Here is a 112127-nt window from a genome sequence, read left to right as displayed (position 1 = left end):
GTACAGCGGGCCCTGACCACCTGTGTCGCGCTGTGATCCTGTCCCCTGCGGAAACCCGAGGCCCGACCCGCAATGAACCTGACCTCCATACAGCTGGTCTGGACCGTCATCGGCGGCGCAGCCCTGCTGTTCGTCGCCGTCCTGCTGGCGACGCTGCGTTTCAAGAGCTCGAAGAAGGACGAGTCCGGCGACTCCTGGGAGCGCAGCGAGGAGCGCCGCCGGCGCAAGGAGATGATCTACGGCATCTCCTCGTACACGCTGCTGTTCTGCTGCGCCGGCGTCGCCGCGGCCCTCTCCTTCCACGGCCTGGTCGGCTTCGGCAAGGAGAACCTGGGCCTGTCCGGCGGCTGGGAGTACCTCGTCCCGTTCGGTCTGGACGGCGCCGCGATGTTCTGCTCGGTGCTCGCCGTCCGCGAGGCCAGCCACGGTGACGCCGCGCTCGGCTCGCGCCTGCTGGTCTGGGTGTTCGCGATCGCCTCGGCCTGGTTCAACTGGGTGCACGCCCCGCGCGGCGTGTCGCACGACGGCGCCCCGCAGTTCTTCTCCGGCATGTCGATCTCGGCGGCGATCCTGTTCGACCGCGCGCTGAAGCAGACCCGCAAGGCCGCGCTGCGCGAGCAGGGCCTGGTGCCGCGCCCGCTGCCGCAGATCCGCATCGTCCGCTGGCTGCGCGCCCCGCGCGAGACCTACGCGGCCTGGTCGCTGATGCTGCTGGAGAACGTCCGCAGCCTGGACGAGGCGGTCGAGGAGGTGCGCGAGGAGCGCCAGGCGAAGCTGGACGCCAAGGCCCGCGCCCGCACCGCCGACCGCCGCGAGCGGGCCGAGCTGAAGGCCATCTCGCGCCAGGGCGGCATGCTCGCCCGGGGCCGCGGCGGCCGCCAGGTTCCCGCCCTCACGGCTGCCGGAGACGGCCCGAGCGCTACGGAGCCTGCCCTAGCCGCGGAAACCGACGCCACCACCTCGACCTCCCCGGCCTCGTCGTACGCGGACCCGCACCGGTCCGCCGACTCCTTCGAACCGGCCGCCCTGGACGCCGGCCGCCGGCCGCGCGCCGCCGTCGGCTCCTCGTACGCGTCCTCCTCGTACGCGTCCTCCGGCACCGGGTCGTCCCGCAGCGACTCGACCATCGACCTGACGGCCGACGACGACACCCTGTCGATGCCGAAGCTGGACTCGCTGGAGCGCAAGCTGCGCGCGATCGAGCAGCAGCTCGGCTGACCGGGCGTCCCCCGGGGACAACCAGGAAGCACGGGAAAGGCCGCCCCCGGGAGACCCCGGGGGCGGCCTTTCCGCTGTCCTGCGGACCGCGTGGGCGGCTACTTGCCGCTGCCCACCAGCTCCGGTTCCTCGTCCTCGCCGGCGCCCTCGCGCCGGTTGCGCAGGATCGACGAGCCGAGTGCCAGTCCGATGAAGGCGACGCCGATCAGGCCGGTGACGATCTCCGGGATGTGGAACTTGATGCCGACCAGCAGGATCGCCGCCAGCGCGCCGATCGCGTAGTGCGCGCCGTGCTCCAGGTAGACGTAGTCGTCCAGGGTGCCCTTGCGGACCAGGAAGACGGTCAGCGAGCGGATGTACATCGCGCCGATGCCGAGGCCCAGGGTGATCTGGAAGATGTCGCTGGAGATGGCGAACGCGCCGACCACGCCGTCGAAGGAGAACGAGGCGTCCAGGACCTCCAGGTAGAGGAAGAGGAAGAACGCGGCCTTGCCGCCGACCTGCATGATCGACTTGCCGGACTTCTCCGCCTCCTCCTCCCGCTCCTCCTCGGCCTCCAGGCCGGACTCGAAGATCGAGGAGAGGCCGTTGACCGCGAGGTAGGTCACCAGGCCGAGGACGCCGGCGAGCAGAACGGTTTCCGCGTGCTCCCCGGCGAAGAAGTTGGAGGCCAGCAGCAGGGCGACCAGGGCGACGACGGTGGAGAAGGCCTCCAGCTTGCCGACCTTCTCCAGCGGGCGCTCGATCCAGGACAGCCAGTTGTAGTCCTTCTCCCCGAGGATGAAGTCGAGGAAGATCATCAGCAGGAAGACGCCGCCGAAGGCCGCGATGGCCGGGTTGGCCGCCTCCAGGTACTGGCCGTAGGTGAGGCCGTCGTGGGTCTTGTCGGAGTGCAGCGCCAGGTCGATGACCGTCGTGGGGTTGAGCTTCGCGGTGAGGCCGACGACCAGCAGCGGGAAGACCAGGCGCATGCCGAAGACCGCGATGAGCACACCGACGGTCAGGAAGATCTTCTGCCAGTACGGGTTCATCCGCTTCAACACCGTGGCGTTGACCACCGCGTTGTCGAACGACAGGGAGATCTCCAGGATGGAGAGGATCAGCACGATGCCGAAGCCTTGGGCTCCCCAGAGCAGTCCGGCCGCGACCAGGCCGATGGCGGTGATCGCGAGCGACCAGCCGAATGTGCGGAGGAACACGGGAGTTGGCTACCTTTCGGGTTTTGGCCGTGCCGGGGTCGGCCTCGTACCCGAGACGCCCTGACCGGGCCGGGCCCGGTCAGGCCACCCCCGCACTGCCCTCTGTTCTCATGATCGGGTCGGGTGCGATAAGTCCGATTTCCGCCCTTACTGTACGTTCACGCCGAAGTCGAGCGCGATGCCACGCAGGCCGGAGGCGTACCCCTGGCCCACTGCGCGGAACTTCCACTCGCCCGCGTAGCGGTACAGCTCGCCGAAGATCATCGCGGTCTCGCTGGACGCGTCCTCGGACAGGTCGTACCGGGCGATCTCCTGGCCGTCGACCGAGTTGACGACCCGGATGTAGGCGTTGCGGACCTGACCGAAGTTCTGGAGCCGCGCCTCGGCCTCGTAGATCGAGACCGCGAAGATCACCTTGTCGGCCTGCACCGGGACGAGGTCCAGGTTGACCTCGACCACCTCGTCGTCACCCGTGTCGTCGCCGCCGGTGAGGTTGTCGCCCTGGTGCTCCACCGAGCCCTCGGGGCTCTTGAGGTTGTTGTAGAAGACGAAGTACTCGTCACCGAGCACTCGCCCGCCACCGCAGATCAGGGCGCTCGCGTCGAGGTCGAACGGGGCGCCCGTGGTTGAACGGGCGGACCAGCCGAGGCCGATCCGAACCTGCGTCAGGTTCGGCGCGGCCTTGGTGAGCGAGACGTTGCCACCCTTGGCAAGCGTGACCACCATGACGTTCTTCCTCCCTTGCTTCTCCCGGGGCGCCATCCAGGTGTAGTCCCCCGCGGCCCCGGCCGACCGGCTTTGGTCGGCTGAACTTCCTGAACTCACATCCTCGCAGCGCCGCGGACCAGCACGGCACCGGGTCGGACGAAGCCGGGGCGGCCCCGGACCACGGAGGTCCGGGGCCGCCCCGGGAGAACGGCGCGCAGCCCGCGCCGCAGGGCGCCGGCGACGGCTCAGACGTTGACGCCGAAGTCCTGCGCGATGCCGCGCAGGCCGGAGGCGTAGCCCTGGCCGATGGCGCGGAACTTCCACTCGCTGCCGTTGCGGTACAGCTCGCCGAAGACCATCGCGGTCTCGGTGGAGGCGTCCTCGGAGAGGTCGTAGCGGGCCAGCTCCGAGTTGTCGGCCTGGTTCACCACGCGGATGAACGCGTTGCGCACCTGGCCGAAGTTCTGGCTGCGGGTCTCGGCGTCGTAGATCGACACCGGGAAGACGATCTTCTCCACGTCCGCCGGGACGCCGGCCAGGTTGACCTTGATCGCCTCGTCGTCGCCCTCGCCCTCGCCGGTCAGGTTGTCACCGGTGTGCTCGACCGAGCCGTCCGGGCTCTTCAGGTTGTTGAAGAACACGAAGTTGCCGTCCGAGGCGACCTTGCCCTGGGCGTTGCACAGCAGGGCGCTGGCGTCCAGGTCGAAGTCCGCACCGGTGGTGGTCCGGACGTCCCAGCCCAGGCCGACGACCACGGCCGTGAGGCCGGGTGCCTCCTTGGTGAGCGAGACGTTGCCGCCCTTGCTGAGGCTGACTCCCACTAGTCCTCCAAGAATCGGGAGGCACGTCCAGTGGTGCCCCCGGTGGTGCGGTCCGGGGCGGCGGGAGGCCGATCGGCCCCCGCGTCCCACCCCGCCAACGGCCCGAGCGTAGTACGGGGTTCCCGCCCGCACCCCTGATCAGGCCGGACACGGCCCCACGGCACCCGGCCGGCGGGCGCCGAAGGGGCCCGGCGGGCGCGCCCGGGACGCGTCCGGGGCCCCCGGCGGGGCCTCAGAGCGCCGCGAGCACCTTCAGGTACTCCTGCTCGTCCCGGGCGTCCGGGAGGCCGTTGACGACGCTCCAGCGCACCGCGCCGGCGGTGTCGACCACGAAGGTGCCGCGCAGCGGGCAGCCCCGCTCCTCGTCGAGTACGCCGTACGCGCGGGCGACCTCGCCGTGCGGCCAGAAGTCGGCCAGCAGCGGGAACTCCAGGCCCTCCCGGTCGGCGAAGACCCGCTGGGAGAACTGGGAGTCGCAGGAGAGCCCGAGCACCTGCACGGTGTCGTTCTGCAGGCCCGCCAGCTCCCGCTGGATCGCGCCCAGCTCGCCGGTGCAGACGCCGGTGAAGGCGAACGGGTAGAAGACCAGGACGACGTTCTTCCGGCCGCGGAAGTCGGAGAGCCGGACGGACTCGCCGTGCTGGTTGCGGAGCTCGAAGTCCGGAGCCTGGGTGCCGACCTCGATGGCCATGAACGGGACCTTTCTGACGCGAGCGCGCCGCGCGGCGGGCGCGGCAGGCCACATCCTCGCATTCGTTTACGGCCGTTCCGCCGAACGGATGAGGCGGGCGGCCGCGGCCCGCCGCGTTCGCCGTCCGCGAACGGACCGGTCCGGGGCGCCGGCCGGACCCCTCGCGGGCGGCGGGCATGCAGCGGGCCCCGCCGGAGGGGGTTCCTCCGGCGGGGCCCGGTGCGGGGACTTCAGAGCCCGCTCAGCGCTTTCCGCCGCTCTGCTTCGCCGTGGACTTGGTCGCGAGCCGGGTGGCCGCCCAGTCCTTGACGATGTTGATCGAGCTGGTCTGGGAGAGACCGGCGGTCTTGGCCGAGTCGTTGATGTCGGACGCCTCGATGTGGCCGTCCCGCCCGGTCTTGGGCGTCATCAGCCAGATGAGGCCGCCCTCCGCCAGGTACTCCAGCGCGTCGACGAGGGCGTCGGTGAGGTCCCCGTCGTCGTCGCGGTGCCACAGCAGGACGGCGTCGGCGACGTCGTCGTAGTCCTCGTCGACGAGATCCGTCCCGGTGAGCTCCTCGATGCCTTCGCGGAGGTCCTGGTCAGTGTCTTCGTCGTACCCCAGCTCCTGGATGATCTGGCCCTCTTCGAAGCCGAGACGGGTCGCCGGGTTGGACTTGTCCGCGGGGTCCGCGGTCGCGCTCACGGGAATAACCTCCAGTATTCGGCTCGGCATCCATGCCGAGGCTGTGGCCGTAGTCCACACGGGCGCGGCGGTTCGCGCAAGTACCCGACCCCCGATCCCCTCCAAAGGTTGACGTGTCGCACCGGAACACGCCGTGGGACGTGTCGGGAATCACACCGATTTGCCCTTTTCTGCATGGTCCGAGGATGCTTCGGGTGGTCCCGGCCCACAGGCCGTACGTGTGCCCGAGATGCGAACGGCATTCGGGGTCCGCGCGTGCGCGGGCGTAGAGTCTCCTGTTGGCCCTCACCCCGGCCGCCCGCCATCGGGCGGACGGGACACCAGGTCGGACCACCTCTTTTCGTAACACCCGGGGGTGTGCGGAGCGGACGGAGACGCCCGCACCGCGCACCACCAGACCGGACCGCCCACCGGGCGCGACGGTTACCGATCGGTAGAGATGACGGATCTCCGAGCGCGGTAGCACGATGGAGGCGGCGCGACACACCTCAGTTTCGACCGACAGTGAAGGAACAGCGTGGCTTCCGGATCCGATCGCAACCCGATCATCATTGGCGGCCTTCCGAGTCAGGTCCCGGACTTCGATCCCGAGGAGACCGCGGAATGGCTGGAGTCGCTCGATGCGGCCATCGACGAGCGGGGGCGTGAGCGTGCCCGTTACCTGATGCTGCGGCTGATCGAGCGCGCCCGCGAGAAGCGTGTCGCCGTGCCCGAGATGCGCAGCACGGACTACGTCAACACCATCGCGACCAAGGACGAGCCGTTCTTCCCCGGCAACGAGGAGATCGAGCGGAAGATCCTCAACGCGACCCGGTGGAACGCGGCCGTCATGGTCTCCCGGGCGCAGCGCCCCGGCATCGGCGTCGGTGGCCACATCGCCACCTTCGCCTCCTCCGCGTCGCTCTACGACGTCGGCTTCAACTACTTCTTCCGCGGCAAGGACGCCGAGGGCGAGTCGGGCGACCAGATCTTCTTCCAGGGTCACGCCTCCCCCGGCATCTACGCCCGCGCCTTCCTGCTGGACCGGCTCACCGAGCAGCAGCTCGACGCCTTCCGCCAGGAGAAGTCGAAGGCCCCGTACGGCCTCTCCAGCTACCCGCACCCGCGGCTGATGCCGGACTTCTGGGAGTTCCCGACCGTCTCGATGGGCCTCGGCCCGCTCGGCGCGATCTACCAGGCGCGGATGAACCGCTACCTGGAGCACCGCGGCATCAAGGACACCTCGGACTCGCAGGTCTACGCCTTCCTCGGCGACGGCGAGATGGACGAGCCCGAGTCGCTCGGCCAGCTCTCGCTGGCCGCCCGCGAGGGCCTGGACAACCTGACCTTCGTGGTCAACTGCAACCTGCAGCGCCTGGACGGCCCGGTCCGCGGCAACGGCAAGATCATCCAGGAGCTGGAGTCCCAGTTCCGGGGCGCCGGCTGGAACGTGATCAAGCTGGTCTGGGACCGCTCCTGGGACCCGCTGCTCGCGCAGGACCGCGACGGCGTCCTGGTCAACAAGCTGAACACCACGGTGGACGGCCAGTTCCAGACCTACGCCACCGAGACCGGCCAGTACATCCGCGAGCACTTCTTCGGCGGCGACCTGCGCCTGCGCGCCATGGTCGAGAACATGACCGACCAGCAGATCCAGCACCTGGGTCGCGGCGGCCACGACCACAAGAAGATCTACGCGGCGTTCAAGGCGGCCCGCGAGCACAAGGGCCAGCCGACGGTCATCCTGGCGCAGACGGTCAAGGGCTGGACGCTGGGCCCCAACTTCGAGGGCCGCAACGCCACCCACCAGATGAAGAAGCTGACGGTCGAGGACCTGAAGCGCTTCCGCGACCGGCTGCACCTGCCGATCACCGACAAGCAGCTGGACGAGGGCTACCCGCCCTACTACCACCCGGGCCGCGACTCGGAGGAGATCCAGTACATGCACGACCGCCGGGAGGAGCTCGGCGGCTACGTGCCGACCCGCAAGGTCCGCCCGCGGAAGCTGGAGCTGCCCGGCGACGACGCCTACAAGGCGGTCAAGAAGGGCTCCGGCAACCAGACCATCGCCACCACCATGGCGTTCGTCCGGGTGCTCAAGGACCTCATGCGGGACAAGGGCATCGGCAACCGCTTCGTGCCGATCGCGCCGGACGAGTACCGCACCTTCGGCATGGACTCGCTCTTCCCCTCGGCGAAGATCTACAACCCGCTCGGCCAGACCTACGAGTCGGTCGACCGGGACCTGCTCCTCGCCTACAAGGAGTCGCCGACCGGCCAGATGCTGCACGACGGCATCTCCGAGGCCGGCTGCACCGCCTCGCTGATCGCCGCCGGCTCGTCCTACGCCACCCACGGCGAGCCGCTGATCCCGGTGTACGTCTTCTACTCGATGTTCGGGTTCCAGCGCACCGGCGACCAGTTCTGGCAGATGGCCGACCAGCTGGCCCGCGGCTTCGTGATCGGCGCCACCGCCGGCCGCACCACGCTGACCGGTGAGGGCCTGCAGCACGCCGACGGCCACTCGCACCTGCTGGCCTCGACCAACCCCGGCGTCGTCGCGTACGACCCGGCGTACGGCTTCGAGATCGCGCACATCGTCCAGGACGGTCTGCGGCGGATGTACGGCTCCAGCGCCGAGCACCCGCACGGCGAGGACGTGTTCTACTACATGACCGTCTACAACGAGCCGATCAAGATGCCGGCCGAGCCGGAGAACGTGGACGTCGAGGGCATCCTCAAGGGTCTGCACAGGTACGCGCCGGGCACCGCGGGCCAGATCCCGGCCCAGATCCTCGCCTCCGGCGTGGCCGTGCCGTGGGCCCTGGAGGCCCAGCGCATCCTCGCCGAGGAGTGGAACGTCAAGGCCGACGTCTGGTCCGCGACCTCCTGGAACGAGCTGCGCCGCGACGCGGTGGAGGCCGAGGAGTTCAACCTGCTGCACCCCGAGGAGCAGCAGCGCGTGCCGTACGTCACCCAGAAGCTCCAGGGTGCCGAGGGCCCGGTCGTCGCGGTGTCCGACTGGATGCGCGCGGTGCCGGACCAGATCGCCCGCTGGGTGCCGGGTCAGTACCAGTCGCTGGGCGCCGACGGCTTCGGCTTCGCCGACACCCGTGGCGCGGCCCGTCGCTTCTTCCACATCGACGCGCAGTCGGTCGTCCTGGGTGTGCTCACCGAGCTCGCCAAGCAGGGCAAGATCGACCGCTCGGCCCTGAAGGACGCGATCGACCGCTACCAGCTGCTCGACGTGACCGCGGCCGACCCGGGCGCCGCCGGCGGCGACGCCTGACCGGCCGGTAGGCCCTGAGGCACCGAGGGGCCGGACCTCCCGCACGGGGGGTCCGGCCCTTCGCCGTCCGTCGTGTTCTTGACCCTCACACCGGTGTGAGGTCCTGGGCCTGTCGTCGAACTCCCGCCCTCCGGGCGGACGACGCGAGTTCGACGACAGGCCCTAAGCTCGGCGTCATGACCGACGAGACGAGGCCCGGGCCCTCCGGGCGGCACCCCGAACCCGCCGACGGTGCGGGCGAGTTCAACCGGAACGTGATCGCGGAGTTCCGCACCCGGCAGGGGGCCGTCGGCGGCCCGCTCGCCGACGCGCCGGTCCTCCTGCTCACCGTGGTCGGCGCCCGCAGCGGCGAGCCGCGCACCACTCCCCTGGTCTACCTGCCGGACGGCGGGCGGCTGGTGGTCTTCGCCTCCAACGGCGGCAGCGAGCAGGACCCGCTCTGGTACCGCAACCTGGTGGCCCACCCCGAGGTGACCGTCGAGGTCGGCGCCGAGCGCTACCCGGCCCTGGCGGCACCGGTCGACCCGGCCGAGCACGACGCGCTCTGGGCCCGTCAGATCGCCGCCCAGCCCCAGTTCGCCGGCTACCGCACCACCGCCAGGACCGTCCCGCTGGTGGCCCTCAGCCGCGCCTGACGCACAGGGGCGCCCGCCGCCCGGGCACCACGACGGCCCCGGACTCCGAGGAGTCCGGGGCCGTGGCGTGCGGCGGGGCCGTGGGGCCGTCAGATGTGCACGGACGGGCCCGCGTCGGTGGTGCCGCGGCGGGTGAGCAGGCCGAGCGCGGCGGCGGCGAGGGCCACCACCGAGGCCACCGCGAAGGCGAGCGACATGCCGCTCACGAAGGACTCGTGGACGGCGCCGGCCATCGCGTCCACCGCCTGCTGCGGGGTGCCGGCCGGGGCCGGCGGGGCGATGCCGAGCTGGGCGGCCTGCTTGAGGCCCTCGCCCGCCGCGCCCTCGACCGGCGGCAGGCCGGCCTTCGCCCAGTTGCCCGGCAGCACGTCGCCGACCTTGGCGGCCATCAGCGCGCCCAGCACCGCGGTGCCGAGGCTGCCGCCGACCTGCATCGCGGCCTGCTGGAGGCCGCCGGCCACGCCGGAGAGCTCCAGCGGGGCGTTGCCGACGATCACCTCGGTGGCGCCGACCATGACCGGGCTGATGCCGAGGCCCATCAGGACGAACCAGAGCGACATCACACCGTTGCCGGAGCCGGTGTCCAGGGTGGACATGCCGTACATCGCGACGGTGGTGATCAGCATCCCGGCCACGATCGGGATGCGCGGGCCCAGCTTCCCGATCGCCAGGCCGGCCAGCGGCGAGCCGACGATCATCATGCCGGTCATCGGCAGGAGGTGGACGCCGGCGTCGACCGGCTTCATCCCGTGCACGTTCTGCAAGTAGAAGGTCACGAAGAAGATCGCGCCGAAGAACGCGAAGGCCATCAGCGCCATCAGCAGCACGCCCGCCGACAGCGGCACCGAGCGGAACAGGCCGAGCGGCACCAGCGGCTCGCGGGCCTTGCCCTGCCAGAGCGCGAACAGCACCATCAGGACCACCGCGCCGCCCAGGAACAGCAGCGTCCGCCCGTCGCCCCAGCCCCACTCGGGGGCCTTGATGATGCCGAAGACCAGCGCGAACATCCCCACCGAGAGCAGCGCGATGCCGGGCAGGTCGAAGGACTTGGCGGCCTTCTCGGCGCGGACGTCCCGCAGGATCCACAGGCCCAGCGCCAGCGCGATCAGGCCGACCGGGACGTTGATGAAGAACACCGACTCCCAGTTGACGTGCTCGACCAGCAGGCCGCCGACGATCGGGCCGGCCGCGGTCGAGGCGCCGATCACGCCGCCCCAGATGCCGATCGCCATGTTGAGCCGCTCGGCCGGGAAGGCCCCGCGCAGCAGGCCGAGCGCGGCTGGCTGGAGCAGCGCGCCGAACAGGCCCTGGAGCACCCGGAAGGCGATCACGGTCTGGATGTTGCCGGCGAAGCCGATCGCGGCCGAGGTCACGGCGAAGCCCACCGCGCCGACCAGGAAGGTGGCCTTGTGGCCGAAGCGGTCGCCGATCTTGCCGGCGGTGACCAGGAAGACCGCCAGGGCCAGCAGGTAGCCGCTGGTGACCCACTGGATCTCGGCGGGCGCCGCGTGCAGCTTCTCCTGGATCACCGGGTTGGCGATGGCGACGATCGTGCCGTCCAGCGCGACCATCATGACGCCGACCGCGACGGTCAGCAGGGTCAGCCAGGGGTGCCCCTTGAGGCCGCCCCCCGACGGCGGGTTCGGCGGCGGCGGTGCGTCCGCCTCGGAGTTCTTCACGACGGACTGGCTCATCAGGGCCCTCCGGGGGCGTGGCTGGGGTGCAGGACGTGGTCGTGGCGCCCCGGCCCACCCGTCCCCACAGGTGCCCCGGCCCGACGGGCGCCACCTCGGCAGATTATGTCAGCCGCTGACATTCGGCAAACAGTGACTTCTGGCCATAACTGACATTTGTCAGAGCGCTAGGATCGTGCTCCCACCGCCGTACCCAGCCCTCCGGAAGGCCCCTGCTCATGGCCGCTCACACCCCCCGCACCACCGACGCCCCGGAGGGCCCCGGGCGCACCCCCGGACTGCGCGAGCGCAAGAAGCAGCAGACCCGGTACGCCCTGATCCAGGCCGCCCACGTGCTCTTCCTCCGGCAGGGCTTCGCCCGGACGACCGTCGACGAGATCGCCTCCGCCGTCGACGTCTCCCAGCGCACCTTCTTCCGCTACTTCGCCAACAAGGACGAGGTCGCGCTCGCCGTGATGGCCGTGGCCGAGGACTACTTCATGGAGTGCCTGCGCCACCGCCCGGCCGAGGAGACCCCGCTCCAGGCCCTGCGCGCCTCGATCGTCAAGGCCTGGCACGACCTCGGCAGCGAGGAGGCCGCCGGCCCCGGCTCGATCCACAGCGCCCTCGAACTCATGCGGATGATCGAGGAGACGCCCCCGCTGCTCGCCGCCCACCTGCGGCGGGTCAACGAGCAGGAGCGGCTGGTCGTCCGGGTGCTCGCCGAGCGCGAGGGCCTGGACCCGGCCGAGGACCTGCGCCCGGCCGTGCTCGCCGCCGTCTTCGGCGGACTGCTGCGCCTGGCCCACCTCTCCTGGAGCGCCGAGCACGAGCCGGCCGGCCCCGAGGGCATGGTCGCGGTGATCGAGCGTCACTTCGACCAGCTCGGCCCGGCCCTGGCCGGCCACTGGCACGACCGCGCGTAGTACCCGGCCGCGCACCCGCGTCATACCGGGGTATCACCCGGTACCCCGGTAGCACCCGGAAAATCGGGCTCCGGTGCGACGCCCGGCGGGGCCCCGCCCTCCTAGGCTGGCGCGCGATGAAGAACCTCACCGCCGCCGACGTCCGCCCGCACGCCCTGCGCCTGCTGGGCACCTTCCGACACCACCTGACCACCCCGAGCGGCGGCCACACCCCGCTGCTCGGAACGTCGCCCCGGCGCTGGGTGCGCCGGCTGCCGTACGCCGTCGTCCTGATCATGCTGTCCTCGCTGATCCCCGCCGGGATCGCCACCCTGGTCGGCTTCTTCGGCCTGGTGCTCCCGGTGGCCGGCGCGCTCACCGTCGCCCAGACGGTGCCGCTGCTGCTCGCCATCACCCGGCCACTGGCCGCCTGGTGGATCAGCGCGGGCACCCTGGTCGCCACCGCCACCATCACCGCCCGGTACGACCAGGACGGCGGCACCTGGCCGTGGACCGCGCCGATGATCCTCTCGTACCTCTTCCTGCTGATCGCCCTGGCGCTGCGGGAGAGCCGGGCCACCCTGCTCTCGGTCTGGCTCGCCACCATCGCGCTCACCGCGCTCACCACCACGCTCGGCCTGCCCCGCTCCGGCGACGGCACCACCATGCTGCTGATCGCGCTCAGCGGCGCCGTGCTGCTGCTCGGCTGGGCCGTCCGGGACCGCGCCGAGGCGCGCCGGCTGCTCAGCGAGCAGGAGCAGATCAGCGAGGTCGAACGTGAACGCCGCACCCTGCTGGAGGAACGCGCCCGGATCGCACGGGAGTTGCACGACGTGGTCGCGCACCACATGTCGGTCATCGCGGTGCAGGCCGCCAGCGCGCCGTACCGGATCACCGGGGTGCCGGACGAGGCCGCCGAGGAGTTCACCGCGATAGCCGGCACCGCCCGCGAGTCGCTGGCCGAGATGCGCCGGCTGCTCGGCGTGCTGCGCAGCGAGGAGTCCGGCGGGGAGCGGGCCCCGCAACCCGGGGTGGGCCAACTCGCCCAGCTGGTCGAGACGGTGGGCCGGGCCGGGGTACCGGCCGAACTGACGGTGGAACCGGGCCTGGTGGACCTGCTGGACCAGGCACCGCAGGCCGTCGGCCTGTCCGCCTACCGGATCGTGCAGGAGGCGCTGGCCAACGTGGTGCGGCACGCCCCCGGCGCGCGGGCCTGGGTGTCGCTGAGCACGGACGGCCCGGCGCTGCTGGTGACGGTGGTCAACGCGCCCCCGCCGCAGCGCACCGAGTCGCTGGAGGCCTCGGTCGAGGGCACCGGGCAGGGGCTGGTCGGAATGCGTGAACGCGTCCGGCTGGTCGATGGCAGGCTGGACACCGGCCCGTTGCCGGACGGCGGCTTCAAGGTGGCCGCCGTCCTGCCCGTCGACCGCCCCGACACCGACACCCCCCAGGAGACCACCGCATGACCATCCGCGTGATCATCGTCGACGACCAGGCCATGGTGCGCGCGGGCTTCGCGGCCCTGCTCAACGCCCAGAGCGACATCGACGTGGTGGGGGACGCGGCGGACGGCGCCCAGGCCCTGGAGGTCAACGGCCGCACCCACCCGGACCTGGTGCTGATGGACGTCCGGATGCCCGTCATGGACGGCCTGGAGGCGGCCCGGCGGCTGCTCGAACCGGCCGTGCCGGGCGCCCACCGGCCCAAGGTGCTGATGCTGACCACCTTCGACGTGGACGACTACGTGTACGAGGCGCTGCGCGCCGGGGCCAGCGGCTTCCTGCTCAAGGACGCCCCGCCCGCCGACCTGATCGCCGCGGTCCGGGTGGTCGCGGCCGGCGAGGCGCTGCTCGCCCCCTCGGTGACCCGCCGGCTGATCGAGGACTTCGCCCGCACCCGCCCGGCCAGGCGCCGCGACCCCAAGGTGCGGCTCAACGGCCTGACCCCGCGCGAGACCGAGGTGCTGGAGCTGATCGCCCGCGGCCTGTCCAACCAGGAGATAGCCGCCGGGCTGGTGCTCGCCGAGCAGACCGTCAAGACCCACATCGGGCGCATCCTCGCCAAGCTCGGCCTGCACAACCGCGCCCAGGCGGTGATCCTGGCCTACGAGTCCGGCCTGGTGACACCGGGTCAGTAACCGGCAGCTGTTCGCCCTCTCCTCTGATACCCGGGTAGCACCCGGGAGTTGGCCCCGCGGTGTGACGTCCGCGGGGCCGTCGCATTCCTACCTTCCTCCTCGTCGGAAGCCGAACCGAGTCGGCGGCCGAACGGACGAGGAAGGAGCAGGGACATGCGCAGGTTTCGAGCCGGGCGGGCGATCGCCGGCGCCGCGGTGGCAGTGGCGATCATGCTCGGCGCGGGCGGCTGGGCCGCCGACACCCAGACCCCGGTCACCGGCCCGCCGCCCGGCAGCGCCGCGTGGACGGCCGACACCTCGCTCGGCCTGCGGCTGCCCGACCCGGCCACCACCGAACCGGCCCGGGTCGCCGCGTTCTTCGCCGGGCTGGACCCGGCCCGGCAGGACGCCCTGACCGCCCGGTACCCGCTGGTGGTCGGCAACCTGGACGGCGCCCCGGTCGCCCTCCGGTACCGGGCCAACGCCCTGGCCCTGACCGCCGAGCGCACCCGCGAACTCGCCCGGGCCACCGACCCCGCCCTCACCCCGCAGGACCACGAGGCCGCCCGCACCCGCGCCGAGCGCTACCGCGCCCTGCTGGACGGCGGCCGGCGGATCCTCGCCTTCGACCCGCGCGGCCGCGGCCAGGTCGCCGAGGTGTACGGCGACCTCGCCACCGCCCGCCGCACCGCCGTGATCGTCCCCGGCTCCGACACCGACCTGCTCCGCTTCGACCGCGCCGGCGACCCGTACGGCACCCCGGCCGGTATGGCCCGGGCGCTCCTGGACGCCACCGGCGGACAGACCGCCGTGATCGCCTGGGCCGGCTACACCACCCCGCTCGGCCTCGGCCTGGACGCCGCCACCGAGGACCTGGCCCGGGCCGGCGCCCCCCGCCTCACCCGGCTGCTCGACGGACTCGCCGTCACCACCCGCCCGCAGGACCCGCCCACCGTGTTCTGCCACAGCTACGGCTCGGTGGTCTGCGGTCTGGCCCGCCCCACCCCCGCACAGGCCTCCGGCGTGGTGGTGCTCGGCTCGCCCGGCATGGGTGTCGGCTCGGCCGCCGACCTCGACCCGGGCGTCCCGCTCTGGGCCACCGCCCGCAACGACTCCGACTGGATCGGCGACGTGCCCAAGGTCCGGCTGTTCGGCCTCGGCCACGGCGCCGACCCGACCGCCCCCGGCTTCGGCGCCCGCCCGCTGCCCGCCGCCGGATCCCACGGCCACACCGGCTACTTCGCCCCCGGCACCGCCTCCCTCGCCGCCTACGCCGCCGTCGCCCTCGGCCGCGCCTGACCCGCCCGCACCGGAAGGAGCACCACCATGGCCGACACCCTCGCCGCCCCGCCCCGTACCCCCCGAGCGCTCGCCGCCGGACCGCTCACCGCCCTGCGCCGCGCCGCCGCGCGGGTCGACGCGAAGACCCCGGCCGACCGCGACCGCGCCCTGGACGGGCTGCGCGCCCTCGCCCTGCTCGCCGTACCGGTCGGCCACTGGATGCTCGGCGGCTTCACCCGCTCCCCCGACGGCGCCCTGCACAACGCCAGCCCGCTCTCCACCCTCGGCTTCTTCGCCCCGCTCAGCTGGGTGCTCCAGATGCTCGGGGTGTTCTTCCTGGTCGGCGGCCACTCCTCGGTCCGCTCGCTGGAGCGGGCCCGGGCCAAGGGCGTCACGTACGGCGGCTGGCTGCGGGCCCGTGCGGTCCGGCTGCTGCGCCCGGTGCTCGGGGTGGCGGCCGTCTGGGCGGCGCTGATCCCGCTGCTGCCGGCGCTCGGCGTCCCCGAGGACACCGTGCGCACCGGCGCCACCCTGGTGGTGCAGCCGCTCTGGTACATCGGGGTCTACCTGGGCCTGACGGCCCTCACCCCGCTCTGCGTGGCCGCCGGGCGCCGGCTGGGCGGCTGGTCGGCGGGCCTGCTGGTGGCCTCGGTCGCCGCCGTCGACCTGCTGCGGTACGGGCCGTGGGCCGGGTCGGTGCCGTCCTGGGTCGCGCTGCTGAACATCCTGCCGGGCTGGCTGTTCGGCTACCAGCTGGGCGTGCTCTGGGCGCAGGGCCGGCTCGGCCGCCCGGCGGCCCGGGTGCTGCTGCTCGGCGGCGGCGCGCTGTTCGCCGCGCTGCTGCTGGTCTTCCACTACCCGGCCAGCATGGTCGGCGTGCCCGGGGCGGAGCGGACCAACTCGCACCCGCCGTCCCTGCTGGTGCTCGCCCTGGCGGCGTTCCAGTGCGGCGCCGCGGTGCTGCTGCGGGAGCGGCTGGGCCGGCTGCTGACCGGCCGTCCGCTGCTCTGGCTGCCGGTCGTGGTGGTCAACCTGTCGGCGATGACGATCTTCTGCTGGCACCAGAGCGCGATGCTCGCGGTGGCGGTGCCCGGCGCGGCCGCCCTGGGCGCCGTCCCGGGGCTGAGCACGGCGCCGGACTCGCTCGGCTGGGTGCTCGCCCGGCTGGCGCTGCTGCCGCTGTTCGGCGCCGTGCTGGTGGCGGTCGGCTGGTTCACCCGCCGGTTCGACGGCCCGTGGACGGCTCTCTCCCGGGGCGGCAAGGCGGTGGCCGGGGCCGCGGCGGCACTTTTCGCGGCGTACGCGCTGGGCATGGTGTGACGGTCCGCCGGGTGCGGCCTGTTCGAACGGCGGGGCGCACCACCGTCGCAGGGGCGTGGACCGGTCGGTCCGCGCCCCTGCGGCCGTCGCCCACCGCCCCCGGTGCGCCGTGCCGCGCGCCGGGGGCGCGCTGTCAGTGCCCTGCCCTACCCTGCCGCCATGGTGACGTTCGACGAGTTCCGCACGATGGCCCTGGCCCTGCCGGAGGCCGCCCAGGAGCCGACCTGGGACATCGAGACGCTGCGGGTGCGCGGCCGGATCTTCGCGATGGGCGCGCCCGACGGGGACCGGGTCACCGTCAAGGCCTCCCCCGAGGACCAGGCCGAACTGCTCGCCGCCGAGCCCGAGGTGTTCTCCTCCGCCCCGTACGTCGGCCGGCACGGCTGGGTGAGCGTCCGGCTGGACCTGGTGGACGGGGACGAGCTGTGCGACCTGGTCACCGAGGCCTGGCGGCGGACGGCGCCGAAGCGCCTGGTCCGCGCGTTCGACGAATCCGACGGGTCCGGCGGGTCCGAGGGCTGAGCGCGCCCCTTCCCGACGGCCGCACCGGCCGCCGTCCGGGCCTCCGTACGAACCACTTCCCGAACCACTGTCCGAACCACTGGGAGACGTCGGACGGACACCCCTGGTTCATGTGAGCCATCCCACAGTTTAGGCGTTCCCGGCATCCCTTCGGGCCCCCTAGGCTTGCGCAGGGAAGTCAGCAGAGCTATCGCACCCTCCGGGCACCACCGCCCGCGAAACGGTGCGGGCCCCAAGGGAGTTGGTGCGGTGCGCATCCGTCGGCGCTGGAAGCGGGTACTGATCGGGGCGTTCGCCAGCTGCGCGGTGCTCGCCGACGCCGGGGCCGTCGCCGCCGCGGCCGCCGTCTCCTCCGAACAGCTGGCGATCTCCACGCCCCCGGCCGGCAGCGCCGCCTGGGTCGAGGACCACTCCTTCGGCCGCTCCCTGCCCGACCCGGCGACCACCACCCCGGCCGCCGCCGCGGCGTTCTTCGCCTCGCTCGCGCCCACCGAGCTGGACCGGCTGATCCAGGACTACCCGCTGGTCGTCGGCAACTACGACGGCGCCCCGCTGGACCTGCGCTACCGCGCCAACCGGATCGCCCTGGCCGCCGAGCACGACCGGGCCCTGGCCCGCGCCGCCGACGGCACGCTGGACTCCGACACCCGCGCGCTGGCCGTCTCCCGCGCCAACGACGTCGAGCACCTGCTCGCCCCCGACCGGCAGATCCTGGCCTTCGACCCGCGCGGCCGCGGCCTGGTCACCGAGGTGTGGGGCGACCTCGCCGACGCCGAGCGGATCTCCGTGCTCGTCCCCGGCTCGGACGCCGACCTCGGCCACCACGACCAGGCGGCCGACCCGCTGCGCTCCCCGGCCGGCATGGCCCGCGCCCTCCACACCGAGGAGCAGCGCCAGGCCCCGGACACCCGGACCGCCGTGATCTCCTGGACCGGCTACGTCACCCCCTCCGGCCTCGGCCCGGACGCGGCCACCTCCCGGCTCGCCGACGTCGCCGCCCCCCGGCTGGAGCGGCTGCTCGCCGGGCTCAAGGAGACCACCCGGCCGGACGCGCCGCCGGCGCTGCTCTGCCACTCGTACGGCTCGGTGGTCTGCGGCACCGCCGCCCCGGACATCCCGCGCGCGGCCGCCTCGCCGTCCGACACCTCCGGCATCACCGACCTGGTGGTCTTCGGCAGCCCGGGCATGGGCGTGCAGAACACCGGCGAGCTGGGCGCGGGCGTGCACCTCTGGGCCACCCGCAACCCCAGCGACTGGATCGGCAACGTGCCGTTCATGGAGGTCGGCGGGCTCGGCCACGGCGCCGACCCGGCCGCGAGCGGCTTCGGCTCCGAGCTGATCTCCTCGGCCCGCGCGGCCGGCCACAACGGCTACCTCACCGAGGGCACCGACAGCCTGCACAACTTCGCGGCGATCTCCCTCGGCCACTACCAGGACGTGGTCCGGGCCAACCCGGGCTCCTAAGACCTGTCTTCGTACAGCCGCAGGGCCTCCGCCGCCGCCCGGGCCAGTTCGCGCCGGGCGGCCGGCGGGGCCAGCACCTCGACGTCCGCGCCGAAGGCCAGCAGCGACCGGACGGCCGCCGGGGCCGGGAAGGCCATCGCCACCTCGGTCCACTCCTCGGCCGGGACGGCGCCCGGCTCCGGCGGCGGTGCGGTGACCCGGCCGCCGTGGATGCGCAGGAACATGTCCAGCCGTCCGCGCCGGACCCGCACCCGCACCGGCACGTCCTTCGGCAGCCGTTCGACCTGCTCGCGCAGCACCGCCCAGACCTCGCCGAGCCCGACCCCGGTCCGGCGGCGCACCGCCTCCTCGGTGGTGTCGGCGGCCAGCACCCGGTCGGCCCGGAACAGCCGCGGCTCGCCGTGCAGATCGGCCACCAGGTACCAGACCGCGGCCTTGCTCACCAGCCCGTACGGGTCGACGGTGTACTCCACCGGCGCGGGCGTGCCGCTGTGCCGGTAGCGCAGCCGCAGCCGCCGGTCGGCGAAGACGGCGTACTGCAGCTCGCCCAGGTCCGGCCCGGCGGCGGGGCCGGCCGCGCCGGGGGTCTGCATCCAGCGGGCCGGGTCGACCAGGATCCGCTCGCGGACCCGCTCGGCGGCCGGCCGGTGCGGGGCCGGCAGCGCCGCCATCACCTTGCGCAGCGCCGAGCCGAGCGCGCCGTCCAGCCCGAGGTCGCTGTGCGCGCCCTGGGCGGAGAGCACGAACAGCGCCCTGGCCTCGTCCGCGGTCAGGCCGGTGACGTCGGTGCGGTAGCCGGGCAGCAGGCCGATGCCGCCGTGCCGCCCGCGTTCGGTGAACACCGGCACCCCGGCGGCGGAAAGCGACTCGACGTCGCGGTAGATGGTGCGGACGGACACCTCCAGCCGCTCGGCGAGTTCGGTGGCGGGCACCCGGCCGCGGGTCTGGAGCAGCAGGAGGATCGAGAGCAGGCGGTCGGCCTTCATGGTCCAAGAATCCCAGTAATCCTGACGGCCGTTGTCAGGTTTTACTGGGAGATTGCGTTCCGGGCCCGCAAGGGGCCCGAACGACCACCCGACACCAGGGAGTTGAGCGCCATGACCGCCGTCCAGGACGCCCGCCCGCAGTACCAGGCCGCCCTCGACCAGCTGGAGAAGCTGTTCGCCACCGTCACCCCGGCCGACCTCGACCGGCCCACGCCCTGTACCGAGTTCACCCTGCGCGGGCTGCTGAACCACGTGGTCGGCGGCGTCCACCGGTTCGCGTACATGGGCGAGGGCGGCCACGCCGAGGACACCGTGGCCGCCATCGAGGACCCGTCCGACGAGGGCTGGCCGGCCGCCCTGGGCCGGGCCCGCGCCCGGGTGACCGCCGCCTGGGCGGACGACGCCAAGCTCGGCCGTCCGACCGTCGCCCCCTGGGGCGAGGTGCCCGGCGCGATGGCGGTCGGCGGCTACCTGATGGAGCTGGTGACCCACTCCGGGGACATCGCCCGGAGCCTCGACAACGGCTTCGCCCTGGACGACGACCTGGCGCGGACCGCCCTGGGCATCGCCGAGTTCGTGCTGCCGGCCGAGCGGCGGGTGCCGGGCGTTCCGTTCGCCGCCGTCCGGCCGGTCGCCGAGGACGCCGACGTGCACACCCGGCTGGCCGCCTGGACGGGCCGTACGGTCTGAGCCCGGCGGCCGACCCGGGGCGTCCGCCGACTCCCCGGGCCGCCGGTGCCCGCTACTCGCGCGCCGCCGAGGTGGAGCTCATGTCCGCGTAGCGGCTCCCCGCCACCCGGCCGGCCACCGGCTCCAGCAGCGCCAGCTCCTCGGCGGTCAGCCGCAGCGTCGCCGCCGCGGTGTTCTCGGCGAGCCGGCTCCGCTTGCGGGTGCCCGGGATCGGCACCACGGCCAGCCCGTGCACCTCGGCCCGCTGGTGCACCCAGGCCAGCGCGACCTGGGCGAGCGTGACGCCGCGGGCCGCGGCGATCTCCCGCAGCGGGTCGAGCAGTTCGCCGTTGGCGGCCGCGTTGTCGCCGGTGAAGCGGGGGTGGTTGCGGCGGTAGTCGTTCGCCGAGAGCTCCGTGGCGTCCTGGAAGGCGCCGGTCAGGAAGCCCCGCCCGAGCGGCGAGTACGGCACGAAGGTGACGCCCAGCTCCGCCGCGGCCGGCACCGCCGTGCTCTCGACGTCGCGGGCGAACACCGACCATTCGGACTGGAGCGCGGCGATCGGGTGGACGGCGTGCGCCTCGCGCAGCTCGGCCCCGGTCACCTCGGACAGGCCGAGGTGGCGTACCTTGCCGGCCTTCACCAGCTCGGCCATGGCGCCGACCGAGTCGGCCAGCGGCACCGCCGGGTCGCGGCGGTGCATGTAGTACAGGTCGATCTCGTCCACGCCGAGGCGGCGCAGCGAGGCGTCCACCGCGGTCCGGATGTACGCCGGGTCGTTGCTGATGCCGCGGACGGCGCCGTCCTCCTCGGAGCGCAGGATGGCGAACTTGGTGGCGAGCACCACCTTGTCCCGGTTGGCCCGGACGAAGGGGCCGATGAGCTCCTCGTTGCGGCCGGAGCCGTACATGTCGGCGGTGTCGAAGAGGGTGACGCCGGTCTCCAGCGCGGCGTCCAGGGTGGCGAGCGCCTCGTCGGCGTCGGTGGGGCCGTAGAACTCGCTCATGCCCATGCAGCCGAGGCCCTGGACGCCCACCAGCGGGCCGCCGGTGCCGAGTTCGACGGTGGGAAGGACGGTCTGAGTCATGCGCTCTGCTCTTCCTCTCCATGGATGTTCTGGCACTTGGCCGGGATGCCGGCGCCGACGGCGCCCTTCCCGGCATAGATGTCGATCTTGTAGTCGAGGACGGCGAGGGTCGCCTGGAGGTCCACGATCCGCTGTCGGACCTCCTCGCGCTGGGCCTCCAGGAGCAGCCGACGCTCCCCGTAGGTCTGCTCGCCCTGGCGGGCCATGTCCACGTACTTGAGCATGTCCGCCACCGACATGCCGGTCAGCCGCAGCCGGCCCAGGAAGGCCAGCCGGTGCAGGTCGGCGTCGGAGTAGCGGCGCTGGCCGCCCGCCGCCCGGTCGACCGGGTCCAGCAGGCCGATCCGCTCGTACCAGCGCAGGGTGTGGGCGGTCAGCCCGCTCGCCGTGGCGACCTCGCTGATGGTGTGCCTCGGGCTCGGGTCCGGATCGCCGACGGGGCGGCTGAAGACCTCGGAGCAGCTGCGCAGGTCGATCTCGATGCGTGCGGGTGCGGCCATCGCTCGTTCCCCCTTGTCCTGTGCGACGGGAACGACGCTACAGAGTTTGAGTGCACTCCAAGCAAGCCCGGCATCCGGGTGGGCCCGCCACCACCTTTTCCGAGGATTTTCCCGGCGACTAGAGTCGGGCCCATGGAGAGCTTGCGGATGATCGAGAACTGGCCGGTGCCCCATGCCGCGGCGGCGGTGGTCCGGGCGGCGGACGGCGCGGTGCTGGGCGCGCACGGGCCGCAGCAGCACCTGTTCCCGCTCGCCTCGGTGACCAAGCTGCTCACCTCGTACGCGGCGCTGGTCGCCCTGGAGGAGGGCGTGTTCGAGCTGGACGACCCGGCCGGGCCGCCCGGGTCCACCGTCCGCCACCTGCTCGCGCACACCTCCGGCCTGGGCTTCGACGAGGACCGGGTGTTCGCCGAGCCCGGCAACCGCCGGCTCTACTCCAACGCGGGCTTCGACGCGCTGGCCCGGACGCTCTCCGAGGCCGCCGGGATCGAGTTCTCCCGCTACGTCGCCGAGGCGGTGTTCGAGCCGCTGGGCATGACGGACACCCTGATCCACACCGCCCACAAGTCCCCGGCCGGCGCCGGCGGCCTGTCCACCGTCGCCGACCTCACCCGGTTCGCCGCCGAGCTGCAGGCCCCCAAGCTGCTGGACCCGTCCACCGTCCGGCAGGCCACCCGCGAGGTCGCCTTCCCCGGCACCAGCGGCGTGCTGCCCGGCTACGGCCACCGCCGCCCGAACGACTGGGGCCTCGGCTTCGAGATCCGCGACGGCAAGAGCCCGCACTGGACCGGCACCGCCAACTCCCCCGGAACCTTCGGCCACTTCGGCCAGTCCGGCACCTTCCTGTGGGTCGACCCGCAGGCCGGCGCGGCCTGCGTCGCGCTCACCGACCGGGACTTCGGACCGTGGGCGGTCGAGGCCTGGCCGGCCTTCTCGGACGCGGTGCTGGCGGAACTGAACAGCTAGCCGTACGAGACCGGCGAGTGCATCTCCCAGAGCAGGAGTTCGGCGCCGGTCTCCCCCGCCGCCGGGTCGGCGAAGGCCTCGCCGGTGATCCGCACGCTGTCGCCCGGGACCATCGAGCGGCCGCCGCCCTTGGGCCCCGGGACGGTCCGGTAGCCCAGCGAGCCGGCCGTCAGGTGCGCGTACCGCCAGGGCGCCTCGGGCAGCGGCGGCAGCGGCTGCCACGGCCCGGCGGTGGCCAGCCAGAGCGCGGCGTCGCGGCGGCGCAGCCGCAGGGCGTCCGTCCCGGCGTCGCGCTCCAGGCCGGAGGCGAGCAGCGTCAACCCGCCGTCCGCCGGTTCCACCTTGCGCAGGCCGTACGCGGGCGGCGCGTCGAACTCGTCCGGCTGGAGCCACATCTGGACGAAGCGGACCGGCCCGGTGGCGCCGCCGACGTTGCGCTCGGTGTGGGTGACGCCGGAGCCGGCGCTGAGGTGCTGCACCATCCCGGGCCGGACCACCCCGCTGTGGCCGTAGGAGTCCCGGTGGGCCAGCGCCCCCTCCAGCACCCAGGTGAGGATCTCGGTGTCCCGGTGCTTGTGCTCCTCGAACCCGGCGCCGGGGGCGAGGAGTTCCTCGTTGCACGCGAGCAGCGCGCCGAAGTGGGTGTTCTTCGGGTCGTAGTGGCCCGAGAAGGAGAACGCGTGCCGGGTCTCGACGCCCTCGGCCGGGGCGGAGCGGTAGCGTTCGGCGGTGCGGCGCAGGTCGGCGCGGGGGCGGTCGGCGGCTTCGGTCACGCCCCCACCGTAGTCGCCGGCGCGCGGGGTGTGACTCTTGCCACCGCGCCGCTCCGCCGGGGGGTGTGCACGAGCAGTCACTCGCGTGAGGCAGTCTTGTCCTTGTGCCAGCCGCTTCCGCGAACTCCAAGAGCGAACCCAGCCCCAGCCCCGCACCCGACCCCACCGGGAAGAGCCCGGCCGCCCGGGCGGGCCGTGACCGCCCCGGCCGCGCGGCGCCCCGCCTGACGGCGCAGGAGCGCAGAAACGCCGCCGAGCGCGCCGAGCGCCGGGCCGCGACGCTCAAGCGGCTGGAGAAGTCCTCCGGCAAGCTGGCCACCGCCGCGATCTCGCGGATGGACGACCAGCTCGGCTGGTACCGGCGGATGCCCCCGGAGCACCGGTCCTGGATCGGCCTGGTCGCCCAGGCCGGCATCGCCGCCTTCACCGAGTGGTACCGCCACCCCGACGCCGCCCAGGCGATCTCCACCGACGTCTTCGGCACCGCCCCGCGCGAGCTGACCAGGGCGATCACCCTGCGCCAGACCGTCGAGCTGATCCGCACCACGATCGAGGTGATGGAGGAGGCCATCGAGGAGGTGGCCGCCCCCGGCGACGAGGCGGACATGCGCGAGTCGGTGCTGGTCTACGCCCGGGAGATCGCCTTCGCGACCGCCCAGGTGTACGCCCAGGCCGCCGAGGCGCGCGGCGCCTGGGACGCCCGGCTGGAGGCGCTGGTGGTCAACTCGCTGCTGTCCGGCGACGCCGACGAGGGCGTGCTCTCGCGGGCCGCGGCGCTCGGCTGGGGCCAGCCCAGCCAGGTCCGGGTGGTGATGGGCAGCGCGCCGGACGGGGACAGCGAGCTGGTGGTCGAGGCGATCCGCCGGGCCGCCCGGTACGCCAAGCTGAACGTGCTGACCGGGGTGCTGGGCAAGCGCCTGGTGGTCGTGGTCGGCGGCGAGAAGGAGCCGGTGCACGCGGCCCGCGCGCTGATCGGCCAGTTCGCGCCGGGCCCGGTGGTGGTCGGCCCGACCGTGCCCGACCTGCTCTCCGCGACCCGCTCGGCCGCCGCCGCCGCGGCCGGCCTGCGGGCCTGCGCCGCCTGGCCGGACGCCCCCCGCCCGGTGCTGGCCGACGACCTGCTGCCCGAGCGGGCGCTGGCCGGCGACCAGGCCGCGCGCCGCCAGCTGGTGGAGGAGATCTACACACCGCTGGACGAGGCCGGCTCCGCCCTGCTGGAGACGCTGAGTGTCTACCTGGAGCAGGCCTCCTCGCTGGAGGGTGCGGCCCGGATGCTCTTCGTCCACCCGAATACGGTGCGCTACCGGCTACGACGTGTGACTGATGTCACGGGGTACGCCCCCTCCGACGTACGTTCGGCGTTCACTCTGCGGATCGCACTGGCCCTCGGCCGGCTGGACGCCGTCGGGGAGCCCGGCTGAGCCGGAGTGTAGGGACCATACAATCCCGGATGGTTTTCTTCGTTACCGTCGCCTACCCGCCCCTGGGCGCCTGGCGAGAGAGGGTTGAACCGTGCTCGTAATCGTCGCCCCTGGACAGGGTGCCCAGTCCCCCGGTTTCCTCAGCCCCTGGCTGGAGCTCGACGGCGTCGCCGACCGCCTGCGCGGTTGGTCGGAGGTCGCCGGGCTCGACCTGGTGCGCGCCGGGACCGAGGCGTCCGCCGAGGAGATCAAGGACACCGCCGTCGCCCAGCCGCTGCTGGTCGCGGCCGGTCTGGTGACCGCCCGGGAGCTGTTCCCGGACGAGGATGCCGCCCGTGCGCTGGTCGGCGCCGTGGCCGGCCACAGCGTCGGTGAGATCACCGCCGCCGCCGGCGCCGGGGTGCTCACCGCCCACGACGCGCTGACCTTCGTGCGCGAGCGCGGCCGGGCCATGGCCGAGGCCGCCGCCGTCACCGAGACGGGCATGCTCGCCCTGCTCGGCGGCGAGCCGGAGGAGGTCGCGGCCAAGCTGGCCGAGCACGGCCTGACGGCGGCCAACAACAACGGCGGCGGCCAGATCGTCGCCGCCGGCACGCTGGACCAGCTGGAGGCGCTGAAGGCGGACCCGCCGACCCGCTCCAAGCTGGTGGCCCTCAAGGTGGCCGGCGCCTTCCACACCGAGCACATGGCCCCGGGCGTCGAGCGGCTGGCCGAGCTGGCCCCGACCCTGACCAGCGTGGCCGACCCGAAGGTCCGCTACGTCTCCAACAAGGACGGCGCGGTCGTGGACTCCGGCGCGGAGGTCCTCGCCCGCCTGGTGTCGCAGGTCTCCAACCCGGTCCGCTGGGACCTCTGCATGGAGACCCTCGGGCAGCTGGGCGCGACGGCCGTGATCGAGCTGTCCCCGGCCGGCACCCTCACCGCGCTGCTCAAGCGCAACCTCAAGGGTGTGGCCACGCTCGCCCTCAAGACCCCCGCCGATCTGGACAAGGCCCGCGCGCTCGTCGCGGAGCACGGCGGTCAGGAGCAGGAGAACCAGGCATGACCAAGCCCCAGATCCGTCCGGTGAGCGGCGCGCAGTACTCGCGCATCCTCGGCGTCGGCGGCTACCGTCCGGTCCGGGTGATCCCCAACTCCGAGGTCCTGGAGTGGATCGACTCCTCGGACGAGTGGATCCGCACCCGCAGCGGGATCGCCGAGCGCCGCTGGGCCGGCCCGGAGGAGTCCGTCTCCGAGATGTCCGTCCAGGCCGCCGGCAAGGCGATCGCCCAGGCCGGGATCACCGCCGAGCAGATCGGCGGCGTGATCGTCTCGACCGTCTCGCACTTCAAGCAGACCCCGGCGATCGCCACCGAGATCTCCGAGCGGCTCGGCTGCGGCACCGCCCCGGCCTTCGACATCTCGGCCGCCTGCGCCGGCTTCGGCTACGGCCTGGGCCTGGCCGACGGCATGATCCGCGGCGGCAACGCCGAGTACGTGCTGGTCATCGGCGTCGAGCGGCTCAGCGACCTGACCGACCGGTCGGACCGCTCCACCGCCTTCATCTTCGGCGACGGCGCCGGCGCCGTGGTCGTCGGCCCGTCCGACACTCCCGGCATCGGCAAGCTGGTCTGGGGCTCGGACGGCTCGCAGGCCGACCTGATCACCCAGACCGAGGCCTGGGACACCGCCTTCGCCAAGTCCGACGCCGTCAACGGCGCGGGCGAGGAGACCAAGTGGCCGGCCCTGCGGATGGACGGCCAGCCGGTCTTCCGCTGGGCGGTGTGGGAGATGGCCAAGGTGGCCCAGCAGGCGCTGGACGCCGCCGGGATCACCGCCGACCAGCTCGGCGCGTTCATCCCGCACCAGGCCAACATGCGGATCACGGATGCCATGATCAAGGCGCTCAAGCTGCCGGAGTCGGTGCCCGTCGCCCGCGACATCGCCGAGACCGGCAACACCTCCGCCGCCTCCATCCCGCTGGCGATGGAACGCATGCTGGAGAGCGGTGAGGCCCACAGCGGGGACCTGGCCCTGATCATCGGGTTCGGGGCGGGTCTCGTGTACGCCGCGGCAGTCGTTACTCTCCCCTAGGCGCATTCGCCCAATCCACAAGCCTGTGTCCGGCCGCCGGCCGGACGCGTTCAACACCGAAGAGGAGCAGCCAGTATGGCTACCAAGGACGAGGTCCTGGAAGGTCTCGCCGAGATCGTCAACGAGATCGCCGGTATCCCGACCGAGGATGTCGCGCTCGACAAGTCCTTCACCGATGACCTGGACGTCGACTCGCTGTCCATGGTCGAGGTCGTCGTGGCCGCCGAGGAGCGCTTCGACGTCAAGATCCCGGACGACGAGGTCAAGAACCTGAAGACCGTCGGCGACGCGGTGGACTACATCCTCGCCAACGCCGCCTGAGCGATCGAGTCGTTCGACTCGGCCAGCCCGCCCGGCGTCCCGTACGCCGGCGGGGGCTGACCGGTCGGCCGGGCTCGTGGAGCCCGACCGACCCCACCGGCCGGGACGCCCCCTCACCGGGGCGCCCGGCCGGGCCCATCCTCGGCACGCCGCCGACCCCTGCACACGTGAGAGAAGAAGAAACCAGTGACCGCTGAAAACCGCACCGTGGTCGTCACGGGTATCGGCGCCTTCACGCCGCTGGGCGCCGACGCCGCCAGCACCTGGGAGAACCTGGTCGCCGGCAAGTCCGGCGTGGTCGCCCTGACCGAGGAGTGGGCCGAGGACCTGCCCGTCAAGATCGCCGCACGCACCGCCGTCGAGCCCGGCACCATCCTGCCCCGCCCGCTGGCCCGCAAGCTGGACCGCTCGGCCCAGTTCGCGCTGATCGCCGCCCGCGAGGCCTGGGCCGACGCGGGCTTCGAGACCCCCGCCACCGACGAGTCCTCCAAGCTCGCCCCCGAGCGCCTGGGCACCGTCATCGCCTCCGGCATCGGCGGCGTGACCACCCTCCTCGACCAGTACGACGTGCTGAAGGAGAAGGGCGCCCGCAAGGTCTCCCCGCACACCGTCCCGATGCTGATGCCCAACTCCCCGGCGGCCAACGTCGGTCTGGAGGTCGGCGCCCGCGCGGGTGTGCACACCCCCGTCTCCGCCTGCGCCTCCGGCGCCGAGGCGATCGGCTACGCGATCGAGATGATCCGCACCGGCCGCGCCGACGTCGTGGTGGCCGGCGGCACCGAGGCCGCGATCCACCCGCTGCCGATCGCCGCGTTCGCCAACATGATGGCGATGTCCAAGAACAACGACCAGCCCCAGCGCGCCTCCCGCCCGTACGACAAGGGCCGCGACGGCTTCGTGCTGGGCGAGGGCGCCGGCGTGGTCGTGCTGGAGTCGATCGAGCACGCCGAGGCGCGCGGCGCCCGGATCTACTGCGAGGCCGTGGGCCAGGGCCTGTCCTCGGACGCCCACCACATCGCCCAGCCCGAGCCGACCGGCGCCGGCGTGGCCCGCGCGCTGGCCGACCTGTTCGAGCGAAACGAGCTGGACAAGGCCGAGATCGTGCACGTCAACGCGCACGCCACCTCGACCCCGCAGGGCGACACCGCCGAGCTGAAGGCGCTGCGCAAGGAGCTGGGCGACGACCTCGACCACATCGCCGTCTCGGCCACCAAGTCGATGACCGGCCACCTGCTGGGCGGCGCCGGCGGCATCGAGACCGTCGCCACCGTGCTGGCCCTGTACCACCGGATCGCCCCGCCGACCATCAACGTGGACGAGCTGGACGACGACGTGGAGGCCGACATCGTCCGCGACGAGGCCCGCAAGCTGCCCGAGGGCCGGATCGCCGCGCTGAACAACTCGTTCGGCTTCGGCGGCCACAACGTGGTGCTGGCCTTCCGCACCCACTGACGCCCGTGACGAAGGGGCCGGCGCTCGCCGTGAGCGCCGGCCCCTTCGTCGTACCCGTCTTCGCCGTACCGTTCTGTCCGTCCGCTGTCCGCCCGGCCCGCCGGGGCGGCCTCAGACCACCTGGTGCAGCCAGCGCACCGGCGCGCCCTCGCCCGCGTACCGGAACGGCTCCAGCTCGTCGTCCCAGGGCTTGCCGAGCAGCCGGGCGATCTCGGCCTCCAGGTCGGCGCCCTCGCTGCGGGCGCGCAGCAGGACGGCGCGCAACCGGTCCTCGGGGATCAGGATGTCGCCGTGGATGCCCGTGACGGCGTGGAAGATGCCGAGCGAGGGCGTGCTGCTGTACCGCTCCCCCTCCGCCGTGGCGCAGGGCTCGCTGGTCACCTCGTACCGCATCAGCTGCCAGCCGCGCAGCGCGGAGGCGAGTTTCGAAGCCGTACCGGGCTCCCCCTGCCAGGAGAGCTCGGCACGCCAGTGCCCGGGTGCGGCCGGCTGGCGGATCCAGTCCAGGCTCACCCGCACACCGAGCACCCCCGCGACGGCCCACTCGACGTGCGGGCACAGCGCGCGGGGCGCGGAGTGGACGTACAGGACTCCACGTGTCGTCACCGGGACCTCCAGGCTGTGGACGAGGGTCGCCTTCCCCAGCTGCCTCGTGCCTGCAGTTGATCCGCAGTTACTCACGTTAGCCGACATTAAGCTACTAAATTGAGCAAAACGGACAGGCTTTCGCTCAATGCTAGTCGAATCCTCAACGAGGTCTACCCCTCGGCCGGATCTCTCCCCCGAACGGCCCCATCGTCGGCGGGACCACCGTACCGCGAGGCGCCACAGGATGGATGACGCACTTTCGGATCCGGACGGAATGCGGTAGTGCGACCGCAGCGCCCGCGCCCGACCGCGGGCCGCACATGACAGACCGCCCCGCCGCCCGGTGGGGGCGGCGGGGCGGTCGAGTCTCCTGACGGATCGTCAGCCGTCCAGGCGGACGACCATCTTGCCGGTGTTGACGCCGCTCAGCAGACCGAGGAAGGCGTCCACCGTGCCGTCGATGCCCTCGCTCACCGTCTCGCGGTACTTCAGCTCACCGGAGCGCACCCACGCCGAGACCTCCTCGACGAACTTCGGCTGGAGGTCGTAGTGGTCGCCGACGAGCAGCCCCTCCATGCGGAAGCGCTTGGCGATGATCTGCGCCAGGTTGCGCGGGGCCGGAGTGGGCTCGGTGGCGTTGTACTGCGAGATCATGCCGCAGACCACGATGCGCCCGTGCAGGTTGATCGAGTCGATCGCCGCTTCGAGGTGCTCGCCGCCCACGTTGTCGAAGTACACGTCGATGCCGTCGGGGGCCGCCGCCCGGAGCTGGTCGGCGACCGGACCGTTCTTGTAGTTGAACGCGGCGTCGAACCCGTACTCCTCCACCAGGAGTTCGACCTTCTCGTCCGAGCCGGCGGAGCCGATCACCCGCGACGCGCCCTTCAGCCTGGCGAGCTGGCCGACGATGCCGCCCACGGCGCCGGCCGCGCCGGACACGAACACCACGTCGCCGGCCTTGATCCCGGCGACCCGCGTCAGCCCCGCGTACGCGGTCAGCCCCGGCATGCCCAGCACGCCCAGGTAGGTGGAGAGCGGCGCGGCGTCCGGGTCCACCTTGACGGCCGTCCTGGGGTCGAACGTCGCGTACTCGCGCCAGCCGAAGAAGTGCAGGACGTAGTCGCCCTCGGCGAAGCCCTCCGCCCGCGAGGCGACGACCCGGCCGACCGCGCCGCCCAGCATCGGCTTGTCCAGCTCGTACGGCTCCGCGTAGGACTTGCGGTCCGACATCCGGCCCCGCATGTACGGGTCCACCGAGAGGTAGACGTTGCGGACCAGGACCTCGCCCGGGCCGGGGGTCCGGACCGGGGCCTCGACCAGGGCGAAGTCGGTCGGCACCGGCCAGCCCTGGGGGCGGGCGGCGAGGTGCCATTCACGGGCGGTCGCGGGGGTGGCGGCCTGCTCTGCCATCGGGGGCTCCTTGAGGGTTCGGGTGCGGGTTCAGGCGCTGTTCACAACATGAAAGGTTGATGAACTGAAGTAACGATGGGCATGAAAGGTTCACCCTGTCAACTTTTCAGGTAGACTTTTGACCATGGAGACCCAGCCCGTCGAGGACGCCACGCCGCAGCCCGACGAGATCACCCGCGAGGTCGTCGACCTGATGGCCAACCTGGTCGCGCTGTTCCACCGCGAGTACGAGGAGGCCGCCGCCGCCCGCTCGCTCACCGGCGCCCAGGCCAAGGTGCTCGCCCTGCTGCGGCGCGGACCGATGCCGATGCGCCAGATCGCCCAGACGCTCAGCTGCGAGCCCTCCAACATCACCGGCATCGTCGACCGGCTCGAATCCCGCGGCTTCGTCACCCGCGAGGCCGACCGGCACGACCGCCGGGTCAAGCTGGTCGCCGCCACCGGCACCGGCTCGGCCGCCTCCGAGGAGCTCCGCGAGTCGCTCAACTTCGCCCGCGAGCCGCTGGCCGCACTCGGCCCGGACGAGCGGACGGCCCTGCGCGACCTGCTCCGGAGGATGCTCGCGGGCGCCTCCGGCCCGGGCGCGTGACCAGCATCACAGGTCCCGGGGGCTGTCCGTTGGCCCCGGGGGGGTAACCGAACCGCCTCCCGGAACGTCTAACGTTCGAACATCGAACATCGAACGCGAGATACCTGAAGACGGGGGGCACTGAGGATGAGCAGCAGTGCGCGTCGGCGCCGCTACCTGCGGACCGCCATCGGCCTGGCCGCCGCACTGGTGCTGTCGGTCGCGGGTGCCGGAGCCTGGTTCTACCACCGGCTGGACAACAACATCACCACCTTCGACCCGGGCGGCGTCGCCACCGAGCGCCCGCCGGCCGCCGTGCCGGCCAGCCCCGGCGCCCAGGTGCCGGTCAACGTTCTGCTGCTCGGCTCGGACACCCGCGACGGGGGCAACGACTCGCTGGGCGGCGGCGACGAGGGCGTCGGCCACTCGGACACCGCGATCCTGGTGCACATCTACGCCGACCACAAGCACGCCGTCGGCGTCTCGATCCCCCGCGACACCCTGGTCACCATCCCGTCCTGCAAGCTGCCGAACGGCAGCTGGACGACGCCGAAGAACGACCAGATGTTCAACTCCGCCTTCACCGTCGGCCTGGCGGAGAGCGGCAACCCGGCCTGCACCCAGAACACCGTCGAGAAGCTGACCGGGCTGCGGATCGACCACACCGTCGTGGTCGACTTCAAGGGCGCGGCCGCGATGTCCGACGCCGTGGGCGGCGTGGAGGCCTGCGTGCCCAACGACGTCAACCAGTTCGGCATACACCTCAAGAAGGGCCTCCAGAAGCTCTCCGGGCAGTCCGCGGTGGACTACCTGAGAGCGCGCCACGGCATCGGCGACAACTCCGACATCGGCCGGATGAAGCGCCAGCAGGCCTTCCTCTCGTCGATGATCAAGAAGGTGCAGGGCCAGGGCTTCTCACTGCCCACCCTGCTGCCGCTGGCCGACGCGGCCACCAAGTCGCTCACCGTGGACGAGGGTCTCGGCACCGCGATGAAGCTGGTGGACTTCGCCCGCTCGATCCAGGACATCAAGCTCTCGGACGTCTCCTTCGTCACCGCCCCCTGGCGCTTCGCCGGCGAGCGGGTGCGGCTGGTCCAGCCGGACGCCGACGCGCTCTGGAAGCTGCTGCGCGAGGACCGCACCCTGGACGGGCAGAGCACCTCCGGGACGGGCCAGGTGACCTCCTCCCCCGGCGCCGACCCGGGGGCCCCGGCCACGCCGCTCACCCCGGAGCAGGCCGCGGCGCCGATCACCGTGGTCAACGGGGTCGGCACGCCCGGCCTGGCCGGCTCCGGCGCCGAGACGCTCAAGGCGCGCGGCTTCCGGAGCATCACCCTCGGCCCCAACTCCCCCGGGCAGCAGGCCACCCAGGTCTCCTACGACCCCGCGCTGAAGGCCGTCGCCGACCAGGTCGTGGCGCTCTTCCCCGGCGCCAAGGCGGTCGAGGAGCCCGGCTCGGGGGCGATCACCGTCGCCCTCGGCGCCGACTACCGCGGGGCGGGCACCCGGCTCGACGCGGTGGCCGCCCCGAGCCCGGAGCCCGGTGCCGGGACCGCTCCCGGGGCTGCCGCCGGGGCCCCTGCCGCCGCGGCCCCTGCCGGGGCGGGCGCCGCCCCGGGCGCCACCGCGGGCAGCACCCCCGGCGCCCTCCCGGGCGGCGTCCCCACCGGCATAGCGGAGAACACCCGCACCGCCGACACCGACCCGTGCGCGAACCTGACCTTCGGCTGACCGCGCCCGGCCTCCGGCCCGCCTGAGGGCCGGGCCGCCCGTCGAACTCCCGCCCGTCCTCCCCGCGTTCGCCCGGAAAGGGCGGGCGGCCCGGCGTCCGGGCGGGCACCTCGCGCGGCTGAACCGTGGGCGCCTCGCCCCGACGGCCGGCGGCCGCTACTCCGGATCCGGCAGCCCGGTGACGACGGCGGTGAGGCGGGTGCCGTGCGGGAAGGCGCCCGCCGCCGCCAGGTCCGCCAGCGCGGCGAGCAGCTTGGCGACGTAGCGGCGCTCCAGCGGGATGCCGTGGCGGCGCTCGAACCGCTCGGCGAAGCCGGCCAGCTCGGCCGGGACCTTCCCGTAGCCGCCGCCGTGGTGCCCGTGGTCGATCCGCCAGTTGTCGAACCCGCGCCCGTAGGCGGCCCGGTGCAGCCGGGCGACCTCCTCCTCCAGGTAGCCCTCGCCGCCGCGCAGCACCGCCACCCCGAGCGCCCGGGCGCCCGCCGGCAGGCCGGCCGCGATGCCGGCCAGGGTGCCGCCGGTGCCGACCGGGCAGCAGACCACGTCCCGCTCGCCGAGGTCGGGCAGTTCGGCCGGGATCGCGGCCGCGCCGACGGCGGCCAGGGCGTTGGAGCCGCCCTCCGGGAGCACCAGGCAGGGGCCCCAGCGGCGGAGCGGGTCCGCCGCGCCGTCCTCCCCCTCGGCCCGGCCGGTGGCCTCCCGGTACGCGGCCCGGGTCAGGAACTCCAGCCGCATCCCGGCCGCCTCGGCGGCCCGCAGCGACCAGTTGCGCGGCCGGTCGGCCAGTTCCTCGCCGCGGACCAGCCCGACGCTCTCCAGTCCGAGCGCGCCGGCGGCGGCCGCGACGGCCCGCAGGTGGGTCGAGTAGGCGCCGCCGAAGGTCAGCAGCCGGGTGTGGCCCCGCTCCACGGCGGCGGCCAGGTTGGGCGCCAGCTTGCGCCACTTGTTGCCGGGGACGGTCGGGTGCAGCAGGTCGTCCCGCTTCAGCCGCAGCTCCACCCCGGCCCGGGCGAAGGCCTCGTCGGTGCAGTCCACCAGCGGGGTCGGCAGCAGGGCGGCTTCGAGCATCCGGCCAGCATAAGGCGGACGCGCGGAGCCCGGCCCGCCGGTGCGGCGGCCGGGCTCCGCGCCCCGGGACGGGCCGCCACCCCCGTGGACGGCCCGTCAGCCCAGGACGGCGATCTCCGCCGTGTGGCTCGCCTGGCGCCAGGCGAGGGCCGAGCCGAGCGCCTTCGGGACCGGGCCGGCCGCCGGGTACAGCTTCTCGATCCGGCCGCGGTGCTCCCGACGCTGCTTGGGATCCAGCACCGTGCGCAGCCGCCCCGCGGCGACCAGGGCCACCAGCGCCGCGTCGGCCGGGTCCACCCGGCTGAGCGGGCCCTTCAGCGCGGCGGTGACGGAGGCCGCCAGCGCCGCGCGCACCTCGGGCCCGTCCAGGGTGACCCGGGTGACCGGGAACACCCCGGCCGCCCGGCCCTGCTGGAGGCCGATCCAGCCCGCCTCCGCCAGGCCCTCCCGGATCCGCCGGGCCGGCTGGTCGCGCCCGACGCTGGGGGCGCGGCCGATCCACCAGCTCCAGCTGTGCGGCCGCTTCTCCTGGATCCGGCCCAGCAGGTGGGCGCTGTACGGGTCGAGGCCGGCCGAGGCGGCGGAGTCCCGGACCCTCGCGACGGCCGTCCGGCCCTCCTCGCGCACCAGTCCGCGGCGCAGCAGTTCGGTCAGCGCCGCCGCCTGCAGCACCAGGTGGAGGGTGGACTGCCGGGTGATCCGCCCGCGCCGCGGGTCGTAGGCGAGCAGGTACAGCTTCTCGGGCAGGTTGACGGGGAGGTCGGCGGGCGGCTTGCTGGGCAGTTTGGCGAGCAGGTCCATCTCGTTCTCCGGTCGTTCGGTCGGTGCCCGGCCCGCCGCGGTCAGTCCGCCGCGGAACCACCGCTCTGCGGACTCTCCGGGTTCTCCGGGCGGCTCTCCGGGTTCTCCTCGGGCGGGCTCTCCTTGGGCGGGCTCTCCTTGGGCGGGCGTCCGCGCCGGGGGAGCCGGGCCGCGCCGCCGGGCATCCGGCCGGCGTCGGTGAGGGCGCGGCGGAGCAGGAACTCGATCTGGGCGTTGGTGCTGCGCAGTTCGTCCCCGGCCCACCGGGCCAGCGCGTCGTGAACTGAAGGGTCCAGTCGCAACAGGAGCTTCTTCCGTTCCGTCGCCAAGGCCTCGCCTTACTGGTAGAGGGAGCCCGTGTTCACGACGGGCTGGGTGCCGCGGTCGCCGCAGAGCACCACCAGGAGGTTGCTCACCATGGCGGCCTTGCGCTCCTCGTCCAGCTCCACGACATCGCGTTCGGCGAGCCGGTCCAGCGCCTCCTCGACCATACCGACGGCGCCCTCGACGATCAGCCTGCGCGCCGCCACCACGGCCCCGGCCTGCTGGCGCTGGAGCATCACCTGGGCGACCTCCGGAGCGTACGCGAGCCTGGTGATCCGGGACTCGATGACCCGCACTCCGGCCGCGGCGACCCTGGCGGCGATCTCGGCGGAGAGCTTGCGGGCGATCTCGTCCGCGCCGTCGCGCAGCGACAACTGGCCCTCGTGGTGGGCGTCGTACGGGTAGCTGGTGGCGATGTGCCGTACGGCCGTCTCGGTCTGGATGGCGACGAAGTCGGCGTAGTCGTCCACCTCGAAGACCGCCATCGCGGTGTCCTCGACCTGCCAGACCACCACGGCGGCCATCTCGATCGGGTTGCCGTCCGCGTCGTTGACCTTGGTGGTCTCCGTCTCGTGGTTGCGGATCCGGGTGGATATCCGGCGCCGGCTGGTGAAGGGGTTCAGCCAGGTCATGCCCTCGGCGCGGACGGTGCCCCGGTAGCGCCCGAGCAGCTGGACCACCCGGGCCTGTCCGGGCGAGACCACCGTCAGCCCGCACATCAGCACCACCGAGCCGAGCAGCAGCACCGGCCCGAGGACCATCAGCCCGATGCCCAACCCCTTTCCGCCGCCGGAGAGTTGGACCGCGCCGGCGACGAACGAGCCGACTCCGGCGAGCAGGCCGAGCAGCGTGCCGCCGAGGACCGGCAGGCCGGCCGCCCCGGTGATGGCCCGTTCGGTGATCTTGGGGACCGGGAGGTCCAGGACGGCACCGTCCTCGACGGCGAAAGGCGGGGTGGTCATGGGGCGACTCCTTCGGCGAGCATCCGCATCCGATGGCAAAGTGATATCACTTTTTGAGCGTGCGGCGCCAGGGTCCGGTGACGGGAAGAAAGGAGCGAACGGCCGCGGAGAAGGCGGCGGAGAGCCGTCGGGGACGGTCGGGGCCGATGCCCACGGGCGGGTGAATTCCGGCGCGCCACACGGGGAAGGAGGGTGGCCGCGGCCTAGACTCTGCGACGTCGCATGCGGTGGAAAGGCGGCGGGGCCCCGGCTCGGCGGCCCGCCCGCGAAGGGTCATCACGACACTCGTCGCACATCGAGAAGGTGGGGCGGGTGGGACTCGAACCCACGACCAAGGGATTATGAGTCCCCTGCTCTAACCGGCTGAGCTACCGCCCCGGTTCGCCGCGCGCGCCGGTCGTCGACACGGCAGCAGCAGACGGCCCCAGCGAGGCCGTCCCGGGCAGCATAGCCGGTCGATCACCCGTGATGCTCGCCGGGGGCGCACCTGGGTGCGCGACGGTGCGCCCCTCCCGGGCGGCGCAGCCCGGGTGGCGGCGGGGCACCCGTCCGGGGCAGCCTGGGCGGATGACGACACGTGGGACGGGGGCGGCGGCCGCGGCGCTCGCACTGGTGCTGGCCGCGGCGGGCTGCACCACCGCGGCGCGGCCGGGCGGAAGCTCCCCGACCGTCACCTCCGCACCACCCAGCGCCGCCACCTCCGCCGCCGTCAACAGCCACGGCTGGAACCGGCAGCGGTTCAAGGGCGCGTCCGGCCGGCACACCGGCGTCACCCGCACCGCCAAGCCCACCGTGCTCAACGGCCTGGTCGGCGCGGTGTTCACCCGCAACGCCACCGGCGACCACTTCTGCACCGCCAGCGTGGTCGACAGCGCCGGGCTCAACCTCGTCGTCACCGCCGCCCACTGCGTCTGGGACCCGAAGCTCGGCCGGCGCGGCGACCTGGTCTTCGTCCCCGGCTACCGCGACGGCGACACCCCCAGCGGCGTCTGGCCGCTGCTGGCCGTCACCGTGGACGACGCCTGGAACGACCACGCCGACCCGGACATGGACGTCGCCTTCGCGGTCGTCCAGGCCCAGAACGGGCAGCAGGTCCAGCAGGTGCTCGGCGCCAACCGACTGGGCGTCAACCGCGGCTACCGGCTCCCGGTGAAGATCACCGGCTACCCGAGCAGCAGCGGCGTCCCGATCACCTGCTCCAACACCACCCTCCAGCAGAGCCCCACCCAGCTGCGGATCGACTGCCCCGACTACACCGGCGGCACCAGCGGCAGCCCCTGGGTCACCGACTTCGACCCGAGCACCAGGACCGGCACCGTGGTCGGCGTGATCGGCGGCTACCAGGAGGGCGGCAACAGCCCGGACACCTCGTACAGCAGCTACTTCGGCGACCGCGTCCAGGCCCTGTACGACCGCGCCACCGGCTGACCGGGCGGCGGGCGGGACCCCGGCGGTGGCGCCGCCGGGCCCGGCCTGGTAGATCTTCCTCACGAACGGCGGAACGCACGGCCCCGGTGCCCGCCCCGAGGACGAGACGGAGCCCCGATGGCCTCCCGCCCGGCACGGCCCGCGCACACGGCACGAACGGTCGCGCTGGCCGCCCTGCTGCTGGCCGCCGGCACCGCCTGCGGCGGGCAGGATGCGGCGCCCCGCGCCGAGGTCGCGCAGCGGAGCCCCGCCCGGGACCGGATCGGCACCCTCTCCATCCACACCGCGCAGGGACCGCGGGCCTGCACCGCGAGCGTGGTGCACAGCCCCCGGGGCAACCTGCTGGTCACCGCGGCGCACTGCGTGCAGACCCGCCGGATCGGCCTGCTGGACGGCCTGGTGTTCACCCCCGGCTACCGCAACGGGTCCACCCCGTACGGGACTTGGCCGGTGCAGGCGATCACCGTCGACCCGCGCTGGGCGGCCGGCGACGACCCCGAGTACGACGTGGCCTTCGTCACGGTGGGCCCGGTCGACGGCCGGCAGGTCGAGGAGGCGGTCGGCGGCAACCCGGTCGGCACCGGCCAGGGCTTCGGGCTGTCCGTCTCGGTCACCGGCTACCCGAACGAGAGCGACGAGCCGATCACCTGCGCCGTCCGCACCAGCTCGCAGAGCGCCACCCAGGAGCGCTTCGACTGCGGCGGCTACACCGACGGCACCAGCGGCAGCCCGTGGGTCACCTCGAACGGCGCGGTGGTCGGCGTGATCGGCGGCTACCAGGAGGGCGGGGAGACCCCCGGCACCTCGTACAGCGTCACCTTCGACCAGCGGGTCGCCGAGCTCTACCGGAAGGCGACCGCCTGACCCGGGAGCCGCCCCCGGCGCCGGCCCTGCGGCGACCCGGGCCCGCGGGCGGTGTCGCGCACGTCACGCCGCGGAGCCAGCCGGGGACAACACGAAGGCCCCCCGGTCGACCGAGGGGCCTTCGCTCTGAGCAGTCACCGGGCAGGCCCGGTGCAGCTCCCGCAATTGGACTCGAACCAATAACCTGCCGATTAACAGTCGGCTGCTCTGCCAATTGAGCTATGCGGGATCGCGGTACCCAACTTCCGTACCACGGACGGGAACAGGACCCCGGAGGGCCTTCTCCCGAGCTCCCCCAATTGGACTCGAACCAATAACCTGCCGATTAACAGTCGGCTGCTCTGCCAATTGAGCTATGGGGGATCGGCTCCCGCCTCGGCCCCCGGTCTCCCGGGCTCCTCGGCGCTCGCTGCGGGACATACATTAGCGCACTCGGGGGGGTGGTCCGCCAATCGCTTTCCCGGATCGCCCCCGGATCGCCGCCCGGCGTGCCCCGCGCGCGCCCGGCGACGGGGCCGGGGATGCTGGGGCGCGGACGGTTCGCCGTCCCGACGTACGGGTAGGGCAATGCGGCAGAGGCCGCCAGGAGAGGGTGGATCCGACCATGTGGAAGCTGTCGTTGGCCGTGGGTTTCGCGGCCGGCTACGTCCTGGGCTCGCGAGCCGGGCGCCAGCGCTACGAACAGATCGCCAAGGTCACCCGGGAGATCGCCCGGAACCCCACGGTCCAGAACGCGACCGACCGGGCCCGGCAGCAGGCCGGTGCGGTGGCCGGGAAGGCGGCCGACGCGGTCGCCGGCCGGGTCGGCGACCGGCTGCCGAACGCCGTCACCGACCGGGTGCCGTACTTCAACCGCACCAGGGCGGAGGACGACGGCTGGGGGACCTTCCGGCCGTGAGCGCCGGGCCCGGCCCGACCGCCTCACCCGGGGCGGTCGGGCCGGGTACCCGCCGTCCGTGACGGGACGGTGACAGCTGGGCGAAGCGGACCCCGACCCGGGGTCGCGAACCCGCAACAGGCCGCCCGGCCCGGACGCGTCCGGGGCCGGGCTGAGGCATGATCTCGGCATGGCCATCGTCGCGGGGATAGACAGCTCGACCAACCGCACCAGGATCGTCGCGTGCGACGCCGACACCGGCGCCGTCCTGCGCTCCGGCAAGGCGCCGCACCCCGTCCCCGAGGACCAGGACCTGCGCCCGGGCGAGGCCGACCCCCAGGTCTGGCTGCACTCGCTCGGCGACGCCGCGACCGGCGGCCTGCTGGAGAGCGTCCGGGCGATCGGGGTCAGCGCCCAGCAGCACGGGATGATCGGCCTCGACGCGGGCGGGGTGCTGGTCCGCCCGGCGATCCTCTGGAACGACCCGCGCTCCAGCGGCGCCGCCGCCAAACTGCTGGACGCCCTCGGCGGCCCGGCCGCCTGGACGGCCGCGATCGGCTCCGTGCCGGCCCCCACGTACACCGTCGCCAAGCTGCGCTGGCTGGCCGAGTTCGAGCCCGCCAACGCCCGCCGGGTCGCCGAGGTGCTGCTGCCGCACGACTGGCTGGTCTGGCAGCTGCTCGGCCACCCCAAGCGCCGCACCACCGACCGCGGCGACGCCTCCGGCACCGGCTACTGGTCGCCGATCACCGGCGAGTACCGGCAGGACCTGGTGGAGCTGGCGCTCGGCCACGAGCTCAGACTGCCCGACGTCCTGCCCCCGGCCGAGCCCGCCGGGCACACCCCCGAGGGCCTGCTGATCTCGGCCGGCACCGGGGACAACATGGCCGCCGCGCTGGGCCTGGGCCTCGGCCCGGGCGACGCGGTGGTCTCGCTCGGCAGCGCCGGGACGATCTTCGCGGTGCACGAGGAGGCCGTGGTCGACGCGTCCGGCCTGGTCTCCTCCTTCGCCGACGCCAGCGGCCGGCACCTGCCGATGGTCGCCACCCTCAACGCCGCCCAGGTGCTCCGCTCCACGGCCGCCCTGCTCGGCCGGGACCTGGAGGGCCTGAGCGACCTCGCCCTGCACTCCTCCCCCGGCGCCTACGGCCTGGTGCTGCTGCCGTACCTGGACGGCGAGCGCACCCCCGCGCTGCCGCACGCGGCCGGCACCCTGACCGGCCTGCGGGCCGAGGCGATGACCCCTCAGCACCTGGCCCGGGCCGCCGTCGAGGGCATGCTCTGCAACATCGCCGACGCCCTCGACGTGCTGCGCGCCCAGGGCGTCCCGGTGAAGCGGGTGTTCCTGCTCGGCACGGCCGGGCGGCTGCCCGCCGTCCGGCACATCGCCCCGATGCTGTTCGGCGTCCCGGTCGTGGTGCCGCCGCCCGGCGCGCACGCCGCCCGCGGGGCCGCCCGGCAGGCCGCCTGGGCGCTGGCCGGCACCCCGCAGCCCCCGGAGTGGGAGCTGCCGGACGCCGAGACCGTCGAGCCCGACGGGGAGCAGGACCTGGCGATCGGCTCGGCGGTGCGTCAGCAGTACCGGGCCGCCCGCGACCAGGTCCACCCGGAGGCGGCGGCCTGACCCCGGAGCGGGGGCGGCGGACCGAGCCCCGGAGCGGGGGTGACGGACCGCGCGGATGCGTCGCCCGGCACCCGGTGGCAGCGTGGGACGGGACACGGCCACCGACCCGAAGGACGGCAGGACGCCATGGCGCTGCACAAGGGGGCCGGCGGCGACCGCCGGCTGAGCATCGGCCCGTACCCGACCATCGCCGACCCGCTGGGCGCGATGAAGCTGGCCCCGCCGCTGCACCGGCTCGGCGAGGTCCCGGTCGCGGCCGAGACCGCGTACCAGCTGATCCACGACGAGCTGATGCTGGACGGCAACGCCAAGCTCAACCTGGCGACCTTCGTCACCACCTCGATGGAGGCCCAGGCCACCCGGCTGATGACCGAGTGCCTCGACAAGAACATGATCGACAAGGACGAGTACCCGCAGACCGCCGAACTGGAGCGGCGCTGCGTGGCGATCCTCGCCGACCTCTGGCACGCCCCCGACCCGGACGGCGCGGTCGGCTGCTCCACCACCGGCTCCAGCGAGGCCTGCATGCTGGCCGGCATGGCGCTCAAGCGCCGCTGGATGCACCGCAACGCCGACCGCTACGCCGCCGGGGCCCGGCCCAACCTGGTGATGGGCGTCAACGTGCAGGTGTGCTGGGAGAAGTTCTGCAACTTCTGGGAGATCGAGGCGCGCACCGCGCCGATGGAGGGCACCCGCTTCCACCTGGACGCCGAGCGGGCGGTCGCCCTGTGCGACGAGGACACCATCGGGGTGGTCGGCGTGCTCGGCTCCACCTTCGACGGCTCGTACGAGCCGGTCGCGGAGATCTGCGCGGCCCTGGACGCCTACCAGGAGCGCACCGGCACCGACGTCCCGGTGCACGTGGACGGCGCCTCCGGCGCCATGGTGGCGCCCTTCCTCGACCCGGAGCTGCTCTGGGACTTCCGGCTGCCCCGGGTGGCCTCGATCAACACCTCCGGCCACAAGTACGGCCTGGTGTACCCCGGCGTGGGCTGGGCGCTCTGGCGCGACCGGGCGGCGCTGCCGGAGGAGCTGGTCTTCCGGGTCAACTACCTGGGCGGCGAGATGCCGACCTTCGCCCTCAACTTCTCCCGGCCCGGCGCCGAGGTGGTGGCCCAGTACTACGTCTTCCTGCGGCTCGGCCGGGAGGGCTTCCGGGCCGTCCAGGGCGCCTGCCGCGAGGTCGCCACCTACCTGGCCGGGCGGATCGGGAAGCTGGACGGCTTCCGGCTGCTGACCCGGGGCGACCAGGTCCCGGTGTTCGCCCTCACCACCGAGGGGGACGTCCCGTTCGACGTGTTCGACGTCTCACGGCGGCTGCGCGAGCGCGGCTGGCAGGTCCCCGCGTACACCTTCCCGGCGAACCGGGAGGACCTGTCGGTGCTCCGGGTGGTCTGCCGCAACGGCTTCTCCCGGGACCTCGCCGACCTGCTGCTGGCCGACCTCGACCGGCTGCTGCCGGAGCTGCGGCGCCAGCCCGTCCCGCTCCGGGAGCTCGGGGTGCCGCCCCGACCGGGCTTCCACCACTGACCCCGTTCGCGCGGCCGGGCGTGCATCCGGCCGGTCGTACGACCGGGAGAACGTCACAGCGGGGAGGGCGCAGCGAAGCGCCCTCCCCGCCGGAGCATCCCGGCGGACCCGGGGCAGCCTCCCCCCGCGAGGCTGCCCCGGACCGGTGGGGGCCGGGAGCGGGTGCGGACCGACGACGGGTGATCGATCGGGGTCCGAACGGTTCCACCGACGGGTGGACCGCACCGGCCAGAGAACTCTGCACGATGACCACATGGATGTTCGAGCGTCTCCGGGGGTTGTGAGACACTTCCGTCCGTCTCAGCGCCATGACCTGGGGTTTGGGACGCCAGGCCGATCAGGTTGGAGAAGCGGAGACGCCGAACGGCCCGGACCGGGACCCTGCCGCTCCCCCGTTCCCCGCCCCCGTTTCTCGAGTTTGGAGCGCCGCCGTGGGTTCCGCCTGGAAGCAGCTGCCCGACGAGCTGTCCGAGCCCGCCAGACGCCTGGCGGAGGAGCTCCGGGCCGTCAAGGACGCCGCCGGACTGTCGCTGTCCGAGCTGGCCGCCCGCACCCACTACAGCCGGGCCTCCTGGGAGCGCTGGCTCAACGGCAAGCGGGTCGTCACCGAGCAGGCGCTGGACGCGCTGGCCGGGGCGGTCGAGTGCGACGGGGCCGCGCTGCGGGCGCTGTGGCGGCAGGCGGTGGCCGGGCCGGAGGCCGTCACTGACGGGCCCTCGGGCGCCGAGGATGCCGCCGTGGAGGAGGCCGTCTCCGTCACGGAGGCGCCGGTGGCCGGGCAGGAGCCCGGGCCCGCCCCCGCCGTCTGGTGGCGGCGCCCGGCGGCGCTGGTCTCCGGTGCGGCCGCGCTGGCGCTGCTGCTGGTCCTGGTGGGCCTGCGGATCAGCCGGCACGACGGGCAGGCCGCGGCGGCCGACCGGCCCGCCGCGACGACCGGTGCCTCCGCCGCTCCCAAGCCCGGGCCCACCGCCCCGGCCTGTCAGGCCGTCGGCTGCGCGCACAAGGACCCGAAGACCACCGGCTGCGGCAAGGACGCCCGGACCCTGCAGACCCAGGTGGTCGGCAAGGTGGTCGTCTACCTCCGGTACAGCCAGACCTGCCGGGCCGCCTGGGCGGCCATCACCGAGGGCCAGCCGAAGGACTACGCGACGATCACCGACGGCACCGGCGAGAGCGAGACGGCGCTCATCCACTGGGGCTACGACAACTACTCGGCGATGCTGGACGCGGCGGACCCGACCGTCACCTTCCAGGTCTGCGGCTACCAGCCGGCCGGCCACGACTGCACCGCGGTCGTCTCCGACCTGGCCATGGTGGTGGCCTCCACCCCGATCCCGATCGGGCCCGCCTCTCCCCCGCCGGGCACCGGCGCGGGCGCGTCCACGACCCCGGCCCCGGCCACACCGGCCGACCCCGCTCCGACCGACCCCGCTCCGATCGACCCGTCGGCGCCGACCGCGTCGCCGAGTCCGTCCTAGGGTCCGGGCTCAGTCGAGGTAGCCGCGCAGCTGCTCGGCGCAGGCGTGGTCGCGGAGCTTGACCAGGGTCTTCGACTCGATCTGGCGGATCCGCTCCCGCGTCACGCCGAACACCGCGCCGATCTCCTCCAGCGTGCGCGGGCGGCCGTCGTCCAGCCCGTAGCGGAGCTGGACGACCTGGCGCTCCCGATCCCCCAGGGTGGCCAGGACGGCCTCCAGGTGCTGGCGCAGCAGCAGGAAGGTCGCGGACTCGGCGGGCGAGGCGGCGTCGGCGTCCTCGATCAGGTCCCCGAGCGCGACGTCCTCCTCCTCGCCGACCGGGGTGTGCAGCGAGATCGGCTCCTGGGCCAGCCGGAGCAGCTCGCGCACCCGTTCCTCGGTCAGCTCCAGGGCGGCGGCGATATCGGCCGCGGTCGGTTCCAGGCCGCGTTCCTGGAGCAGGCCGCGCTTCGCCCGGACCACCCGGTTGATCAGCTCGACCACGTGCACCGGCACCCGGATCGTCCGGGCCTGGTCGGCCAGGGCCCGGCTCATCGCCTGCCGGATCCACCAGGTCGCGTACGTGGAGAACTTGAAACCGCGGGTGTAGTCGAACTTCTCCACCGCGCGGATCAGGCCCAGGTTGCCCTCCTGGACCAGGTCCAGCAGGGTCAGCCCGCGCCCGACGTAGCGCTTGGCGACGGAGACGACCAGTCGCAGGTTCGCCTCGATCAGCCGGCGCTTGGCGATCCGGCCCCGCACCACCAGGGTGTCCAGCTCGCCGCCCAGCGGGTCGGGCGGCGGTGGGTCGCCGTTCAGCCGCTCCTCGGCGAAGACGCCGGCCTCCACCCGGCGGGCCAGCTCGACCTCCTCCTCGGCGGTGAGCAGGCGGATCCGGCCGATCTCGCGCAGGTACTGGCGCAGCAGGTCGGCGGACGGCCCGGTGTCGTCGCCGGGCCCGCGGCGCTCGTCCGGGTCCTCGGCGTCGGCCCGCGCCCCGGACCCGGCTTCGGGGTCCGGGCTGTCCGGATGGCCCTCCGGCAGGCCCTGGGCGGGGATCCGGGCACCGTCCGGGGGCACCGCCCCGGCCCGGCCGTGGTGGGTGTCCTGCTCCCCGTCCGGTTCGGCGGGGTTCGCTCTCGTACTGGTGGTGGTCGCTGCGACGACGCCTTGCTCCACGGGCATCCCCTCGGGGCGGGCGCGACTCTGGCGGACCCGCGCAGTACGGAGGTGGGACGCCCTCCAGTGTGCGGTACGCCACGCTCCGTGGCCGAGACTCGTGCGCCGACTTTCTGCGCCCGGGTTCGGGCGCCGGGTCCGGGCGGCGGGTGCCGCGGGGCGCGCTACAGCGCCGCCGCGCCCTGGCTGCGCAGCTGCTGCCCGTACTGCTGGAGCTGCCACAGCTCGGTCTGCACCGCGTGCAGCTGCTCGGCCTCGGCCCGGGGGCCGAGCCGCTGGAGGTAGCCGCGGACCTCGGTGATCCGCCGGTCCACCGCCAGCAGGCGCAGCTTGACCAGGAACTCCCCCGCGTAGATCGCGTCCGCCTTGCGGCGCGAGCGGACCGGCTCGACGGTCAGCTCGGTGACCAGCGAGCGCACCTGGTCGTCCGGGGCCGCCTCGCGCACCGCGCTGGTGAAGTCGGGCAGGGTCGCCCCGTACGCGGCGCCGCCGGCCTTGGCGACGGCCTGTCGGACGGCGGTGTACGGCGGGGTCGGGAACTCGTCCTCGCCGTAGTGGTCGAAGGCCGGGCTGACCAGGTCCGGGTGCTGGAGCGCCAGCTTGAGCAGCTCCCGCTCGACGAACTGGGCCGGGTCGCGCGGGTTGAGCCGGTAGGCGGGCTGCGCGGCGCGCTGCGGCTGGGCCGGCTCGGGGCGGCGCTGGGCGGCCGCGCCGCGCGGGTTCTGCTGGCGCTCGCGGTCCCAGCGGGCCAGCTGGGAGATCCGGCGGACGACGAACTGCTCGTCCAGGATGCCGAGCATGCCGGCCAGGCGGACGGCGTACTCGTGCTGGATCGAGCGGTCCTTGATCTTGGCGACGATCGGGGCCGCCTCCTCCAGCGCCGCCGAGCGCCCCTCCGGGGTGTCCACCCGGTGCCGGGCGACCGCCGAGGTCAGCGCGAACTCGAACAGCGGGACCGGGTTGTCGATCAGGTGCTTGACCGCCTCGTCGCCCTGGGCCAGGCGCAGGTCGCACGGGTCCATGCCGCCCGGGCTGACCGCGATGGAGGTCTTGGCGGCGAACTTCTGGTCGTCCTCGAAGGCGCGCAGGGCGGCCTTCTGCCCGGCCGCGTCGCCGTCGAAGGTGAAGACGGTCTCGCCCCGGTACTGCGAGGTGTCCATCAGCAGCCGGCGGATGATCTTGATGTGGTCCTCGGCGAAGGCGGTGCCGCAGGTGGCCACCGCCGAGGTGACCCCGGCCAGGTGGCAGGCCATCACGTCGGTGTAGCCCTCGACCACCACCGCGCGGCCCGACTTGGCGATCTCCTTCTTCGCCAGGTCGATCCCGTACAGCACGTGGGACTTCTTGTAGATCGGCGTCTCGGGGGTGTTGAGGTACTTCGGGCCGTTGTCGTCCTCGCGCAGGCGGCGGGCGCCGAAGCCGACCACCTCGCCCGCGATGTCCCGGATCGGCCAGACCAGCCGGCCCCGGAAGCGGTCGATCAGGCCGCCGCGCTGGCCCTGCGAGGCGAGGCCGCCGAGCAGGATCTCCTTGTCGGTGAAGCCCTTGCCGCGCAGGTAGCGGACCAGGTGCTCCCAGCCCGCGGGGGCGTAGCCGACGCCGAAGGTCTTGGCGGCCTCCTCGTCGAAGCCGCGCTCGGCCAGGAAGCGGCGGCCGATCTCCGCCTCCGGCGAGGCCAGCTGCTCCTGGTACCAGGCGGCGGCCACCTTGTGCGCCTCGACCAGCCGGGTGCGCTCGCCCTGCTGGTGGCGGGGGCTGTAGCCGCCCTCCTCGTAGCGCAGGGTGATGCCGGCCTGGGCGGCCATCCGCTCGACGGCCTCGGCGAAGGTGAAGTGCTCGATCTTCATCAGGAAGGCGATGGTGTCGCCGTTCTCCTGGCAGCCGAAGCAGTGGAAGACGCCCTTGGCGGGGTTCACGTAGAAGGAGGCGGACTTCTCGTCGTGGAAGGGGCAGACGCCCTTGTACTCGCCACCGCCACCGTTGGTCAGCTGTACGTAGTCGCCGACCACCGCGTCGATCGGCAGTGCGCTGCGCACCGCCTGTACGTCTTCGTCCCTGATCCGCCCGGCCACCCCGGAAGTCTACTGGGGCGGCGGGGCATTCCGGCCGTGCCGAGGGCTCGGCCCCGGTCGGGGCACGGCCGCACCGGAGCCGTCGCGGCCGCGCCCGGCGGCTACGCCCAGGCGGCGCCGACGAGTTTGGCGTGCAGGGCCAGGGCGGAGGCGTCCGTGAGGGTGGCGATCTGGTCGACGACCGTGCGCAGGGCGGCGCGGTCGTCCTCGGCCTCGTGGTACATCGCGGCGAACACCGGGTCCAGCCCGTCGGGGGCGCGCTGAGTGAGGACGTACGCCAGCTCGGCGATCACGATCCGCTGCCGGGCCCGCAACTGGGCCTGCTCGTCGCGCTGCATCACGAAGCGGACGGCGACCGCCTTGAGCACCGCGCACTCCAGCCGAACGTCCCTCGGCACCACCAGCTCGGCGGCGTAGCGGGTGAGCCGGCCGGGGCCGTAGCGGGCGCGGGTGGCCTGCTCGGCGGCCAGGCAGAAGCGGCCGATCAGCTGGCTGGTGAGGTCCTTGAGCCCGGCCCGGGCCCGGGCGGTGCCGTCGTAGGAGCGGGGCCACCACTCCTGGGCGAGCAGCCGGTCCAGGGCGGCGGCCAGCTCCTCCGGCTCGGCGTCCGGGGCGTAGCGCTCGGCGACCTTGAAGAGTTCGGCCCGCTCGCCGGGGGCGCGCAGCACGGCCGGGTCGATGTGGCCGGCCTGGAGGCCGTCCTCGACGTCGTGGGTGGAGTAGGCCACGTCGTCGGACCAGTCCATCACGGTGGCCTCGAAGCACTTGCGCCCGGCCGGGGAGCCGGCCCGCAGCCAGCGGAAGACCGGCAGGTCGTCGGCGTAGACGCCGTACTTGGAGGAGGCCGGGTCGGTGGGGTGGGCGCCCTTGGTCCACGGGTACTTGCCGGCGGCGTCGAGCGCGGCCCGGCTCAGGTTGAGGCCGACGCTGCGGCCCGGCCAGGGGGCGAGCCGGACAGCCGGCTGCTCCCCCTCGGGCGCGAAGCGCTTGGGTTCGAGCCGGGTCAGGATGCGCAGCGACTGGGCGTTGCCCTCGAAGCCGCCGCAGGCCTCGGCGGCCTGGTCGAGGGCCTCCTCGCCGGTGTGGCCGAACGGCGGGTGGCCGATGTCGTGGGCCAGGCAGGCGGTCTCCACGAGGTCCGGGTCGCAGCCCAGGGCGGCGCCCAACTCCCGCCCGACCTGGGCGCATTCGAGGGAGTGGGTGAGGCGGGTGCGCGGGAAGTCGCTGCGCATCGGGGCGACCACCTGGGTGGTGCCGGCCAGCCGGCGCAGCGCCGCCGAGTGCAGCACCCGGGCGCGGTCCCGCTGGAAGGCCGTACGGCCCGGGCGCTTGTCGGGTTCGGGGACCCAGCGGGCCTCGGCGGCGTGGTCGTACGTGATCGGGGCGGCGAGGCGGTGCGTGGTGTCGTCCATATGTCCTTCACGGTACGCCGCGCCCCCGACACGCGGGGTGTGCCGCGCACGAAGGGGTGCGGGCCGGGGCGTGAACGGTGCGCGGCGCGCGGGTGCCCGCCCCGGTGGGTCGGCCCCACCCGGCCCGCGCACCCCTCGCGCCCCCTCCGTCCCGCGCCCCGGCGCGGGCGTCCTCAGCCCTTGATCGCCTTCAGGACCACCCCGGACATCGCCTCCTGCCCCTTGGCGTTGGGGTGGATCGGCGCCGACCCCTGGGCCGGGAGCGGCGGCTCCACCCAGCGCTTGTCCTCCCCCGCGCACATGTCGTGCCCGGCCGAGGGCCCGGCGAGGTCGACGAACACCGCGCCGGCCGCGTCCGCGCGCTTCTTGAGCATGCCGTTGAGCTGCTGCTGCTTCTCCACCAGGAAGGCGAGGTCGGAGGCGGCCACCGCGTTGCCCAGCACCGGCAGGCAGCTCGCCGGGTCGGCCGGGAGCAGCCCCGGGTAGCCGATCACGTACACCTTGGCCTTCGGGGAGCGCTTCTTGACGTCCTGGAGCACCTGGCCGATCCGGTCGCCGGCCGCGTCCACCTTGCGCTGGACCTCGTCGGTGCCGCTGCCGGCGGCGTAGTGGTCGCGGCAGGGCGAGTCGCTGATCCGGTCCGCGCTGTCGCTGATCACGCCCTTGACGATGTCCACCAGGTTGGCCTTGGCGCACTCCGTCACGACCTCGATGAAGCCGGCGTCGTTGCCGCCGATCCCCAGGGTGACCAGCCGGGTGTCCGCGGTGAGCGCGTCCAGCTGGGCCGGGTTGGTGCCGTCGGCGACCTTCTGCGGGCCGGTCAGGTCCCCGGTGCGGGCGCCGCTGCAGCTGACGTCCTTGAACTGGTCGGCGGCGAGCGAGAGCCCCTTCGCCACCAGGGACGGGTAGTTGGCCCCGGAGCGGTAGCAGGCGCCCGGCTCGCCGACCTGCGGGGCGATCTTCATCCCCGCGGTGTACGAGTCGCCGAGCGCGACGTACGGGCCGGTGGGCGGCGGGGCGGCGGTCGGCGACGCGGCCGCGCCGGCCCGCGCGCGGTCGGACGCCGTGCCCGCGGCGCCGCCGGCCCCGCTGTCCGAAGCGGTGTTGTCGGTGCAGCCGGCCAGCAGCGCTGCGGCCAGTCCGACGGTCAGGGCGATGGTCGGGCGTACGGTCCTCGGCATGGTCTCCCCCCGGGGATACGGTTCACGGTCGGCTCCTTGCGGCGGCCCGTCCCCCGGGCACATCAGGGGCCAACGAACGGTCCCGGCCGATGACTCCCGCCCCGGCCGAATCGCCTTACGGCGGGCCCGAACCGGCCGGAAACCGACCCCGGGGCCGTCCGGGCACCGGCTTCCGACCGCTTCCGCGCGCCCTCTCCGGCCGGCGCACCACGAAACCGCGTGCGCGTCGGCCGCTCCGCTCGACTACTCCGCGTCGACTACTCCGCGCCGCGCTCGTGCTCGGCCAGGAACTGCTCGAAGCGCCGCCCCAGTTCGTCCGCCGAGGGCAGGTCCACCGGCTCGGCCAGCAGGCTCTCCCGGCCCTCCGCGCCCGCCACGGCGTCGTACTGGCCCTCCATGCCGCGGATCGCCGAGCGCAACTCGCCGTCCCCCTGGGCCAGCTGCTCCTCGATGTCGGCGTAGACCTCGGAGACCTGCTCGCGCAGCCGGGTGCCGGGCAGCACCAGCCCGGTGGCGGACTGCACCGCCTCCAGGACCTGCACGGCCGCCGCCGGGTAGGCGGAGCGGGCCACGTAGTGCGGGACGTGCACGGCGAAGCCCAGGACGTCGCACCCGGCCTCGGCCAGGCGGTACTCCACCAGCGCCTGGGCGCTGCCCGGCACCTGCGCCTGCTCGAACCACTGCGGGTAGCCCGGGGCGAGGTCCAGCCGGTTGCCGTGCGGCGTCATGCCGACCGGGCGGGTGTGCGGCACGCCCATCGGGATGCCGTGGAAGTCGATCGAGAGCCGGACCTCGAAGCGCTCCACCAGCTCGCGGACGGCGCGCGCGAAGCGCTCCCACTCGACGTCCGGCTCGGGGCCGCTGAGCAGCAGGAACGGCGCGCCGGCGGCGTCGTGGACGAGCTGGAGCAGGATCTCCGGGGGGTCGTAGGACGTCCAGTGGTCGTGGTCGAAGACCATCGCCGGGCGGCGGGCCCGGTAGTCCACCAGACGGTCGTGGTCGAAGCGGGCCACGACCTGCGGCGAGCCCGTCTCCAGCAGGTGGGCCACCACCTGGCCGCCGGCCTCCCCGGCGTCCATGAAGCCCTCGTAGTGCTGCAGCAGCACGAGGCCGGCACCGGTGTCGCGCAACTGCTCGTTGGCCGCGGCGACGGCGGCCACGCCCTGCTGATCCAGCTCGTACAACGCCTGGAAGTCACGCACCGCGCACCCAACCCCGTTCCCTGCTCGTTCCGGTCGACCGGCTTCTCGTCCTCTGCAGCGTGCCGGGCGCCGCCGGAATTCCCGCCCCGGCCCCGCCCCGCCCCCGCCCCGCGGACGGACACGTCCACGGGGCCGCGCCGGGGCCGTTCCGGAGCCGCTCCACGGCCGCTCCGGTACCCGTCCGACGGCTCCCCGGGGGGCGCGCCCGACGGCCTCGGCCGACCACTCCGGACCATGATCGCACCCGACCGAAGAGCCCCTGGTCACGACCCTGGTAGCGCCCCCGCGGGAGGCCCGTCCGCGGGGCCCCGGAACGGCCCGCGCGGCCATTCGCGTGCCGCGAAGTGACGCACCGCCTTCTGGCGGGTATCGTCCTCTCGCTGCCTCGCATCGTCGCGTCGTCGCCACGTCGTCCGTAACGCCGTCGGCCACGTCCCGGTCCGCTGCTCGGCCAGCCCCCACGACGCATCTTGCCTTCACCTGGCCGCCCGCTTCCCTTCGCGCTCTCGTCTCCTCTTCGGCCATTTCGCGGACGCACACTGTCCCCTCGCTGTTCCCGCCGGACCGGTCCGAGGACCCGTGTCCGTTCCGGCACCCCCGCGCCGCCCGCTCCGGGCCGCCGCCCCCACCCCGTTCGACCGGACCTCCGGCGTGCGCGGGTACCCGGCGGACGGACCCGGGCCCAGGCGTACCCATGTCCAGCGCACCCCGTGCCGTACCCCGGCCCGGGAGGCTCCCTCCGACCGATGAAGGACAGAAGGTTCCGTGCCCGTACCTGTCACCCTCACCGGCCGCACCGTGCGGCTGGAGCCCCTCGCCGCGCACCATGCCGAGGCCATCGCCGAGGCCGGCGCCGAGGACCGTACGACCTACGCCTTCACCCCCGTCCCGCACGGCCTGGAAGCCGCCCGCGACTACGTCGCGCGGGCGCTCGCCGACCAGGCCGCGGGACGGTCGCTGCCGTTCGCGACGGTGAACGTCGCCGACGGCCGGGTCGTCGGCTCCACCCGCTTCCTGGAACTCGACTACTGGCAGGGCCCGATGGTGTGGCCGCCCGTGCCCGGCGTCCCGTTCGGCGATCCGGCCACGGCCGTCCCGGACGCGGCCGAGATCGGCAACAGCTGGCTCTCGCCGCGCGCCCAGGGCACCGGCATCAACACCGAGGCCAAGCTGCTGATGCTGCGCCACGCCTTCGAGACCTGGGGCGTGCAGCGGATCTCGATGCGCGCGGACGCCCGCAACATGCGCTCGCGCGCCGCCATCGAGCGGCTCGGCGCGACCTCCGAGGGCGTCCGCCGGGCGCACTCGCGCGGGCTGGACGGGGTGGTGCGCTCCACCGCGTTCTACTCGATCCTCGACGACGAGTGGCCGGCCGTCCGCGACATCATCGAGCTGCGGATCGCCGCCGCCACCTCGCCGAGCGCCCCGGATCCGGCGATCAACCAGGAGTGCCTTAGACAGGGCGGCAGCGGCGCCGGGCAGCTGATGATCACGGTCTGAGGCCGGCCCGGAGCGGCTCGTAGCCGAGGCGCGCCAAGCCCAGGACGGCCGGCAGGGTCGTGCGGTCGTCCCAGGCCCGGTGGCGTCCCGGGTGCGCCTCGACCAGCGCCTCCACCGGCCGCCAGCCGCCCCGCACCCGGGCCACCCGGACCCGGTAGGCCTCCGCGCCGCCCACGCCGCGGTGCAGGTGCAGCACGCCCTCGGAGACCACGGACACCCAGCGCTCGTCCATGTCCCGGGCCCGCAGGCCGCGCCTGATCCGCTCCCAGTCGGCGTCCGACCAGAGCAGGTCCGGCACCGGGTGCGGGCGGGGCAGGCGGATCGGCGTCAGGTGCGGTTCCCCGGCCGCGCGGACGCCGCCCGGCTCCGGGAACGCCCACGCGGGCAGCGGCTCCCGGGCGGCCAGCCAGGCCCGCGGGATGCCTCCGGTGCCGGTGTGCGCCGCCACCACTCCCCCGGTGATGGCGGCGACGGTGTCCATGTCGCCGCCGGCCGCGACCGCCTCCCACACGGCGGTGCGGTAGTCGGCCAGGTTCCGGGCGGCGCACCACAGGGCGTACGGGACGGTGTCGGCCGCGGAGGTCCGGCTGCCGTTGCCGAGCACCTGCGCGGCGAGCCGGAAGTCCGGCCGGGCGAGCAGCCCGCGGGCCTCCTCCAGGCCGTCCCTGACCGCCCCGTTCGGGGTGAGGTCGGCGACCGCCGCCAGGAAGGCCTCCGGCGTCATGGCCTCCGCCCGCGCCCGCACCGCGTACGCGGCCGCCACCGCGACCGCGATCGCGCCGTCCACGGCCTGCGGGTGGGTGTGGGTGATGACGGCGGTGTCGGCGGCGGGCCGGACGACGGCGGCCGGGTCCTCGGCGTACGCGGCCCCCAGCGGGGCGACCCGCATCGCGGCGCCGTTGCCGTACGAGCCCTGGCCGTCGAAGAGTTCGGCGGCCAGCCGCCGGGCGTCGCCGCCCTCGCGGACCAGCCGGAGCAGCCGGTTGGCGGCCGGGCCGTAGCCGCGGTCGAAGTCGTGGCGGAGGGCGAAGGCGTGGGTGAGGTCGAAGGTGTCGATCGCGCCGCGCTCGGTGTGGGCGGCGTGGACCGAGCAGGCCATCTCGGTGTCGTCGGTCCAGGGCCAGGGACCGGGCGGTTCGGTGCGGGCGGCGAGGTGGGCCCGGGCGGTTTCCGGGACGAACATCTGGGCGCCGAGGGCGTCGCCCACGGAGAGGCCGTTGAGGGAGTCCAGCGCGGGGCCGGTGTGCGTGGATGGAATGGTCATATGCCCTCCAGCTCACCGGGTTGACCGCCGTCCCGTCAACACCCGTGGCCGGTGTCCCCACCGACGGGGGATGTTTCGCATACCTCCGATTCCGGCGGGCAGGCACCGGGGCATGACCCGCGCGAACCCCCTCGACCCGGTCGCCCTGCTCGGCGCCGACCAGCAGCACATCGCCACCCGGGCGCAGCTGCGCCGGCTCGGGGTGCCCTCCGGCACCATCGCCCACCGGCTGCGGCCGGGCGGGCCCTGGCAACAGGTCCTGCCCCGGGTGATCTGCCTCCAGAGCGGCCGGTTGACGTTCCACCAGAAGCTGCGGGCCGCGCTGGCGTACGCGACGCCGAAGGGCCGCGACCCGCGGGCCGGGGAGGTGCTGCTGACCGGCTTCGCGGTGCTGGCCGAGGCCGGGCTGCCGAGCGCCGGACACCCGTCCGACCTGAACGCCGTGGACATCCTGATCCCGACTCAACGGCGGGTCGGGGACAGGGAGTTCGTCCGGATCCACCGGGCCTCCGGGGCGATGCCGGGCGGCTTCGAGCGGGACGACGGGCTGTGGAGCACCACCGTCGCCCGGGCGCTGGCCGACCTCGCGCCGGGGGAGACCGGGCAGCGCCGGTTCCGGGCGCTGTGCGCGGAGGCCGTCCAGCGGCGGCACTGCGAACTCGGCGAGCTGCTCGACCAGTTGCTGTCCCGCCCGGGTGCGCTCGGACTGCCCCAGGTGGCCCGGGTGGTGGAGGACCTGACGGTCGGGGTGCGGTCGGTGGTGGAGGGCGAGGCCCGCGACCTGCTGGCGCACGCGGGGCTGCCGGAGCCGCTGTGGAACCCGGTGCTCTTCCTGGACGGCCGCTTCCTCGCCGTCCCGGACGCCTACTGGCCGCACGCCTGCGTGGCCCTGGAGATCGACTCCCGCGCCTGGCACCTGCGCCCCGCCGAGCACGAACGGGGCCTCGCCCGCGCCAACCGCCTCACCGCCGCCGGCCTCCCGGTGGTCCGCACCACCCCGGTCCAGCTCCGCCGCGACCCGGCCCCGGTGCTCCACGAGCTCACCGCCCTGGTCACCACCGGCCCGCACGCCCCCCACCCCCGCGTCACCTGGCGCCGGGCCCGGTGAGGGGCGCGGCAAGGGCTGCCGAGGCCCGGCTCAGCAGCGGGAGTCGATCTCCTGGAAGGTGGCGTAGTGGTCGGCGGACCAGTACTGCTCGCCGGAGTCGCCGGTCACCACGCGGCGGGTGCCGCGGTCGTTGGAGCCGGGGGTGACGACGGTGTACTCGTGGTAGTAGCCGCCGGACTTCTTGGGGAGGCGGCTCTCGCGGTTCTCGAAGACGATGCCGTCGCGGTTGTACGGGTAGGGGCCGCCCTTGGCGATCAGGCCGAGGGTGTCCTGGGCCTGGCTGGGGAGCTTGGTGCGGCAGACGTCGGCCATGGCCGGGTCGGTCGGGACCCAGGTGCCGGCCGCGGCGGGGGTGGTACCGGCGCCCCCGGCGGGCGGGCTCGGCTTGGGGGCCGAGGGCTTGGGCGCCGTGGACCCGGACGTCGTGGCACCGGCGGCCGCGCTCGTGGTGGCGCTCGCGGCGGCCTTGGGGTGGCCGCTCCCCTGGTTGGCGAGGAGGTACCCGGCCCCGGCCAGGACCGCCAGGATCAGCACGGCCACGGCCACGAGCGGGTTTCTGCGGTTGGTCATGCGGTCCAGCTTGGCAGGCGGCCGGGCCGGGCCGGGCCAGGTACACACGTGGCCGCCGCCACACCGGCCGGTGCGCCGGCCCGTACGCGGACGTACGGCCGGGCGGGAACGGACGCCGTTGTCCGTTCCCGCCCGGCCGTGTCACGTACGCCGGTTCTCCTGCGCCGAGCTCCGGTGTACGCCCTCCCGACGGGAGGGGAAGCGGTCAGTCGTGCCCGCGCGTGAGGTGGGGATGCCTACCCTCCTCAGCGCGAGTCGCTGCCCGCCGTCTCGATGGCGGCGCGGCCTGCCTCCAGGCGCGCCACCGGGATCCGGAAGGGGGAGCAGGAGACGTAGTCCAGCCCCACCTCGTGGAAGAAGTGGACCGAGTCCGGGTCGCCGCCGTGCTCGCCGCAGACGCCGAGCTTGAGGTCGGGGCGGGTGGCCCGGCCGGCCTCGACGGCGTGCTTGACCAGCGAGCCGACGCCGTCGCGGTCGATGGTCTCGAACGGGGAGACCCCGAAGATGCCCTTCTCCAGGTAGGCGGTGAAGAACGAGGCCTCCACGTCGTCCCGGGAGAAGCCCCAGACCGTCTGGGTCAGGTCGTTGGTGCCGAAGGAGAAGAACTCGGCGGCCTCGGCGATCTGCCCGGCGGTCACCGCGGCGCGCGGCAGCTCGATCATGGTGCCGAGCTTGATGTCCAGCTTGACGCCGGTGGTCCGGGCGACCTCGGCGAGCACCCGCTCGCACTCGTCGCGGACCAGCTCCAGCTCCTGGACGGTGCCGACCAGCGGGATCATCACCTCGGGGCGCGGGTCCCCGCCGGCCAGCCGGCGCTCGGCGGCGGCCTCGGCGATGGCCCGGACCTGCATGCCGAACAGGCCGGGGATGACCAGGCCGAGGCGGACGCCGCGCAGGCCGAGCATCGGGTTCTGCTCGTGCAGCTTGTGCACCGCCTGGAGCAGGCGCAGGTCGTTCTCGTTCGGGTCCTTGCGGGCCTCGGCGAGGGCGACGCGCACCGACAGCTCGGTGATGTCCGGCAGGAACTCGTGCAGCGGCGGGTCGAGCAGCCGGACGGTGACCGGCAGGCCGTCCATCGCCTGGAAGAGCTCCAGGAAGTCGCCCTTCTGCAGCGGCAGCAGGGTGGAGAGGGCGAGCTCGCGGTCCTTGTCGTTGTCCGCCAGGATCAGGTGCTCGACCTCCTTGCGGCGCTCCTCGCCGAGGAACATGTGCTCGGTGCGGCACAGGCCGATGCCCTGGGCGCCGTAGCGGCGGGCGCGCCCGCCGTCCTCGGCGTTGTCGGCGTTGGCGCGCACCGCGAGGCGGCGGCGGCCGTCGGCGTGCGACATCAGCCGGTGCACGGCCTGGACGAGGCCGCCCTGGACGTCGGCGCCGGCGTGCAGGGTGCCCTCGAAGTACTCCACCACCGCGGAGGGGAGCACGGGTACCTCGCCGAGGTAGACCTTGCCGGTCGCGCCGTCGATCGAGACGACGTCGCCCTCCTCCAGCACCAGGCCGTCGGCGGTGGTCATCCGGCGGCGCTTGGTGTCGACCTCCAGCTCCTCGGCGCCGCAGACGCAGGTCTTGCCCATGCCGCGGGCGACGACGGCGGCGTGCGAGGTCTTGCCGCCGCGCGAGGTGAGGATGCCCTCGGCGGCGATCATGCCGTCCAGGTCGTCCGGGTTGGTCTCGCGGCGGACCAGGATGACCTTCTCGCCGGAGCGCGACCACTTCACCGCGGTGTAGGAGTCGAAGACGATCTTGCCGATCGCGGCGCCGGGCGAGGCCGCGAGGCCCCTGGCGATCTGCTTCGACTCGGAGTCGGGGGCGAAGCGCGGGAACATCAGCTGCGAGAGCTGGCCGCCGGTGACCCGCATCAGGGCCTCGTCCAGGTCGATCAGGCCCTGGTCGACCAGCTGGACGGCGATCCGGAAGGCGGCCGCGGCGGTGCGCTTGCCGACCCGGGTCTGGAGCATCCAGAGCTTGCCGCGCTCGATGGTGAACTCGATGTCGCAGAGGTCGCGGTAGTGGTTCTCGAGCGTCTGCATGATCGCCATCAGCTCGTCGTACGACTTCTTGTCGAGCTTCTCCAGCTCGGACAGCTGCAGCGTGTTGCGGATGCCGGCGACGACGTCCTCGCCCTGGGCGTTGGACAGGTAGTCGCCGTAGACGCCCTGGGTGCCGGTGGAGGGGTCGCGGGTGAAGGCGACGCCGGTGCCGGAGTCCTCGCCGAGGTTGCCGAAGACCATGCTGCAGACGTTGACCGCGGTGCCCAGGTCGTTCGGGATGCGCTCCTGGCGGCGGTACAGCCGGGCGCGGTCGCCGTTCCAGGAGTGGAAGACGGCGTGGATGGCGAGGTCCATCTGCTCGCGCGGGTCCTGCGGGAAGGCCCGGCCGGTCTCGCGCTCGACGATGCCCTTGAACACCTCGACCAGCGTCTTGAGGTCGGCGGCGTCCAGGTCCAGGTCGTTGACGGTGCCCTTGGCGTGCTTGGCCTCGTCCAGGGCCTCCTCGAACAGCTCGCCGTCGACGCCCAGCACGGTCTTGCCGAACATCTGGACCAGGCGGCGGTAGGAGTCCCAGGCGAAGCGCTCGTTGCCGGACTGGGCGACGAGGCCGGCCACCGAGGCGTCGGAGAGACCGATGTTGAGGACGGTGTCCATCATGCCGGGCATGGAGAACTTCGCGCCGGAGCGGACCGATACCAGGAGGGGGTTGTCGGCCTGGCCGAGCTTCTTGCCCATCTCCTGCTCGAGGGCGTCCAGGTGGGCGCTGATCTCCTCGTGCAGGGAGGACGGCTCGCTGCCGGTCTCCAGGAAGACCTTGCAGGCCTCGGTGGTGATGGTGAACCCCGGAGGGACGGGGAGGCCCAGGTTGGTCATCTCGGCCAGGTTCGCGCCCTTGCCGCCAAGAAGATCCTTGAGGTCCTTGTTTCCTTCGGTGAAGGAGTAAACAAACTTCTGCTGGGACGGCACGGGTCGGTCTCCTCGTACGCGGTTGCCCTGACGCCGGAGAACATACCCATTTCGAAGGCACTTCTCTGCCCTGAATAGGCCACCCGAGGCTGGTACCCAGCGGTAACCCGCTAGATCGAAAGCACATAAAGGCGTTCACCTCTGTTGGTGAAATCGTCCGCCTGACGCGAGCAAGCATTCAACTCTTGAAGGCATGCGCCCGCGAAGATCGTGCGATCCGGACGCACCGTAGCGACCGCGGGTCCATGGCGTTGCCCCGGCTTGATTTCCTGCACCCGGATCGCCCGATCACCGGTCGACCGACTTCGGGAAGCGATTCACAGCCGACCTGTCCATTTCGTCCACTGACCGGCCGTCAGCCCCCACCCCGTGTGGCAAGCGTCACCAGAGCGTCTCACCGGTCGAACGTAGAGCGCCTGCGCCGATCGTCGCACTGTGTCCAGAAACGTGCCCGCTCCGTGACGTTCGGACGCCGAAAAGGAGCCCTCTTGTCCATGATGGACAAGAGGGCTGGGACCAGGTGGCCATCGACCCGAACGGGTCATTTTCGCCAGGTCGTACAGATCATCCGCCGGAGGTGTCCGATTCGGCGTCAGCACCCGGGCGGGCGCAGTCGTACGGATCGTCCAACCAGCCCTCCGGCAGGACCACCCGGTTGTTGCCGCTGGTCCGCCCGCGCGGGCCGTCCGCACCGTCCGGCCAGCCCTGGGACTGCTCCACCTGGGCGAGGGTTTCGGCCAGTTCGGCCAACGAGGAGGAGCCGGCCAGCCGCACCCGCAGCTCGGAGCCGACCGAGAAGCCCTTGGTGTACCAGGCCACGTGCTTGCGGAAGTCGATCACGCCGCGCGCCTCGTCGCCCAGCCACTCGCCGAGCAGCTGCGCGTGCCGCACCATCGCCGCGGCCACGTAGCCGAAGTCGGGGCGGGCGTAGTCCACGTCGCCCTCGAAGATCGCGACCAGGTCCTTGAACAGCCACGGCCGGCCCAGGCAGCCGCGGCCCACCACCACGCCGTCGCAGCCGGTCTCGCGCATCATCCGCAGCGCGTCGTCGGCCGACCAGATGTCCCCGTTGCCCAGCACCGGGATGTGCGCCGGGACGGACTCGCGCAGCCGGGCGATCGCCGACCAGTCGGCCGTGCCGCCGTAGTGCTGGGCGGCGGTGCGCCCGTGCAGGGCGATCGCGGCCACCCCCTCCTCGGCGCCGATCCGGCCGGCGTCCAGGTAGGTGAGGTGGTCGTCGTCGATGCCCTTGCGCATCTTCATGGTCACCGGCAGGTCGCCCGCGTTGGCGACGGCCTCGCGCAGGATCTCGCGCAGCAGGTTGCGCTTGTACGGCAGCGCCGAGCCGCCGCCCTTGCGGGTGACCTTGGGGACGGGGCAGCCGAAGTTGAGGTCGATGTGGTCGGCCAGGCCCTCCTCGGAGATCATCCGGGCGGCCTTGCCGACGGTCACCGGGTCCACCCCGTACAGCTGGATGGAGCGCGGCTTCTCGCTCGGGTCGAACTTGATCAGCTGCATGGTCTTGGCGTTGCGCTCGACCAGCGCCCGGGTGGTGATCATCTCCGAGACGTACAGCCCCTTGCCGCCGCTCTGCTCGCGGCACAGGGTGCGGAACGGCGCGTTGGTGATGCCGGCCATCGGCGCCAGCACGACGGGCGGCCACACCTGGATCGGGCCGATGTCGAGCGGCGCGAACTCGGTGCCGGACGCGGTGCCGGACGCGGTGGGTGCGGGCGTGACTGTCATGCGCGGCTGACCTCGGGTGGTGGGGACGGGACTCTCCATTGTCCCCCACCCGGGTGAGCGGCCTCCGCCCGCGCCGGGGCTCCCCCGCTACGGGGCGCCTCGGCCACCGGATGCCTCCCTTACCGGCCGCCTCCGCCACCGGACGCCTCCGGAACGGGCCGCCTCCGCTACGGGGCCGGCGAGGCCGACGGAGCCGCCGGGGCGGTGGGCGCCGACGAGGCCGGCGCCGGAGCGATGGAGATCGACCCGGAGGTGACCGCGGCGTGCACCCGGTTCGGGCTCGCCGAGTCCGCCAGCCCCGGGTCGATCCGGCCGTTGCCGCTGCCGACCTCGCTGGAGACGGCGTAGCGACTGTCCTTCGGCAGGCTCATCTCCACCGAGCCGGAGGTGGCCGTGGCGTCCACCTCGCGCGGAGCCCTCGCGAAGCTCAGCTGCACCGAGCCCGAGGTGAGCTGCGCCGTCAACCGCGGGGCGCTCAGGTTGGTGCCCTGCACCAGACCGGAGGTGGCGTGCACGGTCACGTTCCCGGAGGTGTCGGACAGCAGCAGCTGGCCGGAGGTCAGGTCCAGCCTCACGTCCCCGCTCAGGCCCTCCACCTGGACGGAGCCGGAGGTCACCGAGCCGGACACCTCGGTCGCGGCCGGCACCTCCAGCTCGATCTCGGCACCGCAGCCGAGGTCCACGAACGGCAGGATCAGCCGGCAGTGCATCCCGACCGTGAGCACGCCCTTGTCGAAGACGGCGGACACCACCGGCTTGCGCACCAGCCAGTCCAGGCTCTGCCGGACCACCACGTGGCCCTCCCGTCCGGCCCGCACCCGGACCGACGCGGGGCCGGTCTCCAGCTGGACCCGGTGGATCTCCTCGTCGTACGGCCGACTGCTGCTGGTGCGCTGCTGCACCGCCATCGACCAGGTCTGCAGTCCGGCACCGATCATGACCAGGACGATCACGAGCGTCCCGGTGGCCCGCCAGCCCTTCACCCCCTTCACCGCTACCCGACCTCCAGGAAGCGCAGCACCGCCATCACCCGGCGGTGGCTGTCCTCGGCCTGCGGCAGTTCGAGCTTGGTGAAGATCGAGTTGATGTGCTTGGCCACCGCGCTGTCGCTGACCACCAGCGAGCCGGCGATCGCCGCGTTGGAGCGGCCCTCCGCCATCAGTGCGAGCACGTCGCGCTCGCGCGGGGTCAGCTTCTCCACCGGGTCCCGGTGCCGGCGGCGCACCAGCAGCTGGGCGACCACCTCCGGGTCCAGCGCGGTGCCGCCCTCGGCGACCCGCTGGAGCGCGTCCACGAAGTCGTCGACGTTGGCGACCCGCTGCTTGAGCAGGTAGCCGACGCCGCTGGTGTTGGTCGCCAGCAGGTCCGCGGCGTAGCGCTCCTCCACGTACTGGGAGAGCAGCAGGACGGCGGTGTCCGGCCACTGCCGGCGGATCACCATCGCCGCCTTCACCCCCTCGTCGCTGAAGCCCGGGGGCATCCGGACGTCGGCCACCACCACCTTCGGGCGGTGCTCCTCGACGGCGGCCAGCAGTTCGGTGGCGTCCCCGACGGCGGCCACGACCTCGAAGCCCACCGCCTCCAGGACCTTGACCAGGCCGACCCTCAGCAGGACCGAGTCCTCGGCGATCACAGCGCGCACGGCAACTCCACGGTGATGGTGGTGGGGCCCCCGAGGGGGCTGAGAACGGACATCGTGCCGTCGACCGAGGCGGCGCGCTTGCGCAGACCGGTGAGCCCGGTGCCGCGCGAGGCGTCCGCGCCGCCCACGCCGTCGTCGCTGATGACCAGGCGCAGCCGGCCGCCGGTCGTCCGCACCGAGAGGTCGACCCGGCGGGCCCTGGCGTGCTTGGCCACGTTGGTGAGCGCCTCGGAGACGGTGAAGTAGGCGACCGCCTCGACGGTCGGGGCGATCTGCTCGGAGAGGTCGACGTCCAGGCGCACCGGCAGCGGGGCGCGAGCGGCGATGCCGGACAGCGCCGCGTCCAGGCCGCGGTCCTCCAGGACGGCGGGGTGCAGGCCGCGGACCAGGTCGCGCAGCTCGTCGATGGCCGCCTGGGCCTCCTCGTGCGCGTCGATGATCACCTGCATCACCTCGGGCGGCACGTCCTTGAGGGTGCGCCGGGCCAGGCCCAGGTTCATCGCGAGGGAGGTGAGCCGCTGCTGGGCGCCGTCGTGCAGGTCGCGCTCGATCCGGCGGCGCTCGGCGTCCACCGCGTCGACCAGGCCGGCCCGGCTCTCGGCGATCTCCTCGACCCGCCGCTCCAGCGCCTCCGCCCGGTCCGGGCCGAGCAGCCGCCGGGCCACCCACACCTCCAGCCGGGCCAGCTGGGTGCCCGACAGCGGGAGCACCGCCAGCAGCAGCACCCCGCCGAGGGTGAGCAGGACGTCCTCCCCGGCGAGGCCGGTGCGCAGCGCGGTGCCGGCGGGCAGCAGCCAGATCCAGCCGTACACGGTGGCCAGCACCACGGCGGCCGCCCAGGCGTACAGCACCACCAGGGCGCCCGCCGCCAGCAGCGGGCCGGCCACCAGGTGGTGGAGGACCTGGCGCCAGGTCACCCCGAGCAGCCAGACCCGGCGCCCCGTCGGCGGGCGCAGCCGCGGCACCTCCACCCCGTACAGGGCGCGCAGCCGGCCGCGTTGGACGGCGGTCAGCGGGTGGGTGCAGAGCAGGACGGCGGCGAGCACCGGGAAGAGCAGCTTCGACTCGGTGACGGCCAGCCAGACCGGCAGCGCCACGGGTATCCCGGCGGCGGTGAAGCGGACGTCCCGCCAGACCTCGGGCGACCACGGGGGGCGCCGGAGGCTCCTGACGAACGCTCGGCGCAACGTGGTGGAGGGCATGGCCGACAGCGTAGGGCCCGGTGATCACGAGCCGCCATGAAGGGGGGTTCCCGATGGGGGTGTAGCTAGCTACACCCCCGATTCGGTGTGGAGCACCACCGACAGGAGGGGGGTCCGGGCGGAAGGCTTGAGGGCATGACGAGCACTGCACCGCACTCCGCCACTCCGCCGCACGGGCGGCCCGGCCCCGGGAGTGCCGCCGGAGCGGCGGCGGCCCAGGAGGCGCTGCCGGAGCGGGCGCTGCCGGCAGGAGCCCTGCCGGAGGAGACGCTGCAGGAAGGGGAGCTGCCGGAGGGCGCGCTGCCCGCCGGGGCCGGCCCCTGGTCGGTCCGCTGCGTCGCGTCCGGCCGCGGCCGCGCCGCGCTGGAGCTGTACCAGTACGGGGAGTTGGCCGACGTCCTGGTCGCCGCCCGGCTCACCCCGCACCTGCTGCGCGGGGCCCGGCACTGCCCCTCCGCCGGGCGGAGCCGGCACGTGCTGGCCTGGGGCCGGCTGGCGGCCGACGGCACGGCGCCCGCGGTGGTGTTCATCGGGCGGCGGCCGTTCCGCCGGGTGTGCTCGACGGCCGAGGCGGTCACGGTGGCCGACCGGTTCTGGGTCGCCTGGGCCGAGGGGCCGTTCGACGCGGTGCGGGTCGAGCACACGGCGGGCGGGGCCGCCGAGCGGCTGCCGCTGGAGCGGGTCCGGGAGCGCGGCCGGGGTGCGGCGTGAGCGGCACCTTCGCCCTTGCCCTCGGCCCCGCCCGTTCGTCCGTCCTGCCCGCGCGCTTCGCCCAGGTCCCGGTCCTGGCCGCGGTCGCGCTGCTGCCCTGGCTGGCGGTCCTCGCCGTCTGCCACGAGACCCCGTGGGTCGTGCTCGACCTCACCGAGTTCGCCGCCCTGCTCTCGCTGGACGCGCTGCTGCGCCGCCGCAGCCCCGCCGCGCTGTGGGCGGGCGCGGCGGTGGCCCTGCTGCTCACCGGGGACGCGCTGGCCGACATCGCCTGCGCCGGGCCGGGCCACGCGGTGCTCGCCGCGCTGGTCATGGCCTCCTGCATAGAACTGCCGCTCGCCGTGGTGTGCCTGCGGCTCGGGCGGGACGCGGCGGTACGGGGCTGAGGCACGTCGACGCCGCCCGGCCGACGCGAGCCCGAGGAACTCCCTAGGCCCCGGTGGGCAGGCGGTCCATCAGCGCGCGGGTCTCGTCGTCCAGCGGGGTGTACGTGATCATCCGTGTCCCCAACTGCGGGCTGAGCCAGAAGTTGGTGTACTCGCAGCGCAGCAGCCCGACGTCCGGCACCTGGAAGCGCTTGATCCCGTTGCCCGGCCGCATCACGTCGTGCCGCTGCCAGACCTCCGCGAAGTCCGGCGAGGCCTTGAGCAGCCGGGCCAGCAGCGCCTTCCAGGCCGGCTCCGAGCTGTGGTCGGCCATCGCCGAGCGGAACCGGGCCACCATGCCGAGGCGCTCGGTGCGGTAGTCGATCAGCACCTCGCGGAACTGCGAGGGCGTGAACGCCATCCACATCAGGTTCCGGTCCTCGGGAGCCATCCGGTCGAGGTCGCCGACGACCGCGGTGTACTGGGCGTTGTACGCCAGCACCTGGTAGCGGGAGTTGAGCACCACGGCGGGGTACGGCGCCAGCCGCTCCAGCAGCAGCCGCACGCTCGGGGTCACCGAGGGGCACTCCTTCACCGGCGCCGGGTCGTCCGTGCCGGCCAGGGTGAACAGGTGGGCGCGCTCACTCGGGTCCAGCAGCAGCGCCCGGGCCACCGCGTCCAGCACCTGGGCGGACACCTGGATGTCCCGCGCCTGCTCCAGCCACGTGTACCAGGTCACCCCGACCGCGGCGAGCTGGGCGACCTCCTCCCGGCGCAGCCCCGGTGTCCGGCGGCGGCCGGTCATCGGCAGGCCCACCTGCTCGGGCCCGAGGCGCTCGCGGCGGCTGCGCAGGAACGCGGCCAGCTCGTGCCGACGGGCTTCGCCGGGGGCGCTCCGGCGCTGTGCGGCGCTGTGCGCGGCGTCTTGCGCGGCGGGGGTCATCAGGCTCATGCTCCCCAGCATGCGCCAGCCGTAAGCCTGTTGCCAGGTACTTCTTATACCTGGATAACCACACTCTGGTACCAGGGTACGGCGCGGCGGATCGTAGGACCCGTGACCCAACCACTCACCGTCGCCCCCGCATCGAGCCGCGCCGCCACCACCCCGGGCAGCGCGGCCGCCCGTACCTCCGGCACCGGGCCGGCCGGCTCCACCGGTCCTACCGGTCCCGCCACCGGCTCCACCGGTCCCGCCGCCACCCTCGGCACCGCCGGACTGGTCACCGTCCTGCTCGGCGCCTTCCTGCCGATGCTCGACTTCTTCATCGTCAACGTCGCCCTGCCCACCATCGACCACGACCTGGCCGCCGGACCCGCCGTCCTGGAACTGGTCGCCGCCGGCTACGGCATCGCCTTCGCCGTCCTGCTCGTCCTCGGCGGACGCCTCGGCGACAGCTACGGCCGCCGCCGGCTCTTCGTCATCGGCGCCGTCGCCTTCGCCCTCACCTCGCTGGCCTGCGGCCTCGCCCCCGGCGCGTGGTCCCTGGTCGCCGCCCGGGCCGCCCAGGGCGCCTCGGCCGCACTGCTGATCCCGCAGGTGCTCGGCACCATCACCGCCGCCACCGAGGGCGCCCGGCGCGGCCGCGCGCTCAGCGTCTACGGCGCCGTCGGCGGGATCTCGGTGGTGATCGGGCAGGTGCTCGGCGGGATGCTGGTCGCCGCCGACCTGTTCGGCACCGGCTGGCGCTCGGTGTTCCTGCTGAACGTGCCGTTCGCGCTGCTCGCCGTGGTGCTCGCGGTCCGCTACGTCCCGGAGAGCCGGTCCACCACGGCCGCCCGGGTCGACGTCCCCGGCACCGTCCTGCTCACCGCCACGCTGCTCTCCCTGCTCGTCCCGCTGATGGAGGGCCGGGCCGCCGGCTGGCCGCTCTGGTCCTGGGTGCTGCTGGCGCTGTTCCCCGTCTTCGCCGTCGCCTTCGGTGTCGTCGAGCGGCGCGCCGAGCGGCGCGGGGACACCCCGCTGGTGCCGCCGTCCCTGCTGCGCATCCCGGAGATGCGGCGCGGCCTCGGCATCGCGCTCCCCTACTTCGCGGGCTTCGGCGGCTTCATGTTCGTCATCGCGGTCGCCCTCCAGCAGGGCCTCAGGCTCGGCCCGGTCGCGGCCGGCTGGGCGCTCGTCCCGATGGCCGTCGGCTACTTCTCCGCCTCGCTCGCCGGCCCGCGGCTGATCGGCCGCTGGGGCAGCCGGGTGCTCAGCGCGGGCGCCGTCGTCCAGGCCGCCGGCCTCGCCACCCTCGCCCTGACCGTCCTGGCCGACTGGTCGCACTTCTCCCCGCTGCGGATGGCCCCGGGCGTCGCCCTCGCCGGCATCGGGCAGGGCCTGATCGGCACCCCGCTGTTCCGGGTCGTCCTCGCCAAGGTGCCCGCCGCCCGGGCCGGCGTCGGCAGCGGCGTCCTCGCCACCGGCCAGCAGTCCAGCCTCGCGCTCGGCGTCGCCACCCTCGGCACCCTTTACCTCTCCCTCTCCCCCGTCCTCGGCATGGACCGCGCGCTCGCCCTCTGCCTGGGCATCCAGCTCCTCGGGTCCTTCACCATCCTGTACCTGACCACCCGCCTGCCCCGCTCCATCGGCTGAGCCGTGGCTCCGGGGGCTCCGGGGGCCGGTTCACGGGTTCCGAGCTCCGGACTCCTGCGGCGGTGGACGGCCTCGCGACCGGTACGACCGGTCGCGGGGCCGTCAGCGTTCCCAGGGCCGTCGGCGTTCCCGGCGCCGGCCCTCAGCGCGGGAGCGCGTCGAGCCAGCGGCCGACCAAGGTGCGGACGGTATCGGCGGCCTCGACCTGGGGGTTGTGGCCGACGCCGTCGAGGACGGCGGCGGCCATCCGGGGGTAGTGGTCGAGCAGGGCGAGCTGGTCGCGCCAGCCGACCAGGGCGTCCTGCCGGGTGGTGACCAGCAGGTGGCGGCCGCGGTGCCGCGCGGCCCGGTGCTCGGGCCAGTGCGGCAGCAGGAAGTCGGCTTCGAGCTCGGCGGCGGCCGCCCGGTCGTGCGCCTCCCAGCCGGGCCGGACGTACCGCTGGAACAGCTCCCAACTCGGGCCGGTGTGGCGGGCCATGACGTGCCGGAACAGGTCGCGGTCGGCCGCCGGGAGACGGGCGAGGAGGTCCTCGTCGCGTTCGACCACGGACTCCTCCGGCAGGTCGCGGTCGGCACCCCAGCGCACCACCGGCACCAGCAGCGCCGAGCCCAGCACCTGCTCGCCGAAGCGCGCGGTCACCGCCCGGGCCAGCTGGCCGCCGAAGGACTGCCCGACCACGGCGAAGGGCCGCCTGCCGACCTGGGCCTCGATCCACCCGGAGAGCGCCTCGGCCAGGGCGGCCGCCGAGGTCGGGCCCGACAGCCGGGGGCTGGCGCCATGGCCAGGGAGGTCGAGGTAGAGGCGCCGCCAGCCGGGGCGGTCGGCGAAGGCGGGTTCGAGCGGGAGCAGGACGCGGTGGTCGACGGTGTAGCCGTGGATCAGGACGATCGGGGTGCCGTCGCCGAAGGCGGTGTGGTGGATCGCGGGAGCGGTCGCGACGGTCGTGTCGGTCGCGGCGACGGCGTCGTTCAGGTCGGTCGTGTCGGTCATGACGGCAGCGTCCAACCCTGACACCCGTGGCAAGGTCAAGCCGTCGAGTCCGGGTGGTGGATCAGGAGAGGCCCTTGACCACGTCCAGGTACTCCCGGATGGCGTCCCGGTTGCGTGTCAGGCACAGGATCCGGCGGGTCATCCGGTCCGTCTCGGACTCCAGGGTGGCGAGCATCTCCGGTGTGGCGTCGGCGAAGTGGATCGTCCGTGGGGCGTCCAGGCAGGGCAAGATCTGCTTGATGATCCGGGTCGGCAGCCCCGCGTCCAGCAGCCCGCGGATCTGCAGCACCCGGTCCACGAGGTACTCGTCGTACGCGCGGTAGCCGTTCGCCTCACGGCGCGGTGTGATCAGCCCCTGCTGCTCGTAGTAGCGCAGCAGGCGCGGAGTGGTCTCCGCCCGCCGGGCGAGCTCGCCGATGCGCATGTGTGACCACCCTCACCCCGGGCCGGCGCCATCCCGGCTGGACCTTGACACGAATGTCAACGATAGACGATCGGGCCCATGCCCACTCCCGAACTCCGCACCCCCGCACAGCCGGTGGCCCCCGTACCGAGGCTCCCCTGGCCCGCACTGCTGGCCATGAGCACCGCCGGATTCGTCACGATCATGACCGAGGCCCTGCCCGCCGGAGTACTGCCCGCGATGAGCGCCGACCTCGGCGTCGGCCAGTCCGCTGCCGGGCAGTCCGTCACCCTCTACGCCGTCGGCTCCATCGCGGCCGCCATCCCGCTGACCGCCGTCACCGGCCGCCTGCCACGCAAGCGCCTGCTGCTGGTCGCCGTCGGCGGCTTCGCCGCGGCCAACGCCGTCACCGCCGTCTCACCCGACTACCCGCTCACCATGGCCGCCCGGTTCGCGGCCGGCCTGGTCGCGGGACTGCTCTGGGCACTACTGGCCGGGTACGCCCGCGGCATCGTCGCGCCGGAACAGCGCGGACGGGCGATGGCCGTCGCCATGGCCGGCTCGACCGTCGCCCTGTCGGTGGGCGTGCCCGCCGGCACCCTGCTCGCCGGCCTGGTGGGCTGGCGGGTCACCTTCGGGCTGATGAGCGTGATCGCCGTGGCACTGACCGGCTGGATGCTGCTCGCGCTCCCGCCACTGCCCGGCCGCGCCGACCAGGCCCGCGTCCCCGTCCGACGGGTGCTGCGGACGCCGGGCGTGGCCACCGTCCTGGCCGTCACCGCGACCTTCGTGCTCGCCCACAACGTCCTCTACACGTACGTCGCCGCCCTGCTCGCGCCGCTGGGGCTCGACGGCCGGACGGACACCGTCCTGCTCGTCATCGGACTGTCCTCGCTGGTGAGCATCCTCGGCACCGGCGCCCTCATCGACCGGTACCTGCGCCCCCTGACCATCGCCGCCTCCGTCCTCCTCGCGGCCGCGGCCCTGCTCCTCGCCGCCGCCCTGCTCGGTTCGACCGGCCGGCCCGCCTACGCCGCCGCCGCGCTCTGGGGCCTCGGCTTCGGCGGCGCCGCCACCCTCCTCCAGACCGCCGTCGCCGACGCGGCCGGCCTGGCCGGGGACATCGCCCAGTCGCTGCTCGTCACCTGCTGGAACCTCGGCATCGCCATCGGCGGCCTGGCCGGCGGCCTCCTCCTCGACCACGCCGGGCCGACCGCCCTGCCCTGGTCCGCCCTCGTCCTGCTGGCCGCCGCCCTCACCACCACCATCGGCGGGCGCCGGCACGGGTTCCCGGGGCATGGCGGCACTCGTTCGTGTGAAGTCGACGCACATTCCTCGTAATCGCCGCACGCCTGGCTCTACCGTGAGTCGTATGACAGCCAGAGTCCGCATCCGACAGCTCCAGCAGCACGCCAGCGAGTTGATCGACCGGGTCGCGGCCGGCGAACGCGTGGAGATCACCCGCAACGGGCGGCTGATCGCCGTCCTCGCGCCGCCCGACCCGGAACAGCGGGTGCTGGAGGACCTCGTTCGAGACGGCACGATCGCCCCCGAGAACGCCGCCACCGCGCGTGGCCTGGCCGACTGGACGTTGCCCGAATCCGGCGCCGGGCTCGCGTCGGCCGCCGACGCCCTGCACGCCATGCGGGAGGAGGAAGGCCATTGATCTACCTCGACTCACGCGCGATCCTCAAACTTCTGGTGCCTGAGGACGAATCCACCGCACTGCGCACGTTCCTCTCCTCGCACGGCTCCGAGGGCCACGCGACCAGCGCGCTGGCCCAGGTCGAGGTGCCGCGCGCGCTGATCCGGGTCGGCGCACCACAGGAGTTGCTGGACGCGTCGGTGGACCTGTTCGACCGGCTTCTCCGCGTCCGGCTCTCCGAACCCGTCCTCAGGGCCGCCTGCCAGTCCCCCACCCGACACCTCCGCACCCTCGACGCCATCCACCTCGCCACTGCCGAGCACCTCGAGCACGCGCTCACCGCCTTCATCACCTACGACAAGCGCCTGGCCGACGCAGCCGAGGAGCGAGACCTGCCAGTGGTCGCGCCCGGACGGCCGACCGACTCCCGGTAAGCGGGCGCCCGGGCGCCCTTGGCCACGTCGGCGCCGGACGGTGGCACCGGCGGGCGGTGACCGGCTCGCTGCCGCGCTTCCACGAAACCAGGCAGTGATACCTGTCGACGTCGTAGCCGCGGTCGGGGAACAACCGCCGCGGCCGTTGGCGCGGCCGACCGTCTTCCCACGGATGCGCGGAATCGCGTGCGGCAGTGGCGGCAGCAGCAGCCGGGTGACGTCGTGGCGGTGGCCGGCGGTGTGCCCCGGCCGGCGGTGACCACGTGATGCTTCAAGCGGCCGGGCGCGGCCGCTCCCTGGCCTGGTGCCGGTCCCCGCGGTCGGCGCCGGCAGGCCATGCCCGAGCCGAAGCCGGGCTCCCGCGGCGGCCAATCCCCTTGGATCCAGGCATGCGACACGAACAGGCTCCCCTGCGGACAGCCCCGGTCGCCCGGCGGCCGACGGCCTGGCTTGCGAAGCCGGTGCGGCCGCACCGGTAGCAGCGGCTCGGCCCGGCCACGGCGGTCTCTGCCCCGCAGGGCTTCCGTCCCTACTCCCTCGTCGCCAGGGAGGCGACGAAGCGGTCCAGGCGGGAGGTGACCTGCCGCAGGACGTCGATCGAGCCCAGGGGGTCGTCCGGCAGCTCCAGACCGTGGTCGGCGGCGGGTACTTCGAGGACCTCGTGTCCGGTCGATTCGGCGGTCCGGCGGTCCCACAGCTTGTCGGCGCCGCCGCCGACGAGGAGGGTCGGGGCTTCGGCGCGGGCGAGGGCGCGGGCGACCGGCTCGGAGGTCAGGACGGGGGTCAGCCAGGCTGCGGCGAGGCCGCGGTCGGCGGCGACGCCGCAGGCGAAGGAGGCCAGGGACTTGCCGACGAGCAGGCGGCAGGCGCCGCGCTCGGCGTCGACGGCCTCGGCGACCTGCCGCTCGACCCAGGCGGTCCGGTCCTTCGGCTCGAACGCCCGGAACTCGTCCGGGAGTTGCCACCACAGCTCCTGGACCGTCCAGCCGTGCCGGAGGAGCACCGAGCGGGCGAAGTGGAGGAGGGGCCTGGCGGGCGTGTACCCGATGCCCGGGACGACGAGCGCGACACGGTCGGGGGCTCCGTCGAAGCGGGTGGGGACGGCGAGCGGGGAGGGATCCGGCATGGGCGCAGGGTACGTGGCCGGTCGCTGTGACGTGATGTCAACCCTGACCATCGTCAGGGGCATTGCTTGACTTTCGGGTCGGGTGCCAAGGGGGTCTCGGCCTCTACCGTCCGGACCATGACGTACACGGACAGGAATTCGAGGCAGACCGGCGCCGCCAGGGCCACCGCCAGGCCCAGGGCCAAGCCCAGGGTGAGGCCCAGGCCCGTCCTCGCCGTGGCCCTGCTCTGCGCGGGGGCCGGGGTGGTGGCGTGGCTGGCGCCGGAGCGGGGTGGCGGGGCGGGGCCGGTGCGGGTGTCGGCCGGGTGGTCGGCCGGCGGCTACCGGCGGGTGGCGGAGGCCGTCGGCGAGGCCCCGCACGCGGTGGCCTCGCTGCTGGAGCCGGCCACCGAGGTCGGGCTGCTGGTGCTGGGTCTCCTGCTGGTGTTCTGCTGGTGGACGGCCCGGGCCCGGCGGGCCGCCGGGGTGGTCGCGGGGGTGGCGCTGGTCGGGCTGGGCACGGTGCTGGCCTACGGGGCGAGCGAGGTGCTGAAGGTGGTCCTCGACGAGGAGCGGCCCTGCCGGGCGCTCACCGGGCTGCCGGGCACGGCGGTCGCCGCGTGTCCGCCGCCGGGCGACTGGTCCTTCCCCAGCAACCACGCCACCCTGGCGGTCGCGCTGGCCACGGGGCTGGTGCTGCTGCGCCCGCGCTGGGCGCTGCTGGTCATACCCGTCGGCGGCGCCACGGCAGCGCTGAGGGTGGCGGCCGGGGTGCACTACCCGCATGACGTGATCGCCGGTGCCGCGCTCGGCGGCACGGTCACGGCGGCGGCGGTCCTCGCCCTGCGGCCGGCGGCCACCACCGCCATGACGGCCCTGGCCGGGGTGCCGGTCCTTGGGCGGCTGCTGTCGGCACCGCCGATACCGTCGGCCCCGGGCTCGGGCTCAGGCTCCAGCTCAGGCGCGGGTTCCGGCTCCGGCTCCGGCACCGCCCCGGGCGCGGCGGCCTCAGTCCCGTGGACCGCCCGCGCAGGTCGCGCCGAGGGTCAGTCCGGCCTCGTGCGCGAGGACGGCGGCGGCCGCCCGGTTGGCCACGCCCAACCGGGCCAGGATGGAGCTCACATGGGCCTTCACGGTGCCTTCCACCACCCCCAGCCGACGGGCGATCTGACCGTTGGACAGCCCGGCGGCGATCAGCGTCAGCACGTCCCGTTCCCGGGTGGTCAGGGCGGCCACCTGCTCCCGGGCGCCGGCACGCCGGTCGGCGGGGCCGCCGGCCCCGGTGGCGGCCAGGTGGGCGACCACCCGGGCGGCCACTTTGGGTGAGAGGTAGGCCGCCCCTCCGGCCACCGCGTGCACCCCGGCGAGCAGTTCCTCGGGCTCGCCGGACTTGATCAGGAAGCCGTTCGCGCCGCCGCTGAGCGCGCGCAGGATGTAGTCGTCCTCACCGAAGGTGGTCAGCATGAGTACTCCGGTGGCCAGGCCGTTCCGGCGGATCTCGGCGGCGGCCGTGATGCCGTCCGTCCCGGGCATCCGGATGTCCAGTACGGCGACGTCCGGCCGGTGGCGCCGGACCAGTTCGACGGCCTCCCGGCCGTCCCCGGTCTCGGCGACGATCTCGATGCCCGGGTCGGTGGCGAGCACCGCGCGCAGTCCCGCGCGGATCATGGGCTCGTCGTCGGCGAGCAGCACCCGGATCGGTGCGGTGGTCATCGGTGGCTCCTGTCGGTCGCTCGGTACGGAGGTGGTGGGGAAAGGGAGTTGCGGCGGGAGCGCGGGAGGTGGAAGGCCGGAAGACAGGGCTTCAGGAGACGAGCACGTCCCGCGAGACCAGCCGGGAGTCCTGGAAGCAGAGCCGGTAGGCATCGCCGGCCCGGTCCACGAACAGCTGGGCGGTGATGGCGTAGTACACGCACGAGACCCCTTCCCCCGGCGGCGGCGCGGGCGTCGCCGGCCCGCTCGGCGGGCGGTACGGCAGCCGGTGGCCCGGCAGCAGACGCTCGACGGAGGCCTGGTCCTGCCCCATCTGGAGGGCGGCGTAGACCTCCGGCTCCAGCACCGACAGGCTGACCACGTAGAGCGTCCATACTCGCAGCGCCACGGTCAGCAGTACGGCCGTCCCCAGCGGGACGAGCACCACGGCGGCCAGCGTACGGCCCACCCTGCGCCGCGCCCGTCGCAGCTCGCGCACCGGCGACGACGGGGCGGCGGGCGGCAGCGGGACGGGCCCGGCGGCGCGGCGCGGCAGAGTGGCCTCGACCTCGAACCCGCCGTCCGGGCGGGCGCCGTGGGCGAAGGTGCCGCCCGCGAGCCGGACCCGCTCGGCCAGCCCGACCAGGCCGCGGCCACCGGTGGGCGGCACGGCAGGCGTCGAGGCGGACCTTCCCGCGGGTGCGGCGGACGTGCCGACGAACGCTCCGGTGAACGTTCCGGTGGGCGTTGCGCCGCGCGGGGTTGACGCAGGTGCCGAGCCCGTCGCCCGGGCGACGGTGAACGCGGGCGCAGGTGCGGGCATGGGCGCAGATGCAGGCATGGGCGCGGGCACAGGCCCGGGGCCGTTGACCACCCGGAGGCGGGCGCCGTCGGCCGAGTACGCCACCTCCACGGTGACGGCCGCTCGTGGTGCGTGCTTGGCGGCGTTGGTCAGCGCCTCCTGCACCACCCGGTACGCGGCGTGCTCGGTGGCGCGCGGGAGCCCGTCCGGCTCACCGGTGATCTCCGAGCGGACGTCCAGGCCGGCGGCGGCCGCCTCGGCGACCAGGTGCGGGATGTCCGAGTCGGCCGGTCCGTGGGCCGCGCGGGCGGCGCCACCGCTCTCGTCCCCGTCGCACAGGATGCCGATCACCTCGCCGAGCCGGTCGACGGCGGCGGCCGCGCCCGCCCGGATCTCCTGGACGGCCTCCCGGTGGGGCGGGGCCAGGTCGGGGGCGAGCTTGAGGGCCCCGGCGCGCAGGGCGATCAGGCTGAGGTCGTGGCCGAGGGCGTCGTGCATGTCCTGGGCGATCCGGGCCCGTTCGCGCAGTCGGGCCTGCTCGGCGACGAGTTGCTGCTCGCGCTCCAGCCGCTCGGCCCGCTCCCACCCGGCGCGCACGAGTTCCTGCGACTGCCGCCAGAACCGGCCCAGCAGCCAGGGGCCCATCCCGGTGCTCACGGCGAGCGCGACGAACCGCAGCCCCAGGACGATCCAGGAGGGCACCGCCCCGACCACCAGCACCCCGGCCGCGACCAGCACGGCGAACACCACTGCCGCCGGCCGCACCCGTTGCATCCGCAGCCCGGCCAGGAAGGAGAACCCGATCGCCGGCAGCGCCCACCAGAGGCTCGTGACACCGAGCCCGATACACACCGACGCCACCACGGGCAGCGCCGCCCCACTCATCCGCATGCCCACGACCCTACGAGGGCCGCCGCCGCACCGGATCTGTCGAAAGTCATGCCCGAGGCGCTCCGCCCGGCACCCCGAGCCCCATTCCCCGGCCCTGAAAATAGTAGCCATGGACATAGCAGCTATGTACTGTATCTGCCGTGAGTTCAACAGCTGAGGGCGCCACCGCAGGATTCCTGGTCTGGCGCCTGTCGATGAAGTGGCGGGTGGCGGTCGACCGGGCGGTCGCACCGCTGGGTCTGACGCACGCCCAGTACGCGGTGCTGGCCTCCCTGTACGGCATGTCGCGCTCCGGGCTGCGCCCCAGCCAGCGCCGCCTCGCCGACCACACGGGCCTCGAAGCGCTCTACGTCTCCAAGCTCGCCCGCGCCCTGGAGGCCGCCGGGCTGGTGGCCCGCACCCGGGACCCGGACGACCCGCGCGCCATGCAGCTGTCGCTCACCGAGCAGGGCGGCGACGTCACCCGCCGCGCGATCACGGTGGTCCAGGGCCTCCTGGACCAGCTGCTGGCGCCACTCGGCGGCCAGGACAGCCCCCGCGCCCGGGAGTTCACCCGCGAACTGGCCGCCCTGCTCGACGCACCTCTGGATCCGCCGCACGCCGAGACCGTCGAGAACGCCGAGGAGCCGTCATGACCACCGCCGCCGCGCCCGACACCGCCACCAACACCGCCACCACGGCCAACGCCGCACCGGCCACGGCCCCCACCGCCCCCACCGCCCCCACCGCCCCCACCGCCGTCAACGGCCGGGTCATCGCCCTGGCCCACTACGCGGCGCGCGCCCTCCTGGAGGGCGTGCTGGACCGCCACGGAGCGACCTTCCACCAGAGCGTGACGCTCCGGGTCGTCGCGGTCGCGGGCGGCTCCATCGCCCGGGACGCGCTCGTCCGCGACGTCACCGGCTCGCTGAAGGCCGAGGAGTCGGTCGTCCACGGCGTGATCGGGGAACTGACCTCCGCCGGGCTGCTCTCGCAGGACCCGGCGGAGGCGTCCCGGCTGCACCTCACAGCGGCCGGCCGCGAACTCTACGAGCGCACCACCACCGAGGCCGCCGGGATCACCGCCCGCCTGTACGCCGGCATCCCGGCCGAGGACCTCGCCATCGCGGGCCGCGTCCTGGCGCTGGTCACGGAGCGCGCGAACGCCGAACAGGCCCGCCCCTGACGCCCCGTACGGTCGCCGGAACAGTCGGCCGTCGCGACGGTCTGCCGTCCCGACCACCCGACTGTTCCGACTGTTCCGACGACTCGGGTGCGACCGCCCTACGCCCGTGAGATAAAGGTTGGACGCATTCGAACGGGGGGAAGGTGACGGTATGGTCTTCGTCACGGTGTTCCTGGTCGCGCTCGTCGGCGCCATCGTCGGTGCCACGGCCTTCCTGGTACTCCGGGAACGCGCGCGGCGGCACCAGTCCGACAACGCCGAGGGAATGCTGATCGAACAGCACCGGACGGCTCACGCCACGCGCATGCGGGCGACGTACTCCAGCGTGTCCGTCCACCACGGGAACGGTGTGATCGGCGACGAGGGGAACCACCACCGCTCCTGACCGCTCACGGCCCGGTCACCACCTCAGCGGCACAGGGCGGCGTCGACGACGCCTTCGAGGTGCCGGGTGACGGCGTAGTCGGCCGGGATGGTGGTCATCGCGATGTTCACGGCACGGCCGTCGTCGGTGGCGCCGCCCCGGGTCTCGTAGCCCGGGATGTCGCCGCCGTGCCCCCAGTAGACCCCGCCGCAGGTGAGCGTCCGGCTGAAGATGCCCAGTCCGGCGGCCATGCCGTCGCCGACCGGGACGGTGGTACGCATCTGGGCGAGTTGGGCCGCGGGCAGCAGGCGGTCCGGGACCAGCAGTTCGGTGAAGAAGCGGTTGAGGTCCGAGTTGGTGGAGATCATCTGCCCGGCCGCCCAGGCCGCCGACGGGTCCAGCTCCGTGAAGTCGGTCAGCGGCGCGTCGGCGGAATCCCTGCGGTAGCCCTTGGGGTGGGCCTCCCGGATCGTCCGGTCGCCCACGGCCGGGAAGTAGGTGTGCCGCAGCCCGACGCGCCGGATGATCCGCCGGTCGATCTCCTCGGCGATCGGCCGTCCGGTCACCCGCTGGACGATCAGGCCGGCCAGCACGTAGTTGGTGCTGCTGTAGCCGAACTTCTCCCCGGGCGCGAAGGCGGGCTTCTGCCCGAGGGCCATGTCCAGCAGCTCCCGGGGCTCGAAGTACCGGGTCCGCAGGGCGGTTTCCTCCAGCAGCCCCTCGTAGTCGGGCAGTCCGCTGGTGTGCTGGAGCAGCTGCCGGACGGTGATGCCGTGCCCGTCGATGCCCTCTCCGCGGACCAGGCCGGGGAGGTAGGTGTCGACGGAGGCGTCGAGGTCGACCTTCCCCTCCCCGACCAGCTGGAGCACGACGACGGCGGTGAAGGTCTTGGTGTTGCTGCCGATCCGCACCTGCCCGTCGACGGGGACCTTGGCGCCGGTGGCCAGGTCCCCCACCCCCGCGGTGTAGTCGCGGGTCCGGCCCCGCCCGTCCCGGACGGTCGCGAGCGCGGCGGGTATCCCGTCCGTCCGCACCAGCGCGTTCAGTCCCTGCTGCACGGCGTCCGAAGAAGCCGCGGCCGGCGCGGCCGCCGGTGCCGCCATGGCGGACGGTGCCGACGCCCCGACGGCCGCGACGGCCCCGACGGTCGAGAGCGTGAGGGCGAGTGCCATGTGGCGGATGCGCGAACGACGCACGGGTCAACTCCTGTGGAATCGTGGGGGGTAGGAAACCCCCGGTCACGATCGCCAGTCTGTCCGCGCGACGGCCGGCCGACCTCCCCCGATCGAGGGAGCACCTTTCCCTCCCGACTCCCCTCCGACGACTCCCGTCCGACTCCCCTCCGACATCAGGGCTGAGTCCGACGCCCCTCCGGCATCAGGGCCGAGCGGGCCCGCGCAGCGGCAGCGTCCGGCTGTAGACGACGCTCGTGGTGGTGCTGCCGAAGCCGGCCAGCTCGTCCACCAGGGTCTCCAGGTGCTCCATGGAGGTCGCCGCCACCTTGAGGGTGTAGCAGTCGTCGCCGGTGGTCCGCAGGCACTCCAGGACCTCCCGCCGCTCGGCGAGCAGTCGCCGCAGCGGCTCGTGCCGGTTGCCCGGGTACTTCAGCCGGACGACGGCGAGCACCGGGTAGCCGACCTTCGCCAGGTCCACCGTCGCGTGGTAGCCGGTGATGACGCCCAGCGACTCCAGGTTCCGCACCCGTTCCGTGGTCGCCGACGGGCTGAGGGACACCCGCCGCCCCAGCTCGCTGAGCGAGATGCGGGCCTCCTGTTGCAGCTGCTCGATGATCGCCCAGTCGGTGTCGTCAAGATTCACGGCCATGGCGCGAATCTACCGGGAAATCCCCGGCGATCCGCAGGTGACAGAGGGAGGATGCCGTTCCGTCCGCCATGATCACGGGGATAGCCTCGATCCATGCAACTTGGCCTCAACGTACCGAACTTCGGCCCCGGGACCGACCCCGGCGTGCTGCGCGAGTGGGCCCGGACCGCGGAGGGCCTCGGCTTCGACCTCCTCATGGTGTCGGACCACGTCGCGGTGACCCCGGACGTGGCCGAGCGGTACCCGGAGCCGTTCTACGAGCCGTTCACCACGCTGTCCTGGCTCGCCGGGACCGCCCCCGGCCTGCGGCTGGGCACGACCGTCCTCGTCCTGCCCTACCGGCACCCGCTGCTGGTGGCGCGGACGGCGAGCACCCTCGACCGGCTCAGCGGCGGCCGGTTCGTCCTGGGCGTGGGGATCGGCTGGGCGCGCCGGGAGTTCGAGGCCCTCGGCGTGCCGTTCGGCGCCCGCGGCAGACTGACCGACGAGTACCTGGCCACACTGCGGGACACCTGGGCGGGCGAACCGGGCCACCGGCCGGTACCGGTGTGGGTCGGCGGCCACAGCGAGGCGGCGCTGCGCCGGGCGGTCCGGTTCGGCGACGCCTGGCACCCGCTGCGGCTCCCCGTCGCCCGGATGCGGTCGGTCCTGGCCGAGCACCCGGTGCCGGGGTTCGCCCCCCGCATCGCCCTGCGGCTGACCACCGCGCCGGTCGACGACCCCGAACGGCCCGCCGGCGTCGGCACCCTCGACCAGGTCCTCGACGACCTGCGCCAGTTGCGCGACCTCGGGGCCGAGACCGTCGTGTTCGACCCCTACCACGGCGATCCGGAGGACACCCGTCGTCCGCGGCAGGCCTGGCGGACCCTCACCACCGTCTCCACCCAATGGAGGACCGCGTGATCACCGAAGCCGACGAGGCCCTGCTGCGCCGCGCCATCGCCATCGCCGCCCACGCGGTCGCCCTCGGCGACGCCCCGTACGGCTCCCTGCTGGCCGGCCCGGACGGCGAGGTCCTCGCCGAGGCCCACAACACCGTCCGGCGCGACGACGACATCACGGCCCACCCCGAACTGAAACTCGCCCGCTGGGCCGCCCGCGAACTCTCCCCGGACACCGCCGCGCGCACCACGATGTACACCAGCTGCCAGCCCTGCGGCATGTGCGAAGGGGGCATCCTCCGCTCCGGCATCGGCCGGGTCGTGTACGCGCTCGCCACGGAGCAACTCGTCGAGCTCAACCCCGACTCGGGCGCCTGGCCGGCGGTGCCGACGGACGGCCCCGCCCTGCCCGAGGAGGCCCGGGCCCCGGTCGCGGCCTACTACCGGCGCACCTGACCACCGGCCCCCCGCGCCGGATCCGCTCCCGTCCGCCCGCACCCCGGCGAGGAATGTCAGTGGCACCGGGGACACTCGGTGGCCCGCGCCGTCGAGCAGGAGAGCCCGCACATGCCGATCCACATCGCCGGCCGTCGCCGTACGGCGGCCGCACTGACCGCCGCGTTCCCCGGCGCGGAGATCGTCGACGTCACCTCCAGGGCGCCGGACCCGTGGGTGCGGCTGAGCCCGTTCTACCCGCACGGCGGCATCCCGGTCCCCTACGGCGACGGCGCGACCAGCCAGTCCGTGGAGGGGATCTGGCAGGCCCTCAAGGTCTTCCGGGACGCCGATGTCGACCCCGCCAAGCTGCACGTCACCTCGATGAAGGGCCTCAAGCGGACGGTGCGCCGCTTCGGCCCCGTCCAGGGCCACCGGACCGGCCTGCACGGCGACCGGCTCCTGTCGTACGAGACGGCCCGCCGCCGGATCTACCTGCCGGCCTACCGATGGGTCCTCGAACACCGCGCCGCCGACCTGGTCGAGCGGCTCCGGGAGAAGGACGAGGTCGTACTCCTGGACTACACCACCAACGGCGACGTCGCCGACCCCACCAGCCCGCTCTCCCACGCCGCGCTCGTCCGGCTGTACGCGGAGGGCCGCTGGCCCGCCGAGGACGGCACGGACCCGCACCCCGAGTAACCCCGGGGTGAGCGGTGGGCGGTGGAGCACCGAAGCCGTGCCGCCGGAGGGTGGGCTGATGATCATTCACTGAGTAGGGTGAATCACCGGACCGTGGGCAGCCGTTCGCACGCCGCCCTCGCGCGTCCGCAGGTGACCGCCGGCGCCTGCCACGCACGAAGCAGTCCCCGCGGCCGGCCAGTGCGGCGCAGGGGACCGGAAAGTGAGCAGTAGACAGATGCAACCCACCTTCGTCCTGGTCCACGGGGCTTTCGCGAACTCCTTCTCCTTCGCGCCGCTCCAGGCCGAACTCGGCCTCCTCGGACACCGTTCCGTCGCCGTCGACCTCCCCGGCCACGGCTTCGCCGCGACGTACCCCCGGGCCTACCAGGCGCCGCAGGACCTCGAAGGGCTCGCCATCGCCCCCGGGGCCATCAAGGGCGTCACACTCGCCGACAACGTCGCGCACCTCATCGGGATACTGGAGCGGGCCAAGCGGAACGGGCCCGTCGTCCTCGTCTCCCACAGCCGCGGCGGCCTGACGGCCACCGCCGCGGCCAACCAGCGGCCCGACCTGGTCGACCGCATCGTCTACGTCTCCGCCTGGTGCCCCGTCGACCTCGACATCAACGCCTACTACGCCGAGCCCGAGATGGCCACGGCCGACGCCGCGGGGCTGATGGCGGCGCTGGTCGGGAACCCAGCCGAACTCGGTCTGCTGCGCATCAACTTCCGCACCGCCGACCCCGGCGTCCTCGCCTCCTTCAAGGCGTCCTTCCTCGCCGACGGCACGGACGACGAGTTCATGCTCTTCCTCAACACCTTCCAGCCCGACGAGAACCTCGACACCGGCACCCCCGACGACCGGGCCCGGCCCGACACCTGGGGGCGGATCCCCAGGTCGTACGTCCGGCTGGCCGAGGACGCCGGCATTCCGCTCGCCATGCAGGACCGCATGATCCGCGAGGGCGACGCGCTGACCCCGGAGAACCCCTTCGACGTCCACACGCTCCCCGGCAGCCACCTGAAGTGGCTGGTCGACCCGGCGCCGGCGGCCCGGCTCCTGGGGGACATCGCCGCGCTGCTGCCCGCCTAGTCCTGACCGGAGCCGGAGGCCGTCCGCCGCGTCGATCCCGGCGTGGGCGGACGGCCTCGCGGCCCCGACCCGCTCCGGCCCCACCCCGAGGAGGACGATGAACCCCGACGGCCCGCGGAACATCCTGGAGGTCGGCTCCCCGACCGCCGCCGCCCACCCGCCGTACGACGGGGTCCGCGCCACCGACCCGGTCCGCCTGATCCCCTACGGCTGGGTTCGGCAGACCAGGCCCGGCGGCACCGTCTCGGCCGTCCTCGGCACCTGGCAGGAGGGCGCCGGCCGGGTCGAGCTCACCGTGCTCCCCGACGGCACCGCCGAGGGCCGGGTCACCGGCCGGGCCGCCGTCCCGCGCCCGTCCCGCCCGCCGTTCCTGCCCGGCTGGTCCGGTGCCGACGGCACCGGGCGTCCGACCGACACCTCCCCCACCCTCCTCAACGACCCGACGCCCGCCTTTCTCGTCCAACTCGCCTTCCCCGAGGCATGGTTCTGGGTCACCACGGGCGAGGACCTGGAATCGGTCTACTGTCTCTCCGTCCCCGGCGCCTCCGCCCAGGTCCAGGACGACACCTACGGCTGGACGGTCCACCAGGGCGGCCGGCCCGCCCTCTGGAACGAGATCGAGCGGCTCCTCGCCGCCTGGCAGGAGGCCGGGCGCCCCGACCTCACCGCCGTCCGGCTCCGCGTCACGGCGGACACCCAGACGGCGTGGGTACCCGGACACCCCGCCCTGCGGTGGGAAAAGCGGTTGGTCTGACCGCGCCACCGGGCTGACAATCGCCGGATGACCGACGACCAGAGTGAGTTCCGCCGGCGCCGCGCGGCCCGCATGACCTGCGAGCGCTTCCTCTCCACCGACCGCGTCCTCAGCATCCGCGAACGCCTCGCCCAACTCGCCGCCCTGGACGGTCTGGACGTCCTGCCCGACTTCTACGGCAGCGACGGGCCGGTGCGGCAGCTGGAGGAGCGGACCGCCGCACTGCTCGGAAAAGAGGACGCGGTCTTCTTCCCCACCGGGACGATGGCCCAGCAGGTCGCCCTCCGCCACCACGCCGAACGCACCGGCAACCCGGCCGTGGCGCTGCACCCGCTCAGCCACATCGAGCGGCACGAGCGGCACGCCTACACCCAGCTCACCGGCCTGCGCGGCCTCTGGCCCACCACCGAACAGCGCCAGCCGACCCCCGGGGAACTCCACGCGGTCGGCGAGCCCTTCGGCACCCTCGTCGTCGAACTCCCGCTGCGCGACCCCGGCTACCTCCTCCCCACCTGGGACGAGCTGACCGCCCTCGTCGCCGCGGCCCGCGAGACCGGCGCCCGGGTGCACTTCGACGGCGCCCGGCTCTGGAACACCACGGTCCACTTCGACAAGCGGCTCGACGAGATCGCCGCCCTCGCCGACAGCGTCTACGTGTCCTACTACAAGGACCTCGGCGGCATCAGCGGCGCCGCCCTCGCCGGCGACAAGGCCCTCACCGCCTACGCCCGCACCTGGCGCCACCGCTACGGCGGCCAGCTCTCCCAGCAGTGGCCGGCCGCCCTCGCCGCCCTCCACGGCCTGGACACCGCCCTCCCCCGCATCCCCGCCCACATCCACCACGCCGCCACCGCCCTCACCCCGGCCCTGGCCGCCCTCCCCGGCGCCCGCCTCTACCCCGAGGTGCCGCCCACCCACGAGTACCAACTCTGGCTCCCCCACCCGGCCGAGGCCCTCAACGCCGCCCACCTGGCACTGGCCGAGGAAGAGGGCATCTGGTTCGTCTCCCACTGGGAGGACGCCGCCCCCGGCCTCGCCGTGGCCGAAGTCAGCCTCGGCGAACCGGCCCTGGGATGGACGGCGGACGAGGTGACGGAGGTCGGCCTGCGCTTCCTGGACATGGCCGCCAAGGCCTGACCGGGGAAGACTCGCCGGGTCACCACCCCGAGGGTGATTCACCGCGAAACGGTTCGCGGCACCCACCCCTTCATGTCAGACTGACGATATGAGCGAGATGCACGTGGGGGACCTGTCCACCGTCCGCAGCCGCGAGGAGTTGGCCGTGGCGATGGCCGACGGGGTGCGGCCGAAGTGGGTGATGTTCTGGGGGCACACCGAGCGCAAGGGCGGCGGGACCCGGCAGGAGTGCCTGAGCCAGTGGTGGCCCGGCGAGTTCACCGTCGACGGGGTCGCGTACGCCTCCGCCGAGCACTGGATGATGGCCGGCAAGGCCCGGATGTTCGGTGACGAGGAGATCGTGCGGCAGGTGCTGGCGGCCCGCACGCCCGCCGAGGCGAAGAAGCTGGGGCGGCTGGTCAAGGACTTCGACGAGAAGGCCTGGGTGGACGGCCGGTTCGAGCTGGTGGTGGCGGGCAACGTCGCGAAGTTCGGGCAGGACGAGGCGCTGCGCAGCTACCTGCTGGGCACGGGTGACCGGGTGCTGGTCGAGGCCAGCCCGGTGGACCGGATCTGGGGCATCGGGCTCGCCGCCGACGACATCCGGGCCCAACAGCCCGCCGAGTGGCGCGGGTTGAACCTGCTCGGCTTCGCCCTGATGGAGGCGCGGGCACGACTGGCCGCATGAGCGGGATCGCTCCGCTGCTGGACGGGACGGTCGTGGCCTCGGCCGCCGCCGCCCTGTTCCTGGCGCCGAGGGTGCTGCGGCGGGAGGCCGGGCCCGCGCGGCGCGGGCGCTCGTACGGGCCGGAGCCGGTGCTGGCGGCCGTCGTCGCGCTGATCTACCTCAACCAGGTGCTCGTCGCGGTCTACGTGAACCGCGTCCACCACGGCGACGTCTCCTTCATCACCCGCTACCTCCAGCCCGGCTGGTTCGACGTGCCCCGCCTCGACGCCCTCGCCGCCCGCTTCCCCGCCCCGGAGCTCCTCGCCCCGTCCGTCCTGCGGGTCCAGGCGTTCCTCGAACTGCCGCTGGTACTGCTGGCGTTCGTCGCCGTCGTCCGCCGGCTGGACCGCGCGCTGTACGTCCGGCTGGCCCGCTCGCCGCTGGTCCCGTTGGCCGCCGCCTCGTACACGGTGGCGTTCTGCGCGGTGGAGTGGGACCTGCGGAACCCGTACACCGTGGACGACCTCGTCCTGCGTACGCTCGCGGCCTGCCTCACCCCTCCCCTGATCGCCTGGCTGGCCCGACGCGAAACCGGAGCCGAGCCCGGAGCCGAAGCCGAACCCGAGGCCAAGCCCGTACCCGAGCCCGGACCCGCCCGCGGCCTGTTCCGCTTCGCCCTCGACCTGTGGGCGTACGGCCAGCTGATGCTGGTGCTGTACGACACCGCGCTGCTCTACAACCTCGCCCGGATCGGCGACCATCTCCCGTCTGCCGCGGCCGCGTTGGCGGTGCTCGTCGCCACCCGCACCGTCCCGCCCCGAGGCCCGCGCCCGCAACCCGGCCCGTACACCGCCGCCCTCGCGGGGACGATCGGTCGGGCGCTCGCGCTGTTCCTCGTCCCCGCCCTGTCGATCCGCTACTCGGAGTCCTTCGGCACTCCCGAACTCGCCGCCCTGGCAGGGCTCCTGGTGATCGGCGCGGCGGCCCGCCGGGACGCACCACGGCTCCTGCTGCCCGCCCTGGCGGGCGCGGTGGTCGGATACGCCGTCGCGGCCCTCGCGCCCGGCCCGTACTACGAGGCGACCCTCCTGCGGAGCGCGACCGGCGCACTTCTCGCAACGACCGCCCTCTGCGCGCTCCTTGACACCACTCGGGCACGACTGGTCGTGCGCTCGTAACTCCCCAGCCACATACTGTCGCCAAGATGTCACGCAGTCAGGGTCCGGATGGACAGGTTGGGGCGATCATGCGCATGCGGCCGACGGAACAACCCGCGGGCGGGCAGCCGGAGGGCGAGCTGCAGGCCGCCGAACTCCGCGCGGAGCTGGACGAATTACTCCGCGCGAGCCGCTACGCGAGCCAACGCGAACGGCGCCTGAACGAGGCGATCCGGGCGACCCCGGGCCGTCAGCGGCCGGACGGGGAGCTGCTGCGCCAGCTCGCCCAGGCCCGGACCCTGCGCGAGGGCCTGGGCGCCCGCTGCCTCCAACTCAGCGACCAGCTGGAGGCGTTGGAGAGCCGGATCCGCCACCAGCACCAGCCGCCACCGCCACCGCCACCGCAGCAGCACCAGCACCCCCAGCAGCAACAGCCGGCCCCGCAACCGCCGCGACAGCACCACCAGCCACCCCGGCACCAGGCCCCGCCGCCGCCCGTCCGCCCCGACCTCGGCGCCCTCACCGAGCGGATCACCGCCCTCCACCGGGCCGGCTCCCTCGCCGAGGCCACCGAGGTGATCGACACGGCCGCCGCCCGCCTCACCTCCGCCGACGCGGCGCTGCTGGTCGGCATGCTGGCCCGGTACGGCCCGACCGGCGGCTCGCTCCACCTCGCCCGCAGCATCGCCCGGACCGCGCCCGACCACTCCGTCGCCGTGCTCGCCGAGCTGCGCGAACTGGGCCTGGCCGAGGAGGCGGCCGAGGTGTTCCACGCCTTCTGGGGCTACCCGGCCGCCTCCGTGCCCGGCCTGCTCTCCGCGCTGGACCAGGCCGGACTGGCCGCCGACAGCGCGACCCTGCTCTGGGAGTGGGGGTCGGCGCCGATGCCCGAGCTGACCTCCCTGGCCGCCTGCCTCCAGCAGCACGGCCGCGCCGACGACGTCCGGACGCTGCTGCGCCAGGCCGCCGGCCGCTCCACCGCCGACCTCGCCGCCCTCGCGACCGGACTGCCGCCCGCACTCGCCACCCTCCTGCTGGGCGAACTGGCCGTCCTGCGCCCGCCCGCCGAGGTGGTCGGGCTGGCCACCGCCCTGGACGGCGCGGGCAACTCCGAGCTGTACGCGCAGCTGCTGGCCGCGCTGCTCGCCGACGAGGCCCGCCACCGCACCACCCTCGCCGCCCTGCGCACCGCCGGCCTGCCGACCCGCCCGCCCGCGGCCCCGCGCTCCCGCTGGGGGCGCCGGTAGCGGCAGCACCGGCAGGCGGCCCGAGGGCAGGCCCGAGGGCGGGGCCGAGGACAGGGCCGCAGGCAAGCGCAGGAGGCGCACCAAGGGCCCCGAAGCCCCCCGGAACAGCAAGGGAGCCCCCGCCCGCCCCACCAGGGCGGACGAGGGCTCCCCGAGCAAAAGCTCGGCCACCCGCTGCTAGCAGCCGATCAGCCGCGCGCCCAGGTACGCCTTGACCTGGTCCAGCGACACGCGCTCCTGCGACATGGTGTCGCGGTCGCGGACGGTCACCGCGTTGTCCTCGAGGGTGTCGAAGTCGACCGTGACGCAGAACGGCGTGCCGATCTCGTCCTGGCGGCGGTAGCGCTTGCCGATGGCGCCGGCGTCGTCGAACTCGACGTTCCACGCGGTGCGCAGGTCGGCGGCGAGGCCGCGGGCCTTCGGGGACAGGTCGGCGTTGCGCGACAGCGGCAGGACCGCGACCTTGACCGGGGCCAGGCGCGGGTCGAGCCGCATGCCGACGCGCTTCTCCATGACGCCCTTGGCGTTCGGCGCCTCGTCCTCGAAGTAGGCGTCGATCAGGAAGGCCAGCATGGCGCGGTTGAGGCCCGCCGCCGGCTCGATGACGTACGGGAAGTACCGCTCGCCGGACTCCTGGTCGAAGTACTTCAGGTCCTGGCCGGAGGCCTCGCTGTGCACCCGGAGGTCGTAGTCGGTGCGGTTGGCGACGCCCTCCAGCTCGGAGAACTCGCTACCGCCGAAGTTGAAGCGGTACTCGATGTCCACCGTGCGCTTGGCGTAGTGGGAGAGCTTCTCCTTCGGGTGCTCGAAGAAGCGCATGTTCTCGGTGCGCAGGCCGAGGCCGACGTACCAGTCCCAGCGCTGCTGGAGCCAGTACTCGTGCCACTGCTCGTCCTCGCCCGGCTTGACGAAGAACTCCATCTCCATCTGCTCGAACTCGCGGGTCCGGAAGATGAAGTTGCCGGGGGTGATCTCGTTGCGGAAGCTCTTGCCGGTCTGGGCGATGCCGAACGGCGGCTTCTTGCGCGAAGTGGTCTGGACGGCCTTGAAGTTGGTGAAGATGCCCTGGGCGGTCTCGGGGCGCAGGAACGCCAGGCCGCTCGCCTCCTCGGTGACGCCGAGGTGGGTCTTCAGCATGCCCGAGAAGTCCTTGGGCTCGGTGAACTGGCCCTTGGTGCCGCAGTCGGGGCAGTTGACGTCCTTGAGGCCGTTCGGCGGCGGGAAGCCGTGCTTGGCCTCGTACTTCTCCTCCAGGTGGTCGGCCCGGTGGCGCTTGTGGCAGGAGAGGCACTCGGTCAGCGGGTCGTTGAAGGTGGCGACGTGGCCGGAGGCCTCCCAGACCTCGCGGGCGAGGATCACCGACGAGTCGAGTCCGACGACGTCCTCGCGGGCCTGCACCATCGCGCGCCACCACTGGCGCTTGATGTTCTCCTTGAGCTCGACGCCCAGCGGCCCGTAGTCCCAGGCGGCACGCGTGCCGCCGTAGATCTCGCTGCAGGGGTAGACGAAGCCACGGCGCTTGCTCAGGCTGACGATCGTGTCGATCTTGTCGGCGGCCACAGTGCTCTCTTCAGTACGTACGGCACGGTCAGGGCACGGCTGGTTGCGCGTACCCGAATACCTCAGGTTACCGGCCATACGGGTACGTGATTCAAATCGGTATCGTCCGGCCACTCCCACCCTCCGTCACCTCTCGTTCACCCGTCCGAGTGATTTGACAATCATTTCCATGTGAGATGAGAATGATTGTCATGATGATCGGACTGCCTCGACTCGGACTCTCCCGCCGCACCCGCCGCTCCATAGCCCTCGGCACCACCGCGCTCGCCGCCTCCCTCGCCCTCACCGCCTGCGGAGGCAGCAGCAGCGCCGACAGCGGCGGCGGCCGGCTGAAGGTCGTCGCGTCCTTCTACCCGATGGAGTTCCTGGCCCAGCAGATCGGCAAGGAGCACGTCGCGGTCACCGACCTGACCGCCGCCGGCGTCGAGCCGCACGACCTGGAGCTCACCGCCAAGCAGGTCGGCACGGTCCAGAAGGCCGACGCGATCATCTACCTCAAGGGCCTCCAGCCCACCGTCGACCAGGCCGTCGCGCAGTCGTCCAGCAAGCACAAGATCGACGCCACCGCCGCCAGCCCGCTGGTCGACCACCACCTCGACGAGGGCACCGAGGCCGGGGGCGCGGCCGACGGGGCCCACGGGGCCGACGGCCACAAGCACGAGGACACGGCCGGCGACCCGCACATCTGGCTCGACCCGACCCGCTACGCGGCGATCGCCAAGAGCGTCGGCGACGAGTTCGCCAAGGCCGACCCGGCGCACGCCGAGGACTACCGGAAGAACACCGACGAGCTGGTCGGCAAGCTCACCGCGCTCGACCAGGAGTTCCGGGACGGGCTGAAGGACGCCGGGACCCGGACCTTCGTCACCAGCCACGCCGCCTTCGGCTACCTCGCCGAGCACTACGGCCTCACCCAGGTCGCCATCAACGGCGTCGACCCGGAGTCCGAGCCCACCCCGGCCCGCCTCGCCGCGGTGCAGAAGGCCGCCAAGGACAACGGCGTCACCACCGTCTTCTTCGAGACCCTGGTCAGCCCCAAGCTCGCCGACACCGTCGCCAAGGACCTCGGCCTCAAGACCGCCGTCCTGGACCCGCTGGAGGGCGTCAAGGACCCCGCCAAGGACGACTACCTGACCGTCATGAAGCAGAACCTGGCCAACCTCCAGGCCGCCCTCGGCGCCCCGGCCGGAACCGCCGGAACCGCCGGCACCACCGGCGCCGCCCCGACCGCGCCCGCCACGGCCGACGCCACCACCCCCGCCCCCGCGAACTGACGGGACCGAGCACCATGACCGACCCGATACCCCCGGCCGTCCGCCTCCGTGACGCCGTCGCCTCGCGCGGCGGCCGGCCGGTGCTGCGCGGCGTCGACCTCACCGTCCGCCCCGGCGAGGTCGTCGCCCTGCTGGGCGCCAACGGCTCCGGCAAGTCGACCACCGTCAAGGCCGTGATCGGCTCCGTCCCGCTGGAGCGGGGCACCCTGGAGCTGTTCGGCACCCCGTACGGCTCCTTCCGCGCCTGGCACCGGATCGGGTACGTCCCGCAGCGCACCACCGCCGCCTCCGGCGTCCCCGCCACCGTCCGCGAGGTGGTCTCCACCGGACGGCTGCCGCAGCACCGGCTGCTCCCCTTCCGCCGCCGGGACCGCGAGGCGGTGGACCGCGCGCTGGCCGCCGTCGGCATGCTGGAGCGGGCCGGGGACGGCGTGGCCGACCTGTCCGGCGGCCAGCAGCAGCGGGTGCTGATCGCCCGCGCCCTGGTCGGCACCCCCGACCTGCTGATCATGGACGAGCCGATGGCCGGCGTGGACGCCGCCAGCCAGCAGGTGCTCGCGGACACCCTGCGCGCCGAGGTCGGCCGCGGCGCCTCCGTCCTCCTCGTGCTGCACGAACTCGGGCCGCTGGAGCCGCTGATCGACCGCGCCGTGGTGCTGCGGGACGGCTGCGTCGCCCACGACGGCCCGCCCGTGCCCAACACCGGGCTGCACGCGCTGCCCGGCCACGACCACGTCCACCCGCACGCCGACCTGACCCCGCCGAGGCTGCTGGCATGACCGAGATGCTCTCCTACGACTTCATGCAGCGGGCCCTGCTCGCCGCCGTCCTGGTCGGGATCACCGCCCCGGCCGTCGGCATCTACCTGGTGCAGCGCCGCCAGGCGCTGATGGGCGACGGCATGGGCCACGTCGCGATGACCGGCGTCGGCCTCGGCTTCATCTTCCAGACCAGCCCGGTCTGGATGGCCGTGCTGGTCTGCGTGCTCGGCGCCGTCACCATGGAGCTGGTCCGCTCGCGCGGCAACCAGCGCGGCGACATCGCCCTCGCGATGCTCTTCTACGGCGGCATGGCCTGCGGCAAGCTGCTGGTCTCGATGTCCGCCCAGGCCGGGGCCGGCTCGCTGGAGAGCTACCTGTGGGGCTCGATCCTCACCGTCGCCCCCGCCGACCTGGCCACCATCGCGGTGCTCGGCGCGGTGGTCGTCGCGGTCACCGTGGGCCTGCGCCGCCAGCTCTTCGCGATCTGCCAGGACGAGGACTTCGCCCGGGTCACCGGTGTGCCGGTGCGCACCCTCAACCTGCTGCTCGCGGTGATGGCCGCGGTCACCGTCACGGTCGCCATGCGCGTCGTCGGGCTGCTGCTGGTCAGCGCGCTGATGGTGGTCCCGGTGGTCGCCGCCCAGCAGCTCACCCGGTCCTTCGCCGCCACCCAGGCCGCCTCGATCGCGCTCGGCGTGGTCGTCTCGCTGGCCGGCGTCACCGGCTCCTACCACCTGGACGTGCCCTCCGGCCCGGCCATCGTGCTGCTCGCCATCGCGGTCTTCGCGGTGTTCAGCCTGCTCGCCGCGCCGCTCGCCCGGCGGCGCCACCGCGGCACCGGCGAACACGGGCCGAAGGTGTGCGACGTCGAACTGCCGGAACAGGCCTCCGGCGAACCGTCCGGCACGACCACACCTGAGGGGCGGGCGGGGCTGGCACAATGATGTGCGAGACGCCCACGACCCCAGGAGGACCCACGGTGACCACCGCAGGCCCGTCGCCGCGCGCCCGCTCGACCCGGCAGCGAGCCGCCGTCTCGGCGGCCCTGGACGAGATCGCGGACTTCCGCAGCGCGCAGGAGCTCCACGACCTGCTCAAGCACCGCGGGGACTCCGTCGGTCTGACCACGGTCTACCGCACGCTCCAGTCGCTCGCGGACGCCGGCGAGGTGGACGTGCTGCGCACCGCCGACGGCGAGGCGGTCTACCGCCGCTGCAGCAGCGGGCACCACCACCACCTGGTCTGCCGGCACTGCGGCGCGACCGTCGAGGTGGAGGGTCCCGCGGTGGAGCGCTGGGCCAACTCGGTCGCCGCCGAGCACGGCTTCAGCGACATCGCGCACACCCTGGAGATCTTCGGGACCTGCGCGGAGTGCGCCAAGAAGGTCTGAGGCTCGTCCGCGCGCGTACGGCGAAGGGGACCCACCGGGCAGATCCCGGTAGGTCCCCTCCGTCGTACGCGCCCGTCAGCGCGGGGACGGCACCGGCGCGCCGACCTCGTTCGGGATCGCCCCGCCGAAGCGCCGGTCGCGCATCGCGTACTGCTCGCAGGCGCGCCACAGGTCGCGGCGGTCGAAGTCCGGCCAGAGCACGTCCTGGAACACGAACTCGGCGTAAGCCGACTGCCAGAGCAGGAAGTTGGAGGTGCGCTGCTCCCCGCTGGGGCGCAGGAACAGGTCCACGTCCGGCATGTCCGGGTGGTACATGTACTTGGCGAGGGTCTTCTCGCTGACCTTCTTCGGGTCGAGCTTCCCGGCCGCGACGTCCAGGGCGAGCGCCTGCGCCGCGTCGGCGAGTTCGGCCCGGCCGCCGTAGTTGACGCACATGTAGAGCGTGACGGCGTCGTTGTCCTTGGTCTGCTCCTCGGCGACCTGGAGCTCCTGGACGACGCTCTTCCACAGCTTGGGCATCCGGCCGGCCCAGCGGATCCGCACGCCCATCGCGTCCATCTCGTCGCGGCGGCGGCGGATGACGTCCCGGTTGAAGTTCATCAGGAACTTCACCTCGTCGGGCGAGCGCTTCCAGTTCTCGGTGGAGAACGCGTACAGCGAGATGTTCCTGACCCCGAGCTCGATCGCGCCCTTGAGGACGTCCAGCACCACGGACTCGCCGACCTTGTGGCCCTCGGTGCGGGGCAGTCCGCGCTCCTTGGCCCAACGGCCGTTGCCGTCCATCACGATGGCGACGTGGTCGGGGACCAGCTCGCCGGGGATCTTCGGGGGCTGTGCGCCGCTGGGGTGGGGGGTCGGGGGGACGTACGTCCTCTGCTTGCCGCCGCCGAAGAGCCGTCGCGCTGCCATGTGCTCACTTCTCCACGTATCTCATCGAGCGGATGCCCCGCTCCAGGTGCCACTGCAGATAGGCCGCGACCAGGCCGCTGCCCTCCCGCCAGTACCGCGGCTCGCAGGCGTCGGCCGTCTGCCAGTCCCCTGACAGCAGCGCCCCGAGCAGTACCAGTGTCTCAGGGGAGGGTACGGCACATCCGGGCACTCGGCAGTCGCCGCAGAGCACCCCGCCCGCGGGGAGGGAGAAGAAACGGTTCGGCCCCTCCAGGCCGCATTTGGCGCAGTCGGTGAAGCTCGCGCCGTACCCGTTCACCGCGAGCGAGCGCAGCAGGAAGGCGTCCAGCACCAGGTGCGACTCGTGCACCCCGGCCGCCAGCGTGCGCAGCCCGCCGACCAGCAGCAGGTACTGCTGGACGGCCGGTTCGCCCTCGTTCTCGGCGAACCGCTCGGCCGTCTCCAGCATCGCGGTGCCGGCCGTGTAGCGGCCGTAGTCGGTGACGATCGAGCCGCCGTACGGGGCGATCGTCTCCACCTGGGTGCAGAGCGGCAATCCCCGGCCGAACAGCTCACTCCCCCGGCTGAAGAACTGCACGTCCACGTGCGAGAACGGCTCCAGCCGGGCGCCGAACTTGGACTTGGTCTTCCGCACCCCGCGCGCGACCGCCCGCACCTTGCCGTGCTGGCGGGTCAGCAGGGTGATGATCCGATCGGCCTCGCCGAGCTTCTGCGCCCGCAGCACGACGCCGTCGTCCCGGAAAAGACTCATGGGGACCATTCTCCCCCACCCGCCCCCGGCTCCGGACGGCCCCGCCCGCCCGCACCGGGCTCCGGACAGCCGTGTTGCCCGCACCGGCGGTCGTGGGGGAGACCACGGCGGTGCGGGTCACGGCGGGCCCGGGGTGGGGAGGCCAGGCCCGTTGTGGGGGATTCCGAGGTGGTCTGAGGTGGTCCGCGGATCTTCGGAGGTGGACGGTACGGAGAGGCGGTCGCTACTGGTACGGCGTCCTGGTCGCCGCCTCCAGCAGCGCCCCGACCCGGGACCGCGGCAGGTCCAGGCAGCGCCCGACCGCGGCCAGCGCCTCGCGCTCCTGCGGCAGGTAGCGGCCGTCCGCCAGCGCGATCGCCGCGCCCTGCAGCAGCAGCCGCTCGCGGCCGGAGTGGGCCAGGTGCGGGGTGAGCGGTTCGACCACGGCGTGCAGTTCGACGGCCAGGCCGCCGGCCTCCGCCAGCCCCCGGCCGGGCGGCGCCTCCAGGTCGTGGGCGTGGTAGAGCTCGCCGCCGAGCCCGGAGAGCGCGGCGAGCGCGGCCAGCACCTGGGCCTCGCCGCAGTCCTCGAACCCGGCCTCGCGGACCGCCGCGCAGGCCGCCTCGCGGGCCGCCCGGTGGGCGGTGCCGCCGGCCGCGAGCATGGCCAGCGCGATGGTGTACTGGGCGTCCCGCAGCATCGCGCCGAGGCGCACGCAGGTGGGCTGCTCCAGGCTCTCGACGCCGTACCGGCCGTGGCAGCTGGTGCACTGCACGCTGCCGAGCACCGGCCCGAGCGGGACCACCGGGGTCCCCAGCAACCGCAGCCACCGCCGGCCGTGCTGCCGGCGGTAGTTGCGGTCCCCGCCGCAGCCCGGGCAGAAGAAGTCACCGAGAACGTCAGTCCGCCACCGCGGGCGAACACCCCACAACCTGGTCACGGCGCCACTCCCCAGACATGGCAGGCGGCCTGCTCGACTATGGGCAGGTCACGCGACCGGACACCGAGGCCGTCCCACCGACCCGGCTTTCCGGTGGATCGATGTTGCCACGGTTACCGGCACGTGTCAGTACCTCGAACGGCTTCCGATTCGAAAAAATGTGGCGCAGGCCACAATCCGGGGCGGGGACGACGAAGGGCCGCCCCGTGGGACGGCCCTTCGCATACCACCCGTTCGAATTAGCCGCGCTGCGAGCGGTTGACGGCGCTGATCATGGCCTTCAGCGAGGCCAGCACGGTGTTGCCGTCGATGCCCACGCCCCACAGCACCTTGCCGTCCACCGCGCACTCCACGTACGCGGCGGCCTGGGCGTCGCCGCCCTCGCTCAGCGCGTGCTCGGCGTAGTCCAGGACGCGTACGTCCACGCCGATCCGGGCCAGCGCGTCGGCGAAGGCCGAGACCGGGCCGTTGCCGGTACCGGTCAGGGTCACCGGGGCGCCGTCCAGCCGGGCCTCGGCGGTCAGCGCGTCCCGGCCGTCCTCGGTGGTCAGGGTGCGCGAACCGCTCAGCGAGATCCGGCCCCACGGGTTGCCGGTGGTCGGCAGGTACTCGTCCTCGAAGACCCGCCAGATCTCGGCCGGGCTGACCTCGCCGCCCTCGGCGTCGGTCTTGGCCTGGATGATCCGGGAGAACTCGATCTGCATCCGGCGCGGCAGGTCCAGCTTGTGGTCGTTCTTCAGCACGTACGCCACGCCGCCCTTGCCGGACTGGCTGTTGACCCGGATGACCGCCTCGTAGGTGCGGCCGACGTCCTTCGGGTCGATCGGCAGGTACGGCACGCCCCAGGTGTGCTCCTCCAGCGGCACCCCGGCCGCCTTCGCGTCCGCCTCCAGGGCGTCGAAGCCCTTCTTGATGGCGTCCTGGTGCGAGCCCGAGAAGGAGGTGTACACCAGGTCGCCGGCGTACGGGTGGCGCGGGTGCACCTCCATCTGGTTGCAGTACTCGGCGGTGCGGCGCACCTCGTCGATGTCGGAGAAGTCGATCTGCGGGTCGATGCCCTGCGAGAACAGGTTCATCCCCAGCGTCACCAGGTCGACGTTGCCGGTCCGCTCGCCCTGCCCGAACAGGCAGCCCTCGATCCGGTCCGCGCCCGCCATGTAGGCCAGCTCGGCGGAGGCGACGGCGGTGCCGCGGTCGTTGTGCGGGTGCACCGACAGGCAGACGAACTCGCGGCGGGACAGGTGGCGCGACATCCACTCGAACTGGTCGGCCTGGACGTTCGGGGTGGCCCGCTCGACGGTGGCGGGCAGGTTCAGGATGATCTCGCGGCCCTCGCCCGGCTGCCAGACGTCCATGACGCCCTCGCAGACCTCCAGCGCGAAGTCCAGCTCGGTGTCGACGAAGATCTCCGGCGAGTACTGGTAGCCGAAGACGGTGTCGTCGCCCAGCAGCTTCTCCGCGTACTCCATCACCAGCCGGGTGCCCTCGGTGGCGATCGCCTTGGTGGCCGCCCGGTCGTTGCGGAACACCACCCGGCGGAACAGCGGCGCGGTCGCGGCGTACAGGTGGACGGTCGCCCGCGGGGCGCCGACCAGCGCCTCCACGGTCTTCTCGATCAGGTCCTCGCGGGCCTGGGTCAGCACCGAGACGGTGACGTCCTCGGGGATCGCCCCCTCCTCGATCAGCGACCGTACGAAGGCGTGGTCGGTGGCCCCGGAGGCGGGGAAGCCGACCTCGATCTCCTTGTAGCCCATGGCCACCAGCAGGTCGAACATCTTGCGCTTGCGGGCCGGCGACATCGGGTCGATCAGCGCCTGGTTGCCGTCCCGCAGGTCGGTGGACAGCCAGCGCGGCGCCTTGGTGATCACCTTCTCCGGCCAGGTGCGGTCCGGCAGGTCGACGGTGCCGAACGGCAGGTAGCGCCCGTGCCGCATGCCCGAGGGCTGCTGGCGCACCGAGGCGGCGGTGATCGGGGTGGGGCGGTCGACGAAGGGGCGGCCGGCGGGGACGGACGCGGCGGAGTTCTGCTCGGTCATGGAGGTGACTCGGCTTCCTGTGATGCGTGGTGCGGGCGGGTCGGGGGTGGTCAACACCTGGTCAACACCGACTGGCCGGCCTCTGCTGCCGCTCGCGATACACCCTTGGATCGCCGATTGCGCGCACAGCACGTTCCCCGCGGCGAGGGTGCCGGCCCCAGTGGACTACAGGCCCTCGACGCGGCAGCTAAGAAGAAGCAGCCCGTTGCGCATGATGGGCCCAGCGTAACCCAGCACCGCGCGCCCCCGAAGTGATCCGGGCCACCGTTCCACTCCTTGAGACGCCGACCGGTCCTGCCGGAGGTGGTGACAACCGGTCATCGAGGCCTCACCCTGGGCAACATGACCGCAGCAGCACCGTTCTGCACGATCGTCCCGCCGTTCGTCCTGGACCGCCTCGCCGAGGCCGGCCACGAACCCGCCGTCCACTCCCTGGCCCTCGACGCGGCGCACCGCGCGGCCCGCCTCTCCCCGGCCCCGCCCGTCGCCGCCCCCGGTCTCAACCGGGTCGTCTACGACGCCGGCCACGGCCAGCGGCTGCCCGGCCGCTCCGTGCGCACCGAGGGCCGCGCGGCCTCCTCCGACAGCTCCGTCAACCACGCCTACGACGGCCTCGGCGCCACCTTCGCGCTCTACGCCGACGTCTTCGGCCGGCACTCGATCGACGACCGCGACCTGCGGCTGGACGCCAGCGTCCACTACGGCCGCGACTACGACAACGCCTTCTGGAACGGCCACCAGATGGTGTTCGGCGACGGCGACAACGTGGTGTTCGGCGACTTCACCGCCTGCGTCGACGTCATCGGCCACGAACTCACCCACGGCGTCACCCAGTTCACCGCCGGACTGGACTACCAGGACCAGCCCGGCGCGCTCAACGAGTCGGTCTCCGACGTCTTCGGCTCGCTGGTCAAGCAGTACGCGCTGCGCCAGGCCGCCGCCGACGCCGACTGGCTGATCGGCGCCGGACTGCTCGCCCCGGGCGTCCAGGGCGTGGCGCTGCGCTCGATGAAGGCGCCCGGCACCGCCTACGACGACCCGCGGCTCGGCAAGGACCCGCAGCCCGCGCACATGCGGGACTACGTGGACACCTCCCAGGACAACGGCGGGGTGCACATCAACTCCGGCATCCCCAACCACGCGTTCTACCTGCTGGCCACCGCGCTCGGCGGCTCGGCCTGGGAGCGCGCGGGCCGGATCTGGTACGACGCGCTGACCGGGCGCACGCTGCCCGCCGACGCCGACTTCACCGCCTTCGCCCGGGCCACCGTGGCCGCCGCCAGGTCCCGCTACCCCGACGACCGGTCGGTCGTGGACACCGTCACGGCCTCCTGGGCGCAGGTCGGGGTCAGCCCGGGGTGAGCGGGGCCGCGGACGGCCCCGGGAGTACGCCTGAAGGGTGGTTGAGACCGGGTTGAGGCGGGCTTAAGGTCACGGTCCGGGAAAAGCCCGGCAAACCCCCTCCCCGGGTAGCACCATGGACACCATGCGTATCCAGGTGACCCGGACCGGCGGCTTCGCGGGGATCGTCCGCCAGGCGGAGATCGACACCGCCGACCGCACGGACGCCCCGCACGTGCACGCACTCGCCCGCGAGGCCGTCGCGGGCGGGCTGCGCGCGCCCTCGTACGGGGTGCCGGACGGCTTCCACTACGAGATCACCGTCGACGGCCGGTCGGTGTACTGCGCCGACCCGAAGCTCACCGACTCGCAGCGCGAGCTGGTCTCCCTGGTGCTGCGCGAGGGCGCGTAGCACCAGGGAGCCCGCGGTCGGGGCCTTACAGGGCCTGTCGGGCGGCGGCCCCCGGACTCAGAGCCAGCCGTCGAGCGCCGCCAGGAAGCCGGCCGGGTCGTCCCGGTGGACGGTGTGGCCCGTGCCGGGGACGGTGCGCACCTCGAAGCCGCGGGCAGTGAGCTCCTCGGCGCTCGCCGCGTCCACCAGCATGCTGCCGTCGGCCAGGACCACCAGCGAGGGCACCGCCGGCCCGGCCGGCAGGTCCGAGCGCTGGTCGGCCAGGGCCAGCGCCGAGTCCTCGTCCCAGGCGGCCGCGGCGGCGATCTCGTCGTCCACGTCGGCCGGCTCCCAGGTCGGGCTGAGCGCCACGACCTGCTCCCGGGTGAGGTGCCGCAGCTGCGCCATCACCCGCGGGTCCATCCCGGTCTGGACGAACCGCCAGGCCGGGTCGACGTACACCGCGCGAGCCGGCTTCAGCCGCTCGACCGCGTCCGCCAGGACGATCCCGCCCAGCGAGTGGCCGATCGCGAGCTCGACACCGGCCGGCAGGCTCTCCAGCAGGTCCTCGGCGTACGCCGCCAGGGGGTAACGCTCCAGCGCGGTGGCGCCGGTGCCGCGCGGGCTGGCGCCGTGCCCGCGCAGGTCCACGGCGAGCACCCGGTAGCCCCTCCCCGCCAGGGCCGGGCCGACCAGCCGCCAGGTGCGGTGGTCGGACATGATGCCGTGCACCAGCACGGCCAGCCGGTCCCCGCTGCCCCACTCCCGGGTGTGCAACTCCATCGCGGTGTAACCCTTCTGACGTCGCGTACGGCCGGACCACGGCGAAGGCCCGCCCGGACGCACAACGTCCGAACGGGCCCCAGGCCTCCCGGCTGCCCGAACTCCCTCGTCGGGAGCCCGGGTTCAGAAGCCGAGCTTGCGCAGCTGCTTGGGGTCGCGCTGCCAGTCCTTGGCGACCTTGACGTGCAGGTCCAGGTAGACCGGCGTGCCGAGCAGCGCCTCGATGTGCTTGCGGGCGGTGGTGCCGACGTGCTTGAGCCGCGCGCCCTTGGCGCCGATCACGATCGCCTTCTGGCTCTGCCGCTCGATGTAGACGTTGGCGTGGATGTCCAGCAGCGGGCGGTCCGCCGGGCGGCCCTCGCGCGGGAGCATCTCCTCGACCACCACGGCCAGCGAGTGCGGCAGTTCGTCGCGCACGCCCTCCAGCGCGGCCTCGCGGATCAGCTCGGCGACCATGATCTGCTCGGGCTCGTCGGTGAGGTCGCCCGCCGGGTAGAGCTGGTCGCCCTCCGGCAGCAGCTTGGTGAGCAGGTCCGCGACCAGCTCGACCTGCTTGTCGCCGACGGCGGAGACCGGGATGATCTCGGCCCACTCGAAGCCCAGCTCGATGCCGAGCTGGTGGATGGCGATGAGCTGCTCGGCCAGGCGCTTGGAGTCGACCAGGTCGGTCTTGGTGACGATGGCGACCTTCGGGGTCTTCTTGATCCCGGCGATCTCCTTGGCGATGAACTTGTCGCCGGGGCCGATCTTCTGGTCGGCGGGCAGGCAGAAGCCGATCACGTCGACCTCGGCCCAGGTGGTGCGGACCAGGTCGTTGAGGCGCTCGCCGAGCAGGGTGCGCGGCTTGTGCAGACCGGGGGTGTCGACCAGCACGAGCTGGGCGTCCGGGCGGTGCACGATGCCGCGCACGGTGTGCCGGGTGGTCTGCGGGCGATCGGAGGTGATCGCGACCTTCGTCCCCACCAGGGCGTTGGTCAGGGTCGACTTGCCCGCGTTGGGCCGGCCGACGAAGCACGCGAACCCGGAGCGGTACGAGGAGGAAGGGGCATTCATGGGCTCCATTCTCCCTGATCACCGGAGCCCCGCCGTCCGGGCCCACCCCGCGGGGGTGTCCGGGGCGCGCTCAGCCCTTCTTCCCGGCCTTCCCGCCCTTGCCGGAGGTGGGGATCAGCGAGACCACCACCAGCACCAGCAGGAAGCCCAGCGAGCCGTACAGCCAGAGCTCGGACCCGGTCTCCTGCCACTTGCCCAGCCCCATCACGAACAGCACCAGCCCGGCGAAGAACGCCACCGCCCCCATGCCCCAGTCCCCTCACCGAGTCCACTCCCCCGGTGAGATTATCTGCAAGGCCTGGGCTCCAAGACCATGCCGTCCGACAGCGCCGTACGGGGCACGCGGCGGGGCCGCCGAAGGCCCGCCAACGGCCCCCGGCGGCCCCGTACGGGCCCCTCGACGGGCCTCAGCGCGCCTCGGCGGACACCCGCAGCGTCCCGTCCGGCCCGGCCAGCAGCACGGGCGTCCCGGCCCCGCCCAGGTCCCGTACGGCCGCCAGGTCCGTCTCGGCCGGCTGCTCCGCCTCGCTCACCACGGCCGCCGCCTCCAGCGACCGGGCGCCGCTGGCCACCGCCATCGCCACCGCCGTCTGCAGGGCGCTCAGCCGCAGCGACTCCAGCGCGACCGTCCCGGCCACGTAGGTGCGCCCGGTCTCGTCACGCACCGCGGCCCCCTCGGCCACGCCGTTGCGGGCGCGGACCGAGCGGGCCAGGGTGATGATCTTCTTGTCTTCGGGGTCGAGCTCGACGATGTCACTCATGCCGCCGAGCATAGGCACCCGGCGCCGTTCAGTGGCCGACCGGGTGGGTGGGCCCCGGGTTCGGCTTGAGGACCTTGACGAAGGTCTTCGCGGCGCCGCTCGGCCGAGCCTCCTCGCGCTCGATCCGCTGCCGCCAGTACGGGTTGTCGTGCGGCAGGTGGCCGCTCACCCGGCCGTACATGCCGAAGGTCGTCAGGACGATGCCGAAGATGAACGCGAACAGCACGTTCGACATCCGGAAGTTGAGGATGTTGGCGTCCGGCCGCCCGAGCACCGTCAGGCCGTAGAAGCCCGACAGGACGAACAGCACGCCCACCGCCATGTTGAGGTTGGACGCGAAGTTCCCGCCGACCACCGCCCCCAGCACCAGGACCGCGCCCGCCACGATGGACAGGATGCTCAGCGCCCCGTTGGTCGACAGCCCGGCGATCCGGTCGCCGTGGGTGGCCAGGAAGCCCGGCTCGCCGGCCAGCCCCAGACACCCGAACACGATCAGGAAGACCCCCCCGAGCCCCGCCCCGACCCGCCACACCATGGCGAGCCGACGGTCGACGGTGGGCAGTTCGTCTTGCAGCTTCATGGCGACCTCCAGAGCTCGGCCATGGTCCAGCCGGGTGCCTAGCTGTAGGGGTGGCTCCCCTGCATGTGCGGCACCTCGTGCATGTAGAGCGAGCCGCACTGCTGGCAGCAGCGCAACCCGGTGCCCCACTCCTCCTCGGGCCGCGTCTCGGCGTCGTCGGACATGGTCCGGCCGCAGAGCGCCACCGACAGGTCCTCGTCCCGCACCACGTGCCAGGACTTGACTCCGCCGGCCGCCCCCTGCGGGCCGTACTCCGCGCGAAGTTTGTGCGTCATGCCCTCCATGGTCGCTCGGCGACCGCCCACCCGCTACTCGCCCGCCGGCTCCTCGGCGTCCTCGGTGCGGCGGACGGGGGCGGCGACCATCGAGCCGATCCGGTTGCGGCGGCCCGCCGAGGACTCGGCGGTCAGCAGGATGCCGGACAGGCCGCCCTCCACCGGGTCGGGCAGCGGGATCTCGCAGGAGGAGCCGGGGATCGGCACCCGGCCCAGGTGCTTGGCCAGCAGGCCGCCGACGGTCTCGACGTCCTCGTCCTCCAGCTCGATGCCGAACAGCTCGCCCAGGTCCTCCACCAGCAGCCGGGCGGTGATCCGGTACGAGCCGTCCCCGAGGTCCTCCACCGGGGCGATCTCCCGGTCGTACTCGTCGGTGATCTCGCCGACGATCTCCTCCAGGACGTCCTCGATGGTGACCAGGCCGGCCGTGCCGCCGTACTCGTCGATCACGATCGCCACGTGCGAACGGCGCTGCTGCATCTCGCGCAGCAGGTCGCCGGCCGGCTTGGAGTCCGGGACGAAGACGGCCGGCCGTATCACCGCGCCGACCTCCTCGGACTCCGCCTCCCGGTTGATGTGGGTGCGCCGCACCAGGTCCTTGAGGTAGACGATGCCGACCACGTCGTCCTCGTTGTCGCCGACCACCGGGATCCGCGAGAAGCCCGAGCGCAGCGCCAGGGTCAGCGCCTGCCGGACGGTCTTGTGCCGCTCGATCATCACCAGGTCGGTGCGCGGCACCATCACCTCGCGCACGATGGTGTCGCCCAGCTCGAAGACCGAGTGCACCATCCGGCGCTCCTCGTCCTCGATCAGGTCGTCCTTCTCGGCGAGGTCCACCAGGGCCCGCAGCTCCGCCTCCGAGGCGAACGGACCCTCCCGGTAGCCCTTGCCCGGGGTCAGCGCGTTGCCGAGCAGGATCAGCAGCCGCGGGATCGGGCCCAGCACCGCGGCCAGCGGCAGCAGCACGAAGGAGGCCGCCGTCGCGGTGGTGAGCGGGTGCTGGCGCCCGATCGTGCGCGGCGAGACCCCCACCGCGACGAAGGACACCAGCACCATCACGCCGAACGCCAGCAGGACGGCCTGCCAGGTGGGCGTCACGTTGCGCACGCACACCACGGTGACCAGGACGGCCGCCGCCATCTCGCTGGCCACCCGGATCAGGGTGGCCAGGTTGAGGTAGCGGATCGGGTCGGAGGCGACGGTCAGCAGCCGCGCGGAGCCGCGCCTACCGCTGCGCACCGCCTCCTCCGCCCGAAACCGGGAGACCCGGGAGATGCCCGCCTCGGCGCACGCGGCCAGCCAGCCGAGCACGACCAGCAGCACGGCACCGAGGATGAAGCTCGTACTCTCACCACTCACAGGGGTTCGGGCTCCGCGCTCAGTGGGTGGTGGGGGCCGGGGAGATGCCGCCGAGGCCCCGGCCCGTCCGCCAGTCGTCCAGGATGCGCTTCTGGAGGGCGAACATCTCCTCCTCTTCCTCCGGCTCCTCGTGGTCGTAGCCGAGGACGTGCAGCACGCCGTGCACGGTGAGCAGTTGCAGCTCCTCGTCCATCGAGTGCTTGGAGGGGGCCGCCAGGCCCTGCTGCTCGGCGACCTCGGGGCAGAGCACGATGTCGCCGAGCAGGCCCTGCGGCAGCTCGTCGCCCTCCTTGCCGGGACGCAGCTCGTCCATCGGGAACGACATCACGTCGGTCGGGCCGGGCAGGTCCATCCACTGGATGTGCAGCTCCTCCATCGCCGCACTGTCCACCAGGATCACGGACAGTTCGGACTGCGGGTGGATCCGCATCTTGTCCAGTGCGAAGCGGGCGACGTCGAGGATGGCTTCCTCGTCGGCCTCCCAACCGGACTCGTTGGCGATGTCGATCGACATGACGGGCTGTGTGCTCAGCTTTCGGTGCGATGGGACTGGCGGGGTGCGCGGGGCGCGCGGGGCGCCGTGGCCTTGCCGGGGCGCCGCTGGGCGGGCTTGCGGGCCGCCGGGGCGGCCTCCTCCGCCTCCTGGCGGGCGTCCCAGCGCTCGTAGGCGTCCACGATCCGGCCGACCAGCTTGTGGCGGACCACGTCGGTGCTGGTGAGGACGGAGAAGTGGATGTCGGGCACGTCGGCCAGGATGTCCTGGACGACCTTGAGACCGCTGCGGGTGCCGCCCGGGAGGTCGATCTGGCTGGTGTCGCCGGTGACCACCACCCGGGAGTTGAACCCGAGGCGGGTGAGGAACATCTTCATCTGCTCGGGCGAGGTGTTCTGGGCCTCGTCGAGGATGATGAAGGCGTCGTTGAGGGTGCGGCCGCGCATGTACGCGAGCGGGGCGACCTCGATGGTGCCGGCCGCCATCAGGCGCGGGATGGAGTCCGGGTCCATCATGTCGTGCAGCGCGTCGTACAGCGGGCGCAGGTACGGGTCGATCTTCTCGTAGAGGGTGCCGGGCAGGAAGCCCAGCCGCTCCCCCGCCTCGACCGCCGGGCGGGTCAGGATGATCCGGTTGACCTCCTTGGCCTGGAGGGCCTGGACGGCCTTGGCCATCGCCAGGTAGGTCTTGCCGGTGCCCGCCGGGCCGAGGCCGAAGACGATCGTGTGCTTGTCGATCGCGTCGACGTAGCGCTGCTGGTTGAGGGTCTTCGGGCGGATCGTCCGGCCCCGGTTGGACAGGATGTTCGCGGTGAACACCTGCGACGGCGCCGGGCTGTCCGGGTCCTGGCTGCGGATCATGGCGATGGAGCGCTCCACGGAGTCCTCCGTCAGCGGCTGGCCGGTGCGCAGCACCAGCATCATCTCGGTGAAGAGCCGCTGCACGAGGGCGACCTCGGCCCGGTCCCCGGTGGCGGTCACCTCGTTGCCGCGGACGTGGATGTCCGCGGCGGGGAAGCCCTGCTCGATCACGCGCAGCAGCGAGTCCGCGGTGCCGAGCAGGGTGACCATCGGGTGCTTCTCGGGGATCACGATCCGGGCGCTCACACGGCCGTCGTCGGTCGTTTCGGGGCGCGACTGTCCGTTGGTACGGGTCTGCGATGTGTCACTCATAGGTCGGCGCTGGGGCCTGCCTCATCCCATCCGTGGTCTCGGGTGCCGCTGGGTGTCTCCGGGGCACCAGGGTACGCCGCGAGCGTGATCGCCGTGGCGGGCGGCGGGGCCGCACCCGACGATGCTCCGGCAGATCGCAGGCCGGCGCGAGCCCATTTTTTTCACCGGGGACACTGCCGGGACTCTCCCGTGCCGCTCCGGTTCCCCGGGCCGGTCACGACGGGCGGCGGGCCGGCACCGGCACCCGGTCGAGGTCGGCGGCCAGCACCAGCTCCCCGTCGAAGTGCTTGCGGGCGTCGGCCAGGTGCTGGCCGAGGTCCGGGTAGCGCTGCGAGAAGTGGGTCAGCACCAGGGTGCGCACCCCGGCCTCGGCGGCGGCCTTGGCGGCCTGCCCGGCGGTGAGGTGGCCGTGCTCCTCGGCGAGCCGGGCGTCGGCGTCGGTGAAGGTCGCCTCGACGACCAGCAGGTCGGCGCCCTCGGCCAGCGCGTACACGCCCTCGCACAGCCGGGTGTCCATCACGAAGGCGAACTTCTGGCCCGGCCGCGGCTCGCTGACCTCGGCCAGGGTGACGGTGCGGCCGTCCACCTCGATCGCGCCCTCGTGCTGGAGCCGGCCCACCGCCGGGCCGCGCACGCCGAGGGCGGCCAGCCGCTCCGGCACCAGCCGCCGGCCGTCCGGCTCGGACAGCCGGTAGCCGAAGGACTCCACCGGGTGGTCCAGCCGGACGGCGTCCAGCGCGAAGCGGGCGCCGGGCGCCGGCAGCGGCCCGGGCTCGTCGATCGGCCGGGGCCGCAGCACGGCCGTCTCGTGGTAGGCGGTGGAGTGCCGCAGCCGCTCGAAGTAGACCTCGCCGGAGGCCGGGAAGTAGACGTCGACCGGGTGCGGGACCCGGTCGAGGTTGATCCGCTGGATCACCCCGGCGAGGCCCAGGCAGTGGTCCCCGTGGAAGTGGGTGACCGCGATCCTGGTGATCTGGGTGGCCGTCACCCCGGCGTGCAGCATCTGGCGCTGGGTGCCCTCGCCGGGGTCGAACAGCAGGCCCTCGCCGTCCCAGCGCAGCAGGTAGCCGTTGTGGTTGCGGTGCCGGGTGGGCACCTGGCTGGCGGTGCCGAGGACGACGAGTTCGCGCTGGGACACCTGCGGTCAGACCATGCGCTCGGTCATCGACATGCCGCCGAGCACGTGGACGTGCGCGTGGAAGACGGTCTGCCCCGCGCCGGCACCGGTGTTGAAGATCAGCCGGTAGTCCTCGATGCCCTCGTCCGCGGCCACCGCGCCCGCCTCGGCGAGCAGTTCGCCGGCGGTCTCCGGCTCGGCGGCGGCCAGCGCGGCCGCGTTCGGGTAGTGCGCGTGCGGGATCACCAGCACGTGCACGGGAGCCTTGGGGGCGATGTCGCGGAAGGCGAGGGTGCGCTCGGTCTTGCGCACCACGGTCGCCGGGATCTCGCCCGCCACGATCTTGCAGAACAGGCAGTCGGGCTGCGGCTCGCCGGCCATGGCTCTCTCCTCGGGATCGGTGTGTCGGGTGGTGGGGCCGTACGGGCGCAGCCTAGCCGAGCCGGGCGACGGCCTGCTGGCGCTTCCGGCGCCCCGGGGCCGCACCCGCGGGGCGGGACGCCGGACCGGCCGGCGTCCCGCCCCGGAGCCGCTACGCCCAGGGCAGCGGCGGCGCGGTGCGGGCCGGGGCCCCGGCGAGCTTCGCCAGGGCGAGCCGGACCCCCTCGGACAGCTGCGGGTCCTCGCCGGCCGCCCAGTGGTGCGGGGCGAACGGCACCTCGACGTCCGGGTCGACGCCGTGGTTCTCCAGGCCCCAGCCGTACTTCTCCAGCCACAGCGCGTACTTGGGCTGGGTGACGAGGGTGCCGTCGACCAGCCGGTAGCGGCTGTCGATGCCGATCACCCCGCCCCAGGTGCGGGTGCCGACCACCGGGCCGATGCCGAGCACCTGGATGGCGGCGCTGACCACGTCGCCGTCCGAGCCGGTGAACTCGTCGGCGAGCGCGACCACCGGGCCGCGCGGGGCGTCCGCCGGGTAGGGCACCGGGTGGTCGGTGTCCCGGATGACGTCCCAGCCGATGATCCGGCGGGCCAGCTTCTCGATCACCAGCTGCGAGGTGTGGCCGCCCCGGTTCCCCCGGACGTCGACGACCAGGCCCTCCCGGGCCATCTCGGTGCTCAGGTCGCGGTGCAGCTGGGCCCAGCCGGCCGTCTGCATGTCGGGGATGTGCAGGTAGCCCAGCCGCCCGCCGGACAGCTCGCGCACCGCGGCCCGCCGCCCGGCCACCCAGTCGTGGTAGCGCAGCGCCTCCTCGTCGGCGAGCGGGACGACCACCGGGTGGCGCCGGTCGGTGCCGTCCTTCCCGGCCACCGTCAGCTCGACCGGCTGCCCGGCGGTGCCGGCCAGCAGCGGGGCCGGGCCGGTCACCGGGTCCACCGGGCGGCCGTTGACGGCGAGCACCGCGTCGCCCGGGCGGATCGCCGCGCCGGGCGCGGCCAGCGGCGAGCGGGCCCTGGGGTCGGAGGACTCCCCGGGCAGGATCCGGCCGATCCGCCAGTGCCCGCCGTCCCGGACGAGGTCGGCGCCGAGCAGGCCCTGGCGCCGGGCGGGCTCGGTGTACCGGCCGTACGGCATCACGTAGGCGTGCGAGGTGCCGAGTTCGCCGTGCACCTCCCAGAGCAGGTCGACCAGTTCGTCGTGCGAGCCGACCCGCTCGACCAGCGGCCGGTAGCGCTCCAGCACCCCGTCCCAGTCGACGCCGGAGAGGTCGGGGCGCCAGAAGTTGTCCCGCATCAGCCGGCCGTTCTCGGCGTACATCTGCCGCCACTCGGCGGCCGGGTCGACGGTGATCCGCAGCCGGGCGAGGTCGACGGCGGCCTCCTCGTCGTCGCCGCCCTTGTGGTCCGCCGGGACGACCCTCAGCTCGCCCTGGTCCAGCACGGCGACCCGGGTGCCGTCCGCGCTGACCGAGAAGTCGTCCACGCCGTGCACCAGCTGCTCGACCCGGCGCTTGCGCAGGTCGAAGCGCTCCAGCACCGGACGGGGCCGGTCGTCGTCCAACGAGGCGGCCTCGTCGCCGAGTTCGCCCGTCAGCGGGGCCCTGGTCCAGAGCACGCCGTCCTTCGCGGCGGCCAGCTCCTCGAAGCGGCCGCCCTCGACCGGGAAGGGGATGATCCGGTCGGCGATGCCGTCCAGGTCCACCCTGGTCACCGGCGCGGCGTCGGCGGCCGCCTCGCCGTCCGCCTTCCGGGCCTTCGGCTCGTCCTCCTCCCCGCCGAGCGGGCGCCCGGCCCGCTGCGGCCCGAACGGGGAGGGCGTGTCGGCGGCCAGCGTGACCAGGTGGGGGCGGCAGCCGTTCGGGAAGGACAGGTCGAAGACGTGCGCGTCGTAGACCGGGTCGAAGTTGCGCACCGACAGGAAGGCCAGGTAGCGGCCGTCCGCGGTGAAGGAGGGCGAGGTGTCCACGAAGCGCGGCTGGGTGACCTCGCCGACCGTCCGGGTCGCCAGGTCGGCCAGCACGATCTGGCGCAGCGAGTGCGGGCCCATCCCGCGCACCGGGCGCGACCAGGCCAGCCAGGCCGAGTCCGGGCTGAAGGCCGGGGTGCCGGGCTCGCCGTCGGCGCTGCGGTCCAGCTCGTGCACGGCGCCGTCGGCGAGCGTCACCAGCAGCACCCGGCCGTCGTGCGCGCCGAGCGCGGCCTGCTTGCCGTCCGGGGAGACCGTCAGCGCGTTGACCCGGCCGAGCCGCCCCGCGGCCAGCCGGCGGCGCTCGGCGCCGTGCAGGTCGGGGGCGAACTCCAGGGCGTCCCCGCCCTCGGCGTCGGACACCCAGAGCACCCCCTGGGCGCCGTCCTCGCCGGGCACCACCCGGGCCAGCCGCCCGCGCACGCCCGGGGTCTCGTCCAGCACCCGGGCCGGGCCCTCGCGGTGGGTCAGCCAGTGCACGCCGCCGCGCACCACCACGGCGCTGCCCCGGCCGGTGCGGTCGGGGGCGACGGAGTCCAGCCAGTGCGCGGCGGGCACCGGGCGGGGGCGGCGCCCGGCCCGCGGGCCGGCCAGCCGGACGTCCAGCCGGCGCGGTTCGGCGCCCGCCAGGTCGTCCAGCAGCCAGAGGTCCCCGGCCCGGTGGAAGACCACCCGGGTGCCGTCGGTGCCGGCGCCCCGGGCGTAGAAGCCGTCCGGGTCGGTGGTGTGGCGGCGCAGGTCGGTGCCGTCCGGGCGGCTGGACCACAGCTCGCCGACGCCCTCGTGGTCGGACAGGAAGGCGATCCGGTCCCCGACCCACAGCGGGGAGTCCAGCTGCCCGTCCAGCTCCGCGTGGACCCGGGCGAACTCCTCCCGGCCGAGCCACAGCTTTCCGGCCCGCCCGCCCCGGTACCGCTTCCACCAGGCCGGATCGCGGCCGTTGACACTGCTCAGCAGCACCCGGTCACCACCCGGCTCGAAGGCGAGCCCGCCGACCGGCCCGTACGGCAGCCGCTGCGGCTCGCCGCCGTCCAGCGGCACGGCGTGCGCCCAGGTGCGGCGCAAGCTGGCCTCGCCGGCCCCGGTGGCGGCGATCGGACGGCCGTCGGCGGTCCAGCCCAGCACCCGGGTCTGGTGGCTGCCCCAGTGGGTGAGCCGGCGCGAGGGGCCGCCGTCCACCGGCACCACGTGCACCTCGGGGGCGCCGTCCCGGGTGGAGGTGAAGGCGAGGTGCCGCCCGTCCGGGGAGAACCTCGGGTGGTGGACCGGCAGGTGGTCCGCCGTCAGCCGCCAGGCCCGGCCGCCGTCCAGCGGGGCGAGCCAGAGGTCGTCCTCGGCGACGAAGGCGAGCAGGTCGCCGTGCAGGTGGGGATGGCGAAGGTAGGCGCCCGCCGAGGAGTTCGGGGAGGTGCTCTGGGAGTCCGTCACCCGGCCAGCCTAGGCAGGTACACGGACCGTCCGCGCCGTTTTTCCCAGACTCCCGGCGCCGTCCGCGGGCGGCCGTGCCGCGGTCGCCGCCGGGGTGTACGGGGGCGCGCCGAGGGGCGCGCCGACGGCCTGCCGGGGGTGCGCCCGGGGTGCTACGACCAGCGGCCGGTGCGCCCGAGCAGCAGCGCGCCGGCGGCCACCCCGGCGGTGGAGGTGCGCAGCACCGAGGGGCCCAGCCGGTACGGCCCGGCGCCCGCCCCGGCGAAGGCCGCCAGCTCCTCCGGGGAGACCCCGCCCTCCGGGCCGACCACCAGGACGATGTCCCCGCCCTCCGGCAGCACGGCGTGCGCCAGCGGTTCGGCGCCCTCCTCGTGCAGCACGGCGGCGAACGCGGCCCCCGCCAGGACGGGCGCCAGCTGCCTGGTGGTCATCGGCTCGCGGACCTCGGGGAAGCGCAGCCGGCGGGACTGCTTGCCCGCCTCCCGGGCGGTGGCCCGCCACTTGGCGAGCGCCTTGGCGCCGCGCTCGCCCTTCCACTGGGTGATGCAGCGCGAGGCGGCCCACGGGATCACCACGTCCACGCCGACCTCGGTCATGGTCTCCACGGCCAGCTCGCCGCGGTCGCCCTTGGGCAGCGCCTGGACCACGACGATCCGCGGCGCGGGCTCCGGCTCGCGGCGCACGGCGGCGACCCGCACGTCGATCGCGTCCTTGCCGAGCACCTCGGCGACCGTGGCGTCCACGCCGAGCCCCAGCCCGTCGGCCAGGGTCACCGCCTCGCCCGGCTCCAGCCGCTTCACCGCGGCCGCGTGCCGCCCCTCCGGGCCGTCCAGGCGCACCACGGCCCCGGGCGCGGCGGCGGCGATCCGCTCGGTCTCGACGACGAAGACGGGCGCGGTCATGACGGGGAACCTCTTTCGTGCGGAAGTGGGACGGACACGCGAAAGGGGTGCCGGGGTCGTTGGCCCCCGGCACCCCTCCGCGGACGGCTACCGGCCGTTGAAGGCGTCCTTCAGCCGGGAGAAGAGGCCCTGCTGGCCCGGCGCGAACTGGCCGGACGGCCGCTCCTCGCCGCGCAGCACCGCGAGGCGGCGCAGCAGCTCCTCCTGCTCGGGGTCGAGCTTGCTGGGCGTCTTCACCTCGACGTGCACTATCAGGTCGCCCCGGCCGCCGCCGCGCAGGTGGGTGATGCCCCGGCCGTGCAGCGGGATCGACTGGCCGGACTGGGTGCCGGGCCGGATGTCGACCTCCTCCAGGCCGTCCAGGGTCTGCAGCGGCACCTGGGTGCCGAGCGCGGCCGCCGTCATCGGGATGGTGACGGTGCAGTGCAGGTCGTCCCCGCGCCGCTGGAAGATCGTGTGGGTGGTCTCGGCGATCTCGACGTACAGGTCGCCGGCCGGGCCGCCGCCGGGGCCGACCTCGCCCTCGCCGGCCAGCTGGATCCGGGTGCCGTTGTCGACACCGGCCGGGATCTTGACGGTCAGCGTGCGGCGGGCGCGCACCCGGCCGTCGCCGGCGCACTCCGGGCACGGGGTCGGCACGACGGTGCCGAAGCCCTGGCACTGCGGGCAGGGGCGGGAGGTCATGACCTGGCCCAGGAAGGACCGGGTGACCTGGGAGACCTCACCCTTGCCGCGGCACATGTCACAGGTCTGCGCCGAGGTGCCGGGGGCCGCGCCCTCGCCGCTGCACGTGGTGCAGGTGACGGCGGTGTCGACCTGGAGCTCCTTGGTGGTGCCGAAAGCGGCCTCCTCCAGGGTGATCTCCAGCCGGATCATGGCGTCCTGGCCCCGGCGGGTGCGCGAGCGCGGGCCGCGCTGGCCGGCCGCGGCGCCGAAGAAGGCGTCCATGATGTCGGAGAAGCCGAAGCCCGCCGCGCCGGCGCCGAAACCGCCCGCGCCGCCGCCCGGGGACAGCGGGTCCCCGCCGAGGTCGTAGACCTGGCGCTTCTGCGGATCGGAGAGCACCTCGTAAGCGGCGTTGATCTCCTTGAACCGCTCCTGCGTCTTCGGGTCCGGGTTGACGTCCGGGTGCAGTTCGCGCGCCAGGCGCCGGAACGCCTTCTTGATCTCGTCCTGCCCCGCATCCCGTCGGACGCCGAGTACCGCGTAGTAGTCCGTGGCCACCAAATGCTCCGCTTGTTCCGCCTGTAGTAGTGCTGCGACTGGTCACCGCCGTCGGATTTCCGACGGCGGCCTTTGCTAGGACTCGGCCAGGATCTGGCCCACGTACCGCGCCACCGCTCGCACCGCCCCCATTGTGCCCGGGTAGTCCATCCGGGTCGGACCGATCACACCCAGTTTCGCCACGCTCTCGTCGCCCGAACCGTAGCCGACCGAGACGATGGACGTGGAAGTCAGCCCCTCGTAGGTGTTCTCCCGCCCGATCCGGACCGTCATCGCGGCGTCCGCGGTCTCACCCAGGAGGCGGAGCAGGACGACCTGCTCCTCCAGGGCCTCCAGCACCGGCTGGATGCTGAGCGGGAAGTCGTGCCCGAAGCGGGTCAGGTTGGCCGTGCCGGCCAGCATGATCCGCTCCTCGTTCTGCTCGGCGAGCGTCTCGAACAGGGTCGCCAGGACCGTGCTGACGGTCGGCCGCTCGGCCGGTTCGAACTGCGCCGGCAGCTCCTCCAGCAGCCCCGGGACCTCCGGGAGGCGCCGACCGGCGGCCCTCGCGTTGATCCGGGCCCGCAGGTCCGCCAGCACCGTCTCGCCGACCGGGCCCGGGCAGTCGACCATCCGCTGCTCGACCCGGCCGGTGTTGGTGATCAGCACCAGCATCACCTTGGCCGGGGCCAGCGCCACCAGCTCGATGTGCCGGACGGTGGAGCGCGTCAGCGAGGGGTACTGCACCACCGCGACCTGCCGGGTCAGCTGGGCGAGCAGCCGCACGGTGCGCGCGACCACGTCGTCCAGGTCGACCGCGCCGTCCAGGAAGTGCCGGATGGCCCGGCGCTCGGGGGCGCTCATCGGCTTGATCTCGGCGAGCTTGTCGACGAAGAGGCGGTACCCCTTGTCGGTCGGGATGCGGCCGGCGCTGGTGTGCGGCTGGTGGATGTAGCCCTCCTCCTCCAGCGCCGCCATGTCGTTGCGGACGGTCGCCGGCGAGACCCCGAGGTTGTGCCGTTCCACCAGGGCCTTGGAGCCGACCGGCTCCTCGGTGCCCACGTAGTCCTGCACGATCGCGCGGAGCACGGCGAGCTTGCGTTCGTCCAGCTGGCGGACCTCACCGGCCATGGGGCACGCACCTCCGTCTTCGCACGTTGTCCGACTGTGTCCCTTGCTGCTGCGGGCCGCTCCGAAGACCCTTGCCCTGGCACTCTGAACACGCGAGTGCCAAAACCGTACCTGCCAGTGTAAGGCCCGGGTCCTACGGCAGGAACGGCCGGACCGGGGTGATCCTCCCCGC

108 protein-coding genes, 3 tRNA genes and 1 pseudogene are annotated in these 112127 nt (G+C 73.6%); 52 read left to right on the top strand and 60 right to left on the bottom strand.

The annotated features are described in order from the left end of the window. Positions 1 to 72: 72 nt before the first annotated feature. Complete coding sequence (locus tag AMK13_RS01230) at positions 73 to 1218, top strand: DUF2637 domain-containing protein (protein WP_074000775.1); 1146 nt, start codon at positions 73 to 75, stop codon at positions 1216 to 1218. Positions 1219 to 1316: 98 nt separating this feature from the next. On the opposite strand, the gene AMK13_RS01225 is transcribed toward AMK13_RS01230, so the two are convergent. From AMK13_RS01225 to AMK13_RS01205, 5 genes are all read right to left on the bottom strand, one after another. After that, positions 1317 to 2417: a DUF475 domain-containing protein gene (locus tag AMK13_RS01225; RefSeq protein WP_049652607.1), complete on the bottom strand. Its 1101-nt coding sequence runs from the start codon at positions 2415 to 2417 to the stop codon at positions 1317 to 1319. 147 nt (positions 2418 to 2564) lie between these two features. Next, complete coding sequence (locus AMK13_RS01220; protein ID WP_049652609.1) at positions 2565 to 3143, bottom strand: TerD family protein; 579 nt, start codon at positions 3141 to 3143, stop codon at positions 2565 to 2567. Positions 3144 to 3370: 227 nt separating this feature from the next. Then, a complete protein-coding gene (locus tag AMK13_RS01215; protein ID WP_074000774.1) occupies positions 3371 to 3946 on the bottom strand; it encodes a TerD family protein in 576 nt (191 codons plus the stop codon). 232 nt (positions 3947 to 4178) lie between these two features. Then, positions 4179 to 4637, bottom strand: a complete 459-nt coding sequence (locus tag AMK13_RS01210) for a peroxiredoxin (RefSeq protein ID WP_074000773.1) — start codon at positions 4635 to 4637, stop codon at positions 4179 to 4181. 241 nt (positions 4638 to 4878) lie between these two features. After that, positions 4879 to 5322, bottom strand: a complete 444-nt coding sequence (locus AMK13_RS01205; protein WP_049652614.1) for a DUF3052 domain-containing protein — start codon at positions 5320 to 5322, stop codon at positions 4879 to 4881. A 517-nt stretch (positions 5323 to 5839) separates the two neighbouring features. Between AMK13_RS01205 and aceE the strand changes: the two genes are divergently transcribed. Then, positions 5840 to 8590 carry a pyruvate dehydrogenase (acetyl-transferring), homodimeric type gene (gene aceE, locus AMK13_RS01200; protein WP_074000772.1) on the top strand — a complete coding sequence of 917 codons (2751 nt, stop codon included), beginning with the start codon at positions 5840 to 5842 and terminating at the stop codon, positions 8588 to 8590. Positions 8591 to 8766: 176 nt separating this feature from the next. Then, positions 8767 to 9225: a nitroreductase/quinone reductase family protein gene (locus tag AMK13_RS01195; protein ID WP_079271734.1), complete on the top strand. Its 459-nt coding sequence runs from the start codon at positions 8767 to 8769 to the stop codon at positions 9223 to 9225. Positions 9226 to 9314: 89 nt separating this feature from the next. Here the strand turns inward: AMK13_RS01195 and AMK13_RS01190 are convergent, their stop codons facing one another. Beyond that, complete coding sequence (locus AMK13_RS01190; protein WP_369808305.1) at positions 9315 to 10904, bottom strand: MFS transporter; 1590 nt, start codon at positions 10902 to 10904, stop codon at positions 9315 to 9317. 233 nt (positions 10905 to 11137) lie between these two features. Between AMK13_RS01190 and AMK13_RS01185 the strand changes: the two genes are divergently transcribed. The 7 genes from AMK13_RS01185 (at position 11138) to AMK13_RS01155 (ending at position 18506) form a co-directional block, all read left to right on the top strand. Beyond that, positions 11138 to 11824 (top strand): TetR/AcrR family transcriptional regulator, encoded by a 687-nt coding sequence (locus AMK13_RS01185; protein WP_074000770.1) that lies wholly within the window; start codon positions 11138 to 11140, stop codon positions 11822 to 11824. Positions 11825 to 11940: 116 nt separating this feature from the next. After that, on the top strand, positions 11941 to 13269 hold the full coding sequence (locus AMK13_RS01180; protein ID WP_053112114.1) for a sensor histidine kinase: 1329 nt from the start codon (positions 11941 to 11943) through the stop codon (positions 13267 to 13269). After that, entirely contained in the window at positions 13266 to 13940 is a 675-nt protein-coding gene (locus AMK13_RS01175) for a response regulator (protein ID WP_049652627.1), read from the top strand. Before AMK13_RS01180 ends, AMK13_RS01175 begins: the two co-directional genes overlap by 4 nt. Before the next feature lie 153 nt (positions 13941 to 14093). After that, positions 14094 to 15218, top strand: a complete 1125-nt coding sequence (locus AMK13_RS01170) for an alpha/beta hydrolase (RefSeq protein ID WP_107418637.1) — start codon at positions 14094 to 14096, stop codon at positions 15216 to 15218. A 27-nt stretch (positions 15219 to 15245) separates the two neighbouring features. Next, positions 15246 to 16520 carry an acyltransferase family protein gene (locus AMK13_RS01165; RefSeq protein ID WP_074000769.1) on the top strand — a complete coding sequence of 425 codons (1275 nt, stop codon included), beginning with the start codon at positions 15246 to 15248 and terminating at the stop codon, positions 16518 to 16520. Between the two features lie 159 nt (positions 16521 to 16679). Beyond that, entirely contained in the window at positions 16680 to 17042 is a 363-nt protein-coding gene (locus AMK13_RS01160; protein ID WP_074000768.1) for an MmcQ/YjbR family DNA-binding protein, read from the top strand. Between the two features lie 249 nt (positions 17043 to 17291). Next, a complete protein-coding gene (locus AMK13_RS01155) occupies positions 17292 to 18506 on the top strand; it encodes an alpha/beta hydrolase (protein ID WP_241852703.1) in 1215 nt (404 codons plus the stop codon). On the opposite strand, the gene AMK13_RS01150 is transcribed toward AMK13_RS01155, so the two are convergent. Further along, complete coding sequence (locus AMK13_RS01150; RefSeq protein WP_074000767.1) at positions 18503 to 19492, bottom strand: helix-turn-helix transcriptional regulator; 990 nt, start codon at positions 19490 to 19492, stop codon at positions 18503 to 18505. The genes AMK13_RS01155 and AMK13_RS01150 overlap by 4 nt on opposite strands. A gap of 111 nt (positions 19493 to 19603) precedes the next feature. Here AMK13_RS01150 and AMK13_RS01145 point away from each other — a divergent pair, with 111 nt between their 5' ends. After that, positions 19604 to 20182: a TIGR03086 family metal-binding protein gene (locus tag AMK13_RS01145; RefSeq protein WP_049652636.1), complete on the top strand. Its 579-nt coding sequence runs from the start codon at positions 19604 to 19606 to the stop codon at positions 20180 to 20182. 52 nt (positions 20183 to 20234) lie between these two features. On the opposite strand, the gene AMK13_RS01140 is transcribed toward AMK13_RS01145, so the two are convergent. Then, a complete protein-coding gene (locus tag AMK13_RS01140; protein WP_074000766.1) occupies positions 20235 to 21248 on the bottom strand; it encodes an aldo/keto reductase in 1014 nt (337 codons plus the stop codon). Then, positions 21245 to 21748, bottom strand: a complete 504-nt coding sequence (locus AMK13_RS01135; RefSeq protein WP_107086472.1) for a MerR family transcriptional regulator — start codon at positions 21746 to 21748, stop codon at positions 21245 to 21247. Before AMK13_RS01135 ends, AMK13_RS01140 begins: the two co-directional genes overlap by 4 nt. Before the next feature lie 132 nt (positions 21749 to 21880). Between AMK13_RS01135 and AMK13_RS01130 the strand changes: the two genes are divergently transcribed. Next, positions 21881 to 22714, top strand: coding sequence for a serine hydrolase domain-containing protein (locus AMK13_RS01130; protein WP_074000765.1), 834 nt, complete (start codon positions 21881 to 21883; stop codon positions 22712 to 22714). Here the strand turns inward: AMK13_RS01130 and AMK13_RS01125 are convergent. After that, the gene (locus tag AMK13_RS01125; protein ID WP_074000764.1) at positions 22711 to 23487 is read right to left on the bottom strand and encodes a pirin family protein; all 777 of its coding nucleotides are present in this window, start codon (positions 23485 to 23487) and stop codon (positions 22711 to 22713) included. The two genes, AMK13_RS01130 and AMK13_RS01125, sit on opposite strands and share 4 nt — an antisense overlap. A 224-nt stretch (positions 23488 to 23711) precedes the next feature. On the opposite strand from AMK13_RS01125, the gene AMK13_RS01120 reads away from it, so the two are divergent. The 5 genes from AMK13_RS01120 to fabF all read left to right on the top strand — a co-directional run bounded on the left by AMK13_RS01120 (position 23712) and on the right by fabF (position 28754). After that, positions 23712 to 24908 (top strand): PucR family transcriptional regulator, encoded by a 1197-nt coding sequence (locus AMK13_RS01120; RefSeq protein ID WP_074001159.1) that lies wholly within the window; start codon positions 23712 to 23714, stop codon positions 24906 to 24908. Positions 24909 to 24999: 91 nt separating this feature from the next. Beyond that, on the top strand, positions 25000 to 25953 hold the full coding sequence (locus AMK13_RS01115) for an ACP S-malonyltransferase (protein WP_074000763.1): 954 nt from the start codon (positions 25000 to 25002) through the stop codon (positions 25951 to 25953). Next, positions 25950 to 26981, top strand: a complete 1032-nt coding sequence (locus AMK13_RS01110; RefSeq protein WP_049656693.1) for a beta-ketoacyl-ACP synthase III — start codon at positions 25950 to 25952, stop codon at positions 26979 to 26981. Before AMK13_RS01115 ends, AMK13_RS01110 begins: the two co-directional genes overlap by 4 nt. Before the next feature lie 75 nt (positions 26982 to 27056). Beyond that, positions 27057 to 27302 carry an acyl carrier protein gene (locus AMK13_RS01105; protein ID WP_049656691.1) on the top strand — a complete coding sequence of 82 codons (246 nt, stop codon included), beginning with the start codon at positions 27057 to 27059 and terminating at the stop codon, positions 27300 to 27302. 186 nt (positions 27303 to 27488) lie between these two features. Further along, entirely contained in the window at positions 27489 to 28754 is a 1266-nt protein-coding gene (gene fabF / locus AMK13_RS01100) for a beta-ketoacyl-ACP synthase II (RefSeq protein WP_049656688.1), read from the top strand. Positions 28755 to 28865: 111 nt separating this feature from the next. On the opposite strand, the gene AMK13_RS01095 is transcribed toward fabF, so the two are convergent. Continuing rightward, positions 28866 to 29360: a DUF3145 domain-containing protein gene (locus AMK13_RS01095; protein ID WP_049656686.1), complete on the bottom strand. Its 495-nt coding sequence runs from the start codon at positions 29358 to 29360 to the stop codon at positions 28866 to 28868. 363 nt (positions 29361 to 29723) lie between these two features. Next, entirely contained in the window at positions 29724 to 30752 is a 1029-nt protein-coding gene (locus AMK13_RS01090; RefSeq protein WP_049656683.1) for an NADP-dependent oxidoreductase, read from the bottom strand. A 124-nt stretch (positions 30753 to 30876) separates the two neighbouring features. Between AMK13_RS01090 and AMK13_RS01085 the strand changes: the two genes are divergently transcribed. Both AMK13_RS01085 and AMK13_RS01080 read left to right on the top strand, forming a co-directional pair. Next, positions 30877 to 31341 carry a MarR family winged helix-turn-helix transcriptional regulator gene (locus tag AMK13_RS01085; protein WP_074000762.1) on the top strand — a complete coding sequence of 155 codons (465 nt, stop codon included), beginning with the start codon at positions 30877 to 30879 and terminating at the stop codon, positions 31339 to 31341. Between the two features lie 126 nt (positions 31342 to 31467). Continuing rightward, on the top strand, positions 31468 to 33051 hold the full coding sequence (locus tag AMK13_RS01080; protein ID WP_074000761.1) for an LCP family protein: 1584 nt from the start codon (positions 31468 to 31470) through the stop codon (positions 33049 to 33051). A gap of 156 nt (positions 33052 to 33207) precedes the next feature. On the opposite strand, the gene AMK13_RS01075 is transcribed toward AMK13_RS01080, so the two are convergent. From AMK13_RS01075 to AMK13_RS01055, 5 genes are all read right to left on the bottom strand, one after another. Beyond that, the gene (locus AMK13_RS01075) at positions 33208 to 34119 is read right to left on the bottom strand and encodes a 1-aminocyclopropane-1-carboxylate deaminase/D-cysteine desulfhydrase (RefSeq protein ID WP_074000760.1); all 912 of its coding nucleotides are present in this window, start codon (positions 34117 to 34119) and stop codon (positions 33208 to 33210) included. Positions 34120 to 34215: 96 nt separating this feature from the next. After that, the gene (locus tag AMK13_RS01070; RefSeq protein ID WP_074000759.1) at positions 34216 to 34920 is read right to left on the bottom strand and encodes a GOLPH3/VPS74 family protein; all 705 of its coding nucleotides are present in this window, start codon (positions 34918 to 34920) and stop codon (positions 34216 to 34218) included. A 41-nt stretch (positions 34921 to 34961) separates the two neighbouring features. After that, positions 34962 to 35249 carry a hypothetical protein gene (locus AMK13_RS01065; protein WP_074000758.1) on the bottom strand — a complete coding sequence of 96 codons (288 nt, stop codon included), beginning with the start codon at positions 35247 to 35249 and terminating at the stop codon, positions 34962 to 34964. A 9-nt stretch (positions 35250 to 35258) separates the two neighbouring features. Then, positions 35259 to 36206 (bottom strand): SPFH domain-containing protein, encoded by a 948-nt coding sequence (locus AMK13_RS01060; protein ID WP_074000757.1) that lies wholly within the window; start codon positions 36204 to 36206, stop codon positions 35259 to 35261. A gap of 304 nt (positions 36207 to 36510) precedes the next feature. Continuing rightward, positions 36511 to 36584 (bottom strand) — tRNA-Ile (locus AMK13_RS01055). 189 nt (positions 36585 to 36773) lie between these two features. Between AMK13_RS01055 and AMK13_RS01050 the strand changes: the two genes are divergently transcribed. Both AMK13_RS01050 and AMK13_RS01045 read left to right on the top strand, forming a co-directional pair. Then, positions 36774 to 37634 carry a trypsin-like serine peptidase gene (locus AMK13_RS01050; RefSeq protein ID WP_074000756.1) on the top strand — a complete coding sequence of 287 codons (861 nt, stop codon included), beginning with the start codon at positions 36774 to 36776 and terminating at the stop codon, positions 37632 to 37634. 117 nt (positions 37635 to 37751) lie between these two features. After that, positions 37752 to 38498, top strand: a complete 747-nt coding sequence (locus AMK13_RS01045) for a trypsin-like serine peptidase (RefSeq protein ID WP_053111986.1) — start codon at positions 37752 to 37754, stop codon at positions 38496 to 38498. Between the two features lie 156 nt (positions 38499 to 38654). On the opposite strand, the gene AMK13_RS01040 is transcribed toward AMK13_RS01045, so the two are convergent. Beyond that, positions 38655 to 38727, bottom strand: a tRNA-Asn gene (locus AMK13_RS01040). Between the two features lie 61 nt (positions 38728 to 38788). After that, positions 38789 to 38861 (bottom strand) — tRNA-Asn (locus AMK13_RS01035). A 229-nt stretch (positions 38862 to 39090) separates the two neighbouring features. On the opposite strand from AMK13_RS01035, the gene AMK13_RS01030 reads away from it, so the two are divergent. The 4 genes from AMK13_RS01030 (at position 39091) to AMK13_RS01015 (ending at position 44007) form a co-directional block, all read left to right on the top strand. After that, positions 39091 to 39396 carry a hypothetical protein gene (locus tag AMK13_RS01030; protein WP_310593127.1) on the top strand — a complete coding sequence of 102 codons (306 nt, stop codon included), beginning with the start codon at positions 39091 to 39093 and terminating at the stop codon, positions 39394 to 39396. Positions 39397 to 39565: 169 nt separating this feature from the next. Then, entirely contained in the window at positions 39566 to 40999 is a 1434-nt protein-coding gene (locus AMK13_RS01025) for an FGGY family carbohydrate kinase (RefSeq protein ID WP_049650212.1), read from the top strand. 126 nt (positions 41000 to 41125) lie between these two features. Beyond that, a complete protein-coding gene (locus AMK13_RS01020; protein WP_074000755.1) occupies positions 41126 to 42529 on the top strand; it encodes a glutamate decarboxylase in 1404 nt (467 codons plus the stop codon). Positions 42530 to 42960: 431 nt separating this feature from the next. After that, on the top strand, positions 42961 to 44007 hold the full coding sequence (locus AMK13_RS01015) for a helix-turn-helix domain-containing protein (protein WP_074000754.1): 1047 nt from the start codon (positions 42961 to 42963) through the stop codon (positions 44005 to 44007). 9 nt (positions 44008 to 44016) lie between these two features. On the opposite strand, the gene AMK13_RS01010 is transcribed toward AMK13_RS01015, so the two are convergent. The 5 genes from AMK13_RS01010 to AMK13_RS00990 form a co-directional block, all read right to left on the bottom strand. Continuing rightward, the gene (locus AMK13_RS01010) at positions 44017 to 45171 is read right to left on the bottom strand and encodes an RNA polymerase sigma factor (RefSeq protein WP_079271733.1); all 1155 of its coding nucleotides are present in this window, start codon (positions 45169 to 45171) and stop codon (positions 44017 to 44019) included. A gap of 158 nt (positions 45172 to 45329) precedes the next feature. Next, positions 45330 to 47237 carry a DNA primase gene (gene dnaG / locus AMK13_RS01005; RefSeq protein ID WP_049650216.1) on the bottom strand — a complete coding sequence of 636 codons (1908 nt, stop codon included), beginning with the start codon at positions 47235 to 47237 and terminating at the stop codon, positions 45330 to 45332. 101 nt (positions 47238 to 47338) lie between these two features. Further along, complete coding sequence (locus tag AMK13_RS01000) at positions 47339 to 48649, bottom strand: deoxyguanosinetriphosphate triphosphohydrolase (RefSeq protein ID WP_049650217.1); 1311 nt, start codon at positions 48647 to 48649, stop codon at positions 47339 to 47341. 173 nt (positions 48650 to 48822) lie between these two features. Further along, positions 48823 to 49830: an SGNH/GDSL hydrolase family protein gene (locus AMK13_RS00995; protein ID WP_158077655.1), complete on the bottom strand. Its 1008-nt coding sequence runs from the start codon at positions 49828 to 49830 to the stop codon at positions 48823 to 48825. A 257-nt stretch (positions 49831 to 50087) separates the two neighbouring features. Further along, positions 50088 to 51032, bottom strand: a complete 945-nt coding sequence (locus AMK13_RS00990) for a PAC2 family protein (protein WP_049650218.1) — start codon at positions 51030 to 51032, stop codon at positions 50088 to 50090. Positions 51033 to 51797: 765 nt separating this feature from the next. On the opposite strand from AMK13_RS00990, the gene AMK13_RS00985 reads away from it, so the two are divergent. Continuing rightward, complete coding sequence (locus AMK13_RS00985; protein ID WP_049650219.1) at positions 51798 to 52532, top strand: GNAT family N-acetyltransferase; 735 nt, start codon at positions 51798 to 51800, stop codon at positions 52530 to 52532. On the opposite strand, the gene AMK13_RS00980 is transcribed toward AMK13_RS00985, so the two are convergent. Continuing rightward, entirely contained in the window at positions 52522 to 53796 is a 1275-nt protein-coding gene (locus tag AMK13_RS00980) for an ADP-ribosylglycohydrolase family protein (RefSeq protein ID WP_074000753.1), read from the bottom strand. The genes AMK13_RS00985 and AMK13_RS00980 overlap by 11 nt on opposite strands. Positions 53797 to 53908: 112 nt before the next feature. Between AMK13_RS00980 and AMK13_RS00975 the strand changes: the two genes are divergently transcribed. After that, a complete protein-coding gene (locus tag AMK13_RS00975; protein ID WP_074000752.1) occupies positions 53909 to 54904 on the top strand; it encodes a hypothetical protein in 996 nt (331 codons plus the stop codon). 30 nt (positions 54905 to 54934) lie between these two features. Here AMK13_RS00975 and AMK13_RS44415 read toward each other — a convergent pair whose 3' ends face one another. The 6 genes from AMK13_RS44415 to AMK13_RS00945 all read right to left on the bottom strand — a co-directional run bounded on the left by AMK13_RS44415 (position 54935) and on the right by AMK13_RS00945 (position 63018). Next, a complete protein-coding gene (locus AMK13_RS44415; RefSeq protein WP_079271730.1) occupies positions 54935 to 55474 on the bottom strand; it encodes a ribonuclease in 540 nt (179 codons plus the stop codon). A gap of 245 nt (positions 55475 to 55719) precedes the next feature. After that, a complete protein-coding gene (gene ppdK, locus AMK13_RS00965; RefSeq protein WP_074000751.1) occupies positions 55720 to 58428 on the bottom strand; it encodes a pyruvate, phosphate dikinase in 2709 nt (902 codons plus the stop codon). Positions 58429 to 58992: 564 nt separating this feature from the next. Continuing rightward, a complete protein-coding gene (gene dusB, locus AMK13_RS00960) occupies positions 58993 to 60174 on the bottom strand; it encodes a tRNA dihydrouridine synthase DusB (RefSeq protein WP_049650222.1) in 1182 nt (393 codons plus the stop codon). Positions 60175 to 60341: 167 nt separating this feature from the next. Beyond that, positions 60342 to 61166 carry a DUF4097 family beta strand repeat-containing protein gene (locus AMK13_RS00955; RefSeq protein WP_074000750.1) on the bottom strand — a complete coding sequence of 275 codons (825 nt, stop codon included), beginning with the start codon at positions 61164 to 61166 and terminating at the stop codon, positions 60342 to 60344. Between the two features lie 2 nt (positions 61167 to 61168). Then, positions 61169 to 61816: a response regulator gene (locus AMK13_RS00950; protein WP_074000749.1), complete on the bottom strand. Its 648-nt coding sequence runs from the start codon at positions 61814 to 61816 to the stop codon at positions 61169 to 61171. Then, positions 61804 to 63018 carry a sensor histidine kinase gene (locus tag AMK13_RS00945; RefSeq protein WP_074000748.1) on the bottom strand — a complete coding sequence of 405 codons (1215 nt, stop codon included), beginning with the start codon at positions 63016 to 63018 and terminating at the stop codon, positions 61804 to 61806. The genes AMK13_RS00950 and AMK13_RS00945 overlap by 13 nt, the downstream gene beginning before the upstream one ends. A gap of 135 nt (positions 63019 to 63153) precedes the next feature. Between AMK13_RS00945 and AMK13_RS00940 the strand changes: the two genes are divergently transcribed. Together AMK13_RS00940 and AMK13_RS00935 are read left to right on the top strand one after the other, a co-directional pair. Next, a complete protein-coding gene (locus AMK13_RS00940) occupies positions 63154 to 63729 on the top strand; it encodes a hypothetical protein (RefSeq protein ID WP_074000747.1) in 576 nt (191 codons plus the stop codon). Further along, a complete protein-coding gene (locus tag AMK13_RS00935) occupies positions 63726 to 64115 on the top strand; it encodes a hypothetical protein (RefSeq protein ID WP_049657058.1) in 390 nt (129 codons plus the stop codon). The genes AMK13_RS00940 and AMK13_RS00935 overlap by 4 nt, the downstream gene beginning before the upstream one ends. 43 nt (positions 64116 to 64158) lie before the next feature. On the opposite strand, the gene AMK13_RS00930 is transcribed toward AMK13_RS00935, so the two are convergent. Further along, the gene (locus AMK13_RS00930; RefSeq protein ID WP_074000746.1) at positions 64159 to 65037 is read right to left on the bottom strand and encodes a helix-turn-helix transcriptional regulator; all 879 of its coding nucleotides are present in this window, start codon (positions 65035 to 65037) and stop codon (positions 64159 to 64161) included. 111 nt (positions 65038 to 65148) lie between these two features. On the opposite strand from AMK13_RS00930, the gene AMK13_RS00925 reads away from it, so the two are divergent. Next, complete coding sequence (locus tag AMK13_RS00925) at positions 65149 to 66669, top strand: MFS transporter (protein ID WP_107418636.1); 1521 nt, start codon at positions 65149 to 65151, stop codon at positions 66667 to 66669. Between the two features lie 142 nt (positions 66670 to 66811). Here the strand turns inward: AMK13_RS00925 and AMK13_RS00920 are convergent, their stop codons facing one another. Beyond that, on the bottom strand, positions 66812 to 67660 hold the full coding sequence (locus AMK13_RS00920) for an alpha/beta fold hydrolase (RefSeq protein WP_079271728.1): 849 nt from the start codon (positions 67658 to 67660) through the stop codon (positions 66812 to 66814). Between the two features lie 61 nt (positions 67661 to 67721). Then, a complete protein-coding gene (locus AMK13_RS00915) occupies positions 67722 to 68084 on the bottom strand; it encodes a MerR family transcriptional regulator (RefSeq protein ID WP_074000745.1) in 363 nt (120 codons plus the stop codon). 78 nt (positions 68085 to 68162) lie between these two features. Here AMK13_RS00915 and AMK13_RS00910 point away from each other — a divergent pair, with 78 nt between their 5' ends. Genes AMK13_RS00910 through AMK13_RS00900 form a run of 3 tightly spaced genes read left to right on the top strand, consistent with a single transcriptional unit; the run spans position 68163 to position 70142 of the window. Further along, positions 68163 to 69404 (top strand): MFS transporter, encoded by a 1242-nt coding sequence (locus AMK13_RS00910; protein ID WP_074000744.1) that lies wholly within the window; start codon positions 68163 to 68165, stop codon positions 69402 to 69404. Positions 69405 to 69435: 31 nt separating this feature from the next. Then, positions 69436 to 69729, top strand: a complete 294-nt coding sequence (locus tag AMK13_RS00905; protein WP_074000743.1) for a type II toxin-antitoxin system Phd/YefM family antitoxin — start codon at positions 69436 to 69438, stop codon at positions 69727 to 69729. Continuing rightward, positions 69726 to 70142 carry a type II toxin-antitoxin system VapC family toxin gene (locus AMK13_RS00900; RefSeq protein ID WP_074000742.1) on the top strand — a complete coding sequence of 139 codons (417 nt, stop codon included), beginning with the start codon at positions 69726 to 69728 and terminating at the stop codon, positions 70140 to 70142. The genes AMK13_RS00905 and AMK13_RS00900 overlap by 4 nt, the downstream gene beginning before the upstream one ends. 529 nt (positions 70143 to 70671) lie before the next feature. Here the strand turns inward: AMK13_RS00900 and AMK13_RS00895 are convergent. Further along, positions 70672 to 71268: an alpha/beta hydrolase gene (locus tag AMK13_RS00895; RefSeq protein WP_074000741.1), complete on the bottom strand. Its 597-nt coding sequence runs from the start codon at positions 71266 to 71268 to the stop codon at positions 70672 to 70674. A 320-nt stretch (positions 71269 to 71588) separates the two neighbouring features. Further along, positions 71589 to 71768 (bottom strand): hypothetical protein, encoded by a 180-nt coding sequence (locus AMK13_RS44405; RefSeq protein ID WP_241852751.1) that lies wholly within the window; start codon positions 71766 to 71768, stop codon positions 71589 to 71591. Here AMK13_RS44405 and AMK13_RS44400 point away from each other — a divergent pair. Beyond that, positions 71692 to 72027, top strand: a pseudogene (locus tag AMK13_RS44400) (phosphatase PAP2 family protein); the annotation flags it as partial. The gene AMK13_RS44405 and the pseudogene AMK13_RS44400 overlap by 77 nt on opposite strands. Positions 72028 to 72255: 228 nt before the next feature. Here the strand turns inward: AMK13_RS44400 and AMK13_RS00885 are convergent. Next, entirely contained in the window at positions 72256 to 72960 is a 705-nt protein-coding gene (locus tag AMK13_RS00885; RefSeq protein ID WP_074000739.1) for a response regulator, read from the bottom strand. Positions 72961 to 73051: 91 nt separating this feature from the next. Continuing rightward, complete coding sequence (locus AMK13_RS00880) at positions 73052 to 74632, bottom strand: sensor histidine kinase (RefSeq protein ID WP_198959295.1); 1581 nt, start codon at positions 74630 to 74632, stop codon at positions 73052 to 73054. A 140-nt stretch (positions 74633 to 74772) separates the two neighbouring features. Here AMK13_RS00880 and AMK13_RS00875 point away from each other — a divergent pair, with 140 nt between their 5' ends. The 3 genes from AMK13_RS00875 (at position 74773) to AMK13_RS00865 (ending at position 76182) form a co-directional block, all read left to right on the top strand. Then, positions 74773 to 75267, top strand: a complete 495-nt coding sequence (locus AMK13_RS00875; protein ID WP_074000738.1) for a MarR family winged helix-turn-helix transcriptional regulator — start codon at positions 74773 to 74775, stop codon at positions 75265 to 75267. Then, positions 75264 to 75797, top strand: a complete 534-nt coding sequence (locus tag AMK13_RS00870; RefSeq protein WP_079271725.1) for a winged helix DNA-binding protein — start codon at positions 75264 to 75266, stop codon at positions 75795 to 75797. Before AMK13_RS00875 ends, AMK13_RS00870 begins: the two co-directional genes overlap by 4 nt. Before the next feature lie 151 nt (positions 75798 to 75948). Continuing rightward, a complete protein-coding gene (locus AMK13_RS00865; RefSeq protein ID WP_049656043.1) occupies positions 75949 to 76182 on the top strand; it encodes a hypothetical protein in 234 nt (77 codons plus the stop codon). A gap of 23 nt (positions 76183 to 76205) precedes the next feature. On the opposite strand, the gene AMK13_RS00860 is transcribed toward AMK13_RS00865, so the two are convergent. Both AMK13_RS00860 and AMK13_RS00855 read right to left on the bottom strand, forming a co-directional pair. Further along, positions 76206 to 77333 carry a serine hydrolase domain-containing protein gene (locus AMK13_RS00860; RefSeq protein ID WP_079271724.1) on the bottom strand — a complete coding sequence of 376 codons (1128 nt, stop codon included), beginning with the start codon at positions 77331 to 77333 and terminating at the stop codon, positions 76206 to 76208. 205 nt (positions 77334 to 77538) lie between these two features. Beyond that, positions 77539 to 77985 (bottom strand): Lrp/AsnC family transcriptional regulator, encoded by a 447-nt coding sequence (locus tag AMK13_RS00855; protein WP_074000737.1) that lies wholly within the window; start codon positions 77983 to 77985, stop codon positions 77539 to 77541. 93 nt (positions 77986 to 78078) lie between these two features. Between AMK13_RS00855 and AMK13_RS00850 the strand changes: the two genes are divergently transcribed. From AMK13_RS00850 to AMK13_RS00810, 9 genes are all read left to right on the top strand, one after another. Then, complete coding sequence (locus tag AMK13_RS00850; RefSeq protein WP_074000736.1) at positions 78079 to 78888, top strand: LLM class flavin-dependent oxidoreductase; 810 nt, start codon at positions 78079 to 78081, stop codon at positions 78886 to 78888. Next, complete coding sequence (locus AMK13_RS00845; protein ID WP_074001150.1) at positions 78885 to 79322, top strand: nucleoside deaminase; 438 nt, start codon at positions 78885 to 78887, stop codon at positions 79320 to 79322. Before AMK13_RS00850 ends, AMK13_RS00845 begins: the two co-directional genes overlap by 4 nt. Positions 79323 to 79433: 111 nt before the next feature. Next, positions 79434 to 80003, top strand: a complete 570-nt coding sequence (locus tag AMK13_RS00840; RefSeq protein WP_074001149.1) for a DUF6939 family protein — start codon at positions 79434 to 79436, stop codon at positions 80001 to 80003. A gap of 217 nt (positions 80004 to 80220) precedes the next feature. Then, the gene (locus tag AMK13_RS00835; protein ID WP_074000735.1) at positions 80221 to 81078 is read left to right on the top strand and encodes an alpha/beta fold hydrolase; all 858 of its coding nucleotides are present in this window, start codon (positions 80221 to 80223) and stop codon (positions 81076 to 81078) included. Positions 81079 to 81175: 97 nt separating this feature from the next. After that, on the top strand, positions 81176 to 81832 hold the full coding sequence (locus AMK13_RS00830; protein WP_074000734.1) for a hypothetical protein: 657 nt from the start codon (positions 81176 to 81178) through the stop codon (positions 81830 to 81832). 27 nt (positions 81833 to 81859) lie between these two features. Continuing rightward, the gene (locus AMK13_RS00825) at positions 81860 to 82969 is read left to right on the top strand and encodes a threonine aldolase family protein (RefSeq protein WP_074000733.1); all 1110 of its coding nucleotides are present in this window, start codon (positions 81860 to 81862) and stop codon (positions 82967 to 82969) included. Positions 82970 to 83057: 88 nt separating this feature from the next. Then, positions 83058 to 83636: an NADAR family protein gene (locus AMK13_RS00820; protein ID WP_079271723.1), complete on the top strand. Its 579-nt coding sequence runs from the start codon at positions 83058 to 83060 to the stop codon at positions 83634 to 83636. Beyond that, positions 83633 to 84793, top strand: coding sequence for a hypothetical protein (locus AMK13_RS00815; protein WP_074000732.1), 1161 nt, complete (start codon positions 83633 to 83635; stop codon positions 84791 to 84793). Before AMK13_RS00820 ends, AMK13_RS00815 begins: the two co-directional genes overlap by 4 nt. 68 nt (positions 84794 to 84861) lie before the next feature. Then, positions 84862 to 86019 carry a hypothetical protein gene (locus AMK13_RS00810; protein ID WP_074000731.1) on the top strand — a complete coding sequence of 386 codons (1158 nt, stop codon included), beginning with the start codon at positions 84862 to 84864 and terminating at the stop codon, positions 86017 to 86019. Positions 86020 to 86196: 177 nt separating this feature from the next. Here the strand turns inward: AMK13_RS00810 and AMK13_RS00805 are convergent, their stop codons facing one another. Further along, positions 86197 to 87579, bottom strand: a complete 1383-nt coding sequence (locus AMK13_RS00805) for a glycine--tRNA ligase (RefSeq protein ID WP_030233601.1) — start codon at positions 87577 to 87579, stop codon at positions 86197 to 86199. A 191-nt stretch (positions 87580 to 87770) separates the two neighbouring features. On the opposite strand from AMK13_RS00805, the gene AMK13_RS00800 reads away from it, so the two are divergent. The 4 genes from AMK13_RS00800 to AMK13_RS00785 are packed head-to-tail and all read left to right on the top strand — an operon-like array spanning position 87771 to position 91004. Then, positions 87771 to 88853 carry a metal ABC transporter substrate-binding protein gene (locus tag AMK13_RS00800; protein WP_241852702.1) on the top strand — a complete coding sequence of 361 codons (1083 nt, stop codon included), beginning with the start codon at positions 87771 to 87773 and terminating at the stop codon, positions 88851 to 88853. A 14-nt stretch (positions 88854 to 88867) separates the two neighbouring features. Beyond that, positions 88868 to 89632, top strand: a complete 765-nt coding sequence (locus AMK13_RS00795) for a metal ABC transporter ATP-binding protein (protein WP_049651099.1) — start codon at positions 88868 to 88870, stop codon at positions 89630 to 89632. After that, positions 89629 to 90558, top strand: coding sequence for a metal ABC transporter permease (locus AMK13_RS00790; RefSeq protein ID WP_049651098.1), 930 nt, complete (start codon positions 89629 to 89631; stop codon positions 90556 to 90558). The genes AMK13_RS00795 and AMK13_RS00790 overlap by 4 nt, the downstream gene beginning before the upstream one ends. Before the next feature lie 35 nt (positions 90559 to 90593). Beyond that, positions 90594 to 91004 (top strand): Fur family transcriptional regulator, encoded by a 411-nt coding sequence (locus AMK13_RS00785; protein ID WP_049651097.1) that lies wholly within the window; start codon positions 90594 to 90596, stop codon positions 91002 to 91004. Positions 91005 to 91079: 75 nt separating this feature from the next. On the opposite strand, the gene AMK13_RS00780 is transcribed toward AMK13_RS00785, so the two are convergent. The 4 genes from AMK13_RS00780 to leuA form a co-directional block, all read right to left on the bottom strand. Then, a complete protein-coding gene (locus tag AMK13_RS00780; protein ID WP_049651096.1) occupies positions 91080 to 91913 on the bottom strand; it encodes an isoprenyl transferase in 834 nt (277 codons plus the stop codon). Between the two features lie 4 nt (positions 91914 to 91917). After that, on the bottom strand, positions 91918 to 92664 hold the full coding sequence (gene recO / locus AMK13_RS00775; protein WP_049651095.1) for a DNA repair protein RecO: 747 nt from the start codon (positions 92662 to 92664) through the stop codon (positions 91918 to 91920). A 223-nt stretch (positions 92665 to 92887) separates the two neighbouring features. Next, on the bottom strand, positions 92888 to 93583 hold the full coding sequence (locus tag AMK13_RS00770; RefSeq protein ID WP_049651094.1) for a hypothetical protein: 696 nt from the start codon (positions 93581 to 93583) through the stop codon (positions 92888 to 92890). A 239-nt stretch (positions 93584 to 93822) separates the two neighbouring features. Then, positions 93823 to 95619 carry a 2-isopropylmalate synthase gene (leuA, locus tag AMK13_RS00765; RefSeq protein ID WP_074000729.1) on the bottom strand — a complete coding sequence of 599 codons (1797 nt, stop codon included), beginning with the start codon at positions 95617 to 95619 and terminating at the stop codon, positions 93823 to 93825. A gap of 342 nt (positions 95620 to 95961) precedes the next feature. On the opposite strand from leuA, the gene AMK13_RS00760 reads away from it, so the two are divergent. Both AMK13_RS00760 and AMK13_RS00755 read left to right on the top strand, forming a co-directional pair. Further along, positions 95962 to 96981, top strand: a complete 1020-nt coding sequence (locus AMK13_RS00760) for a M4 family metallopeptidase (protein ID WP_074000728.1) — start codon at positions 95962 to 95964, stop codon at positions 96979 to 96981. Between the two features lie 124 nt (positions 96982 to 97105). Further along, a complete protein-coding gene (locus AMK13_RS00755; RefSeq protein ID WP_049651101.1) occupies positions 97106 to 97372 on the top strand; it encodes a protealysin inhibitor emfourin in 267 nt (88 codons plus the stop codon). A 57-nt stretch (positions 97373 to 97429) separates the two neighbouring features. On the opposite strand, the gene AMK13_RS00750 is transcribed toward AMK13_RS00755, so the two are convergent. The 15 genes from AMK13_RS00750 to hrcA all read right to left on the bottom strand — a co-directional run bounded on the left by AMK13_RS00750 (position 97430) and on the right by hrcA (position 111955). Continuing rightward, positions 97430 to 98134, bottom strand: coding sequence for an alpha/beta fold hydrolase (locus AMK13_RS00750; RefSeq protein WP_074000727.1), 705 nt, complete (start codon positions 98132 to 98134; stop codon positions 97430 to 97432). A 123-nt stretch (positions 98135 to 98257) separates the two neighbouring features. Continuing rightward, the gene (era, locus tag AMK13_RS00745) at positions 98258 to 99187 is read right to left on the bottom strand and encodes a GTPase Era (protein WP_049651090.1); all 930 of its coding nucleotides are present in this window, start codon (positions 99185 to 99187) and stop codon (positions 98258 to 98260) included. A gap of 70 nt (positions 99188 to 99257) precedes the next feature. Then, positions 99258 to 99434: a hypothetical protein gene (locus tag AMK13_RS43280; RefSeq protein ID WP_158077653.1), complete on the bottom strand. Its 177-nt coding sequence runs from the start codon at positions 99432 to 99434 to the stop codon at positions 99258 to 99260. Positions 99435 to 99594: 160 nt separating this feature from the next. Further along, positions 99595 to 99948 carry a cytidine deaminase gene (locus AMK13_RS00740; protein ID WP_049651100.1) on the bottom strand — a complete coding sequence of 118 codons (354 nt, stop codon included), beginning with the start codon at positions 99946 to 99948 and terminating at the stop codon, positions 99595 to 99597. A 28-nt stretch (positions 99949 to 99976) separates the two neighbouring features. Further along, positions 99977 to 100528 (bottom strand): DUF4383 domain-containing protein, encoded by a 552-nt coding sequence (locus AMK13_RS00735; RefSeq protein ID WP_049651089.1) that lies wholly within the window; start codon positions 100526 to 100528, stop codon positions 99977 to 99979. A gap of 38 nt (positions 100529 to 100566) precedes the next feature. After that, complete coding sequence (locus AMK13_RS41600) at positions 100567 to 100803, bottom strand: hypothetical protein (RefSeq protein WP_063780135.1); 237 nt, start codon at positions 100801 to 100803, stop codon at positions 100567 to 100569. A 33-nt stretch (positions 100804 to 100836) separates the two neighbouring features. Then, positions 100837 to 102162 carry a hemolysin family protein gene (locus AMK13_RS00725; protein WP_049651087.1) on the bottom strand — a complete coding sequence of 442 codons (1326 nt, stop codon included), beginning with the start codon at positions 102160 to 102162 and terminating at the stop codon, positions 100837 to 100839. Positions 102163 to 102181: 19 nt separating this feature from the next. After that, complete coding sequence (gene ybeY, locus AMK13_RS00720) at positions 102182 to 102676, bottom strand: rRNA maturation RNase YbeY (protein ID WP_049651086.1); 495 nt, start codon at positions 102674 to 102676, stop codon at positions 102182 to 102184. 14 nt (positions 102677 to 102690) lie between these two features. Next, complete coding sequence (locus AMK13_RS00715; protein ID WP_079271808.1) at positions 102691 to 103725, bottom strand: PhoH family protein; 1035 nt, start codon at positions 103723 to 103725, stop codon at positions 102691 to 102693. 316 nt (positions 103726 to 104041) lie between these two features. Further along, positions 104042 to 104965 (bottom strand): ribonuclease Z, encoded by a 924-nt coding sequence (locus tag AMK13_RS00710; RefSeq protein ID WP_049651084.1) that lies wholly within the window; start codon positions 104963 to 104965, stop codon positions 104042 to 104044. Positions 104966 to 104971: 6 nt separating this feature from the next. Next, entirely contained in the window at positions 104972 to 105325 is a 354-nt protein-coding gene (locus AMK13_RS00705) for a histidine triad nucleotide-binding protein (protein ID WP_049651083.1), read from the bottom strand. A 151-nt stretch (positions 105326 to 105476) separates the two neighbouring features. Next, positions 105477 to 108719, bottom strand: a complete 3243-nt coding sequence (locus AMK13_RS00700) for a S41 family peptidase (RefSeq protein ID WP_074000726.1) — start codon at positions 108717 to 108719, stop codon at positions 105477 to 105479. Positions 108720 to 108871: 152 nt separating this feature from the next. Continuing rightward, a complete protein-coding gene (locus AMK13_RS00695; RefSeq protein WP_074000725.1) occupies positions 108872 to 109621 on the bottom strand; it encodes a 16S rRNA (uracil(1498)-N(3))-methyltransferase in 750 nt (249 codons plus the stop codon). Between the two features lie 87 nt (positions 109622 to 109708). Continuing rightward, on the bottom strand, positions 109709 to 110845 hold the full coding sequence (dnaJ, locus tag AMK13_RS00690; RefSeq protein ID WP_049651911.1) for a molecular chaperone DnaJ: 1137 nt from the start codon (positions 110843 to 110845) through the stop codon (positions 109709 to 109711). A gap of 75 nt (positions 110846 to 110920) precedes the next feature. Beyond that, on the bottom strand, positions 110921 to 111955 hold the full coding sequence (hrcA, locus tag AMK13_RS00685; RefSeq protein WP_049651912.1) for a heat-inducible transcriptional repressor HrcA: 1035 nt from the start codon (positions 111953 to 111955) through the stop codon (positions 110921 to 110923). Positions 111956 to 112127 lie beyond the last annotated feature (172 nt).

It is taken from the genome of Streptomyces sp. CB02056 (assembly GCF_001905545.1).
Lineage (GTDB): Bacteria > Actinomycetota > Actinomycetes > Streptomycetales > Streptomycetaceae > Kitasatospora.
The sequence above is the reverse complement of the archived record's forward strand: the minus strand, read 5'-3'. Positions and strand labels throughout refer to the sequence as shown.

Coding starts and splice junctions, on each gene's coding strand:
- AMK13_RS01230 (WP_074000775.1), top strand. CDS start 73: ATGAACCTGACCTCCATACAGCTGGTCTGGACCGTCATCGGCGGCGCA.
- AMK13_RS01220 (WP_049652609.1), bottom strand. CDS start 3,143: ATGGTGGTCACGCTTGCCAAGGGTGGCAACGTCTCGCTCACCAAGGCC.
- AMK13_RS01210 (WP_074000773.1), bottom strand. CDS start 4,637: ATGGCCATCGAGGTCGGCACCCAGGCTCCGGACTTCGAGCTCCGCAAC.
- AMK13_RS01195 (WP_079271734.1), top strand. CDS start 8,767: ATGACCGACGAGACGAGGCCCGGGCCCTCCGGGCGGCACCCCGAACCC.
- AMK13_RS01185 (WP_074000770.1), top strand. CDS start 11,138: ATGGCCGCTCACACCCCCCGCACCACCGACGCCCCGGAGGGCCCCGGG.
- AMK13_RS01180 (WP_053112114.1), top strand. CDS start 11,941: ATGAAGAACCTCACCGCCGCCGACGTCCGCCCGCACGCCCTGCGCCTG.
- AMK13_RS01175 (WP_049652627.1), top strand. CDS start 13,266: ATGACCATCCGCGTGATCATCGTCGACGACCAGGCCATGGTGCGCGCG.
- AMK13_RS01170 (WP_107418637.1), top strand. CDS start 14,094: ATGCGCAGGTTTCGAGCCGGGCGGGCGATCGCCGGCGCCGCGGTGGCA.
- AMK13_RS01165 (WP_074000769.1), top strand. CDS start 15,246: ATGGCCGACACCCTCGCCGCCCCGCCCCGTACCCCCCGAGCGCTCGCC.
- AMK13_RS01160 (WP_074000768.1), top strand. CDS start 16,680: ATGGTGACGTTCGACGAGTTCCGCACGATGGCCCTGGCCCTGCCGGAG.
- AMK13_RS01150 (WP_074000767.1), bottom strand. CDS start 19,492: ATGAAGGCCGACCGCCTGCTCTCGATCCTCCTGCTGCTCCAGACCCGC.
- AMK13_RS01145 (WP_049652636.1), top strand. CDS start 19,604: ATGACCGCCGTCCAGGACGCCCGCCCGCAGTACCAGGCCGCCCTCGAC.
- AMK13_RS01140 (WP_074000766.1), bottom strand. CDS start 21,248: ATGACTCAGACCGTCCTTCCCACCGTCGAACTCGGCACCGGCGGCCCG.
- AMK13_RS01135 (WP_107086472.1), bottom strand. CDS start 21,748: ATGGCCGCACCCGCACGCATCGAGATCGACCTGCGCAGCTGCTCCGAG.
- AMK13_RS01130 (WP_074000765.1), top strand. CDS start 21,881: ATGGAGAGCTTGCGGATGATCGAGAACTGGCCGGTGCCCCATGCCGCG.
- AMK13_RS01110 (WP_049656693.1), top strand. CDS start 25,950: ATGACCAAGCCCCAGATCCGTCCGGTGAGCGGCGCGCAGTACTCGCGC.
- AMK13_RS01105 (WP_049656691.1), top strand. CDS start 27,057: ATGGCTACCAAGGACGAGGTCCTGGAAGGTCTCGCCGAGATCGTCAAC.
- AMK13_RS01090 (WP_049656683.1), bottom strand. CDS start 30,752: ATGGCAGAGCAGGCCGCCACCCCCGCGACCGCCCGTGAATGGCACCTC.
- AMK13_RS01085 (WP_074000762.1), top strand. CDS start 30,877: ATGGAGACCCAGCCCGTCGAGGACGCCACGCCGCAGCCCGACGAGATC.
- AMK13_RS01080 (WP_074000761.1), top strand. CDS start 31,468: ATGAGCAGCAGTGCGCGTCGGCGCCGCTACCTGCGGACCGCCATCGGC.
- AMK13_RS01075 (WP_074000760.1), bottom strand. CDS start 34,119: ATGCTCGAAGCCGCCCTGCTGCCGACCCCGCTGGTGGACTGCACCGAC.
- AMK13_RS01070 (WP_074000759.1), bottom strand. CDS start 34,920: ATGGACCTGCTCGCCAAACTGCCCAGCAAGCCGCCCGCCGACCTCCCC.
- AMK13_RS01060 (WP_074000757.1), bottom strand. CDS start 36,206: ATGACCACCCCGCCTTTCGCCGTCGAGGACGGTGCCGTCCTGGACCTC.
- AMK13_RS01050 (WP_074000756.1), top strand. CDS start 36,774: ATGACGACACGTGGGACGGGGGCGGCGGCCGCGGCGCTCGCACTGGTG.
- AMK13_RS01045 (WP_053111986.1), top strand. CDS start 37,752: ATGGCCTCCCGCCCGGCACGGCCCGCGCACACGGCACGAACGGTCGCG.
- AMK13_RS01025 (WP_049650212.1), top strand. CDS start 39,566: ATGGCCATCGTCGCGGGGATAGACAGCTCGACCAACCGCACCAGGATC.
- AMK13_RS01020 (WP_074000755.1), top strand. CDS start 41,126: ATGGCGCTGCACAAGGGGGCCGGCGGCGACCGCCGGCTGAGCATCGGC.
- AMK13_RS01010 (WP_079271733.1), bottom strand. CDS start 45,171: ATGCCCGTGGAGCAAGGCGTCGTCGCAGCGACCACCACCAGTACGAGA.
- AMK13_RS01000 (WP_049650217.1), bottom strand. CDS start 48,649: ATGGACGACACCACGCACCGCCTCGCCGCCCCGATCACGTACGACCAC.
- AMK13_RS00995 (WP_158077655.1), bottom strand. CDS start 49,830: ATGCCGAGGACCGTACGCCCGACCATCGCCCTGACCGTCGGACTGGCC.
- AMK13_RS00980 (WP_074000753.1), bottom strand. CDS start 53,796: ATGACCATTCCATCCACGCACACCGGCCCCGCGCTGGACTCCCTCAAC.
- AMK13_RS00975 (WP_074000752.1), top strand. CDS start 53,909: ATGACCCGCGCGAACCCCCTCGACCCGGTCGCCCTGCTCGGCGCCGAC.
- AMK13_RS44415 (WP_079271730.1), bottom strand. CDS start 55,474: ATGACCAACCGCAGAAACCCGCTCGTGGCCGTGGCCGTGCTGATCCTG.
- dusB (WP_049650222.1), bottom strand. CDS start 60,174: ATGACAGTCACGCCCGCACCCACCGCGTCCGGCACCGCGTCCGGCACC.
- AMK13_RS00945 (WP_074000748.1), bottom strand. CDS start 63,018: ATGCCCTCCACCACGTTGCGCCGAGCGTTCGTCAGGAGCCTCCGGCGC.
- AMK13_RS00940 (WP_074000747.1), top strand. CDS start 63,154: ATGACGAGCACTGCACCGCACTCCGCCACTCCGCCGCACGGGCGGCCC.
- AMK13_RS00930 (WP_074000746.1), bottom strand. CDS start 65,037: ATGACCCCCGCCGCGCAAGACGCCGCGCACAGCGCCGCACAGCGCCGG.
- AMK13_RS00920 (WP_079271728.1), bottom strand. CDS start 67,660: ATGACCGACACGACCGACCTGAACGACGCCGTCGCCGCGACCGACACG.
- AMK13_RS00915 (WP_074000745.1), bottom strand. CDS start 68,084: ATGCGCATCGGCGAGCTCGCCCGGCGGGCGGAGACCACTCCGCGCCTG.
- AMK13_RS00910 (WP_074000744.1), top strand. CDS start 68,163: ATGCCCACTCCCGAACTCCGCACCCCCGCACAGCCGGTGGCCCCCGTA.
- AMK13_RS00905 (WP_074000743.1), top strand. CDS start 69,436: ATGACAGCCAGAGTCCGCATCCGACAGCTCCAGCAGCACGCCAGCGAG.
- AMK13_RS00895 (WP_074000741.1), bottom strand. CDS start 71,268: ATGCCGGATCCCTCCCCGCTCGCCGTCCCCACCCGCTTCGACGGAGCC.
- AMK13_RS00885 (WP_074000739.1), bottom strand. CDS start 72,960: ATGACCACCGCACCGATCCGGGTGCTGCTCGCCGACGACGAGCCCATG.
- AMK13_RS00880 (WP_198959295.1), bottom strand. CDS start 74,632: ATGCGGATGAGTGGGGCGGCGCTGCCCGTGGTGGCGTCGGTGTGTATC.
- AMK13_RS00870 (WP_079271725.1), top strand. CDS start 75,264: ATGACCACCGCCGCCGCGCCCGACACCGCCACCAACACCGCCACCACG.
- AMK13_RS00865 (WP_049656043.1), top strand. CDS start 75,949: ATGGTCTTCGTCACGGTGTTCCTGGTCGCGCTCGTCGGCGCCATCGTC.
- AMK13_RS00860 (WP_079271724.1), bottom strand. CDS start 77,333: ATGGCACTCGCCCTCACGCTCTCGACCGTCGGGGCCGTCGCGGCCGTC.
- AMK13_RS00855 (WP_074000737.1), bottom strand. CDS start 77,985: ATGGCCGTGAATCTTGACGACACCGACTGGGCGATCATCGAGCAGCTG.
- AMK13_RS00850 (WP_074000736.1), top strand. CDS start 78,079: ATGCAACTTGGCCTCAACGTACCGAACTTCGGCCCCGGGACCGACCCC.
- AMK13_RS00840 (WP_074001149.1), top strand. CDS start 79,434: ATGCCGATCCACATCGCCGGCCGTCGCCGTACGGCGGCCGCACTGACC.
- AMK13_RS00835 (WP_074000735.1), top strand. CDS start 80,221: ATGCAACCCACCTTCGTCCTGGTCCACGGGGCTTTCGCGAACTCCTTC.
- AMK13_RS00830 (WP_074000734.1), top strand. CDS start 81,176: ATGAACCCCGACGGCCCGCGGAACATCCTGGAGGTCGGCTCCCCGACC.
- AMK13_RS00825 (WP_074000733.1), top strand. CDS start 81,860: ATGACCGACGACCAGAGTGAGTTCCGCCGGCGCCGCGCGGCCCGCATG.
- AMK13_RS00820 (WP_079271723.1), top strand. CDS start 83,058: ATGAGCGAGATGCACGTGGGGGACCTGTCCACCGTCCGCAGCCGCGAG.
- AMK13_RS00815 (WP_074000732.1), top strand. CDS start 83,633: ATGAGCGGGATCGCTCCGCTGCTGGACGGGACGGTCGTGGCCTCGGCC.
- AMK13_RS00810 (WP_074000731.1), top strand. CDS start 84,862: ATGCGCATGCGGCCGACGGAACAACCCGCGGGCGGGCAGCCGGAGGGC.
- AMK13_RS00800 (WP_241852702.1), top strand. CDS start 87,771: ATGATGATCGGACTGCCTCGACTCGGACTCTCCCGCCGCACCCGCCGC.
- AMK13_RS00795 (WP_049651099.1), top strand. CDS start 88,868: ATGACCGACCCGATACCCCCGGCCGTCCGCCTCCGTGACGCCGTCGCC.
- AMK13_RS00790 (WP_049651098.1), top strand. CDS start 89,629: ATGACCGAGATGCTCTCCTACGACTTCATGCAGCGGGCCCTGCTCGCC.
- AMK13_RS00780 (WP_049651096.1), bottom strand. CDS start 91,913: ATGGCAGCGCGACGGCTCTTCGGCGGCGGCAAGCAGAGGACGTACGTC.
- recO (WP_049651095.1), bottom strand. CDS start 92,664: ATGAGTCTTTTCCGGGACGACGGCGTCGTGCTGCGGGCGCAGAAGCTC.
- leuA (WP_074000729.1), bottom strand. CDS start 95,619: ATGACCGAGCAGAACTCCGCCGCGTCCGTCCCCGCCGGCCGCCCCTTC.
- AMK13_RS00760 (WP_074000728.1), top strand. CDS start 95,962: ATGACCGCAGCAGCACCGTTCTGCACGATCGTCCCGCCGTTCGTCCTG.
- AMK13_RS00755 (WP_049651101.1), top strand. CDS start 97,106: ATGCGTATCCAGGTGACCCGGACCGGCGGCTTCGCGGGGATCGTCCGC.
- AMK13_RS00750 (WP_074000727.1), bottom strand. CDS start 98,134: ATGGAGTTGCACACCCGGGAGTGGGGCAGCGGGGACCGGCTGGCCGTG.
- era (WP_049651090.1), bottom strand. CDS start 99,187: ATGAATGCCCCTTCCTCCTCGTACCGCTCCGGGTTCGCGTGCTTCGTC.
- AMK13_RS43280 (WP_158077653.1), bottom strand. CDS start 99,434: ATGGGGGCGGTGGCGTTCTTCGCCGGGCTGGTGCTGTTCGTGATGGGG.
- AMK13_RS00740 (WP_049651100.1), bottom strand. CDS start 99,948: ATGAGTGACATCGTCGAGCTCGACCCCGAAGACAAGAAGATCATCACC.
- AMK13_RS00735 (WP_049651089.1), bottom strand. CDS start 100,528: ATGAAGCTGCAAGACGAACTGCCCACCGTCGACCGTCGGCTCGCCATG.
- AMK13_RS41600 (WP_063780135.1), bottom strand. CDS start 100,803: ATGACGCACAAACTTCGCGCGGAGTACGGCCCGCAGGGGGCGGCCGGC.
- ybeY (WP_049651086.1), bottom strand. CDS start 102,676: ATGTCGATCGACATCGCCAACGAGTCCGGTTGGGAGGCCGACGAGGAA.
- AMK13_RS00715 (WP_079271808.1), bottom strand. CDS start 103,725: ATGGTCACCCTGCTCGGCACCGCGGACTCGCTGCTGCGCGTGATCGAG.
- AMK13_RS00705 (WP_049651083.1), bottom strand. CDS start 105,325: ATGGCCGGCGAGCCGCAGCCCGACTGCCTGTTCTGCAAGATCGTGGCG.
- AMK13_RS00695 (WP_074000725.1), bottom strand. CDS start 109,621: ATGACCGCGCCCGTCTTCGTCGTCGAGACCGAGCGGATCGCCGCCGCC.
- hrcA (WP_049651912.1), bottom strand. CDS start 111,955: ATGGCCGGTGAGGTCCGCCAGCTGGACGAACGCAAGCTCGCCGTGCTC.